This is a genomic window from Streptomyces sp. NPDC001502 (assembly GCF_042894785.1).
Classification (GTDB): Bacteria; Actinomycetota; Actinomycetes; order Streptomycetales; family Streptomycetaceae; genus Streptomyces; species Streptomyces kutzneri.
Window position 1 is genome coordinate 1 of sequence record NZ_JBIAVW010000024.1, and the last position, 115343, is coordinate 115343.

General features: G+C 71.4%; 73 protein-coding genes, 3 pseudogenes and 1 riboswitch (1 of these 77 running past the window's edge). Of the genes and pseudogenes, 32 read left to right on the top strand and 44 right to left on the bottom strand.

Annotated features, from left to right (window positions below; translation table 11 throughout):
- Positions 1–406 precede the first annotated feature (406 nt).
- The 3 genes from ACFY0D_RS32385 to ACFY0D_RS32395 form a co-directional block, all read right to left on the bottom strand.
- Positions 407–505, bottom strand: coding sequence for a putative leader peptide (locus ACFY0D_RS32385; protein WP_327739082.1), 99 nt, complete (start codon positions 503–505; stop codon positions 407–409).
- 144 nt (positions 506–649) lie between these two features.
- Positions 650–1108 (bottom strand): RrF2 family transcriptional regulator, encoded by a 459-nt coding sequence (locus ACFY0D_RS32390; protein ID WP_390801515.1) that lies wholly within the window; start codon positions 1106–1108, stop codon positions 650–652.
- A gap of 169 nt (positions 1109–1277) precedes the next feature.
- A complete protein-coding gene (locus tag ACFY0D_RS32395; protein WP_390801516.1) occupies positions 1278–2510 on the bottom strand; it encodes an acyl-CoA dehydrogenase in 1233 nt (410 codons plus the stop codon).
- Positions 2511–3242: 732 nt separating this feature from the next.
- Here ACFY0D_RS32395 and ACFY0D_RS32400 point away from each other — a divergent pair.
- The 3 genes from ACFY0D_RS32400 to ACFY0D_RS32410 all read left to right on the top strand — a co-directional run bounded on the left by ACFY0D_RS32400 (position 3243) and on the right by ACFY0D_RS32410 (position 5641).
- Positions 3243–3794 (top strand): winged helix-turn-helix domain-containing protein, encoded by a 552-nt coding sequence (locus ACFY0D_RS32400; RefSeq protein ID WP_390801517.1) that lies wholly within the window; start codon positions 3243–3245, stop codon positions 3792–3794.
- A 197-nt stretch (positions 3795–3991) separates the two neighbouring features.
- Complete coding sequence (locus ACFY0D_RS32405; protein WP_390801518.1) at positions 3992–4300, top strand: hypothetical protein; 309 nt, start codon at positions 3992–3994, stop codon at positions 4298–4300.
- A 12-nt stretch (positions 4301–4312) separates the two neighbouring features.
- Positions 4313–5641: a hypothetical protein gene (locus ACFY0D_RS32410; RefSeq protein ID WP_390801519.1), complete on the top strand. Its 1329-nt coding sequence runs from the start codon at positions 4313–4315 to the stop codon at positions 5639–5641.
- Between the two features lie 196 nt (positions 5642–5837).
- On the opposite strand, the gene ACFY0D_RS32415 is transcribed toward ACFY0D_RS32410, so the two are convergent.
- Both ACFY0D_RS32415 and ACFY0D_RS32420 read right to left on the bottom strand, forming a co-directional pair.
- Complete coding sequence (locus ACFY0D_RS32415) at positions 5838–6512, bottom strand: hypothetical protein (RefSeq protein WP_390801520.1); 675 nt, start codon at positions 6510–6512, stop codon at positions 5838–5840.
- Positions 6490–8226 (bottom strand): protein kinase, encoded by a 1737-nt coding sequence (locus ACFY0D_RS32420; protein WP_390801521.1) that lies wholly within the window; start codon positions 8224–8226, stop codon positions 6490–6492. The genes ACFY0D_RS32415 and ACFY0D_RS32420 overlap by 23 nt, the downstream gene beginning before the upstream one ends.
- 360 nt (positions 8227–8586) lie before the next feature.
- Between ACFY0D_RS32420 and ACFY0D_RS32425 the strand changes: the two genes are divergently transcribed.
- Positions 8587–8952: a hypothetical protein gene (locus tag ACFY0D_RS32425; RefSeq protein WP_390801522.1), complete on the top strand. Its 366-nt coding sequence runs from the start codon at positions 8587–8589 to the stop codon at positions 8950–8952.
- Positions 8953–9041: 89 nt separating this feature from the next.
- On the opposite strand, the gene ACFY0D_RS32430 is transcribed toward ACFY0D_RS32425, so the two are convergent.
- The 3 genes from ACFY0D_RS32430 to ACFY0D_RS32440 all read right to left on the bottom strand — a co-directional run bounded on the left by ACFY0D_RS32430 (position 9042) and on the right by ACFY0D_RS32440 (position 13674).
- Positions 9042–9920, bottom strand: coding sequence for an MBL fold metallo-hydrolase (locus ACFY0D_RS32430; protein ID WP_390801523.1), 879 nt, complete (start codon positions 9918–9920; stop codon positions 9042–9044).
- An 11-nt stretch (positions 9921–9931) separates the two neighbouring features.
- Positions 9932–9999: riboswitch (guanidine-III (ykkC-III) riboswitch) on the bottom strand.
- A 150-nt stretch (positions 10000–10149) separates the two neighbouring features.
- Positions 10150–12150, bottom strand: a complete 2001-nt coding sequence (locus ACFY0D_RS32435; RefSeq protein WP_390801524.1) for a hypothetical protein — start codon at positions 12148–12150, stop codon at positions 10150–10152.
- 87 nt (positions 12151–12237) lie between these two features.
- Complete coding sequence (locus ACFY0D_RS32440) at positions 12238–13674, bottom strand: purine-cytosine permease family protein (protein WP_390801525.1); 1437 nt, start codon at positions 13672–13674, stop codon at positions 12238–12240.
- Positions 13675–14491: 817 nt separating this feature from the next.
- Between ACFY0D_RS32440 and ACFY0D_RS32445 the strand changes: the two genes are divergently transcribed.
- Positions 14492–17140 (top strand): LuxR C-terminal-related transcriptional regulator, encoded by a 2649-nt coding sequence (locus tag ACFY0D_RS32445; RefSeq protein WP_390801526.1) that lies wholly within the window; start codon positions 14492–14494, stop codon positions 17138–17140.
- A gap of 35 nt (positions 17141–17175) precedes the next feature.
- Here ACFY0D_RS32445 and ACFY0D_RS32450 read toward each other — a convergent pair whose 3' ends face one another.
- Both ACFY0D_RS32450 and ACFY0D_RS32455 read right to left on the bottom strand, forming a co-directional pair.
- Complete coding sequence (locus ACFY0D_RS32450) at positions 17176–18096, bottom strand: hypothetical protein (protein WP_390801527.1); 921 nt, start codon at positions 18094–18096, stop codon at positions 17176–17178.
- A gap of 45 nt (positions 18097–18141) precedes the next feature.
- Positions 18142–18399, bottom strand: coding sequence for a hypothetical protein (locus tag ACFY0D_RS32455; RefSeq protein WP_390801528.1), 258 nt, complete (start codon positions 18397–18399; stop codon positions 18142–18144).
- Positions 18400–18627: 228 nt separating this feature from the next.
- Here ACFY0D_RS32455 and ACFY0D_RS32460 point away from each other — a divergent pair, with 228 nt between their 5' ends.
- Positions 18628–19089: a hypothetical protein gene (locus tag ACFY0D_RS32460; RefSeq protein WP_390801529.1), complete on the top strand. Its 462-nt coding sequence runs from the start codon at positions 18628–18630 to the stop codon at positions 19087–19089.
- Here the strand turns inward: ACFY0D_RS32460 and ACFY0D_RS32465 are convergent.
- Complete coding sequence (locus ACFY0D_RS32465) at positions 19076–19567, bottom strand: NADAR family protein (RefSeq protein ID WP_390801530.1); 492 nt, start codon at positions 19565–19567, stop codon at positions 19076–19078. The two genes, ACFY0D_RS32460 and ACFY0D_RS32465, sit on opposite strands and share 14 nt — an antisense overlap.
- A gap of 165 nt (positions 19568–19732) precedes the next feature.
- Between ACFY0D_RS32465 and coaD the strand changes: the two genes are divergently transcribed.
- Positions 19733–20170: a pantetheine-phosphate adenylyltransferase gene (gene coaD, locus ACFY0D_RS32470; protein WP_390801531.1), complete on the top strand. Its 438-nt coding sequence runs from the start codon at positions 19733–19735 to the stop codon at positions 20168–20170.
- Positions 20171–20214: 44 nt separating this feature from the next.
- On the opposite strand, the gene ACFY0D_RS32475 is transcribed toward coaD, so the two are convergent.
- Positions 20215–20646, bottom strand: coding sequence for an acyl-CoA thioesterase (locus tag ACFY0D_RS32475; RefSeq protein WP_390801532.1), 432 nt, complete (start codon positions 20644–20646; stop codon positions 20215–20217).
- Between the two features lie 248 nt (positions 20647–20894).
- On the opposite strand from ACFY0D_RS32475, the gene ACFY0D_RS32480 reads away from it, so the two are divergent.
- Together ACFY0D_RS32480 and ACFY0D_RS32485 are read left to right on the top strand one after the other, a co-directional pair.
- A complete protein-coding gene (locus tag ACFY0D_RS32480) occupies positions 20895–21311 on the top strand; it encodes a hypothetical protein (RefSeq protein WP_390801533.1) in 417 nt (138 codons plus the stop codon).
- Between the two features lie 127 nt (positions 21312–21438).
- On the top strand, positions 21439–22959 hold the full coding sequence (locus ACFY0D_RS32485) for an SDR family NAD(P)-dependent oxidoreductase (protein ID WP_390801534.1): 1521 nt from the start codon (positions 21439–21441) through the stop codon (positions 22957–22959).
- Between the two features lie 28 nt (positions 22960–22987).
- Here ACFY0D_RS32485 and ACFY0D_RS32490 read toward each other — a convergent pair whose 3' ends face one another.
- Positions 22988–24343: an NAD(P)-binding domain-containing protein gene (locus ACFY0D_RS32490; protein WP_390801535.1), complete on the bottom strand. Its 1356-nt coding sequence runs from the start codon at positions 24341–24343 to the stop codon at positions 22988–22990.
- Between the two features lie 164 nt (positions 24344–24507).
- Here ACFY0D_RS32490 and ACFY0D_RS32495 point away from each other — a divergent pair, with 164 nt between their 5' ends.
- Positions 24508–24873 carry an ArsR/SmtB family transcription factor gene (locus ACFY0D_RS32495; RefSeq protein ID WP_390801536.1) on the top strand — a complete coding sequence of 122 codons (366 nt, stop codon included), beginning with the start codon at positions 24508–24510 and terminating at the stop codon, positions 24871–24873.
- A 230-nt stretch (positions 24874–25103) separates the two neighbouring features.
- Here the strand turns inward: ACFY0D_RS32495 and ACFY0D_RS32500 are convergent, their stop codons facing one another.
- Positions 25104–25916 (bottom strand): aquaporin, encoded by an 813-nt coding sequence (locus tag ACFY0D_RS32500; protein ID WP_390801537.1) that lies wholly within the window; start codon positions 25914–25916, stop codon positions 25104–25106.
- A 34-nt stretch (positions 25917–25950) separates the two neighbouring features.
- Positions 25951–26265 carry an ArsR/SmtB family transcription factor gene (locus ACFY0D_RS32505; protein ID WP_390801538.1) on the bottom strand — a complete coding sequence of 105 codons (315 nt, stop codon included), beginning with the start codon at positions 26263–26265 and terminating at the stop codon, positions 25951–25953.
- Between the two features lie 201 nt (positions 26266–26466).
- Here ACFY0D_RS32505 and ACFY0D_RS32510 point away from each other — a divergent pair, with 201 nt between their 5' ends.
- Positions 26467–26886, top strand: a complete 420-nt coding sequence (locus ACFY0D_RS32510; RefSeq protein WP_390801539.1) for an arsenate reductase ArsC — start codon at positions 26467–26469, stop codon at positions 26884–26886.
- A gap of 23 nt (positions 26887–26909) precedes the next feature.
- Here the strand turns inward: ACFY0D_RS32510 and ACFY0D_RS32515 are convergent, their stop codons facing one another.
- Both ACFY0D_RS32515 and ACFY0D_RS32520 read right to left on the bottom strand, forming a co-directional pair.
- Entirely contained in the window at positions 26910–27125 is a 216-nt protein-coding gene (locus tag ACFY0D_RS32515) for a heavy-metal-associated domain-containing protein (protein ID WP_390801540.1), read from the bottom strand.
- Positions 27122–28195: a sulfite exporter TauE/SafE family protein gene (locus tag ACFY0D_RS32520; protein WP_390801541.1), complete on the bottom strand. Its 1074-nt coding sequence runs from the start codon at positions 28193–28195 to the stop codon at positions 27122–27124. Before ACFY0D_RS32520 ends, ACFY0D_RS32515 begins: the two co-directional genes overlap by 4 nt.
- An 812-nt stretch (positions 28196–29007) precedes the next feature.
- On the opposite strand from ACFY0D_RS32520, the gene ACFY0D_RS32525 reads away from it, so the two are divergent.
- Positions 29008–33381, top strand: a complete 4374-nt coding sequence (locus ACFY0D_RS32525) for an amino acid adenylation domain-containing protein (RefSeq protein ID WP_390801542.1) — start codon at positions 29008–29010, stop codon at positions 33379–33381.
- A 75-nt stretch (positions 33382–33456) separates the two neighbouring features.
- On the opposite strand, the gene ACFY0D_RS32530 is transcribed toward ACFY0D_RS32525, so the two are convergent.
- The 11 genes from ACFY0D_RS32530 to ACFY0D_RS32580 all read right to left on the bottom strand — a co-directional run bounded on the left by ACFY0D_RS32530 (position 33457) and on the right by ACFY0D_RS32580 (position 60554).
- Positions 33457–33987 (bottom strand): flavin reductase family protein, encoded by a 531-nt coding sequence (locus ACFY0D_RS32530; protein WP_390801543.1) that lies wholly within the window; start codon positions 33985–33987, stop codon positions 33457–33459.
- A 50-nt stretch (positions 33988–34037) separates the two neighbouring features.
- Entirely contained in the window at positions 34038–35609 is a 1572-nt protein-coding gene (locus tag ACFY0D_RS32535; RefSeq protein ID WP_390801544.1) for a tryptophan halogenase family protein, read from the bottom strand.
- 129 nt (positions 35610–35738) lie between these two features.
- The gene (locus tag ACFY0D_RS32540; protein ID WP_390801545.1) at positions 35739–49943 is read right to left on the bottom strand and encodes an amino acid adenylation domain-containing protein; all 14205 of its coding nucleotides are present in this window, start codon (positions 49941–49943) and stop codon (positions 35739–35741) included.
- Positions 49944–50132: 189 nt separating this feature from the next.
- Complete coding sequence (locus ACFY0D_RS32545) at positions 50133–51434, bottom strand: glycosyltransferase (RefSeq protein WP_390801546.1); 1302 nt, start codon at positions 51432–51434, stop codon at positions 50133–50135.
- A gap of 28 nt (positions 51435–51462) precedes the next feature.
- Positions 51463–52506: an LLM class F420-dependent oxidoreductase gene (locus tag ACFY0D_RS32550; RefSeq protein ID WP_390801547.1), complete on the bottom strand. Its 1044-nt coding sequence runs from the start codon at positions 52504–52506 to the stop codon at positions 51463–51465.
- A gap of 25 nt (positions 52507–52531) precedes the next feature.
- A complete protein-coding gene (locus ACFY0D_RS32555) occupies positions 52532–54184 on the bottom strand; it encodes a class I adenylate-forming enzyme family protein (RefSeq protein WP_390801548.1) in 1653 nt (550 codons plus the stop codon).
- 152 nt (positions 54185–54336) lie between these two features.
- Positions 54337–56415, bottom strand: coding sequence for a BTAD domain-containing putative transcriptional regulator (locus tag ACFY0D_RS32560; protein WP_390801549.1), 2079 nt, complete (start codon positions 56413–56415; stop codon positions 54337–54339).
- 136 nt (positions 56416–56551) lie between these two features.
- Entirely contained in the window at positions 56552–57613 is a 1062-nt protein-coding gene (locus tag ACFY0D_RS32565) for an ornithine cyclodeaminase (protein ID WP_390801550.1), read from the bottom strand.
- On the bottom strand, positions 57610–58632 hold the full coding sequence (locus ACFY0D_RS32570) for a pyridoxal-phosphate dependent enzyme (protein WP_390801551.1): 1023 nt from the start codon (positions 58630–58632) through the stop codon (positions 57610–57612). Before ACFY0D_RS32570 ends, ACFY0D_RS32565 begins: the two co-directional genes overlap by 4 nt.
- Positions 58629–59510 (bottom strand): oxygenase MpaB family protein, encoded by an 882-nt coding sequence (locus ACFY0D_RS32575; protein WP_390801552.1) that lies wholly within the window; start codon positions 59508–59510, stop codon positions 58629–58631. The genes ACFY0D_RS32570 and ACFY0D_RS32575 overlap by 4 nt, the downstream gene beginning before the upstream one ends.
- Before the next feature lie 18 nt (positions 59511–59528).
- The gene (locus ACFY0D_RS32580) at positions 59529–60554 is read right to left on the bottom strand and encodes a hypothetical protein (RefSeq protein WP_390801553.1); all 1026 of its coding nucleotides are present in this window, start codon (positions 60552–60554) and stop codon (positions 59529–59531) included.
- Positions 60555–60744: 190 nt separating this feature from the next.
- Between ACFY0D_RS32580 and ACFY0D_RS32585 the strand changes: the two genes are divergently transcribed.
- From ACFY0D_RS32585 to ACFY0D_RS32620, 8 genes are all read left to right on the top strand, one after another.
- Positions 60745–61533 (top strand): thioesterase II family protein, encoded by a 789-nt coding sequence (locus ACFY0D_RS32585; RefSeq protein ID WP_390801554.1) that lies wholly within the window; start codon positions 60745–60747, stop codon positions 61531–61533.
- Positions 61530–62327 (top strand): enoyl-CoA hydratase/isomerase family protein, encoded by a 798-nt coding sequence (locus ACFY0D_RS32590; RefSeq protein WP_390801555.1) that lies wholly within the window; start codon positions 61530–61532, stop codon positions 62325–62327. Before ACFY0D_RS32585 ends, ACFY0D_RS32590 begins: the two co-directional genes overlap by 4 nt.
- A 139-nt stretch (positions 62328–62466) precedes the next feature.
- The gene (locus ACFY0D_RS32595; RefSeq protein WP_390801556.1) at positions 62467–63411 is read left to right on the top strand and encodes a TauD/TfdA family dioxygenase; all 945 of its coding nucleotides are present in this window, start codon (positions 62467–62469) and stop codon (positions 63409–63411) included.
- A 161-nt stretch (positions 63412–63572) separates the two neighbouring features.
- On the top strand, positions 63573–81797 hold the full coding sequence (locus tag ACFY0D_RS32600; RefSeq protein WP_390801557.1) for a non-ribosomal peptide synthase/polyketide synthase: 18225 nt from the start codon (positions 63573–63575) through the stop codon (positions 81795–81797).
- Complete coding sequence (gene ccrA / locus ACFY0D_RS32605) at positions 81794–83059, top strand: crotonyl-CoA carboxylase/reductase (RefSeq protein ID WP_390801558.1); 1266 nt, start codon at positions 81794–81796, stop codon at positions 83057–83059. Before ACFY0D_RS32600 ends, ccrA begins: the two co-directional genes overlap by 4 nt.
- Before the next feature lie 43 nt (positions 83060–83102).
- On the top strand, positions 83103–83312 hold the full coding sequence (locus ACFY0D_RS32610; RefSeq protein ID WP_390801559.1) for an MbtH family protein: 210 nt from the start codon (positions 83103–83105) through the stop codon (positions 83310–83312).
- Between the two features lie 5 nt (positions 83313–83317).
- Positions 83318–84604 (top strand): cation:proton antiporter, encoded by a 1287-nt coding sequence (locus ACFY0D_RS32615; protein WP_390801560.1) that lies wholly within the window; start codon positions 83318–83320, stop codon positions 84602–84604.
- 34 nt (positions 84605–84638) lie between these two features.
- The gene (locus ACFY0D_RS32620; protein ID WP_390801561.1) at positions 84639–85622 is read left to right on the top strand and encodes a phytanoyl-CoA dioxygenase family protein; all 984 of its coding nucleotides are present in this window, start codon (positions 84639–84641) and stop codon (positions 85620–85622) included.
- A 185-nt stretch (positions 85623–85807) separates the two neighbouring features.
- Here ACFY0D_RS32620 and ACFY0D_RS32625 read toward each other — a convergent pair whose 3' ends face one another.
- The 3 genes from ACFY0D_RS32625 to ACFY0D_RS32635 form a co-directional block, all read right to left on the bottom strand.
- Positions 85808–86989 carry an acyl-CoA dehydrogenase family protein gene (locus ACFY0D_RS32625; RefSeq protein WP_390801562.1) on the bottom strand — a complete coding sequence of 394 codons (1182 nt, stop codon included), beginning with the start codon at positions 86987–86989 and terminating at the stop codon, positions 85808–85810.
- On the bottom strand, positions 86986–88179 hold the full coding sequence (locus ACFY0D_RS32630) for a CaiB/BaiF CoA transferase family protein (RefSeq protein ID WP_390801563.1): 1194 nt from the start codon (positions 88177–88179) through the stop codon (positions 86986–86988). The genes ACFY0D_RS32625 and ACFY0D_RS32630 overlap by 4 nt, the downstream gene beginning before the upstream one ends.
- A 122-nt stretch (positions 88180–88301) precedes the next feature.
- The gene (locus ACFY0D_RS32635; protein WP_390801564.1) at positions 88302–89105 is read right to left on the bottom strand and encodes a sulfotransferase family protein; all 804 of its coding nucleotides are present in this window, start codon (positions 89103–89105) and stop codon (positions 88302–88304) included.
- 225 nt (positions 89106–89330) lie between these two features.
- Here ACFY0D_RS32635 and ACFY0D_RS32640 point away from each other — a divergent pair, with 225 nt between their 5' ends.
- The gene (locus tag ACFY0D_RS32640) at positions 89331–90395 is read left to right on the top strand and encodes a polyprenyl synthetase family protein (RefSeq protein WP_390801565.1); all 1065 of its coding nucleotides are present in this window, start codon (positions 89331–89333) and stop codon (positions 90393–90395) included.
- A gap of 574 nt (positions 90396–90969) precedes the next feature.
- Here ACFY0D_RS32640 and ACFY0D_RS32645 read toward each other — a convergent pair.
- A complete protein-coding gene (locus ACFY0D_RS32645) occupies positions 90970–91917 on the bottom strand; it encodes a hypothetical protein (RefSeq protein ID WP_390801566.1) in 948 nt (315 codons plus the stop codon).
- A gap of 414 nt (positions 91918–92331) precedes the next feature.
- Positions 92332–93105, bottom strand: a complete 774-nt coding sequence (locus tag ACFY0D_RS32650; protein ID WP_390801567.1) for a hypothetical protein — start codon at positions 93103–93105, stop codon at positions 92332–92334.
- A 239-nt stretch (positions 93106–93344) separates the two neighbouring features.
- On the opposite strand from ACFY0D_RS32650, the gene ACFY0D_RS32655 reads away from it, so the two are divergent.
- A complete protein-coding gene (locus ACFY0D_RS32655; RefSeq protein WP_390801568.1) occupies positions 93345–93644 on the top strand; it encodes a hypothetical protein in 300 nt (99 codons plus the stop codon).
- Between the two features lie 4 nt (positions 93645–93648).
- On the top strand, positions 93649–95307 hold the full coding sequence (locus ACFY0D_RS32660; RefSeq protein ID WP_390801569.1) for a trypsin-like serine peptidase: 1659 nt from the start codon (positions 93649–93651) through the stop codon (positions 95305–95307).
- Between the two features lie 290 nt (positions 95308–95597).
- Here the strand turns inward: ACFY0D_RS32660 and ACFY0D_RS32665 are convergent.
- Positions 95598–96092: pseudogene (locus ACFY0D_RS32665) on the bottom strand (arylamine N-acetyltransferase); the annotation flags it as partial.
- Between the two features lie 12 nt (positions 96093–96104).
- Positions 96105–96305 carry a hypothetical protein gene (locus tag ACFY0D_RS32670; RefSeq protein WP_390801570.1) on the bottom strand — a complete coding sequence of 67 codons (201 nt, stop codon included), beginning with the start codon at positions 96303–96305 and terminating at the stop codon, positions 96105–96107.
- 70 nt (positions 96306–96375) lie between these two features.
- Between ACFY0D_RS32670 and ACFY0D_RS32675 the strand changes: the two are divergent.
- Positions 96376–97157: pseudogene (locus tag ACFY0D_RS32675) on the top strand (transposase); the annotation flags it as partial.
- A 21-nt stretch (positions 97158–97178) separates the two neighbouring features.
- On the opposite strand, the gene ACFY0D_RS32680 reads toward ACFY0D_RS32675, so the two are convergent.
- The gene (locus tag ACFY0D_RS32680) at positions 97179–97838 is read right to left on the bottom strand and encodes an HAD family hydrolase (RefSeq protein WP_390801571.1); all 660 of its coding nucleotides are present in this window, start codon (positions 97836–97838) and stop codon (positions 97179–97181) included.
- A gap of 143 nt (positions 97839–97981) precedes the next feature.
- Here ACFY0D_RS32680 and ACFY0D_RS32685 point away from each other — a divergent pair, with 143 nt between their 5' ends.
- On the top strand, positions 97982–98488 hold the full coding sequence (locus ACFY0D_RS32685; RefSeq protein ID WP_390801572.1) for a DinB family protein: 507 nt from the start codon (positions 97982–97984) through the stop codon (positions 98486–98488).
- Here the strand turns inward: ACFY0D_RS32685 and ACFY0D_RS32690 are convergent.
- A pseudogene (locus ACFY0D_RS32690) lies at positions 98488–99045 on the bottom strand (IS5 family transposase); the annotation flags it as partial. The gene ACFY0D_RS32685 and the pseudogene ACFY0D_RS32690 overlap by 1 nt on opposite strands.
- Positions 98969–99340, bottom strand: a complete 372-nt coding sequence (locus ACFY0D_RS32695; protein WP_390801573.1) for an SAV_915 family protein — start codon at positions 99338–99340, stop codon at positions 98969–98971. The pseudogene ACFY0D_RS32690 and the gene ACFY0D_RS32695, both read right to left, overlap by 77 nt.
- A 293-nt stretch (positions 99341–99633) precedes the next feature.
- Between ACFY0D_RS32695 and ACFY0D_RS32700 the strand changes: the two genes are divergently transcribed.
- The gene (locus ACFY0D_RS32700; protein ID WP_390801574.1) at positions 99634–100146 is read left to right on the top strand and encodes a universal stress protein; all 513 of its coding nucleotides are present in this window, start codon (positions 99634–99636) and stop codon (positions 100144–100146) included.
- 31 nt (positions 100147–100177) lie between these two features.
- Here ACFY0D_RS32700 and ACFY0D_RS32705 read toward each other — a convergent pair whose 3' ends face one another.
- On the bottom strand, positions 100178–100492 hold the full coding sequence (locus ACFY0D_RS32705) for a hypothetical protein (protein ID WP_390801575.1): 315 nt from the start codon (positions 100490–100492) through the stop codon (positions 100178–100180).
- 257 nt (positions 100493–100749) lie between these two features.
- Between ACFY0D_RS32705 and ACFY0D_RS32710 the strand changes: the two genes are divergently transcribed.
- On the top strand, positions 100750–101805 hold the full coding sequence (locus ACFY0D_RS32710) for a CorA family divalent cation transporter (RefSeq protein WP_390801576.1): 1056 nt from the start codon (positions 100750–100752) through the stop codon (positions 101803–101805).
- A gap of 326 nt (positions 101806–102131) precedes the next feature.
- Positions 102132–104036 (top strand): copper resistance CopC/CopD family protein, encoded by a 1905-nt coding sequence (locus ACFY0D_RS32715; RefSeq protein ID WP_390801577.1) that lies wholly within the window; start codon positions 102132–102134, stop codon positions 104034–104036.
- 86 nt (positions 104037–104122) lie between these two features.
- On the opposite strand, the gene ACFY0D_RS32720 is transcribed toward ACFY0D_RS32715, so the two are convergent.
- Positions 104123–104857 (bottom strand): DUF1775 domain-containing protein, encoded by a 735-nt coding sequence (locus tag ACFY0D_RS32720; protein WP_390801578.1) that lies wholly within the window; start codon positions 104855–104857, stop codon positions 104123–104125.
- 926 nt (positions 104858–105783) lie between these two features.
- Between ACFY0D_RS32720 and ACFY0D_RS32725 the strand changes: the two genes are divergently transcribed.
- On the top strand, positions 105784–106551 hold the full coding sequence (locus ACFY0D_RS32725) for a hypothetical protein (RefSeq protein WP_390801579.1): 768 nt from the start codon (positions 105784–105786) through the stop codon (positions 106549–106551).
- Positions 106552–106596: 45 nt separating this feature from the next.
- Here ACFY0D_RS32725 and ACFY0D_RS32730 read toward each other — a convergent pair whose 3' ends face one another.
- From ACFY0D_RS32730 to ACFY0D_RS32740, 3 genes are all read right to left on the bottom strand, one after another.
- Positions 106597–107991 carry a hypothetical protein gene (locus tag ACFY0D_RS32730; RefSeq protein ID WP_390801580.1) on the bottom strand — a complete coding sequence of 465 codons (1395 nt, stop codon included), beginning with the start codon at positions 107989–107991 and terminating at the stop codon, positions 106597–106599.
- 112 nt (positions 107992–108103) lie between these two features.
- On the bottom strand, positions 108104–108949 hold the full coding sequence (locus ACFY0D_RS32735; RefSeq protein WP_390801581.1) for a hypothetical protein: 846 nt from the start codon (positions 108947–108949) through the stop codon (positions 108104–108106).
- A 46-nt stretch (positions 108950–108995) separates the two neighbouring features.
- Positions 108996–109523 (bottom strand): hypothetical protein, encoded by a 528-nt coding sequence (locus ACFY0D_RS32740; protein WP_390801582.1) that lies wholly within the window; start codon positions 109521–109523, stop codon positions 108996–108998.
- 606 nt (positions 109524–110129) lie between these two features.
- On the opposite strand from ACFY0D_RS32740, the gene ACFY0D_RS32745 reads away from it, so the two are divergent.
- Genes ACFY0D_RS32745 through ACFY0D_RS32755 form a run of 3 tightly spaced genes read left to right on the top strand, consistent with a single transcriptional unit; the run spans position 110130 to position 113815 of the window.
- The gene (locus tag ACFY0D_RS32745) at positions 110130–111398 is read left to right on the top strand and encodes an RCC1-like domain-containing protein (RefSeq protein ID WP_390801583.1); all 1269 of its coding nucleotides are present in this window, start codon (positions 110130–110132) and stop codon (positions 111396–111398) included.
- 16 nt (positions 111399–111414) lie between these two features.
- Complete coding sequence (locus tag ACFY0D_RS32750; protein ID WP_390801584.1) at positions 111415–112587, top strand: RCC1 domain-containing protein; 1173 nt, start codon at positions 111415–111417, stop codon at positions 112585–112587.
- A gap of 58 nt (positions 112588–112645) precedes the next feature.
- Positions 112646–113815 (top strand): RCC1 domain-containing protein, encoded by a 1170-nt coding sequence (locus ACFY0D_RS32755; protein WP_390801585.1) that lies wholly within the window; start codon positions 112646–112648, stop codon positions 113813–113815.
- An 86-nt stretch (positions 113816–113901) separates the two neighbouring features.
- Here ACFY0D_RS32755 and ACFY0D_RS32760 read toward each other — a convergent pair whose 3' ends face one another.
- A protein-coding gene (locus tag ACFY0D_RS32760) for a M28 family peptidase (protein ID WP_390801586.1) crosses the window boundary here: on the bottom strand, positions 113902–115343 show its 3' portion. 514 nt of this gene lie beyond the right edge of the window; 1442 of the gene's 1956 nt are visible here — the last part of the coding sequence; the start codon falls outside the window, past its right edge; it ends in the stop codon at positions 113902–113904.

The following is a 115343-nucleotide window of genomic DNA, read 5'->3' on the forward strand; positions in this document are numbered from 1 at the left end:
ACGGACCTCGGAGGCGGAGAGCTTCTTGCCGGCATCGGCCGCGGTGTTGGCGGACTTGTCGTCCTCCTTCTTGGCCTCGGAGCCGTAGCCGCAGGCGGTGAGCAGGAGGGGAAGGGTCGCTGTGAGGGCGATGGCACGCAGGGCGGTGAGCGGTCTTGCGGCAGACACGGAGGTGTCCTTTCACGTGGTGGTGGTCAGGGAGGTGCGGGGACGGAGAAGGGCGACGCGAAGCCATCGGCACACACGGAAGTCACTCCCGGCCGGCGGGGGCGGGTTCGCGGTTGCAGGCCGGGGAGGGGATGCCGGACGCCCGCGCTCGAAGACAGGCGGTGGGCGAGGTCGGCCGAGGGACCTGGGCCGGCGCTCGGTGGTGACCTGGGTGTGGGGCCAGGCCCGGCGAGGTGTGTCAGCCGGGCTGACAGATGGCGCTGGACGTACGGACCAGGTCGATGTGCCGGCGGGAGGTCAGAGGCAGCATCCGGCCTGCGTGGTGCAGTGTTCGCACGGCCACCTCCCTGGATTCCTAGTTTTCCCACCTGGTTGGTAGGCATAGTGGCAGAGGCGGAGGGCCGCCCCAAGAGGCAGTCCGCATGCTGGATGCCGAGATCTCGACATGCGAGAACATGCAGGTGGGGCGAAGGGCGTGGGGTTAGGGATTGGTCCAGGCGCCGGGGGTGTCGGCCAGTGCCGATACGTCAGCGGGCAGATCGGCCGACGCGACGTCGGCGAGCGTCACGCCGTCGAGGATCTCGCGCACGTTGGCCCGCAGCGCGATCCACAGGGGGAGCAGCGCCTGGGCGGGGCCGGTGTAGGACAGGTCCGGCGGGCGGACCCCGCGCACCGAGACGAGCGGCCCGTCCACGACGCGGATCACGTCCGCGACGCTGATGGACTGAGCGGGCTTGGCCAGCCGGTAGCCGCCGTTCCCGCCCCGCTGGCTGAGCACGAGACCGCCCCGGCGCATGTCGTTCAGGATGCCCTCAAGGAACTTGTGCGGGATGTCCTGGGCGTCGGCGATGGCCTCTGCCTTCACCGGCCCGTCATCCTGCGACGCGGCAAGCTGCAGCGCGGCACGTACCGCATAGTCCGCCCTGGCTGAGATCCGCATACGGACATTATCTGGCATGGCCGCGGCCCGTGTCCGCCGTGGGTGGCAGTCGGCTGCCGGGTACCCGTACCCGTACCCGTACCCGTACCCGTACCCGGCAGCCGGGGGCAGGTCGCGGGCCCGCGACCGGAGCCGTGCCGTGCCGTGCCGTGCTGTGCTGTGCCGTGCGTCAGCGGAAGGCCGCCACCGCGGGGTGGGAGCCGTTGAGGTAGTGCTCGCCGATGGAGCGCAGGCGGTGCGCGACCGGGCGGTGGGCCGTCAGGACCCGGGCGTTGCGCCAGAACCGGTCCAGGCCGGGCGCGTCGGCGAGCTCCAGCACCCGGGCGGTGATGCGCAGGGCGGCCTTCGACGTCACGGTCTCGGCCGTGGCGACCAGGGCGGCGAGGCCCGCGGCTCCTTCCGCGTCGAGGTGCGGCCCCGCGTCGAGGGCCTGCGTCATCACGTCCGTCGCCCGGTCGACCACGGCGGTGGCCGTCTGGGCGGCGGAGGCGAGTTCCCCGTAGGTCAGGAAGAGGTCCGGGTCCTCGCCGGGAAGCCGGTGTGCGCGGCCGCCCCTGCTGAGGTCGCGCGCCTCGGTGAGGGCGCCCTCGGCGATGCCGAGGCCGACGTGGCACAGGGCGAGCCGGAGCGCCGGCTCCGCGAGCGCGGTGAAGGGTGCGGTCGACTCCTCGTCGTGCGGCCGGCGGCCCAGCACCTGCTCGGGCGTGACGGTGACCCGGTCGAGGACGACCTCGCCCGCACCGGCGACGCGCTGCCCGAGCCGATCGTGTGCGGGCTCGACGGTCACGCCCCGTGCGCCGGGTGGGATCCGTACGACGAGGACCTCGCCGTTCGCGGCGCAGACGGCGTCGACCACGATCTGATCGGCTGTGGCCACCGCCGTGTCCACGGCCCGGCGCCCGCTCAGCACGTAGCCGGTGGCGTGCCGCCTCAGCGCGAGGTCCGGTCCCTCGGTGTCGTCGTCGGGCCAAGGAGTGCGGACCGCGCCGGTCCACAGCCACCGCTCGCGCACCGACTCCTCTTCGAGGGCGGTCGCCTGCTCGGGGCTCGCGTAGAAGCGTCCGCTCCACGTGTGCACGTAGTGGCGGGCGAGTACGTCGCCGACCGAGCTGTCCGCCGCGGCGATCTCCCGTATGACGGCGCATCCGGTACGCCAGTCCGCCCCGCGGCCCGGCCCGGGCGGGGTGAGGGCCGCCGGCAGGCCGGCCTCGCGCAGCCGGGCCGTCTCGTCGGTCGGCTCCTTGCCCGCCTGATCGCGCACGATGGCGTCCGCCGCGAGGTCGTCCGCCACATCGCGGGCGGTACGCAGGAGTGCGTGGCGCCGTGCGTCGGCGGATCGGTGGCCGGCGGTGCCCGGTGTCGTCGGCACCGGCGTCACCGACAGGCCCGAGCGTCGCTGCATGGTGTGTGAGCTGGGTGGACGGTGGTGCCATGGGGGATGGCGGTCGTCATGTCGACTACTCCGGAACATGGTCGGGCGGCGTCGGCCGGTTGCTGAACGTGAGGGAGGGGCGCGAGGGGTGGGAGGCGGGGGTGGGTGGGCAGGCCGGTAGACCTGGACGTTCCGCCGTGCTGCGCGGGCGCGTGCGGTGGGCTCCGGAGATCATCCGAGGCAACTCTCCGACGCAGCGGGCGTATTCCTACCTTTCCCATCGGAGTGATAGGAATACTCGCCCCAAGCGGCCTCCCCGGCAAGAGTGTGACCGGATGGTGGACGCTTCGATCTCGAAATGAAAGACGATGCAGGTCAGAGGCGGACCCGCAGTTATTTCCTATGAAATCAGTAGGGAAGTGTTGACGCGTGCCCGCCGCGCACCCCACCATGTGGTCATGTCCCCGTCGCAGCCGTTGCTCGTACGCCGCAGGCACGTTGACTTCCGTCTCGTCGCCAGCGCCGTCTGCCGACCCGTTTAGGGCTTCTTCGACAGGGTGATTCCCCGACGCGCGCCGGTGTGCCGGCTGCCGTTCGTCTCTGTGCGCCGCGCTCGCCGTTCCCCCGGCCCCTCAGCCGTACGGGTCCGCCCGGCGTAGACGCGCCGATCCTCCCGCTCGCATCCGTTGCGGAGACCCCTGCCCCGTCGTGGCCGAACACCCGGCATCCGTATCCGACTCCGAGCAGCCGAAGGGGTTCATCGTGACCACCGCAATTCCCGCACCCGCCCTCCGCCGTTCCCCGGCCCCGCGCCTCCAGCTGGTCGGCGACCGTCCGCCCGTCGCCTCCGTCCACGAGACCGACGGCGGCCGCGTCGCATACCTCGTGTTCCTGCCCGCGAACGTCGACCCGGTGGCGGTGATGAGTGCGCACGGCATACGCCCGGAGATCCGTCCCCTCGCGCCCGGGACGTCTCCGGCCCCCGAGCCGGAACCGGCTCGGCACCTGGAAGCCGATCACTCCGACGACGCGATCCGAGTCGATCACGCGCGGCGGCTGGTCGAGGTCGACGGGCGCGAACTCGATCTCACCTTCCTGGAGTTCGATCTCCTGGCCCACCTCGTGGCGCACCCGTACACGGTGCACACGCGTGATGCCCTCATCACGGGCATCTGGGGTTATGGGCACATCGGCGACGGCCGTACCGTCGATGTCCACGTGGCCAGGCTGCGCCGCAAGCTCGGCCCCGCTCACCGGGACCGCATATCCACCGTGCGCCGCGTCGGCTACCGCTACGTTCCCGACCACCGGTAGGGGGTGTCCCGGCGGACACGGCCGAGGCCGTGAGTCACCCTCTCGGAAAGTGGGAGATTCCCGATTCGGCCAGCGAACGTCTGTTTCGCGCCGGTTAGGGTGGATGCGGGTGTCGGGCTGTCCGGTGAGTGTTGTGCTGGAGGAGATGCGCCCGTCGGGGGCAAGCGTCGGACAGCGTGATCAGGGGGTCTTCAGCGATGGCTTCTCTGCACTACGACATACTCACCGATCCGGCTCCGCTCCAGGTGCCGGTCGCGGGTGAGGAACGCCAGGGATCGGTCTACATCGTCGTCTCCAATCCGACCATGGACGAGGTGATCTGGTACTCCATCGAGATACGGGTGCCCTGCGGCCAGGCGGACGGTGATCTGACGGCACACCCGAAGACGATCACCGCGCGGGTCGAGCGGAACACCGCGACGAAGAAGGGGGAGGAGCCGGTCGTCGCCTGGGACGACAACACGGGTGTCCTCACCGTGACCGCCCAGCAGAACACGCTGTTCTAGGAGGCCGGCTCCATGGTCCTGGCCCTGGACGGCTTCCCCGTCTCCAGCGCATCGGGACTGGTGCTGCTGCGCGTGACGGAGAGGGCGGCGAACGGAGCCTGGGTGAAGAAGACCCCCGTGACCCTGAGCCTGCTGAAGCAGTTGCCCAAGGTCCCGCGCAACTTCCGCGCGCAGCAGTCCCTGGTGGCCGGAGGCCAGGACATCGTCCTGCGGTGGGACGGGCCCGACACCCTCACCTACCGGATCCAGGGTCCGGACGGATCCTCGGAGACCGTCGCGCCGACGCTGGGCACGACCGGCTGGCAGTGGTCGCCGGCGGCGGGTCAGGAGCCCAAGCGGGACGCCACGTACACCCTGATCGCCACCTCCCCGGGCGGGCAGCAGCCCGGGTACTTCCTCACCACCACCGTCCACCTGCGCAGCCCCGAGTTCGAGAGCGTCACCGCGACGACCGGTGTCCACAGCCCGTGGGTCGAGGGCACGACGGACCGGGGCCGGATCGTCTTCACCACGCAGGGGGCCCGGATCCGCGACGCCGCCGACGACCTCGGCACCCTCTCCGCCGCCAAGGCCGACGTCGAGACCGTGACCGCGGCGTTGGTCCGGGGGCGCGAGAGTGACGCCGGGTGGATCGGTTTCCCGTCCGACGGAATCAGGGTCGGCCGCGGCGGTGGAAGCGACTTGGGGACCGTCACGGCCGACAAGATCAGCGTGAACGGCATCAACACCCAGTGGGTGGGGGACCGGGACTCGGGCAAGGGATGGGTCGAGTTCCCGCAGTCGGGGGTGAACGTCCGCAAGGGCGGCAAGCAGGACTGGGGAACCGTCGCCGCTGATCTGGCGGACCTGAACGGCATCAACACCAAGTGGGTGCAGGGCCGTACGGCCGCCGACGGATGGATCGAGTTCCCGGCTTCCGGGATGAACGTGTTCCAGGGCGGCGCCGGGAGCCGCCAGTGGGGGACCGTCGCGGCCGACAAGGCCGACCTGAACGACGTGGTCACCCACCGGGCCCAGGTCAAGGAACGCCTCACCCTCCAGGGCGGGCTGAGCGTCGACAACGTGCTGGAGACGCAGGACGGCCCGCCGCGGCTGATCGTCCACGGCCGCCTGGACGCCGAGGGCGAGGTGAAGGCGGACCGCACGGTCACGGTCACCGGAGACCTCACCACCCTCGGCATGCTGCGCGTTCAAGGGGAGTCGCGCCTGCAGGGGAAGGTGAACGCCGGCGCCCACCTGTCGGTCCGTAACGCAGGCGCCTGGATCATGCACACGAACGACGGGAAGGTGGCGATCAACGGCGACCTGCGCGTCCACGGGGCATTCCGCTCCGATTCATGATCGACGAGCGGATCAAGAGCGACTACCGGGCGTGGAAGGAGTCGGCGGGCGGTGCGCTCGACCCGGAAGAGGTGGCCGCGGCCATCGCGTACGCCTGCGGCCGGCCCCGCCACGTCAGGAGCGATTCATTCAGGGTGCGGACGAGGACTCGGCGAGGTCGCGCCGTCGCGAGGAGCTCAGGGCTCAGGCAACGTCGCTAGTGGCAGGTGTAGGTGAAGGTGGTTCCGGCGCGGGCACGGTTCGGCGACAGCACCTCAAGCACAGCGGTGGCCTGCATGGAGCCGGGGCCGTGGAAGGTCCAGCGGAGCGTGACCTCGGTCAGCCGTGCCTTCGGGGCGATGCGCTGCCGCACCGGGCTGGTGACCGTGCCGTCACTGCGGTGCCAGCGGTAGCTCACCGTTCCGTCTTCCCCGTTGCTGCGGATCGTCGCCAGCACCGCCACGGTGCTGTCGCAGCCCGCAGTCGAGGAGCTGGGACGTACGGTGACTCCCGTCACCGACAGCGGATCGCCGGTCTGCTGCCGGACGAGGAGCAGCGCAGCCACGAGCACGGCCCCCGCCACGAGAAACCGACGCCGGAGGACGCCGCGCCTACGTCGGGCACCGGCGGTGTACGGCGCGCCCGAAGGCTCGGGGACGGTGCCGTGCCACACCGCCGTGAGGTTTCCCAGGCTGCCGGGCGCGGGCACGGTGGGCGCGGGCGCGGTGGAGTGCACGTCGCCCTCGGACGACGGCATGCCCCAGACAGCATGGTCCAGGAGGGTGGCGCTGGTCGCCTCGTCCGTCGGGTGCGAGCGGGGGAGGAACGAGGTCAGCTCTTCGTCGTACGGTCCGGGTTCCATGGCCGGCTCAGAGGATCGGGTTGCAGTCATCGGCGTAGAGCACCTTGTACGTGCCGCTGCCCGTTGCCGGCGCCGGGTCGCTCGACACCTGAACACCCCAGTACGGGAACGGATCGCCGGATCCGAACGTGTGGGCGTACGTCTTGCTGAACGAGGTCTGCCCGGCGGGGATGGTGATTCTGTCCGTCGCCACGATCGGGCCCAATCCCCGGGTGTTGCCGTGGAACCAGGTGAGGATCAGCGTTCCGGCGGAGACGCCGTCGGATTTCACGGATGCGACGGCCTGGGTGCCGAACTTTCCGGAGCAGCCGTATTGGGAAAGGGACACGGCCAGCACCCGCACGGTGGGGGACGTGGCGGGCGGTGCGACGGGGGGTGTCCGAGGGGCCGCGTTGGTCGTGGAGGGCGTCGGCTGAGCTGCCTGTTCCGTGGAACCGGGTGCTGCACCAAGAGAGGACGACGACCCCCCGGCCACCGTGGAATTCTCCATGCCACTCCCGGCCCCGCTGCCGGCAGCAGTCCCCGACTGTCCAGGAGTGGGGGCGATGGTGGAGCCGGGCCCCGTGGTGCGGGTGCCGGCCGAGGGGCCGGGCATGCCGGGTGAGACGGTCGAGCCGGCGGCGTGGGGGGCGTCGGGAGCGCCTGTGGCGCCTGTGGCGCTGTCCTCCGTGTCGTCCTGTTCGGCGATCGCAGACAGCGCGAGGATCCCGGTGAGCAGAAGGGCGGCAGACGCGGCGACGGCCGTCGACTTGCGTCGGCCGACAACGCCGCCTCGGGATCGGGGCCGACCGGACGCCCGCGCCGAGGCATGTGCCTCTGCCGTTCCTGTGGTTGTCGTGGCGAGCGTGGTGTCCGCCAAGGCCGTCGTCGCGGTCACGACGTCGTTGGGAGAGCTCACCAGCATCGGCATGAGTGTGAGGAGCGCGGCCATTCTGCGGTGCCCACGCACTTCCCAGTCCTCGCCGTACGCGCTGGACGCCAGCGCATCCAGCTCACGGACGAACGCGGCAGCACTCGGCGGCCGTTCCACGGCCCGCTTGGCCAGGCCACGGCGAATCAACGGCCGCAACGCCTCAGGAACTCTGTCGTCGGGTATGGGCGCCTCGATGTGCTGCACCGCCAGTTCGAGAGCCGTGGTGCCCGGGTACGGCTTGGAGCCGACCAGGCACTCGAAGAAAACGGCCGTCGCGGCGTAGACATCGGTGACGGGGGCGACGGGGCCCCCGGTCCACTGCTCGGGAGCCATGTAGGGCGGGGTGCCGGCGACGCCGGAGGCATCCCCGCCGGCCACTGCGATCCCGAAGTCCACCAGCTTGGAGCAGCCGTCAAGGTCCACCAGAACGTTCTCCGGCTTGTAGTCCCGGTGCACCAGTCCCGCCTCGTGAGCTGCGGCGAGGCCGAGCAACGATCCCTTGAGCACGGTGAGGGCCGCCTCAGGACCCGTGGGGCCCTCCTGGCGCAGCAGCGTCCTGAGGGAGACGCCGTCCACCAACTCCATGACGATCGCGGCGCCTTCTGGGTGCTCGACGTAGTCGTCGATCCGTACCACGTACGGCGACCGCAGGCCCATCAGCAGACGGGCCTCGGCGCGGAAGGCGGTGCGCGCGCCGTGGGTCAGATACTTGATCGCCACCGGGGTACCGGAAGCCTCGTCCAGAGCTTCGACGACCCTCCCGCAGGCACCGGCGCCCAATTCCCTGCCATGGGTGTAGCCGGGAACCTTCCACTGTGGATGTGCGCTCATGTCCCCGTGGTCCATTACTGCCCTCGCATGCATTGTTGCCGTGCGCGCCGGGGAGTATGCCTCCCGCCGCACCGGCAGCCGGCCGGCCGACTGCTGCGGTCAGTCAACCGGTCACCTGCGTCGAGGCGCATGAGCAACTGCTACTCACCCAACTCGCGACATCGGCCCGCGTCCACGAGATGCGACAAGCTCGCCGTCCGCTACGAGGCCGCCGTCACGATCGCCGTCATCAACGCATGGCCATGACCTCGCTCGCCAAGCCGGGCCGGCGGGAAACCCGGTATCGATGCAGGTGGCCAGGCATTTGGCCTGTGGCGCATGCATCAGCCCCGAAGACGCGACAGGCGCCCGGCTCGTCGTGTGTCGCCGGAGCCGGCCCGGCGCCAGGCGTTCCGGCTCACGACAGAGGGCGCTGATGTGGTCCTGGTCGGCTACTTCTCTGCGAAGCAGAAGGACTTCGACACGCTCATGTCGTCGGCCGCCACAGAACCGGCAGCGCGTGGCGCGCGGGTCGCCGTGCAGATCGTGCAGCGACGAGGCGTTTCGGACGGCGGGGTCCGGAAGATGACTCTGCCCTACTCCTCGCGGACCCTGCTGAGTTACGGGAAGGTCCGCGAGGTGGCTCAGGCCTGCGACCAGGCCAACGCTGACGCAGTGGTCTTCGTCGCCACCTTGGCCGAGCGCCGGCGGCGCACGCTGACAGCCGTGCTCGGCCCCCCGCCGTGAGTCTTTCCGACGTCCTGGCTGCCGGCTGACCGCTCACTCGAAGTGGCCTTTTGCGCAGGACCTGGTACTGCCGTGGCTTTGCGCGTGGCTCACTCGTCCGGGCAGATGACGAAGAGAGGGAAGGCGAGCCGGCGGGGCTGGTTGCCGATCTCGTCGAGTGCGGCGCGGATCTCGTGAAGGTGGCCGGTGGTCATCTGCAGTGGGGGTTCGTGGGGCTGGTAGGTGGTGCGGACCGGGTAGTCCACGCCCGGTTCGGTGGTCATCTCGATGTGACAGCCCATGACGTGGGTGACCGGTCTGCGTTCGCAGAACTCGATCAGCCGGTCGATGGTCCGGGCGAAGGCGTTCCGGTCCTGGATGTAGAGGCGGCCCGGATAGACCGTGTCGCCGGTGAGCAGGAACCCGGTCCACGGGTCGTAGAACGTGACGGCTGCCTCGTGGTGCCCGGGGGTGGCCAGGCAGTCGAGCCTGCGGCCTCCCAGATCGACGCTCGCCGTGGCGGTGGGGTTCTCGTCGAATCCGAAATACTTCCAGGCCGAGGGGAGTTCTGCCGAGACCACTGTGGTGTCGGGACGGTCGGCGAACTGGCCGTCGCCCGCGATGTGGTCGCCGTGGGCGTGTGTGTGCAGCACCAGCAGGTGGTACTCCTGGCGGGGGTGGCGGGCGAGCCAGCCGTCGACGAGCTGGTCCACCACCAGACGCAAGGGGAAGAACTCACTTGACGCTGTGGCGCCGGTATCGATCAGCACTGCCCGGTCGTTGCCGAACAGCAGGAACAGGAACGGCGCTTCGTAGTTGATCGCCATGTTCTGCCGCAGGATGACGGTGTGCTCGTCGTACTCGTAGACCTGGATGTCCGGGTCGGTGTTGTGCTTGGACGAGGGCGAGCCGTGGATCCAGCGGACGTCCAACTCGCGAGGCCGAGAAGCCGGGCCGTCGAAATCGATGAAGGATGTACCTGCAGCCATGACGCCTCCTGAGTGCGTCGTCTTGGCGGGCCGGGTACGGCGCACATCTCGTCCGGGGTGGGCACCTACGGGCCTCCGCCGCGACGCTACCACGAGAATGATCTACGGCTCTGCTGCCCGGCATCTGTGGCTGAGTGCTCGCGCTTCCTACCGACCGGATGTCCGGAAGGCAACACCGGTCCCCTCCCGCAGCAGGTGACTGCCACCGGGTGACCGGGTCTCCACGTGGTCAGAAGGGCACGACGGATTGCGTGAGCGCAGCCAGAGCGGCCTGCGGCCGGATACTCTTGCCGGCCAGGCCGGGAAATCCGCCCCATGCGAGGCATCCCCGCAGGTGTCCGACGAACGGGGCGGTCCCACCGCGCCCGCGGTGAAGCTCCACGTCCGCGAAGGGTCCGGGGAGGCGGACGGTGTCGACCGGCTCCGGCTGCGCGTCGCGGGGGTTCGCCTTGAACGACGGGCCAGGACCGATCGTCAGGTCCAGCGGCGCATTCATGCCAAGACCATCCCTCTCCTCGCGGGCCCACCTCTCCGCCTCGGCGACAGCCTCTTCGAGGGGAAGGACGACGAGGGGATCGAAGTGCGAGAGGTACATGAACGGGTACTTCTCCGGGACGTGGACGATCTCGTGCCTCTTCGGCTCCGGGCCGTGCCTGTTCGGGTCGTGGCGGAACTTTTCCGCACTGCCGGACAGGTCCACTGAGCCGACGACGAGATAGAAGGCGCGCAGCGAAAGCGGCAGGCGTCCGCCCGTGAGCCTCTCCACCCTCTTCACGGACCGGAGTGCGTCGCGCGGGGGCGGGACGAGGGCGCGCGCCTTCTTGTGGAAGGGGTACGCCTCGGCGCGCAGCCTTTCAACGACAGCCTCCAAGCCGCACCGCACCCACTCCATCGTCTCCATTGCGACGGCCTCGGCCTGCGCGGCGAGCGCCTTCGGTGGTCTCCGGTCAAGCGCGGCCAGTTCCTCCCACACGCGCTCGTGCTCGCCGGCGCGATAGCGCTCGATGAGATCGCCAGCAGGTGGCTTCACCGTGCTCCTGGCCGCTGCCTTGCGCTTGCGCTTCCTCACACGAGCCGCGGCCTCGTCCACGATCCCGGGGTCGAGCCGGCCGAGGAGTGCTCGCGCCGTCGCGCCGAGCTCGCGGTCTTGCGCGGCCATCAGGGATCGTTCGATCCAGCGAGGCTCGGCAGTCGCCTGCGCGGGCGCGAGCTTTTCGAGTACGGTCCTGGCGGACTCGCTCCGGTTGTCGCCGGAACGGAGCGCCTGCTCCTCGAACAGAGGCGCCAGGACGTCAAAGGCACGCGAGGGGTCGGCGCGCAGCAGCGCATCGATCGCGATCGTCTGGCGATCGTGACGGTCGTACTCGTCGATCGGGACGCCCGCCAGCGACAGAGGCGAGGCTGCGGCTTCGAGGGCCTCCGGCGTCCCGATCTCAAGCAGGCTCTGCCCGGCGGTGGCAAGGAATCGCCGTTGCCGAGTGAACAGCTCGCGCAACGCGGGAACAGCAGGTGCGTAGCGGGCCTCGGCCAGGCGATGCGCGAGCCAGTGCGTGAGGCCTCCATCGTGGCCGTCCACCGCGGAGAACCAGCGCGTCTTCAGGAGCGCGTCGAGCAGCCCCGCGCCATCCTGAAGTGCCGGATGCTCGCTGAAGAGGCCCGCGCCCTCGGCTTGGTCGAAGCGGAGCTCGCCGGCGCTCACGCAGGCGATGAGGGCAGCGACCGGTATGTCCGCGATCTTGCTCTTCGGGATCTCGCCGGGAGCGAGTGACCGGCGACGGAGCATGTCGAGGAGGATCTCAGGCGACGCCGAGCGGAGGTCTCGCTTGATGATCTTCTCGGCGCGCCCCCGCATCACGAGCTCGAACGGAACGCGGTTGTGTCCGAAGGTGAAACCGCCGAGATCGATCCGCATCACTTCCAGCGCAAAGGACATGGCTGCGGCGGGCGCGACCACGGCGAGGACCTCGACGGCCGCGCTCAAGGCATCGGGACTGCCGTCCGTGAGCGCCGCCGTGAATGCCTCGCCCGTCGGGTAGCGCCGGACCAGAGGGCAGACGCCGCCCGTCCAGAGGCGACCGGCGAAGGTCTCGCCGACTCCGACACCCGTGCACGCCGCGGCCGCATGCAGTTCGGCAGGGTCGTGCGCGCTGAGCGCCTGGACGATACGGGAGTTGACGTCATCGATCAGGGCGGTCGGATCGACGTGCGCTGTTCCGGGATCCGCGGGCATGACCTGATTCCCTCCTTGCCGAGCCTCACCCGGCCGTGTCCTGGTGATCCACCCGGTCCGGCGGCCGCCTGCCGGGCCGCGGACGGCTCACATACTCCGTACGGACTTGGGCGGTCGGGCCTCCGCCAGGGGAGACGCGGCATTCCGCTTTCCGGCCAGCGCGGCGTAGAGGATGCCGCTCACCAGCAGCCCCACGAGGAACGAGACGTCGGCGCCGTCCATGGCTTCCGCGACCGGTCCGCGGAAGAAGGTGGTCGAGATGAACGGGATCATCGCGACCAGACCGATGACGTACGAGGCCAGGCCGCGCCAGGACCAGCGTCCGTAGATGCCCTGGTCGTCGAAGATGTCACGGATCACGTACCGACCCTTGCGGATGGCGTAGTAGTCGACGAGGTTGACCGCGGTCCACGGGACCAGGAAGTAGAGCATCAGCAGGACGAAACTGCTGAAGCCGGCCAGGTAGTCGTCGGGCAGGGACAGGGCCACCGCGAGCACCACCGCGCCGACGGATACGACAACGGCGGCCCGCAGGCGGCTCGTCGGCTGCTCCCGCCGGAAGGCGTCCACCGCGCTCACCGCTGTGAGCATCGCACCGTAGGTGTTGACGCCCATGACGCTGATCAGGGCCAGAGCCGATACCAGCACGACGAGTGAGCCGAAGCCCGCAACGATGCCGTTCCCGGTCCGGAGCAAGCCGGTGACGGCGTCGTCGGCGGGCAGACGGCTGCCGATGAAGGCGCCCAGGGACATCAGCCACACCGCGGAGCCGGCCGCACCCGCGTAGGTCCACCAGATGACGGAGCGGGAGTTGGCGTCCGCGGGCAGGTATCGGGAGTAGTCGGACACGTAGACGGCGTAGCTGATCTGGTAGCCGGCCGCAGCGGCGAAGACGGTCAGGAACGACGTCCACGGGCTGCCGGTCGCGGGCGCGGAGATCGGCGCGTCCCACCACTGAACGACGGTTCCGACGGTGAGTATCCCGAACACGAGGATGAGGAGCCCGGTCAGGACGCGTTGTACGAAATGGATCAGATCATGGCCCACCACGGCCAGCACGACCGACACCACGGCGAGGACGGGGTACCAGAGCCAGGGGCCGCCGCCGACGATCCGTCCCAGTCCTTGGGCCGCGAGCACGGTGTTGAAGACGTTGAAGCCCAAGTAGACGAAGATGACGGCCGTGAAGGGTACGACGGCCCCCCGGACCCCGAACTGGGCCCTGGACTGGATCATCTGGGGCAGGCCCATACGGGGGCCCTGGTTGGCGTGGACCGCCATGAAGAACGTGCCGAAGCAGGCGCCAAGGACCACGGCCGTCACCGACCAGCCCACGCTGAGGCCGATCGAGGGGCCGATGAAGCCGATCACGAGAGTGGTCAGGACGAAGTTGCCGGAGAACCAGAACGGGCCCTGGTGCCAGAGCCTGCCGTGACGTTCGTCCGGGGAGATGTAGTCGATGGAACGCGTTTCGGGGGCGGTCGGCAGGGTGCGACCGCTGCGCGGGGCTTGCTGGTCGTGCACGGGGGTCCTTTGCGCTCAGAGCCGGGAAGAGCGGCCACACCGCGACGGGGGCGGCTGCCGTGGAGGACTCAACCGTGCGCGGGAGCCCTGGCACATGAGCAAGCACTACTCATCCAGGCGCGATCGGGCCGGCCGAAGTCCTTCGCCGGTCGATCCGATGCTTGGGAAACGTTCGCGAACGTTTCAGGAGATCGCATCCTGGACGTCGGGTTCGTTGATTTCGACGCCATTCTGATGAACAACGACGAACAACGCCACGGGCCTGCATCGGTGGAGGGAAAGGTGAGCCGCATTTGAAATTCGATGCCGAATGACATGACAGTTCATCCCGGCGTTCAGAGGTTCAGTTGGGTAAGGGTCCGGTCTTCATGACGATCCTGACGCGGAATCACGCTCGCGGCGACGGGGCCGGCCCGCTCGGCGTGCTCCCGATGTCTGGACCAAGTCGTCCGCTGTCCGGGCTCCTTGCGCATGCCGAACGGGCTGCGCCGCCCACGCGATCTCGGCATCGTCAGGGGTGAAGACCTTTGCTTGCTCGCGGTCGGTTATGATCCGCTTGAGTCGCGGATACGCCGCCTGCTCCCGCGACGCCGCATATCCCCTCCGGCCCCTTCTTCGATGGTATCGAAGGAGAATTGCCGCACGGGGAAAGGCGGGCGAGGAGCACCGGAGCCCGCATGGCCGTGTTCTCCTTGCCGACACACCAACCCGGTCGAGCTCGTAAAGCGCTCGATCAGCTCAGGTTGCCGAGCGCGGCCGCGCAGACCGCGGATGTCCGCACAACCGGGCAAAGGCCAATCAACGGGGGGCCAGAGGAATGAACCGAAACCGTGTGCTGCAGCGTTGGCCGCTGGTCGGGCGCGAGGCCGAAATGAGGGATTTCGACGAGGTCGTGCCGGAACCCCGCAGCGCCGGTTTCCTGGTCTTCGGGCCGGCCGGAGTGGGCAAGTCCCGGCTGGCCGAGGAGTGCCTGGACCGTGCGGTCGCGCTCGGGTACCGGGTCGGCAGGGCGGTTGCCACAGCGGCGGCGGCGTCGGTTCCCCTGGGCGCCATCGCCCATCTGCTGCCCGACGGTGCCGATCTGTCCGACCCGGTCTCGGGGTTCGCCAGTGTGGCCAGGCTGCTGTCGCGGCCGGGTGCGCCGCGGCCCCGCATGGTGATCCTGGTCGATGACGTCCACTTGCTCGATGCGACCTCGGCGATGCTGCTGCGGCAGTTGATGGACGCCGGGGTGATCTTCCTGCTGGGAACGGTCCGGTCGGGAGAGGGCCAGGCGCTGGCGGTGACCGCGCTCGGGCACGGGGACGCCGTGCGACAGGTGGACCTCGCCGGGTTCGGCCGCGAGCAGGTCGTGACGGTGCTGGAACAGGTCCTGGAGGGGCCTGTCGGGAGGAGCGCGGTCAACCACCTTCTGACGACCAGTGGCGGCAACCCCCTCTACCTGCGGGAGCTGGTGGTGGGGGCAGTGGCTGCCGGAGTGCTGACCTGCGACGGCGAGATCTGGGACATGACCGCGGACCGGCTGCCGGGCACGCGGCGTCTGACCGATCTGATCCGTTCCCGGCTCTCCGTCGCCCCACCCGCCGGCCGACAGGTGCTGGACGTTCTGTCCCTGTGCGAACCGCTGTCCTTGGGCCACCTGGAAAGGGACGCCGAACCGCAGGTGCTGAGCCAGTTGGAACAGTCGGGGCTGATCGTCGTCGTCCAGGAGGAACGACGCTCAGCGGTCCGGCTGGCCCACCCCCTCTACGGAGAGGTGCTGCGCGCGGACATGACTGCCCAGTGCCGCAGGGACACCTTGCTGCGGCAGGTCCATCTGCTGAAGCGGATCGGGGCCCGTCGCCGGGAGGACGCGGTCCACCTCGCCACCTACAAGCTCGCGGCCACCGGCACGGCCAACCCGGCTCTGCTCGTACGCGCGTCAGCCCTGGCAGCGCACGCCCGCGAGTACCCCCGCGCGCTCAGTCTCCTCCGGGCGATCCCGCAGGAGCACCGGGGCTTCCGGATCCAGCTGCTGCTGGGGAAGACGCTCTACGAGGCCGGTGACTTCCAGCAGGCCGAGGACGTGCTGTCCCAGGCCGACGCCATGGCCACGACAGAAGAGGAAGTCCTGTCCGTGCTCCCGGTCCGGACACAGAACCTCATGTGGGGGGTGGGAGCGCCCTACGCAAGGCTTCTCGACGTCATCGAGTCCGCCCGTTGCCGGGTCACCAGCGCCTTCGGTCTCCGCGTCCTGCTGGTCAACGAGGCTGCCGGCGCGCTCACCGTGGGAGACGTCAGGCACAGCCTCGCCCTGAGCGAGGACCTCGAACATGAGGGCACGCAGGCGCCGGACGCCACGACATGGCTGTGGGCCGCCATGACGAGGTCCATGGCCCTCGCGGTCACGGGGCGTGGGGAGGAGGCCGAGGGCTGGATCCGACGTGCCATCGCTTTCAGCTCGGCCGCCGGCGAAACCCACTCCACGGCCACGCACGAGGTCGCCCACCGGGCGGTTCTCGTCCTGGCCCTGTCGGAGAGCGGTCGCCTGGCCGAGGCCCAGGAAGCGGGCGAGCGGGCCTTCGCGGGCCTTACGGACGCGAGTGTGACCGCGGACCGCCGGCTGCTGGCCTTCTATCTGGCGCGTGGCGCATGGGCCGCCGGACATCCGGCTCAGGCGCGGCGCTGGTTCGCAGAGGTGGTCCGGGCGTCCCGCCCGCACACCCCGGTGGTGCTGTCGATGGCATTGGCGGGTCTGGCGGCAGCCGCCGCGCTGCAGGGGGATGGCGAAGCGGCGGAAGCGGCCCTGGCCGAACGCGGTCGGCTTCCCGCTCTGGGGTTCTTCCCCGAAGAGAGACTCGGCGAGGCCTGGCTGTACGTCGCCCGCGGTGAGCTGACCCGCTCACGAGCAGTGCTCACCGCCGCCGCCCGGGAGGCGTTCGAGCGCGGGGAAACAGCGTCAGAAGCGGTTCTGCTGACCGATCTTGTCCGGCTCGGGGCGGCCGGGGAGGCTGCCGGGCGGCTGACGGAGATCGCTGCGGAGTGCCCCGGGCGCCTCCACCGGTCCCGTGCCGATCTTGCCGCCGCATGGGCCGCGCACGACCCCGACGGGTTGCTCGTCGCCGCCGACGAGATGGAGGCCATGGGAGCGGACCTGCTGGCGGCTGAGGCGGCGAGCACCGCCGCCTCCCTTCTGAGGGTGGCGGGGGAGACCCGCCGGGCCAGCGCCGCCGCCGTCCGGGCCGAGGATCTCGCGGCCCGGTGCGAGGGAGCCAGAACCCCGGCTCTCATGGCCCGTGAGGCTGTCGTACGGCTCACCGGGAGAGAGCGCGAAATCGCGCTGCTCGCCTCCAGGGGCCTGCTCAGCAAGGACATCGCCGCTGCACTGACCATATCCATACGTACCGTCGACAATCACCTGCAGCGCATCTACAACAAGCTCGGCATCACCACACGCAAAGAGCTGGCCGACCGACTGCTTCCATGAACCGTGATACGGCCGCACGAGCCGTGAGGGGCCCGTCAGGTGTGCCGGGCCGCAGTGAGCAATTCACGGAACTCTTCCATGAATTCCTCGCCGGCAGCGCCGCCGTCGAGGGGGAAGGGGTAGCTCGACGCCTCGGCGGAACCCAGCCACGCCGACCTGACGTGTATTCCGTGCTCTCCCGCACCGGCCTCCCGGTCGGACAGCCCGCTCACCATGGTCTGCTGAAGCCTCCCCACGAGGGCGACTCCGTGCCCCTCGGTGTGGATGATCGCAATGAGGACCAGCGTCTCGGTGAGAATGCAGGCCTCGATCAAGGGAACTGCCCCGACGTATGCTCCCCGCTGAAAGACTCCATTGTCCGAATACCGCGTTTCGCAGCACAGCCTCGTCGCAGCGCGGAGCTCCCCCAGCGAGTACCTGTGCACCGTGTCTTCCAGTAGCGGAAGGAGGCGTTCGTCGAGATCGGGGAGGCGGCACAGCCTGGTATGACACTCCCTCGGCTCCGCGCCGGCGACCACCCCCAGCCCCCATGGCGTGTCGAGGGAGAAATGGGAGAAGCGCACCATGAGGAACATGGACGACAGCCCGGCGGCGAGGCACACCGCCCCCATGACCGCATTGATTGTCTCGCCGCGCTCAATCCCTGACGCCAGGATTCCCAGCCCCACCGCGACAAAGGATGCAGGGCCGATCAGAGTAACTCCGCGCACGGCGAGGATCACCGAGAGCAGCAGGCTCAAGGAGAACGCCGCGGCAATCCATCCGATGGACCGTTCCATGCCAGGGCGGTAGAAGGCGGAGAAGGTGGCATATGCGGAGAACATTTCTCCCAAGAGAGCTGCCACTGCCAGAACGGCAACAGGGAACTTTCTTCTTCGCATGACGGAAACGCACTCCTCTGGATTGTTCCCGCAACCGCCGGTTGAGGGTTGGATGATGCCCTTCGACAGGCCCATGGGTCGGAGTTTTACGCATGCGCGGCCGGGCGTCGTGAGCAATGCCTACTCAGCCGGGATCCACCGATCCCCGGCGGCGGGCGGACCGGGGCATCCGGACCGCCCGCCCCGCTTACGACGTCGGAGCGACGACGTGGAGGAGGTCCGGTACGTGCCCTTCCCGGCCTTGTTGATCACGACGACGGCGCAACCGCCCGTCGCCTCGAAGGTGACCGTCTCGGTCGCGCCGCGTCCCACGGCGTTCGCCCGGGCCACGTTGTGCGCCCGGTTGGCCACGACGTGGTCGCGTCCGCGGTGGAGCACATCACGTAGAGCTCCCCGTCCTGGGTGGAGTGGGCCTTCCCCGACCCCACTCCAGCTGGGCGGCCAGGCACCGGTCCAGCTGGAGTGGGGAGGCGCGAGCTCCCCACGGGAGGCACAATGACGGGGTCCTTCTGCGCGTGACCGGCCGGGAGGCGGAGGCACGCGCAGGGCTCGAAGGTCCGTGATACCCGCGCCCGCCTTCAACGTAGAGCGCCGGAGGAGGAGTTGATGGAGACGGGGGACGTTCCCGGCTGGTTCTGGGAGGTTCTGGAGACGGCCAGGCCGAGCCTGTCCGTCCTGGAGTCATGGCTGGAGTCGCAGCCGAGAGGCGTTCTGGAGGACTACGCGCTGGTGTATCTGGAGGCCGCCGAGTCGCTGATCGACTTCTCGGAAGGCGTCACCGTCGACGGAGCGGTCTGGTCCGAGGACAGCACCGAGGACCTCTGCATGTGGGTGGTCGGCCAGGGGCGTGCCTTCTGGCGTGCGACGGTCGAGGGGACCTGGGATCTGGCGGAAGCCGCACAGGCGTACCTGGGGCGCCCCTCACCCCTCATGTGGGAGGTGAGGCATTGGGACGAGCAGGTCAGCCGCCCGGAGCACGCCGGCTACCGGTCCCCGGGAGCCCTCGTCCACGGCGTGTACAGGGCGCGCTTCGGGCAGGACCTGCACGAGCGGCTCACGGCCGGATGACCTGCCCCCGGCGAGCGCGCCCGTCACCCGCTCCGCCGAGTTCGGCAAGGAGATGGCTGCGCGTGCGCATCAGGATCCGGCCGAGCATGTTCTTTCCGGTCCCCGTCCGGCCGCGTCCCCAGTAGTGGTCGGACGTCGTGTCCTCGACGATCTCCTCGTCTCCCGTGGCCAGCAGGATCGCGCCGATGTCGGCGTGCGTGCGGAACTTGGCCGCCACGGCGCGGCGCATCACGTCGTCCTTCACCCGTTCCCAGTCCCGCCGCATCGGCTTCGACCGGTCGCGGCCCAGCTCCGCCGCGCGCAGCGGGGTGCCCGCCCGGCGGATGAGTTCGGCGTGGCGGGTGCCGGTGAACTTCTGTGCCTGGAAGTAGTGTTCCGTGGTCGGCCACCCGTGTCCGTCGAGGTCCACGCCGTGTGCGGAGAAGTTGGAGAAGCAGCCGTAGGGAACTTCTTCGGCACCGTGGAAGTAGATCGTCATGCGAACCTCGTGTCAGGGGCGGGACCCGCACCGTGCCAGGCGCCGGTGGGCGGTCGCAACCGACTTACCGCCCGGGCCGGGACCCGCGGCCGGGCCTCCGTCGCCCGGAGCGGGGCGGCCTGGCACTTCATCACCGGGACCGGCCGCTTGTTATTCTTTCCGGTCATGCGAGCCCTCTTCCCAGGATCCTTCGACCCGGTCACTCAAGGGCACCAGGACGTTCTCCGCCGCGCCGCCCTCCTGTTCGACGAGGTCGTCGTCTGCGTCATGTTCAATCCGAACAAGAACGGCCGCTTCCCCGTCACCGAACGGCTGGACCGGCTCCGCGCGGCAGCGGCTGACCTGAGCAACGTCACGGTCGACTCCCACACCGGCGGCCTGCTGGTCGACTACTGCCGCCGAGTCGGCATCGACGTCGTCATCCGCGGTGTACGCGGCGTTGCCGACCTGGACTACGAAATGCCGATGGCCCGCATGAACCACGAACTGGCCGGAGTCGAAACGTTCTTCATCGCCGCAGACGCCGACCTGGCCCACATCTCCTCCACCCTCGTGACCGCGGTGAGTCAACAGCAGCGTGTCCCGAATCATGAGGCGAGCTAGCTTCTTCCCGCAGGCGAGGGCGACAGTTGAGCACCGTCAACCCCTTACATGAGACCGTGCGCGGTCTTCCGCAGCTCGTCGCTGAAGGCGAGGGGCCGCAGCGTTTCCGGGTCCACCCGGACCTGGACCCGATGGCCGTGGGCATGGACACCACGGCCGTCTTCGGATCTCACCTGGAACTCGTACACCACGCTGGTGCGGCCGAGCCGTGATATCCGAAACCGCACGCCCACGTCCCCCGTGCCCCGAATCGGCTCCTCGTATGTGACGAGGAATTCACGCACGACGAGATGGGTGTCGGGAAATCGTGAGCGATCAGGATCCAGACTCCAGCCCTGTTCTTGCCAATAGGCCCCGATGGCGCGTTCGACGAAGAGTGCATGGCGCGAGTTGTGCACCATTCCCATGCGATCCAGGTCGTCGAAATGGACCTGGACCAGTCGGGTGTGTCCCGCTTCGGCGGACAGTTCCTGCATGACCTGTTCCCCCTGCTGCCTCGTCTTCCAGGTCCGGGGCGAATCGACGCCCTGCCGCAGTCGACCACGGCTGCCGGGTGGTCTGCATGAGTAGCCGGTACTCAACTCCGCGGACCCCTTGCGCGCCCCGCGCGCCGGTTCGGCCACCGGCTACTGTGACCGCCATGCATTCGATCGAGTTTCGTGTGGCTCTCCACTCCGGCGGGGGGCAAGGCCGGGGTGAAACGCCCTTTGTGCTGGAATTCCTGGTGAGCGGGGTTCCGTTCCTGGAACTGGTACGCAGGGCGGAGCTGCCCGACGCGCTCGCAGAACAGGAGGAGCGGGCCGCCGAGTTCGCACCGGACCCCTCTCCGCTGCTCGCCGGCGCGTACACGTATCCGGCTCCGCTGTCCGCCCGGCACCTGCTCGGCGTCGAACCCGACCGCGTGCCCCACGGCACCGGGCGGGGAGAAATGCTGCTGTTGTCGTGCACGTGCGGAATTGACGACTGCTGGGCGCTGACGGCACACATCACCGTCACGGACACCACCGTGACGTGGTCGGGCTTCCGCAACAATTCCCGGGACTGGAACTACGACTCCCTCGGCGTCCTGGCCTTTTCCCGGCCTCAGTACGAACAGTCGCTCCGCGCGGCCCTCGACGCCCTGCCGGCGCCCCGGTCCTGATGCGCGCCCGCCGACGCTTCCAGGCGTTCCGGTTCCGCCGCTGAACGGCCCGACAGGCCCTGCCCGTTGCCCCGGGCGCCCGGCGGCCGGACAGCCGCCGACGACACACCACACGGAGGGGAATCCCATGGAGAACGAAGCGATACGAGCCGGCCTGGACCTGCTGGAGCAGGCATGCCGGCTGCCGCTGGAGGACGAGCGGCGCCGTCTGCTGGAACAGGCGGCCAGCGACCTCGTCCGGGACGGGCGGCGCCGTCGGCGTGCCGCGAGACGGGCCGTCCGGGCGGCGGCCGACGCGAAGGTGCTGGCCACCACCGCGACCGGAGCGCTTGACCGGATCATGGATGCGGCACTGTCGGCCGAGACTCCGCACCGATCGGGCCTGTCCGTGCACGAGTACGTCCAGGAACCCAGCGGTCCCGGTGCAGTGACCCGCCGGCCACCGGGCCGCGCACCGGACGGCGACGGGCCGCCCAGACTGCTCAACCGCCCCCAACGCTGCTACGTCTGCAAGAACCACTACCGGCAGGTCCACCACTTCTACGGTCAGCTGTGCCCCGGCTGCGCGGACGAGAACCTCACCCGGCGCACCGCCCGGACCGATCTCACCGGCCGGCGTGCCCTGCTGACCGGCGGGCGGGTCAAGATCGGCTTCCACCTGGCCCTGATGCTGCTGCGCGACGGAGCCGAACTCACCGTCACCACCCGCTTCCCCCAGGACGCGGCGAGCCGCTTCGCCGCGGCGCCGGGGGCCGCCGACTGGTGGCACCGACTGCGGATAGCCGCGCTGGACCTGCGCGACCCCAGGCAGGTGCTCGCGCTCACCGACCACCTGCTCGGCCAGGCCGCGCCCCTGGACATCCTCGTCAACAACGCGGCCCAGACACTGCACCGGTCCCCCCGGGCGTACCGTGCGCTGGTAGCGGCAGAGGCCGCCGCCGTCGGGAGGGCCCAGCCCTCCACCGCGCCGGAGCTCTGGACCGCCCCGGGATTCACCGTTCCCGGATCGCACGCCGCAGCGCTCCCGCTGACGGCGGAACTCGCCGCGCGCCCCCGGGCGTCCGGCGCCCTGACCGGCTTCCGCAGTGCGACCGAAGGCGCCCTCGCCGTGGACCCGGACCCACAGGAGCGCACCGACGAGGCGGGGCTCCTGCAGGAGACGGGCGACAGCAACTCCTGGACCCTGCGGCTCGGCCAGGTCGAACCGGCCGAACTCCTCGAAGTGCAGCTGGTCAACGCCGTCGCACCGTTCCTCCTCGCCGACCGCCTGCTCCCCTTGCTGGAGGCGTCGCCGCACCCGCGTCGCTACCTGATCAACGTCTCCGCCGTCGAGGGCCAGTTCGCCGCCCGCAACAAGACCAGCGGTCACCCGCACACCAACATGGCCAAGGCCGCACTCAACATGCTGACCCGTACCAGCGCGACGGACCTGGCCGCCCGAGGCATCCACACCTGCAGCGTGGACACCGGCTGGGTCACCGACGAGAAGCCGTTGCCCGCACGGGAGCGGCACGCAGCCACCGGGTGGCGTCCGCCCCTGGACGTCATCGACGGCGCTGCGCGCATCTACCACCCCATCGTGCAGGGGCAGGCCGGCAGCCCCATCCACGGCGTCCTGCTCAAGGACTATCGCCACGTCGCCTGGTGACCTGCCCGCGGGTTCGTCACTTCGCCGGTCAGCAACCGCCGGAAGCGGCGGGGGCCCCGATGGCGAGGGTGGCGGGCGCCGCGCAGCAGCCACCACCGGTCGCCTCGGCGGCGTCGGGCTCGTCGAAGAGGCCCGCACCACCGCAGACGCCGGTCTCGGGGAGGGTGAGCTCGACGCGCTCGGCGGCCTCCATGTCACCGGCGAGGGCGGCGGCGATGGAACGGACCTGCTCGTAGCCGGTCATGGCGAGGAAGGTCGGGGCGCGGCCGTAGGACTTCATGCCGACGAGGTAGACGTCCTTCTCCGGGTGGGCGAGCTCGTTGACACCGTGCGGGTAGACGGTTCCGCAGGAGTGCTGGTTGGGGTCGATCAGCGGGGCGAGTCCGGTCGGGGCCTGGAGGCGCTCGTCGAGGCCGAGGCGGAGCTCGTCGAGGAAGGTGAGGTCGGGGCGGAAGCCGGTGAGGACGATGACCTCGTCCACCGGGTCCAGACGGCGGCCGTCCTCGGCGACGAGGACGAGCTGGTCGCCGGTCTGCTCCACGGCGGTGGTGCGGAAGCCGGTGACGGCGTCGGCGTACCCGTGGTCGACGGCGGCCTTGGCCGCCAGACCGAGGGCGCCGCGGGCGGGCAGCTGGTCGGCTTCGCCGCCGCCGAAGGTGGAGCCGCTGATACCGCGCCGCAGGATCCAGGTGGTGTGCGTACCCGGCTCGCCCTTCGCCAGGTCGGCCAGGTAGGCGAGCGCGGTGAACGCGGAGGCGCCGGAGCCGATGACTGCCGTTCGCCTGCCGGTGTACCGGGCGCGGACGGCCGGGTCCTTCAGGTCCGGGACGCGGTACGAGATCCGGTCGCCCGCGGAGCGCTCACCGAGGGCGGGCAGGCCGTCACCGCCGATGGGGCCGGGGGTGGACCAGGTGCCGGAGGCGTCGATGACGGCGCGGGCGGTCAGCCGTTCCTCGCTGCCATCGGTGTGTGCGATGTGAACGGTGAAGGGCTGGGTATCGCGGTCGGCATCCACGACACGGTCGCGGCCGAGGCGGGAGACACCGGTGACGCGGGCGCCGAAGCGGAGGCGCTCGCCCAGGACGGCGGCCAGCGGCTGCAGGTACTCCTCGGCCCATTCGCCGCCGGTCGGGTACGTGGCCTCGTCCGGCTTCACCCAGCCGGTGGGGGCCAGGAGCTTCTCCGCGGCCGGGTCGACGACCTCACCCCAGGTGGAGAACAGGCGTACGTGGCTCCAGTCCCGCACGGCGCTGCCGGCGACCGGTCCGGCCTCCAGGACCAGGGGCTCGATGCCCTGGTCGATGAGGTGTGCGGCGGCCGCCAGGCCGATGGGGCCGGCTCCGATGACGACGACGGGCAGCTCGATGTCGGCAGGCGCGTTCACGGTCGACTCCTCGGTGTTTCGATATCCGTCGATGGCTTGTGCGGCCAGCATGGCCTTTGATTAGATGGATGTCAACATAGACATTCATCAAATCTGCAGATCACCCAGTGGGGCGTGCCGACGTCGTCCTGGCTGACTGGTTCGACATGTGTCAACATAGACGGATGTCGAATGTGAACGTCTTGCCGCTGCTGGAGCCGGACGCTGTCGTGCCGTGCTGCCCGCCACTCACCGAGCGCCCGCTGACCGCGGACGAGGCGGAGCGCACGGCCACGATGTTCAAGGCTTTGGGCGATCCCGTGCGCCTGCGGCTCTTCTCCGCGGTGGCTTCGCACGAGGGCGGCGAGGCGTGCGTCTGCGACATCTCCGACGTGGGCGTCTCCCAGCCGACCGTCTCCCATCACCTGAAGAAGCTCAAGGAAGCCGGACTGCTCTCCTCCGAGCGGCGCGGCACCTGGGTCTACTACCGGGTGGAGCCGGCGGTCCTGGCGGCCATGGCCCAGCTCCTGACCCGCGCAGCCGGCGCGTAGGGGGCGCCGGCCCCGGCCGCCGGCTCCCATTCGGCTTCATCGCCGGTGACTCGGAGCGCCGTCAGCGCGCCTGGCTGTGTCTCTCTAGTGCTGTGACCGGCAAACCTTGCCGGTCACAGCACTAGAGGCGACAGGACACGCTCGTGGGGGCACCGGCCGACGTGAACGGGTCGATGTCATCGAGCGGCACCGTCGGCGAGTCCGTCATTCCCCACCGGGCGGCCGCCGCTTCATTCCGCACCTCGACGGCTTCCACCCGCGCCCCGCGACTGTCCAGCGCTTCGCAGGAAGATGACCGCCACCAGGGCCAGGCCGACGACGGCACCGGCGAGCTGGGCGCCGATGAAGCCCGGGACCGAGGCGGGGGCGATGCCCGCGAACGTGTCGGTGAACGCGCGGCCGATCGTCACCGCCGGGTTCGCGAAGGAGGTGGAGGAGGTGAACCAGTAGGCGGCGCCGATGTACGAGGCGACGGCGACGGGTGCGAAGCGCAGGCGGTCGGTGCGGGCCAGGCCGAAGATCAGCAGGATCAGGCCGGCCGTGGCGACGACCTCGCCGAGGAGGAGGTTCCCGGCGGAGCGGTCGTGGGTGGACCACTTCACCAGCGGTTCGCCGAACATCGCGTCCGCGAGGATGGCGCCCGCGATCGCGCCGACGATCTGCGAGGGCACGTACACGGCGAGCTCCCGCGCGGTGACACCGGCGCCCCCGCGGCGGGCGGTCCACCACTCGGCCAGGGTGACGGCCGGGTTGAAGTGGGCGCCGGACACCGGGCCGAGGAGGGCGATCAGGACGCCGAGGCCGAAGACGGTGGCGGTGGAGTTGGCCAGCAGCTGCAGGGCCACGTCCTGGGTGAGCTCGGTGGCCTGGATGCCGGAGCCGACCACCACCGCCACGAGCGCCGCGGTGCCGACGAGCTCGGCGGCGGCGCGTGCGGTCAACGGGGTCTGGGGCGGGGTCGCGCCGGGCGCGGGTCGGGGCGCGTCGGCGGCTATGCCGGACGCCGCTGCGGGGGCGGCGTCGACGGGCTCGGTGACGGACAAGGGTTCTCCTCGGGCAGGTGAGGCGAAAGACGGGCTAGGGGCAGGACCGCTTAAGGTTCGCTTCGGCGGTGGCGCGGGCGGTCCGAGCGAGGTCGGTGAACTGACCGGCGATGGCCTCAAGGACCTCCGGGCGCAGGCGGTAGTAGACGTACCGTCCGCATGGCTCCGTATCCACGACCCCGGCCTCGCGCAGGACCTTCAGGTGGTTCGAGAGATTCGTCTGCCTGGCACCCGTCTCCTCCACGAGATGGGTGGTGCAGAGCGTCTCCTCGGCGAGGAGGGTCACGATCTGGAGCCTGAGCGGGTCGGCCAGCACCCGGATCAGTTCAGTGTCGACTGACGTCATCATGGACTGATACTGTCACATCACTCAATCCTGATACCAGCCTGGGCTGATCCATTGGAACCCGTGGAGGGTTCCCATGTCTTCGCCCCGCCCTTTGGCGGGCACCGAACAGGCCGCCGGCATCGCGATCACGGCGGGTTGCGGCGATGCCTGTCCCGTCGTCACCGGTCGGCCCCGCAGTTGACCCCACCCCAAGGAAGAACGATGTCCTCCACTCCTGTCGCGTCCGTGCTGTTCGTCTGCATCCACAATGCCGGCCGCTCGCAGATGGCCGCAGGCTTCCTGCGTCACCTCGCCGGCGACCGCGTCGAGGTGCGCTCCGCGGGCTCCGTCCCCGGTGACCGGATCAACCCCTCCGCCGTGGCCGCCATGGCCGAGCTGGGCATCGACATCTCCGACCAGAAGCCGAAGGTCCTCACCCCGGAGGCCGCGCAGGCGTCCGACTACATCATCACCATGGGCTGCGGCGACGCCTGCCCGTACTTCCCCGGCAAGACCTACCTCGACTGGCGGCTTGAGGACCCGGCTGGTCAGGGCGTCGAGGCCGTCCGCCCCATCCGCGACGAGATCAAGGGCCTCATCGAGGGTCTGATCGCCGAGATCGAGGCGAAGCCGAAGCCCTGAGCCGACGGGACGGCCACGGAGGGTCAGGCCAGCGGGGTGGCGGTGTATCCGGCGTCCGCGATGGCTTCGACGATTCGCTCTGCCGGGAGTGGGCCGGTCAGCTCGACCACCGTGCGTTCTTTGCGCACGTCGGTGGTACTGGAGGTGACGCCGGGGAGTTCTTCGACCTCGTCGTCGATGAGCAGGCCACAGCTGTCGCAGTGCATGCCGGTGACGGCGAATTCCATGCGGATGGTCACGAGGTCGTCTCCTGAGTGGCCGTGGTCCGGGGGGCCTGGGCGGCGGGCTGCCGGAAGGTGATCTGGCCGCCGTACATGCCCATGCCACAGGTGTAGTCGAGGCGGCCGGGCGCGGGGTTCCCGAGGTCGATGGTGGTGGTGCCGGCGGTGGGAAGGATCTTCTGGATGCCCAGGTCGGGGATGACGAAGGCGCGGATGCAGCCGCCGGTGTGGTCCGTGGCGACGACGAGGGTGGTGGGCACTCCGGCCGTCGCGGTGATCGCCGCGGGTGTGTAGGACGTCGTGCGGGCTCGGACGGTGATGGTCTGGCTGCCGTCCGGGTGCGTCACCACGGCCTGAGCGGCGACGGCTTCCGCTGCGACGGCGGGAGCCGTGGCGGTGGGCCACCAGCCGCCGAGCCGCAGGCCGGATCCGAGGGTCCAGACCGCGACCAGCAGGACCACGACGGCGGTGACCAGGGTGAGCCGTCCCTGCCACAGCTTGGCGGCGGAGCGAAGGAAGAAGCCGAGCACGGCGAAGAGCGGACCGGTGCCGAGAACGAAGCCGGCCATGACCGCGGCCCCGGTGAGCGCGGAGCCCGAGGTGACGGCGATCAACTCGACGCTGAGGGTCACCCCGCAGGGGATGAGGACCGTGAGGAAGCCGAGGACGGCCGGGGCGGTGACGGCGGTGGACTTCGCCGAGCGGCGCACCCTCCGTCCCCAGGAGGCGGGCGGGCGGGGCACGAAGCGTCGTACGGCCTTCACGCCGAACAAGTCGAGCGCGAACAGCACCATGAGGACGCCGGCCCCGATCAGGAGCGCCGCCTGGGTGCGGGGGCCGGGCTGGACGGCGGCGCCGAGCAGGCCGAGGGCCGCGCCGAGCAGGGTGTGGGAGACGAGTTTGGCGCCGAGGAACGCGCCGACGGGCGCGAAGAGCCCGCTGAGTTCCCATGCTTCGGCGGACCATCGAGTGGCGCGGCGGCCGACGGCGCCGGCGAGGAGGCCGCCTTGGACGGCTGCGCAGGAGGCGCCGCCCGCAAAAAGACCGGTGGTCACACCGGTGACGAACAAGGTGGTGCCGGAGGCCATGGAAGAAGCTCTCTCATCTGCGTCGCGAGCAGGATCGTGGACATGCCGAGGCCACCCGCCGCCGGAGAAGGCAGGGCGGGATGGTGGAGGGCTGTCTAGGTCCGGCTGATGCAGAGGAGGGATACGGGATCAGGCGCCCGTGGCCGGGGGCACTCGACGGCCGATGCCCAGGAGGCGGGCATGTGGTCCGCGAGAGCCGGCGGCAGAGGTGAAGCCAGGGGAGAGGCGAGTGCCACAGCCCCCGGGACGTGTGCCGAGGCCAGCGGACAGTCCATGGCCATGGCCGGGCACTCGCCGCCCATGCCGTCGGTGACTGTCTCTCCGCCGGGCATCTCAACCATCGCAACCATCTCAGCCATCTCGGCCGTGTCGGCCGACGAGGCGACGGCAGAGGCGGGTTGCGGTGGGTGCGTGCTCATCGCGCCGGCATGCCCCGCGCCCCACATGAGGAATCCGCACGCCAGCAACAGACCGGCCGCCAAAGAGGCGACGGTCGGCAGGCACCGGTGGGCGGAACGGGAAGGCACGGGGCGATGCTACCCAGCCGCCGGACCGGGCCTTCACTCGCCCGCTCCGCAGAGCCATGCCGGTGCCGGTGCCGGTGCGGTGCCGGTGCCCGCGCGGGTGAAGGTCTCGAAGGCCCCCGAAGAGGGGCAGGTCGGCATACAGCCGCTGTGTAGGTGGCGCCTTCAGGTCCGAAATAGGCTGCGGCGGCCCGCGAGATCGTCCCTCTGCCGGAATGCCACGAACCCGCCCGCCCTTTCCTCGGAACGAACTACTGCCCGCACAACGGTGGGGAACGGTGATCAGTCATGAATCTGTCTCGGTTGGGTTCCGATGGTGAGCAGCTCCTGCCACTGACGGGCGCCCAGGCCGGAGTCTGGTTCGCGTCGCAGGTCGATCCGGACAGCCCGATCTTCCGCGCGGCCGAGTACCTGGACATCCACGGCCCCGTGGACCCCGGGCTCTTCGAGAAGGCGCTGCGGCTGATGACCGCCGAGGCGGACGCGCTGCACATCCGCTTCGTCGACACCGAGGACGGTCCTCGCCTGGTGATCGCCGGAGAGCCCGCCTGGGACCTGTGCGCCGTCGACGTCTCGGGCGAGGCGGACCCCCGTCGTGCCGCCGAGGAGTGGATGGGCCGCGACCTGCGCCGACGCATCGATCTGACGAGCTCGTCGCTGTTCACGTACGCGCTCTTCAAAGTCTCCGAGAGCCGCTGGTTCTGGTACCACGCCTACCACCACATCCTGCTCGACGGCGCGGGCGCCGCACTCCTGGTCCGCCGAGTCGCCGACCTCTACACCGCGCTCACCGCGGGCACCGAGCCCGGGCCGACCCCCTTCACCTCGGTCCGCTCCCTCCTGACCGAGGACGCTGACTACCGGACGTCCCAGGACTTCGCCGACGACCGGGACTTCTGGCGGGGCCGGTACGCCGACCGGCCGGAGCCGGTCTGCCTCTCACCCCGCCCGCTGAAGCCCTCTGCGGAGTTCGTCCGGCGCAGCGCGAACCTGCCCGTGGACGTTCGGCAGGAGCTGGTCCGCGCGGCGGAGCGGGCCGGCACGGCCCGTTCCCGGGTGGTCATCGCCGCTACCGTCGCCTACCTGCACCGCATGACCGGCTCCACCGACATCGTGCTGGGCCTCCCGGTCACTGCCCGGCCGGGTCCCGCATCCCGTACCGCACCCGGCATGGCGGCCAACGTGGTCCCCCTGCGGGTGGCCGTCGACGACGCCACGACCGTCGGCACACTCCTGGACCGCACCCGTGCCGCCCTGCGTTCCCTGGTCGCCCACCAGCGCTACCGCGGCGAGGAGCTGCGCCGCGATCTCGGCCTGCCCAACGACCACCGCCGCTTCTTCGGCCCGCTGCTCAACATCGTCCCCTTCGACTACGACGTGCGCTTCGCGGGTCTGCGTGCCGACGCCCACAACATGTCACTGCGGCTCATCGAGGACCTCGCCGTCTCGGTGTACGACCGGGGCGACGGTGGTGAGATCCGCGTCGACTTCGACGCCCACCCCGCCCTGTACACCCCGGCCGAACTCGCCGGCCACCAGGACCGCTACCTGCGCTTCATCGGCCGGGTCGCCCGCGCGCTCCGGGAGCCCGGAACACCGGTGGGCCGGATCGGCCTGCTCGGCGACGACGAGCTCGCCGCCGTCACCCTTGCCGCCGCGCAGGACCGCCCCGCCGAACGCCCCGCCGACGGCCCCGCCGGAGGCCCCACCCTCGCGGCCCTGTTCGAGCGCCAGGTCCTCGCCACCCCCGAGGCGCCCGCCGTCGCGTACGAGGACACCGTCCTCGACTACGCCGCACTGAACCGGCGTGCCAACCGGCTCGCCCGGCTGCTCATCGCTCGTGGGGTCGGACCGGAGGACCGGGTCGCCCTGCTGCTGCCCCGTTCCGCCGAGTTCGTCGTCGCCGTGCTGGCCGTGGCCAAGACAGGAGCCGCGTACCTTCCCGTCGACCCCGCCGTCCCCGCCACCCGGATCGCGTACATCCTCGGCGACGCCGTCCCCGTACGCGTCCTGGTCGACGCCTCCACCGCTGCCGTCGCCGAGGCCGCCGGGTGCACGACGCTCGCCCTCGACGACCCGGCAGTCCTGCACGAGCTGGCGGCGTCGGCCGACACCGACCCCACGGACACCGACCGCACCGCCCCACCGGCCGTGTCCCACGCCGCCTACGTCATCTACACCTCCGGCTCCACCGGACGCCCCAAGGGCGTCGTGGTGACCCACGCCGGCGTGCCCGGCCTGGCCGACCGCTTCATCCGGCGCCTGGGCGTGGTGCCCGGCAGCAGGGTCCTCCAGTTCGCCTCCCTGGGCTTCGACGCGATGGTGTCCGAGCTGTGCATGGGCCTGCTCGCCGGCGCGACACTCGTCATCGCCCCCGCCGACCGGCTGCTGCCCGGCGACCCGCTCGCCGCGTTCACCCGCGAGGCCGGGATCACGCACGCGCTCCTGCCGCCGTCGTCGCTGGCCGCGATGAACCCGGGGACCGACCTGCCCCCGGAGATGACCGTCGTCATCGGGGGCGAGGCCGCCGACGCGCGACTGGTTTCCCGCTGGGCACCCGGCCGTCTCCTCGTCAACGCCTACGGCCCCACCGAGACCACCGTCTGCGCCACCATGAGCGAAGCCCTCGACGGCACGCGCACGCCCCCCATCGGCGAGCCGATCGCCGGCACCCGCATCCACGTCCTGGACAGCGCCCTGCTGCCGGTCCCTCCTGGCGTCACCGGCGAGCTGTACGTCACCGGGCCCAGCCTCGCCCGTGGCTACCTGGGCCGCTTCGGGCTGACGGCCGAGCGGTTCGTCGCCGATCCCTTCGGGCTGCCGGGCGAGCGCATGTACCGCACCGGTGATCTCGTCCGCCGGCTCCCCGACCACTCCTTGGAGTTCGTCGGCCGTGCCGACGAACAGGTCAAGATCCGCGGCTACCGCGTCGAACCGGGCGAGACCGAGGCCGCGCTGCTGCGGGTACCGGCCGTGGCACAGGCCGCGGTGACGATATGCCGCGATGCCACCGGGGAACCCGCCCTGTCCGGCTACGTCGTCGCCGCCGACCCCGGCACCGACCTCGACCTCCGGGCCGTGCGCGATGCCCTGGCCGCAGTGCTGCCCGGCTACCTGATGCCCGCCACCCTCACCCTTCTGGACGCCATTCCGGTCACCCCGAACGGCAAGGTCGACCGCAAGGCGCTGCCCGAGCCCCGCATGCCGGCGACCAGGCCCCACCGGTCGCCGCGCACACCGTACGAGCACGCGCTGTGCGCACTGTTCGCCGATGCGCTCGGGCTCGAAGCCGTCGGTCCCGACGACGACTTCTTCACGCTCGGGGGCCACTCCCTCATGGCCGCTCGGCTGGCCCGGCGCATCAGCACCGAGCTCGGGCGTGACGTGCGCGTCGCCTGGCTGTTCGAGCACCCGACGGCCGCCGGCCTCGCCCGCCGCCTGGAGCACACCACGAACACCGCGGGCAGGGACCGCGCCCTGCTCGAAGGCCCCGCTGCCGACGCGCTCCTGGACCGTGACATCCGGCCGGGCGGCCCGCCTCTCACGGTTGCCGCACCACGCACCGTCCTGCTCACCGGTGCCACCGGTTTCGTCGGTGCCCATCTGCTGGCAGAGCTGCTCGCGGCCACCGACGCCAGGATCGTCTGTCCGGTCAGGGCGGCCACGCCGGCCGAGGCCGCCGACCGCATCCGGCAGGCACTGGCCGCCCAGCGGATCCCTCTTCCGGCAGACATGGAGCGGATCACGGCCGTCCCCGCCGACCTCGCCCGTCCGGACCTGGGGCTCGGATCCACCCGGTTCGCAGAACTGGCCGAGACCTGCGACGCCATCTTCCACAATGCGGCGACGGTCAGCATCATGCGCGAGTACGCCAGTCTGCGTGCCGCCAACACCGAGTCCACGCGTCAGCTGCTGAGGATGGCGTCCAGGCGTTCGATCCCGGTCCACTTGGTGTCGACCCTGTCCGTCGCCCCGCCGCGCAGCCACGCTTCGGCCGTGACGGAGACGTTCTTCCCGCCGCACCCCGGTCTGCGCAGCGGATACCGGCAGTCCAAGTGGGCCTCCGAACGGCTGCTGGAACAGGCAGCCGAGCGCGGCCTCCCCGTGACCGTGCACCGTCTGGGACGTGTGGTGGGAGCACCGGACACCGGCCAGGTGAACCGCCAGGACTTCCTGTGGAGTGTTCTGGCCTCCGGCATCCCGGCCGGGATCCTGCCCGACCTGTTCGAGGCGGAGGTGTGGACACCGGTGGACTACGTCGCCCGCGCCGTCGTACGGCTGTCCCTGACCGCTGCATCCGGCACGGTCTTCAACCACGCCCCCGTCGCGCCGACACCACTGGCCGACCTCTACGACTGGGTGGGGGAGTACGGCTACGACGTCAGACGGATGCCGCCGGCCCAGTGGCGCAGGGAACTGCCGCGCTCCGCCGACGTGGCGATGACGACAGGAGCCTTCTTCGACTCCCTCGCCGGCGACGGCACCGGTGACGGCACGGGTGACGGTGATGCACCGGGGGACGTCCGCGCGGACAACGTGCTGCGCGGCCTCGAAGGCACCGGCATCCGCTGTCCGCAACCCGACCGGGCCCTCGTGTTCCGGTATCTGGACCACTGCGTGGAAACCGGAATACTGCCGCCCCCCGGGCAGCGGGATGCCTGACGCATCGCGCACCGGGACGCACGTACGGTACGCCGCACCGGCGGCCCTCGGGCCGCCGGTGCGGCGTACCGCGTTTCAGGCGCCGGTCTCGGTGCCGGGCCACGGGCTGTAGGTACGCAGTCCGTACATCAGCGGGCGGCAGTCCCCCTGCCGGGTGACGCGGAGCACCTCGCCGAACACCGCCACGTGGTCGCCCACCGGCTGCGACATGCGGACCGTGCAGTCCGCCACGGCGTGGGCGTCCTGCCACAGGTGGGGGCCGGACGCGTCCGTGTCCTCGCGCCACGCGACCTTGCCGAACCGGTCGGGGGCGCCGGACGCGAACAGCTCGGCGGTGGCGCGGCCGCCGGCATGGAGCAGGTTGACCGCGAAGCGCCCGCGGGCGAGGACCGCGGCCAGCGTGGGGCCGGCGGCCCGCAGGCACACCAGCAGGGTCGGCGGGTGCAGCGTGGCGCTGCACACCGACGAGCACGTCATCCCCCACGGGGTACCCCCGGCATCGGTCGCGGTCACGACGGCCACACCGGTCGGGAAGCCGCGCATCATCCCGCGCAGCCCTTCGGACACGGACGGATCGGGGGCCGGGGCGGTCATGCGGTCGATCATGAGGGTCCTCCTGCGCGGCGGATGCGACGGGGTGCGGGCCGGGGAGCCGGTCAGGCGCGCGCCTGCATCGCGGCGAAGTACTCGTACTGGCTCGGCAGGGTGTCGACCAGGAACCGCGCCTTGTCGCGGACGGCGGCGAACTCCTTCTCGGCCGCCGCGGGGTCGACCAGGGCGAGTGCGGGCGAGGGGCGCAGCCCGATCGCACCCGTGCCGAGGAGGACGGCCATGTAGGAATACGGCGGCAGGCCGTGGTAGTGGGGGAAGACGTTCTCCGAGTCGGGCAGCTGTACCTTCCAGCGCTCGATGCGCTCGGCGAGGGCCTCCGGGACCGCCCGGGTCTTGGTGTCCTTCCAGTACTGGGTGTCGTTGCGTGCCGCACCCTTGTAATGCAGGACGAGGAACTCCCTTACGCCGTCCATCACGTTGGCGACGGACGAGTTGTAGCCGGCGCGCATCTGCGGGTGCCAGTCCGCGGCCGGGAAATGCTTGACCAGCTGCTCGATGGCGTGGTGGATGAAGAAGATGCCGGTCGATTCGAGGGGTTCGACGAAACCGCTGGACAGCCCGATGGCGACGCAGTTGTTCTTCCAGGACTCCTCGCTGCGCCCGATCCGCATGCGGATGTGGTTGGCCTCGACATCGGCCGCCTCGGGGCCGACGAACTCGCGCAGGGTGCGCTCGGCCTCCTCGGGCGAGCAGTAGTCCTTGGCGTAGACGTATCCGGTGCCGATCCGGCCGAACAGCGGGATCGTCCATATCCAGCCCGCGTCCTGGGCGGTGGCCTGGGTGTACGGAGGGATGCCGCGCGTCTTCATGTCGAGCGGGACCTGGAGGGCGACCGCGCTGTCGTTGGGCAGGGTGTCCTGGTAGGAGATGAAGGGCACGTCGAGGGCCTGGTTCAGCAGCACGCCCCGGAACCCGGTGCAGTCGACGAACAGGTCGCCGTCGATGGCGCCGTGGTCCTTGGTGACGATGTGGTCGATCCAGCCGCGCTCGTCGAGCTTCACCTCCTGGACCTCGTCGATGACGTGCTCCACCCCGCGGCCCGTCGCGTACGTGGTGAGGTACTTGGCGAGCAGGGCCGCCTCGAAGTGGTAGGCGTACGGGAACTGCGTCTTGCCCTGGTGCTCGGACATGGTGAGCCCGGCCGGCTCCTCGGCGCGCTCGTCGAACTCCTGCTGCAGGAGGGAGCCGTTCAGGTAGCGCGGACTGCGCCCCGCGTCGCACAGGGACGCCATGACGAAGCAGTCCCGGTCGAACCGGTCGGTCGGGCCGTTCTGCAGCCACCAGTCGGTCAGGGGAAACCCGTCGACCGAGCGCATCTGCTCGAACGGGTGGTAGAAGTGGTGGCCGGGCCGCTGCCAGTCCTGGAACCGGACGGCGAGCTTGTAGGTGGCGTTGCAGGCCGGCATCCAGTCCTCTTCCCTGAGGTCGAGGAATTCGAAGAAGTGCCGGATGTCGCTGAAGGTCGCCTCGCCGACGCCGACGGTGCCGATCCTGCCCGACTCGACGAGGGTCACGGCCAGACGGTCGCCGAACGCCTTCTTCAGGTACGAGGCGGTCATCCAGCCGGCCGTGCCGCCGCCGACGATCACGACCTTGTTCGGGTGCTTCGGGTTCATGGGACAAGACCTCGCAAGTCTGTGGGGAAAAAGGGTGTGAGGGGTGCCCGGGTCCGCGGGGTTCCGCGGACCCGGACCGGGCCATGGGGAGGTGGGAGCGCCGATGACGACGGACTGCCTGGAGCCGGGTCAGTCCTCCCAGTCGGCCTCGAGTTCGTCGATGTCGTCCTGGAGCAGATCCATCAGGAGGAGGTCGGACGGCATCAGGCCGCGGGTGTCCGAGGGGGCGGAGGAGTGGCCCGCAAGCGTCTCCAGTGCCTCGAACCACAGCTCGGTCAGCGACCGGATCTCGTGTTCCTCGAAGAGTCCGTCCGGCCAGGACCAGGTCACGCTCAGCTCCGCGCCGCCCGGACGGTCATGGGCGACCGCGTTCAGCTCCAGGCAGTGGCCGAACGGCATCCCGGGGTCCGCGGGGGAGATGCGCACCTGCTCCGGTGCCGCCCCCCAGTCGGCCGGCCCGGCCTGGTCGGTGCGTACCCGCCCCAGGTAGTTGAACGCGATCTGCGGGCCGGGGGCGTCGCGGAGCGCGGGGGCCGTACGCGGGTTGAGGTGGCGGAGCAGGCCGTACCCTGTGCCCTTGCCGGGCAGGGCGCGGATCTGCTCCCGGACCCGGTTCAGGGCGGTGCCCAGGGCGGGCCCGCCGTCCCGGACCTCGTGCCACTTGGCGCCGGGATCCAGCCGGACCGGGTGGGCGGAGGTGAACCAGCCGACCGTGCGCGACAGTTCCGACGTTCCCGTCTCGTCCCGCCCGTGTCCTTCCAGGCTGAGCAGGACCTGGCTGCCGCCCCCGCGGCCGCGCCGCCGCCGCCACTCGGCGAGGGCCAGCGCGAAACCGGTGAGCAGCACCTCGTCCACGCGGGCGTCCACGGCCGCGGGCACCGTGCCGAGGAGCGGTTCGGTGTACGTGGCCGGCAGTACGGCCGTGTGGTGGCGGGCCGTCGCCTTCGTGTCGCGGGCAGGGTCCAGGCGCCGCTCGGCGAGGACGGGGTCCGGCCCCGACACCATCCGCTGCCAGAGGGGCAGCTCGGCCTCGACGGCTTCGGTGCGGGCCCGTTCGGCGAGCCCGCGCGCCCAGGTGCGGAAGGAGGTCCCGGCGGGCTCCAGGACGATTTCACGGCCGGCCGCGGCATCGAGCCAGCCCGACATCAGGTCCGGGGCGAGGATCCGCCACGACACGCCGTCGACGACCAGGTGGTGCAGCATCAGCAGCAGTCGGCCCGGACGGTCCCCGCCCGCGTCGAACCAGACGACGCGGACCATGGCGCCGTCGTCGGGGGCGAGCTCCCGGCGCGCCGCCTCCGCATGCTCGGCGAGGACGGGCTCCAGCTCGGGCTCCGGGAGCGCGGACACCTCGACCCGGCGGACGCAGGGCGCCGCGTCCACCGTCCCGGCCGGCGGGACCTCCAGGGTCCAGCCGTCCGCGCCGGACCGGTCGAGGCGCGCGCGCAGCAGGTCGTGCCCGTCCAGCACGGCCTGCACGGCCGACACCAGGGAGTCCCGGGTCAGGGCCGCGGGCACCCGCAGCAGCACCGCCTGGTTGAACCCGTCGATCGGGCCGCCCAGGTCCCGCAGCCACCCCACGATGGGGGTCTGCGGCACCGTACCCGTCCCTCGGTCGGGCTCCGCCTGCCGGCCGTCCGGTGCGGCCGCGACCAGCGCGAGGCCCGCCACGGTCTGGTACTGGAAGACGTCCCGCGGGGTGAGCACGAGGCCGGCCTGCCGGGCCCGGCTCACGAGCTGGATGGAGACGATGCTGTCGCCGCCCATCGCGAAGAAGTTGTCGTCCACCGTGACCTCGGGCAGCCCCAGCAGCTCCGCGAACAGCGTGCACAGCAGCCGCTCCCGGTCGTTGCCCGGGCCCCGGCCGCCGCCGCCGGAGTAGTCGGGCGCGGGCAGCGCGGAGCGGTCGAGCTTTCCGGTCAGGGTGAGCGGCAGGGTGTCCAGGGGCACGACGGCCGAGGGCACCATGTAGTCGGGCAGGAGTGCGGCGAGGTGACTCCGCAGCGCGGCGGTGTCGACGGCGCCACCGTCCGCCGGCACCACGTAGGCGACGAGGCGCTTGTCGCCCGGACGGTCCTCGCGCACCACGACGACGGTCTGGGCCACGCCGTCGAACGATCCCACCGCCGACTCGACCTCGCCGAGCTCGATGCGGAAGCCGCGGACCTTGACCTGGGAGTCCGCGCGGCCCGCGAACTCCAGGACGCCGTCCGCGCGCCAGCGCACCCTGTCACCGGTGCGGTACATGCGGGTGCCCGGGGGCCCGAAGGGGTCCGCCACGAACCGCTCCGCCGTCAGCGCCGGCCGGCCGACGTAGCCGCGGGCCAGGCCTTCGCCCGCGACGTACAGCTCGCCGGTGACACCGGCAGGCACGGGCCGCATCCCCTCGTCGAGGACGTACACCCGGGTGTTGTCCATCGGCCGGCCGATGGGGAACGAGTTCCGTTCGACGTCCTCGTCGGTGATCGCATGGTGGACGATCGCCAGGGTCGCCTCGGTCGGCCCGTAGCTGTTGGTGAGCCGGGCCCCGGCGTTGTGCTCGCGCACCCGGCGGACCGCGGCCGCCGACACGGTGTCGCCACCGATCGTGACGTGGCGCAGGTCCCGGAAGCTCGCCGGGTGGTTCTCCGCGAGCAGCCGGAAGATGCCCTCGCTGAACGGTCCGACGGTGACGCCTCGTCCGGTGACGGTGGCGGCCAGGGCCGCGATGTCGGTGGACTCGCCCTCCAGGGCGACGATCCGCACCCCGCTCAGCAGCGGCACCCACAACTCGTAGGTGGACGCGTCGAACGACGGCGGCTGGTGCATCAGCTGCCGGTCGCCCGCTTCCAGTGCCCACCAGCGGTCCTTGACCAGGCCGACCACGTTGCGGTGGGTCACCGCGACGCCCTTCGGCTCACCGGTGGAGCCCGAGGTGTACATGATGTAGGCGAGCTGGTCGGGGTGGACGGCCACCTCGGGCGGGTCCGCGGGGCCGTCGGCCCGCAGCTCGGGCCCGTCGACGAGGACGACGGCGGCGGATGTCTCCGGCAGCAACCCGGACACCGTCCGGTCGGACAGCACGACCACGCTGCCGGTGCCGTCCAGGATGTGGCGCAGCCTGGCCTGCGGGCTGCGGCCGTCCAGCGGCACGTAGACCGCACCGGCCTTGGCGACGGCGATCGTCGCCACGACGCTGTCGACGCGCCTGCCGAGCAGCAGGGCCACCCGGTCCTCCGGGCGGACGCCGTGGTCGTGCAGCAGCCGCGCCACACGGCTGCTGCGGGCGTCGAGCTCCTCGTACGTCAGCTCCAGGGCCCCGCACTCCAGCGCCGTGGCCTTCGGAGAGCGGGCCACCCGCTCCCGGAACAGCTCGGGCAGCGACACGTCGGGCACCTCGTGGGCCGTGTCGTTGCGGGCGACCAGCAGCTCGTGCCGTTCCTCCTCGCCGAGCACCTCCAGGCTGCCGATGGGCAGGTCGGGTTCCGCGACCGCCGCGGCCAGGAGCCGCCGGAACCGGGCCGCGAGGGCCTCGACCGTGGGGCGGTCGAACAGGTCCTCGGCGTACTCGATCTGCCCCAGGATGCCGTCCGCCGCACCGTCGGCGGCGTACTGCTCCCAGAGGCTGACGGACAGGTCGAACTTCGCGACGGAGGCTTCGGCGCCCTCGACGCTCACGTCCAGTCCGGCCAGATCGGCCTCGGGCCGGCCGGTGTTGTGCAGGATCAGCATGGTCTGGAACAGCGGGTGCCGGGCCAGCGACCGCGCCGGGTTCAGCTCTTCCACGAGCCGTTCGAACGGCAGGTCCTGGTGCGTGTAGGCGGCCAGGTCGATCTCGCGGACCCGCGCGAGCAACTCGCGGAACGTCGGATTCCCGGCCGTGTCGGTGCGCAGTACCAGGGTGTTGACGAAGAAGCCGACCAGCTCGTCGAGGGCGTCGTCGGTGCGGCCGGCCACAGGGGTGCCCAGCGGAATGTCGGTGCCCGCCCCCAGGCGGGTCAACAGGGCGGCCAGGCCGGCCTGGAGCACCATGAACGGGCTCACGCCGTTCGCCCTGGCCAGGGCCATGAGCCCCGCGTGGGTCCCGGCGCCGACCGCCACGGGGACGCAGGCCCCCCGGTAGCTGGCGGCCTCCGGGCGCGGCCGGTCCGTGGGCAGGTCCAGCTCCTCCGGCAGCCCGTCCAGCGCGGCCGTCCAGTAGCCGAGCTGCCGGTGCAGCTGGCTGTCGGGGTCGGCCGCTTCGCCCAGCAGTTCACGCTGCCACAGCGTGTAGTCGGCGTACTGCACCGGCAGCGGCGTCCAGGCGGGCGCGCCGCCCTGCCGGCGTGCGGCGTACGCCTGCGACAGGTCGCGCAGCAGCGGGGTGAGGGACCAGCCGTCACTGGCGATGTGGTGCATCACCAGGACGAGCACCGCACTGCCGCCGCAGGTCAGCAGCCGCGCGCGCAGCGGCGCTTCGGTGACGAGGTCGAAGCCGCGCATGACGGTCTCCTGGATCGCCTCCGGAAGCTGCCCGGGGGCGATGTCGGCCTCCTCCAGCGCCGGCGCGCCCGCGACGGCGTCGATGACGTGCTGGAAGGGCGTGCCGTCCCGCTCGGGGAAGACCGTGCGCAGGCTCTCGTGCCGGCCTGCGACGTCACGCAGTGCGGCCCGCAGTGCGGCGCGGTCGATCTCGCCCGTGATACGCAGGACGAGCGGGACGTTGTAGGTGGCGCTGGGACCCTCCAGCCGGCCCAGGAACCACAGGCGGCGCTGGGCGAACGACAGCGGGACGAGGGCGCCCCGGTCCGCCGGGACCAGCCGCGGACGGGCCTCGTCCGGGGTGGAGAGGTGGCCGGCGAGGCCCGCGACGGTGGGGGAGTCGAAGATCGCCTTGACTCCCACCCGCACCCCGAGCGTGGAGGCGATGCGGCTGAGGAGCCGCATCGCGAGCAGCGAGTGGCCGCCCAGCGCGAAGAAGTCGTCGTCGATCCCCACCCGGTCCGTTCCGAGCACGTCGGCGAAGAGCCCGCAGAGGATCTCCTCCTCCGGGGTGCGCGGCGCGCGGCCGGCCGCGGAGGCGTCGAACCCAGGGGCGGGCAGTGCCGCCCTGTCGACCTTGCCGTTGGCCGTCAGCGGCAGCCGGTCCAGGACGACCACCGCGGACGGCACCATGTACTCGGGGAGCAGGTCCGCGAGATGGGTGCGCACCTGGCGGGACGTCACGCGCCCGTCGTCGCCGGGGACGGCGTACGCCACCAGGCGCTCGTCGCCCGGCTGGTCCTCGCGCACCACGGCCAGCGCCTGCCGCACACCGTGGGCGGACAGCAGCGCCGCCTCGACCTCGCCGAGCTCGATGCGGAAGCCGCGGAGCTTGACCTGGTGGTCGGCGCGGCCGACGTACTCCAGCGTCCCGTCGCGGTTCCACCGGGCCCGGTCCCCGGTGCGGTACATCCTCGTGCCGGCCCGGCCGTACGGGTCGGGTACGAACCGCTCCGCCGTCGCGGCAGGACGCCCGAGGTAGCCCCGCGCCAGACCGGTGCCCGCGATGTACAGCTCGCCCACCACGCCGTCCGGTACCGGCTGCAGCGCGGCGTCCAGCACGTAGGCGCGGGTGTTCCACATCGGCCGGCCCAGCGGCACCGGCCCCCCGGGCAGCGGGCTGCCCGCCGGGACACGGTGGTCGAGGACGCCGACGGTCGTCTCGGTCGGGCCGTAGTGGTTGATCAGCTCGACGCCCGGGTGCCGCTCCCGCCACCCGGCGAGCTGCTCGCCGTGCAGCGCCTCGCCGCCGGTCATCAGCTCGACGGTCGGGGAACAGGCGCCGGGCAGGGAATCGAGGATCGGCAGGTGGCTCGGGGTGACCTTGAGGAACGTCAGACCGCCCGGCACCGCCAGCCGTTCGTCCAGGTCGGCGATGTGGAGGCAGCCGCCGGCCAGGAGGGTGCCGTACAAGGTCGTGAGCCCGAGGTCGAAGGAGAGCGGCGAGTGCAGCAAGGTGCGGCCCGCCAGGCCCGCGTACCGGTCGGCGGCGCGCGCCGCGTACGCCGCGACGGAGCGCTGCTCCACGACGACGCCCTTCGGGGTGCCGGTCGACCCCGAGGTGTAGACGACATACGCGGCGTCCGACGGGTTCGGCGGACCAGGCCGGTCGTCCTCGCCGAGGGTGCTGCCGCAGTACCGCGCGAGCGCGGCGGCTACCTCCGCGCGGTCCACCGCCAGTGCCTCCCACGGGCCCTGTGCCAGGTGGGGGGCCGAAGCGAGGACTTCCTCCGTCGCCAGCAGCAGGCCCGGCCGCGCGTCCTTCAGCAGGACGGCGAGGCGCTCTCCGGGGTGTTCGGGGTCCAGCGGCAGGTAGGCGGCGCCCGCCTTGCCCACGGCCAGCATCGCCGTGACGGCCTCGGCCGAGCGCGGCAGGGCGAGCGCCACCAGGGTTCCGGTGCTCGCACCGCGGTCGACCAGCAGCCGGGCCAGCCGGTTGGCGTCGGCGTCGAGCTGTCCGTACGTCAGCTCCAGCTCCCCGCACACGACCGCCGCGGCATGCGGGGTGCGTGCGGCCTGCGCCTCGAACAGCTGCGGGAGCGTCGCCTGCGGCACCTCGTGCGCGGTGTCGGTACGGACGGCCAGCAGCTCGTGCCGCTCCCGGGCGTCCAGCACCGGCAGGGCGCTGATCGGCAGGCCCGGGTCGGCCGGCGCGGCTTCCAGCAGCCGGACGAACCGGTCGGTGAGGGACTCCACGGTGGAGCGGTCGAACAGGTCCGCCGCATAGCCGGCGGCGGCCTCGATGCCGAGGGGCGCGCCGTCCGCGCCGAACCGCTCGGCCATGCTGAACAGCAGGTCGAACTTGGCCATGTCGGGGTCGAACTGCTCGATCCGGGCGCGCAGGCCGGGGAACTCCACCTGCGGCCGGGTCAGGTTCTGCAGGACGAGCTTGACCTGGAAGAGGGGGTGGCGGCTGAGTGAGCGCTGCGGGTTCAGTGCCTCCACCAGTCGCTCGAAGGGCAGGTCCTGGTGGCCGAAGGCGGCTGTGTCCGCGTCCCGGGTGCGCTCCAGCAGCTCGCCGAAGGACGGATCGCCCCCGCTGTGGACCCGCAGGACCAGCGAGTTGACGAAGAAGCCGACCACGTCGTCCAGGGACTCCTCGGAACGGCCGCTCACCGATCCGCCGACGGGGATGTCCGTGCCGGCACCGAGCCTGGTCAGCAGCGCCGTCAGGGCGGCGTGCAACACCATGAACACGGTGACGCCGCGCGCACGGGCCAGGTGCAGCACCGCCGCGTGCGCCTCGGCCGTCAGCGCGAACGGCACCGAACCGCCTCGCCCGCCGGGAACCGCCGGCCGGGGTCGGTCGGCGGGCAGGGAGATCTCCTCCGGGAGGTCCGCCAGCGCCTCCGTCCAGTAGGCGAGCTGTCGGGACATCGCGCTGTCCGGATCGCTCTCGTCGCCGAGCAGGCCGTTGTGCCAGAGGGTGTGGTCGGGGTACTGGACGGGCAGCGGCTCCCAGGCCGGTTCCCGGCCGTCGAGGGCGGCCGCGTATGCGGCGGACAGGTCGCGGGCGAGCGGCGCCGTGGACCATCCGTCGCTCGCGATGTGGTGCGTGACGACGACCAGCACGTGCTCCTGCGGACCGAGCACCAGGAGCCGGGCCCGTAGCGGCGGTTCGCACGTCACGTCGAAGCCCCGGCCGACCTCCTCGGCGATCAGGGCATCGGGGTCCCGGCCCGTCGTGTCCAGCACCGGCAGCGCGGGACGGGCCTCGGCGGGATCGAGGACGACCTGCCGGGGCACGCCGTCCTGCTCGGGGAAGACGGTGCGCAGGCTCTCGTGGCGGGCCGCCACGGAGGCGAGGGCCTCGGCCAGCGCAGCGGTGTCGACCTCGCCGGAGAGGCGAACCACGAGGGGGATGTTGTAGGTGCCCTCGGCAGGGTTCAGCCGGTTGATGAACCACAGCCCTCGCTGGGCGTGGGACAGCGGTACCACCTGCGGCCGGTCCGCGCGGACCGGGCCGCGACCGGCCGGCCCCGCGGCCGGGAGCCGGCGGGCCAGACCCGCGACGGTCGGCGCGGAGAAGAGGTCGGCGACGCCCAGGTCGGCGTCGAGCGCCGCGCGTACCCGGGCCATCAGCCGGGTGGCCAGGAGCGAATGGCCGCCGAGTCCGAAGAAGTTGTCGTCGATGCCGACGGCGTCGACCTCCAGGAGGTCGGCGAAGATCCCGCACAGCACCTCCTCCTGCGGGGTCCGGGGCGCGCGCCGGTTCCCGGCCGTGAAGTCCGGCACGGGCAGCGCCTTCCGGTCCACCTTCCCGTTGGACGTCAGCGGCAGCGAGGCGAGCGGGACGAGGACCGACGGGACCATGTGCTCGGGCAGTGCGGCGGCCAGCGCCTCCCGCAGGGGCCCGACGTCCTGCGTGCCCACCACGTACCCGACCAGCCGGCTGTGCCCGGCCGCGGTGGTGACCACGTGGGCCACCGCATCGACGACCCCCTCCAGGGCCCGTAGCCGCGCCTCGATCTCGCCCGGTTCGACGCGCCGGCCGCGGATCTTCACCTGCGCGTCCCGGCGGCCGAGGAACTCCAGCTGTCCGTCCGGTCGGTGGCGGACGCGGTCCCCGGTCCGGTACATGACGCTGCCGTCGGCCGCGAAGGGGTCGGGCACGAAGGCGGCGGCGGTCCTGCCCCGGTCGTCCAGGTAGCCACGGCCGACGCCGGCGCCGGCGACGTACAGGTCGCCCGTGATGCCGGCGGGCACCGGCTGCAGCTCGTCACTGAGGACGTACAGCAGCGTGTTGCGGACCGGTCGGCCGATCGGTGCCGTGGTCCGCCCGTCCTCCGTCCCGTCCGCCGTGATCAGGGCGTGGGACACGTCGTCGGAGCACTCGGTCGGCCCGTAGGCGTTGACCAGGGGGACGTCCGCGAAGCGGGTGAACCAGCGCCGGCACAGTTCGGCCGGGAGCTCCTCACCGGTGACGACGAGCAGGCGCAGGTCCGGCAGGGCCCGGCAGCGCACGCCCTCGTCCCAGGCGTCGAGCGCCGCCCGCAGCACGGAGGGCACGACCTCCAGCACGGTGACGGCTTCACGGGCGGCCCGGTCGAACAGGCCGGGGGCGTCGGCCGCGAGGCCGTCCCCCACGGCCAGCACCCGGCCGCCGACGGCCAGCGGTGCGACCATCTGCCACACCGACACGTCGAACGTGAGCGGCGCATTCTGCACCACCGTGTCCCCGCGGGTCAGGCCGAGGTCGTCGACCTTGGCCAGCAGGTGGTTGTTCATCCCCCGGTGGTGCACCATGGCGCCCTTGGGCCGGCCGGTGGAGCCGGAGGTGAACATGACGTACGCGAGCCGCCCCGGAGCGGGCGCCGAGGCCTCCGCGGGCGCCACCACAACCCCGTCGGGCTCCGTGGTGCCGCAGGCGTCGAGCCGCAGTACGTCGACCGCCCCCTCCGCGGCCAGGGCCGCCGCGTCCGCAGCCGCGTGGCAGCCGGCGCCGGCCAGCAGCAGGCGCACGTGCGCGTCGGACAGCAGGGCGGCGGTCCGCGCGGCCGGCGCGCGGGTGTCCAGCGGCAGGTAGGCCGCGCCCGCCGCCAGGATGCCGAGGAAGGCGGTGACCGCGTCCCTGCCGCGCTCGGCGAGGACGGCCACCACCGGCTCGGGACCCGCCCCGCGCGAGCGCAGACGCGCAGCCAGCGCGTCGACGCGGTCCATCAGGTCCCGGTACGTGACGTCGCCGTCGTCGTCGGTGACCGCGATGGCATCGGGGCGCGCGGCGGCCATGCCGCGGATCCGGCCGACGAGGTCGGTGAGGGACTCCGGCGCCGACGTCCGGTTCCATTCCTGCAGCAGGTGGCGGCTTTCCTCGGGCGTCAGGATCGAAGCGCTCCCGATACGGGTCTCCGGGGCCTCGGCGGCGGTCTCGATCAGCCGGCCCAGCCGGACGAGCAGCGCCTCGGCCGTGGCCCGCTCGAACACGTCGGAGCGGAACTCCAGGGCGAGCAGGACACCGCCCGCGCCGTCGGCCGCCGAGAGGTCCTCCCGGACGGTGAACGAAAGGTCGACCTTGGCGCTGCCGGTCGCGACGTCGAGCAGTCCCAGGCGCAGGCCGGTGGCGGGCTCGGGCAGCCGGCGCTGCGAGCCGTCCATCGCCAGCATGACCTGGAACAGCGGTTGGCGGCCCGCCGAGCGCGTGGGGTTGAGGACCTCCACCAGCCGCTCGAACGGCAGGTCCTGGTTCCCGTAGTCGGCCAGGTTTCCCTCCCGCACCCGGGCCAGCAGATCGCGGAAGGCCGGATTGCCGCCCGTGTCCGTCCGCAGCACCAGCGTGTGGGTGAAGAAGCCCACCAGTGCCTCCAGCTCCTCGTCGCCGCGTGCGGCGGTGGGGACGCCGAGGGCGATGTCGGTGCCGGCGCCCAGCCGGGTCAGCAGCACCGCGAGCGCGGCCTGCACGACCATGAAGACGCTGGTACCGCTCGTCCTCGCCAGTTCGGCGACGCGCCGGTGGAGCCCGGGTTCCAGGTCGAGGGTGACCAGGCCGGCGGGGGCGGAACCGGTCGGTGCGAGCGGACGGTCGAACGGCAGGTCGAGGCTCTCCGGCAGGCCGTCCAGCCGCTGCTTCCAGTAGGCGAGCTGCCGCGCGGCACGGCTGTCAGGGTCGTCCTCGGAACCCAGCACGCGGTGCTGCCAGTCGGCGTAGTCGGCGTACTGCACGGGCAGAGGGGGAAGCTGTGGGGCCCGACCTGCGCACCGCGCCTCGTAGGCGGCGACGAGGTCGCGCAGCAGCGGCCCGAGGGAGTCACCGTCGGCGGCGATGTGATGGAGCAGCAGCAACAGCACGTGCCGGTCCGGTTCGACCGCGAACAGCGTCGCCCGCAGGGAGGGCTCGGCCGCGAGGTCGAAGGGGCGGGCCACCGCCGAGGCCATCCTCGCGGACAGCGCCGCAGCGGTGACGGCCTCGACGGACAGCACGGGAGGCGCACCGGCGTCGAGGACGAGCTGGACGGGAACGCCCTGGCTCTCCCGGTAGACGGTGCGCAGGATCTCGTGCCGGTCGGTGAGGTCGCCGATCGCCGACTCCAAGGCACCGCGGTCGAGTTCACCGTCGAGCGTGAGGACGAGCGGGATGTGGTAGGCGGCCGTGGAGGCCTCCAGCCGGTGCAGGAACCACAGCCGCCGCTGCGCGGGGGAGAGCGGGAGAACCCCCTCGCGCGGTACCGGGCGCAGGACCGGCAGGTCCTTTGCCGGGTTCACCAGGCGTTCGGCCAGGCGGGCCGGGGTGGGAGCGGAGAACAGGTCCTCCACCCCGCACTCCAGGCCCAGCACGGCTCGGACCCGGCGGCTCGTGCGGGCGGCCAGCAGGGAGTGGCCGCCCAGGGTGAAGAAGTCGTCGTCGATCCCGACGGAGTCGAGCCCGAGCGCCGCGGCGAAGATCTCGCACAGGGACTGCTCGCGCGTGGTCCGGGGCGCGCGCCGGGCGCCGGCCCCGTCCGAAATGGCCGGGCGGGGCAGGGCCGCGCGGTCGGTCTTGCCGTTCGCCGTGACCGGTACGGCGTCCAGGACGGTGAAGGAAGCGGGTACGAGGTGACCGGGCAGGGACCCGGCCAGCAGCTCGCGCAGCCCCGCCGGGTCGAGTCCGTCGCCGCAGGGCACGACGTAGGCGGCCAGCGAGGGCTCGCCCGAGGCGTCCTGGTGCACCGCCGCGGCAGCCTGTCCGACGCCGGGCAGGCGCAGGAGGGCGGCCTCGACCTCTCCGAGCTCCACCCGGTAGCCGCGGATCTTGACCTGCCCGTCGGCGCGGCCGACGAATTCGAGTGCGCCGTCGGGGCGCTGCCGTACGAGGTCCCCGGTGCGGTACATGCGTGTGCCGGGAGGCCCGAAGGGACTGGTGACGAACCGCTCCGCGGTCAGCGCGCGGCGCCCCAGGTAGCCCCGCGCGAGAGCGGGGCCCGACACGTACAGCTCGCCGGTGACACCGGGCGGCATCGGGTGCAGCGAGCCGTCGAGCACATGGACGCGGGTGTCGGGCAGCGGTGTGCCGATCGGCGGTTCCCCGTCGCCGTCGAGGGCGTCGCTCATGGTGGCGATCACGGTGGTCTCGGTGGGGCCGTAGGCGTTGACGAGGAGTCGGCCGGGCGCCCAGCGGGCTGCGAGTTCGGCCGGGGTGGCCTCGCCCCCCACGAAGAGGTTCATGTCCGGGGGCAGGTCGCCTTCGGCGTCCATCACGGCCAGGGAGGAGGGTGGAAGGAGCGCGTGGGTGATGCGGGCCTCGCGGGTGAAGGAGGCCAGCGGGTCGCCGGGCATGAGTTGCCGCCCGGGCGCCAGTACCAGGGTCGCGCCGGACAGCAGGCCCATGCACAGCTCCGCGACCGTGGCGTCGAAACCCATGGCGGCGAACTGCAGTACGCGACTGCCGGGCCCGATCCCGAGGCGCCGGGCGCACGCCTCGGCGAGTGCGGGGATGCCCGCGTGCGTGACCACCACGCCCTTGGGACGGCCGGTGGAGCCCGAGGTGTAGATGACGTAGGCGGGGTGGTCGGCGGTGAGCGGCACGGTCCGGTCGCCGTCGGCAGGATCGGTCGCCGGCCGGCCGGCCAGCTCCCGTACGACCGCCGCGTCGTCGAGGAGCAGGGGGAGACAGCCGGCCGCCTCGGCCGGGGCCGCGGTACCGGATTCCGCCAGGACGACGGCGGGAGCGGCGTCCCGCAGCACGTAGGCGATCCGCTCCGCGGGGTAGGCCGGGTCCACGGGTACGTAGGCGGCGCCCGCCTTGGCGACGGCGAGCGCGGCGATCACGAACTCCGGCGAACGGGACAGCAACAGGGCGACGCGGTCCTCCGGACCCACGCCCCGGGACGCCAGCGCGTGGGCGAGGCGGTTGGCCCGCCGGTTCAGCTCCGCGTAGTCGAGGACGGTTCCCGCGTACTCGACGGCCGGTGCCGCGGGCGAGGTCCGCACCTGCTGTTCGAAGAGCGCGGGCAGCGTCCGCCCGGCCGGAGCGCCGCCCGTCCGGCCGGTCGGCGCGGCCGGGGTCGGGGCTTGGGCCTCCGCGTCGCCGAGCAGGCCGAGCCGGCCGACGGGCGTGCCGGGTTCGCCCAGGGCCCGCGCGACACGGCCGATGAACTCCAGGTAGCCGTTCTGGACGGCGGCGGCCTCCCCGTCGCGGTACAGCTCCGGGTGGACATCGAAGTCCACCCGGATCCGGCTCCCGTCGGCCCGGTCGTACACGCAGACGGTGAGGTCCTCGATGAGCCGCAGCGACATGTTGTGAGCGTCGCTGCGGCTCCCGGCGAAGCGCAGGTCGTAGTCGAAGGGCACCACGTTGATGAGCGGGCCGAAGAAGCGGCGGTGGTCGTGGGGCAGCGCGAGGTCCCGCCGCAGGTCCTCACCGCGGTAGCGCTGGTGGGACACGACACCGCGGAGCGCGTCCCGGGTCCGTGCCAGCAGGTCGTCCACGGTCGTGTCGGGGGTGACGGCCACCCGTACCGGCAGGACGTTGGCCACCATGCCCGGCGCCAGGCGCGACCTCGCGTCGTGCCGGGCGGTGACCGGCAGTCCCAGCACCACGTCGGTGAGGCCGGTCAGGCGGTGGAAGAAGGCCGTGGTGGCGGCGATCACGATGCGGGACCTGGCGACCCCGATGCGCTCCGCCGCGGCCGTGAGGTCCTGCTGGACGTCCTGCGGCAGGTGGGCGGTGTGCCGGACGAACTTGGCCGTCGCGCGCAGCGGCCGGGCCGACAGGGCGATCGGTTCGGGCCGGTCGGCGAAGCGGTCCAGCCAGAAGGCGCGGTCCCGCTCGAAGTCCTGCGAGCCGCGGTAGGCGGAGTCGGCGTCGAGCAGGGTGCGCACCGACTCGAACGGGCACGGGTCCGGCTCGGTGCCCGACACCAGGGCGCTGTACACGTGTGCCACCCGGCGGACCAGCAGGGCCGCGCCCACCCCGTCGAGCAGGATGTGGTGGTACGCGTGGTACCAGAACCAGTGGTCGTCGCGGACGCGGAAGAGCGCGTAGGTGAACAGCGGCGAGCGGGTGAGGTCGATCCGCCGGCGCAGGTCCCGCCCCATCCACTCCTCGGCGGCGCGCCGCGGGTCGGGCTCACCGGACACGTCGACCGTCTCCAGCCGCCAGGACGGCGGCGGGCCCACCACCTGGCGGGGCCCGTCCGCGGTGTCGAGGAAGCGGATGTGCAGGGCGTCCGCCTCGGTGTACGTCTGCCGGAGGGCCTGCTCGAAGAGGGCGGGGTCGACCGGCCCATGGATTTCCAGGTATTCGGCAGCCCTGAATATCGGGCTGTCCGGATCGACCTGCGACGCGAACCAGACCCCGGCCTGGGCGCCGGTCAGAGGAAGGGTTCGCTCGCCGGCCGCGAAAGACTGAGATCGGTCCATGACTCCTCGCCACTCACTTCACTTGCGGGCGTACGGAGACGAATACGCTGGGAGTCTTCCGCAGCGTGCCTTCCGCACGGGAAACGGATCTGGATTTCCGGGCGAGCAGCCACTCCGGATTTCGCCAGGACACTATCCAGCCCGCCCCGGGGCGGGCTGGATGCGTTCTGTACGGTGAGCTGCCCCCGGTCAGGCGGCGGGCCGGCCGTGGTTCGCGTGGACCTTCTCCAGGACGCGGACCGCGGTGCCGCAACCGTCGTCGCCGCGTACCTTCTCCGCGAGTTCCGCCACCCGGCGGGCGATGGCGGGGTCCGTCGTGGCCGTGCGGATCGCGGCGGTCAGGCCCTCGGTGGTGAGATCGCGCAACTGGATGGGAGCGGGGGCCACCCCGATCACCTCCAGGTACTCGGCCCACATCAGCTGCTCCCGGTGGAAGGGGCAGGACACTTGGGGGATCCCGGCCAGCAGGGCCGCGTTGTGGGTGCCGGTACCGCCCGCGTGAACGGCCGCCTTGACGCGCGGGAACAGCCAGTCGTAGGGCACGTCCCGTGCCACGTACACGTCGTCCGCCGTCTCGGAGATCTTGATTCCGCCCCAGCCCTCCACGACGATCGCCCGGTTGCCGGTGTTGCGGACCGCCTCCAGCGCCATGCGGCCGACCCCCTCCGGGTCGAGGCCCCGCATGCTGCCGAAGCCGACGAAGACGGGCGGCTCCCCGGAGTCCAGGAACTGCAGCAGGTCCGCCGGCGGCTGCCATGCCCGGTGTGCGGGCAGCGACCAGAATCCGGTGGTGTGGACCCACTCGGGCCAGTCCTCGGAATGCCTGAGCACGTGGGGGCTGAAGCCGTGGATGACCGGCGTCGGGGAGCCGTCCGGGCGGTGGCGGAAGTCCATCTCGTCCGCACGGGGCGGCAGGCCCAGCGACTCGGCGCGCCAGGCCGTCACCATCGCGTGTGTCATGGGGTCGAGGGGCTCGCGGGCCGCCCGCTCGTGGTCCGCGAGGTTGTCGGGCCCCGAGCTCAGTCCCACCCCGGCCGGATAGTCACGGGAGGGGACGAAGTGGGGGTAGAGCGGGGCCAGTACGTGAGGCACGCCCAGCCGTTCGGCGATCTGGTGAATGGCCTGGCGGGAGGAGTGCGAGTAGACGATGAGGTCGGCGCCCCCGGCCGCCGCCTCCCACATCTCGCGGAGGATGATCGGGTAGAGGCGGGGCAGCAGCTCCTTGCCGAGGGACTCCCGCAGCCGCACCTGCGCGGGCGTGGGCCGGTCGTTGTTCATCAGGATCTCCTGCACGTCACGCCGGGCGTGCAGGTCCATCATCTCGTCGTTGAGCGGTGCGAATTCGACGCCGTACTCGGCCGCGAACGGTGCGAAGCGGCGCGGTCCGACCAGGACCCCGGTGTGGCCGGCCTGGTTGAGGGCGTAGGCCAGGGCCAGGTACGGCTGGACGTCTCCGCGGCTGCCGTGGTTCGAGTAGATCAGTGCCTTCACAGTGTTCTCTCCGTCGGGGGGTGGTGGTTCAGTTGCAGAGTTCCTTGAGCCGCGACACCAGCCCGGCCTCGCTCTGGCCGTCGTCCGGTACCGGCGTCACCTGGACGTGGGTCACACCCGCCGCCCGGTAGGCCGCCAGCCGGTCCTTGACGTAATCCTCGGTGCCGCACAGCGTGGTCGCCTGGAGCAGCTCCTGCGGCACGGCCGCCTCCGCGGCGGCCCGGTCGCCCGTGGCGTACAGGCGCTGGATCCTGTCGGCGTCGGCGCCGAATCCGTACCGGCGGATGAGCGCGTCGTAGAAGTTGTGGCCCGGAGCTCCCATCGCACCGATGAACAGGGCGAGTTGACGGCGTGCACGTTCGCGGGCGAGGTGTGCCCGGGGACCGATGGCCAGCAGGCCCCCCGCCGAGATGCGGAGCGGGCCCAGCGCGGGATCCCGCTTCGCCAGCCCCGCCCGCAGGTCCTCGCCCCAGGCCCGGTCCGACCATTCGGGGACGAAGAACATCGGCAGCCAGCCCTCCGCGATCTCCGCGGTCATCCGGACGTTGCGCGGGCCGAGCGCGGCGAGCCACACCGGGACCGATTCCCGCACGGGCGGGGACAGCAGTCGCATCGCCGTGCCCAGTCCGCTGCCCTCCGGGGCGGGCAGGGGCAGCCGGTGGAAGCGTCCGTCGTGGCGGACCGGCCCGTCGCGGCGCCATACCTTCCGCATGATCTCCACGGCCTCCCGGGTACGGGCCAGCGGGGCGGTGTACGGGACCCCGTGCCACCCCTCGATCACGCGGGGCCCGGACGCGCCCAGCCCCACGTGGCAGCGGCCGCCGGAGAGGGCGTCCACCCCGGCCGCCGTCATGGCGAGCACGGTCGGGGTGCGGGTGAAGAGCGGCATGATGCCCGACCCGATGTGGACGCGCTCGGTGCGTGCGGCGATGTAGCCCATGAAGCTGGGAGCGTCGTAGCCGTAGGCCTCGGGGACCCAGACCAGGTCCAGCCCGGCCTTTTCGAGCGCACTCACCCGGCGGGCCGACTCCACCGCGTCGCCGTCGTACTGGATCTGCATGGACACCTGCATGGGAGCCTCCGAGGGGGTGTGGCGGTCAGGGCTGCAGGACCGGTCGGAGCTGGGCCATCTGCTCCTTGACGAGGAACTTCTGGACCTTCCCGGAAGGCGTCGTGGGCAGGGCGTCGAGCAGGTACCAGAGCTGGGGCACCTTGTAGGGCGAGAGCTGTTCCCGGCACGCGGTCCGCAGCGCCTCCAGGTCGACGGTCCGGCCCGGCGCGGGCAGCAGGCCGGCGGCGACGATCTCGCCCCAGGCGTCGTCGGGGATGCCCACCACGACCGCCTCCTGTACGGCTTCGTCGTGCAGCAGGCACCCCTCGATCTCCGCCGCCGAGATGTTCTCGCCGCCGCGGATGATCACGTCGCTCAGCCGGCCGATGATCCGCACCGCCCCGGTGGCGTCCATCGAGCCGAGGTCGCCCGTGTAGAGCCAGCCGTCCTCGTCCGTCTTGGCCGCGGTGGCGTCCGGGTCCCCGAAGTAGCCGAGCATCTGCTGGTAGCCGCGGGCGCAGATCTCGCCGGGAACGTCGAGGGGCTGCGTGTGCCCGTACTCCGGGTGGCTGATGCGGCACTCGACGTGCGGCAGCGGCCGGCCGACCGTCACGGACTTCTCCACCGCGTCGTCCTCGGGCCGGGTCAGGGTGAGCACCGAGGCCAGCTCGGTCTGCCCGTAGAGGTTGAAGACGGTGGTGTCGAAGAGCTGTTCCACCTCGGCGATGAGCCGGGAGCGGACGGGGGCCCCTCCCGTGAGCACGGCACCGACGCGGGGGGCTGCGGCCTCGTCCTGGCGCGCGGCGTGGGCCAGTGCCGTCAGCACGGTGGGCACGCTGGTCAGGACCGCGTCGGGGGTGTCCCGCAGCACCTTCAGGAGCAGACGGGGGTCGAACCGCTCCAGGAGGATGAAGGGACCGCCGCACCACAGCGGGCCCAGGCACGAGATGACGCAGCCCGCCGTGTGGAACATGGGGAGAGGGGAGACCACCGCCGCCCCGTCGGGGATGCCGAGCACGTCGAAGGTGAACCGCGAGACGTTCACGACGGCCTGGTGGGACAGCAGTACCGCCTTGGGCAGTCCGGTCGTACCGGATGTGAACTGGATCTGCGCCGGCACGGCCGAGGCGGCGCGCTCGCGTTCGGCGGGCACCGGTGTACTGCCGTGGAGCTCCTTCCAGTCGGAGAGCGGGACGATGTGCTCCAGCAGGGGGAGCTCGCCCCGGACCTCCTCGACGACGGAGGCCATGTCGTACCCGCGGCTGTGCTCGGCGTACAGCAGCATGGCCGAGGCCGACGCGCGCAGGGCGTGCAGCAGCTCCCGTGCCCTGAGCGCCGGGTTGAGGGCGACGAGCGTCACGCCCGCGAGGGCGGCTGCGTACTCCGCGATGGGCCACTCGGCGACGTTCGGGGCCCAGATCGCGACCCGGCCGCCCACGGGCACGCGTTCACCGATGCCGGCCGCGACCCGCTCGGCCTCGGCCAGCACCTCCGCGTAGGTCCAGCTGCGCGGTTCGCCTTCCTCCGGCACGGACACCAGGGCCACCTGCTCCGGTCGTGCCGCGGCGACCTCCCGCAGCAGGGAGCCGACGGTGTGGGACGCGAGGGCGCTGCTCGTGTCGGAGGTCCAGTGCGACTCGGTCAGCATTCTTCTGCCGCCGGGGAGGGCCCGTGGCGGGGACGTGTTCTGCAAGGTCATGAATCACTCCGTGTACGGATCGGGAGGAGCACGCGGCGCACTGCGCCCCGGGCAGCCGAGGGCAGGGCAGCACAAAGGGAAGGGAGGAAGGTGATGAGGAGGGAAGAGGGAGCGGAGGACGAGAAGCAGCCGGTGGAGGCGGAGGAGGCCGCTCAGGGCTGCGGTTCTCTGGCGTGGAGCCGGACCAGCGGGGAGAAGACGTACGTCTCCTCGTGGCCGTCGGTGGGCTGGATCAGCTGCTGGTCGACGAGGCGCTCCAGGAGGTTGTCCGCCTGCTGGGGCGAGCACCCCAGCAGGAGTGCGGCCGTGTCGGCGGAGAAAGCGCCTTCCACCGCGCACGCGAGCTCGTGCAGCGCCCCGCGTTCGGCGGGCGCCAGGGAGGCGAGGCTGCCCTCCAGGCGCGGACGCACGGCCAGCGCACCCTGGGCGAGCGTGTCGAGGCGGTGGTCCTCGTCGCGCAGCCGCTGCGCCATGTGGGCGAGCTTCCAGTGCGGGCGCATGGCCAGGCGCAGGCCGACGATCCGGATGGCGAGCGGCAGTGCGTCGCAGAGTGCGACGATCTCGGCCGCCGCTTCGGCCTCCTCGGCCGTCCGGTGCTGGCCGACGATGCGGGCCAGGAGTTCCCGTGCCTGTTCCGTGGTGAAGCTGGGGATGCGGAAGTGGCGGGCGTCCTCCAGAGCTGCCAGCGGCTCCCGGCTGGTCAGCAGAACAGAGGTGTTGAAGCCGCCCGGCAGCAGCGGGCGCGCCTGCTCCTCGTCCGCGACGTTGTCGAGGACCACCAGCGTGCGCCGGTCGACGAGCAGGCTGCGGTAGAGCGTCACGCACCCGGCCAGCGACCTGGGGACGTCCTGTTCGGCGACCCCCAGGGCCTGGAGGAGCTGGGACAGCGCCGCCTGGGCGGGGAGCGGCTCGGGCGTGTTGCCGCGCAGGTCCGCGTACAGCTGGCCGTCGGGGAAGTGCGGGCGGCTCGCGTGCGCGGTGCGGACCGCCAGTACCGACTTGCCGGCGGCGGCCGGTCCGTAGAGGGAGACGACGGAGGCGCTGCCGATGGCCGACGCGCAGCGGCTCGTGGTGAGGGTGCGGAGCACGGGGTGGTGCTCGCTCCGGCCGACGAAGTCCTCCGCGTCGCGCGGGAGGAGGCAGGGGGAGACCGGCCCCTGGCGCTGTGCCGGTCGAGTGGGGGGACCGACCGGCCACGACGGCGCACCCTGGCCCAGGATGGACAGGTGCGCGGCCCGGAGCTCTGCGCTGGGCTCGATGCCGAACTCCGTGCGGAGCGTCGACTCCAGCTCGGTGTAGACGGCCAGGGCGGCGACCTGCTGCCCTGAGCCCGCGAGCGCGACCATGAGGCGGGAATGCAGTCCCTCGTGCAGCGGGTGGGCCCGCTGGACCTGCCGCAGCCACGGAACGGCCTCGTCGTACTGGCCCGCGCCGATGGCGAGGTCGGCGAGGCGCAGGGTGGCGGCGAGATGGATGCCGTAGTAGTCGGCCACGGCCGGGTGGGCCCTGAGCCGTTCGCCGAAGCCTTCGAGGAGCTCGCCGGTGTACATCTGCACGACCCGCGCGAGGGCCCGGTGCTCGCTCGGTATGTCGCCCAGCTGCCGGGCCGCGCCGGCCGCGGCGGACAGCTCCTGGAACTGGAGCAGGTCGATCTGCTCCTGGTCGATGCAGAGTTGGTAGCCCTCGGAGCGCCGGATGATCGAAGGGGCGCCCAGCTCCTCGGACCGGTGGCGGTCGAGGAAGCCGCGCAGACGCGAGACGTGCGTGTGTACGAGCTGCTGGAAGGAGTACGGGGGCTCCTCGCCCCACAGCACGTCGACGATCTCGTTGCGGTGGACCACCTGGTTGGAGTTGAGTGCGAGGAGCGCCAGGAGGTGCCGCTGCTGCGGTGTGCCGATGTCCAGTTCGACGGTGCCCCGCAGAGCGGCGAAGGGACCGAGGAGCCGGATGCCGAACTCCGCCGTCTCGTCGTACGTTTCGGCGAGCAGCGGTCCGCCGGTGTGGGCGGCCGTGCAGAGCTGAGGTTCGTTCAGGGCCTCGGCCAGACGTTGCAGGGACACCGCACGGGGCCTGGGGACCCGGTCCTGCTCGATCTCGCGTAAGGTCCGCATGCTCAGGCCGGACTGTTCAGCCAGCATCCGCTGGCTCATGCCCACCCGCTGCCTCAGATGACGCACCAGATTGCCCAATGAACTTGTGGTCAGGCCACTTACGGCCGGTTCTGTCTTCATGAAATCCCCCGATCCGAAGACATGCTTGATCGCATTCGATCATGGTTGTGGCGAGGCGGCATCATCAATAAGTGCCGCTGAAATGAGTGTCAATTTCCCTTCCGAATAAATGATTTGACGGTGGACCGGCTACCGGCTACCTGGGCAGCCGGGTGCCCACACCGGCGGCGACGGCCTTGGCGTGGATGACGTCCGCCAGCGCGATGTCGTGGACGCCCATGCCGAACGGATTGATCACGACGCGATGGTGTGACTCGATGGCCCGGCCGTATTCGCCCGCAACGAGAGAAGACAGCTCCGCGTCCACGGCCCGCCCGCCGTTCCGGTGGTGAGGGTCAGACCCGAGCGGGGCCGATGCGGCGCTCCCGGGAGCGGTCACCCGGCCCGACCGGGCGAGCCTTCCGAGCAGCCGGTGGTCGTCTCCGCTCACCAGCTCCCAGTCGTCCACGAAAAGGTGGTCGCAGCCCGTCAGCATCCCTTCCGAGGCGTCGTCCAGGGAGACGTTGACGAACGTGGCGCCCGCGGGCATCCAATCCAGTTCCACATAGGACTCGGTCGTCGTCGTGGCCGCGATGGTGAGTTCCGCCCCGCTGACGGCCTCCTGCGCCTGTGCCGTCTCCCGCACGTCCACGCCCGGCGCTGCCTCTCGCCACTGCGCCGCCAGCCGCGCGCGGGACGCGGGGTCGCGGTCGTACAGCAGCACTCGTCGAATCCGTCCGCATTCGGCCAGCAGCAGCTCCGTGTGGGCCCGTGCCTGCCGGCCGCAGCCGAGGAACGCCACGCTCGTCACGGACGTCAGGCCCCTGACCGCGTCGACAGCGGCGAGGGAGACACCCGCGGTGCGCAGGGCGCTGATCCGGGCGCCTTCCATGACGCAGTTCGGGTGCGCGGTCTCCGGGTCGGCCAGCACGATCAGGCCGGCCGCCCGGTCGATTCCCCGGCCGTGGTTGCCGAGCGAACTGTTGATGATTTTGCATCCGTAGCCGGAGCCCGACCATCCGGGCAGGATCAGACTGCGGGCCGAGGCGCCGGAGGGCGTGGTCCAGCGCAGCGCCGCCTCCGGAGTGAGGCCCGCCGTACCGTCGCGGAAGGCCAGGAGCGTGTCGCGGACCAGATCGACGACCCTCAGACCGCGGCTCAGCTCCTCGACCTGCGCCCCCGTGAGGTATCGGATCGTGGTGTCGGGCTCGGTGCTCACTCTGGCTCTCCGTTCTCGAGTCGTGCCGCTCCCAGGGCCTTCAGGACGGTCAGGACTCCGCGGTCCGGTTCCGGCGGCGCCGGAAGGGGATGGACGTATATCTGTTCGTACTTGTCTCCGGCATCGGGGCAGATGCATACGACCTCCCCATCACCCGGCGTGTCGAGGGTGTGCAGGAGTGCGGCCAGTACGGCGGCCCCGCCCGAGCCGCCGAGCCGGACGCCCGTGCTCTCCGAGAGCCCGTGGCAGGCCATGGCCGCGTGCACGTCGTGCACGGTCAACGCCCTGTCCCACTCGTCGCCCGTCAGGAACCGCGATCTCTGCCCCGAGCCGAAGCCGGCGAGCTTGAACGGGCGCTCGCCCACTGCCCCGCCCAGCGCCGCCGATCCCACCGCGTCCACGGCCAGCAGCCGTGTCCGCGGCCGGTGCTCGCGGAAGTAGCGGGCGATTCCCGCCAGCGTGCCGCCGGTGGACACCGCCACGGACACGGCGTCGAGCCGGTGCGCGGGCAGCGCGCGCGCCAGCTCCGCCGCCGTACCCCACTGGTGCGCACGGGGATTCGCCGGGTTCTCGTACTGGTCGGTCCACACGGCGGTCGGGTCGTTCGCCAGGATGTCCCGGACGGCTGCCAGCCGGGCGTCCAGGGTCCGGCCGCCGGGCACCTCGCGGACCACCACCACCTCGGCGCCGTGCGCCGCCATTTCGTCGCGGCTGCGCTGGGGCGTGCTGGGCTCGACGACCAGGGTGCACCGGTACCCACGCTGGGCGCAGAGCCCGGCCAGCGCCACGCCGAGGTTCCCCGAGGTCGACTCCACCACACGGCTTCCCGGGCCGAGCCGGCCGGCCGCCTCCAGCGACCCCAGCAGGGCATGCGCCGTACGCGCCTTGATGGAGCCGAAGGAGTTCTCCCCCTCCATCTTCAGCCGCACACGTACGGTGCGGCCGCCGAGCGGGACCCGGAGGGAGAGCAGAGGGGTGCCGCCTATGACGCGCCGGCGCGACGCCAGTCCGCCGCTCACCTGTTCGATGCTTCCCGGGTCGGGGCGCAGACGCCGCCCGGCCCGATCTGGGACAGGTCGTAGCCGACCGGGTAGCCCGGGTAGGTCCTGGCTGTCGGACGGGTCAGCAGCCGGCCGACGGGCTCCGGCGCGAACCGCTCCGCGAGCGCGTGCCCCCGCAGCCCGATACGGTTCAGAGCGCGCGCCCAGCGCGCCGGCGGGGCGATGCCGAGCATCTGCAGCGCCGGCCCGTCGAGCCGGCACGGCAGCGTGGCTCCCACCAGGGCGTCGAGGGGGCGCGGATACCAGGACGAGTAGAGCCGCAATAGCGACATGCCGACGCGGTGGTTGCTCGGGGCGGGCCGGAACATCCGCTGCTCGTATTCCCGGTTGAACCGCTCGAACTCGGCGTAATCCGTGGGGAGTTCCTTGATGTTCATGCGCTCGCCCACGGCCAGGAAGAAGTGGAACGCGGCGAGCTTCTCCACTGTGCTGACCCGGCGCCAGGCCCAGCGGTCGATCCAGCGGACCGGCTCGAAGATGAAGGTGGAGAGCACATACAGCATGTCCTCGTTCGCGATGTCGAAGCGGGCGTGGGCGCGGTTGATCTGGCGCAGTGCCTGACGGCCGCGCTCGGAGTCGTAGCCGGCCTTGACCATCTCGCCGAGCAGGATGCGGGTGTCGTCGTACCGTTTCTGCGCCCGGTGGGCGAACTCTCCGGTGCCGTCGAGCAGCTCGGAGATCACCGGCACGCAGCAGGTCCGCCAGATCGCGACCTCCAGGCCGCGGCCGTAGTCCCAGGGGAACTCCCGGTCGGAGGAGATCCGGTGGATCAGCTCGTGGTCGGCCTTGGGGTCCAGCGTTTGCAGGTGGCGGAGCGTGGCATAGCGGTTTCGCATGTCCGAAGGCCTCCGGGGTCAGAGCGGCGTGATGCCGGAGGCGTCGACGACGCCGGGGCGGGCCGGGTCGAAGCGGCCCGTCTCGAATCGCCACTGCAGCTGCCCGCTCATCCAGGTGCGCAGCCCCTCCACGTGGAGTTCCAGCGCCTCGCGCATCCCCTCGTCGGCGCCCGCCCGGCGCGCTTTCGGGTAGCAGGCCGCGGCCAGTTCGGTGAAGCGGTCCACTCGGCCCTGGATCATCCCGGCGACGGCGTCGGCGGCCGTCTGCAGGTCCGTGCCGTTGGCCCGCCGGTACACCAGCACGAGGTTGTGCGGGTCGCCCAGCAGCGCCTCCTTCTCGCAGGAGAAGAGGTCGTTCGTCCACAGGTCCGCGTCCGACAGGGCCTGATTCATCTCCGCGAATTCCGGAAGTCCGTACACCGCCTCCGGTATTTCCCAGTGCCGGGCGACTTCGACCAGGTCGAGATAGGGCATAAGGGCGCAGCCGCGCATGCGCAGATACTCGTCGAATTCTGGCTCCCGATCGGCCGCGCGATTCCCGGCCTCCCAGGTGCATGTCTCGAAGAATTCGGCGATGTGGGCCGTGAACCTTTTCCGCCAGACCGGCGTGGTGTAGGCGCAGGTGCGTTCCCACAAGTCGCGGAACGCCGGCCGGAAGGCCGCGGTGAACGAGTCCTCGCCGGCCGTGTCCGCGACGGGTCCCGGACCCTCGGGCGGCAGCCAGCCGAGCACCGTCGCGCACACCAGGCGCATCCGCTCGGGGTCGGTGCCCAGCCGTGTCTCGTCGAACTGGTCGTCCAGGACGAGCAGGCAGCTGATCCAGTCGGTCACCAGGGCCAGTTCGGCGAACCCGGCATAGGGATACGCCCGGGACATCAGCGTGCCCAGCAGGGAATCCTCGTGGTGTCGCCGCGAGGCCTCGTCCGGGACCAGGCCGAACCTGCGGACGAATGCACGGGTATGCCCCTCCACGCGATCGGCGAGCGGGCTTATGTGCGGGAGGAATTCGACCTTGATATGCGGAATTTGCAGAGGGGGAGTCATCGCGCCAACCGTTGATTGGGAAATCGACGTGCCCGATCGTACGGTCAGCTGATCCACCCCGACTGGACGCCGCCTATATGCAGAACTGCCTCTTGAACGGGCGGAAGGCCGGGGTAGGTTTTGCGTTGATTCACCAAGGCGGGCAGCTCGACAGCTTTCGCTCGTCCGGTATCCAAAGCAGAGGCGTCACATGTCTTCTTCGATTCCCGCGGTCATCTCGTGCGGTGGATGGATTCGCCGGTACCGCCACGTTCCCTCACCCCGGCTGCGCCTGGTGTGCTTCGCCCATGCCGGGGGGTCGGCCGGCACCTTCCGAGCCTGGCCCGCCCTGCTCCCGCAGGACGTGGAGATGCTCGCGGTGCAGTACCCCGGCCGGCAGGACCGCTTCGGCGAACCGTGCGTGGACTCCATGGAGCCCATGGCCGCGGGCATCGCCGCGGCGCTGCCCCCCTTCCTGGACCGGCCGGTCGCGTTCTTCGGCCACAGCCTGGGCGCAGCCGTGGCCTACGAGGTCGCCCTGCGCCTGGAGCGGACGCACGGCGCGCCGCCGGCCCACCTCTTCGTCTCCGGCAGGTCCGCCCCGTCGCGGCCGCGCCCGTCCAGGAACCTGCACCGGCTCGACGACGACGCCCTGTTGGAGGAACTGAGCGCGCTGGGCGGCATGGACGGGCAGGTGCTCGCCGACCGCGACCTCCGGTCCGTGATCGTGCCGGCGCTGAGGGCCGACGTCCGGATCGCCGAGACCTACCGGGCGGAGACAGGCCCGCGGACCGGCGCTCCGGTGACCGCCTACCACGGTGACCTCGACGCGAGCGTGGAGGCGGCGGACGTGCGGGCCTGGTCCGAGCACACCGCCTCGGACTTCGCGTTCCGGGCCTTCGCGGGAGACCACTTCTACCTGCAGGAGCGGGCGCCCGAGCTCCTGGCGGACCTCACCGCCCGGCTCGACGGCGCCGGACGCCCGGGACGGGCGGCATGAGCTCCCCCACGGTCCTGGCCGAGCGCATCGGGGCGGACGTCATGCTCGTGACGCTCAACCGGCCCCACCGCAAGAACGCCCTCACCGACGGGATGCTCGCGGAACTGGAGGCGCTGTGCGGCAGTGTGGCCGAGAACGCCTCCGTCAGGGCCGTCGTCCTGAACGGCGCCGGCGGGGTCTTCTGCTCCGGCTTCGACCTGGACGGCATGGAGGGCATGACCTCCATGCCCCCGCTGGAGCTCCAACGCCGGGTGGAGCGCCAGGCCGGTGCGGTCAGGGCCCTGTACGGGCTGCCGCAGGCGGTGATCGCCGCCGTCGCGGGCCCGTGCATCGGCGCCGGCCTCTCCCTGGCGCTCGCCGCCGACGTCCGCCTGGCCGCCCCGGACACCCGCTGCCGCGCGGCGTTCGTGCGGGTCGGGCTCTCCGGGGGCGACCTGGGCGCCTCCTGGCTGCTGCCGCGGATCGTCGGGCTCGGCTCCGCCCTCGACCTCCTGCTCAGCGGGCGGACCGCCACCGCCGAGGAGGCGCTCGACCTGAGGCTGGTGAACCGGGTCGTACCCGGCGACGCCCTGCTGTCGCAGGCGCTCGCACTGGCCGCGGACATCGCGACCAACAGTCCGGTCGCGGTCGCCGTCACCAAAGCCGTCGTGCACGCCAACGCGGGCGCCGCGTCCCTGGCGGACGCCCTCGCCCGCGAATCGGCCGCGCAGGTCGTCACCGCGAAGTCGGCGGACGTCGAGGAGGCCGTGGCCGCATTTCGCGAGGGGCGCCCACCCCGGTTCCCCGGACGGTAGATCCCGGCGGCGAGGCCGACAGGCAGCCCGAAAGAGGCAGTTTGTGCCGTATAGCAGGCGTCCAGCCCTCCCGCACCGGACCTGCCTAGCATCGGCCACCGCTCCACGATCGAGATCGAAGGCTTGGAAGGACAGCGCGTTGCACACAGCTGAGAACTGGCGGCCGTTGGAGCTCACCCCCTCGGCCGTCGGCGCCGAGGCGACAGCGGCCGGGCTCGTGGACCACCTCGCCGGGATCGACCTCGCCGAACTGCTGGCGCAGGAGAAGGCGTTGGTCTTCCGCGGCTTCGGAGTCTCCTCGGGGACCTACGACACGGTCGCGGACGCCCTGCTGCCGCAGCGGCTGGCGTACGTCCACGGCAACTCCCCGCGGACCAAGGTCGCCGCCGTCGGCGAGAACGTCTACACGTCCACCGAGTATCCGCCCGAGTACCAGATCTCCCTGCACAACGAAATGTCGTACGCCCACCAGTGGCCCGGGCGCCTGCTGTTCTACTGCGACCGGGCTCCGTCCACCGGCGGCGCCACCCCCGTCGTCGACGGGCAGCTGTGGCTGGAGTCCATCGACCCCGCTGTCCGCGAGGCCTTCGCCGGCGGCGTCCGCTACACCCAGAACCTGCACGGCGGACACGGGCTGGGCAAGAGCTGGCAGGACACCTTCGAGACCGGGGACAGGCAGCAGGTCGAGGCCTTCCTCGACGGCACCGGAGCCGACTGGAAGTGGAAGTCCGACGGAACCCTGTGGATCAGCCAGGTCGGCCCCGGCACCCTGCGCCACCCCGTCACCGGCACCGAGGTGTGGTTCAACCAGGCCGACCAGTTCCACGTCGCCGGCCTGGGGGAGGACGCGGCCCTGCTGATGGAGCTGCTGTCCGAGGACGAGATGCCGCAGTCGGCCTCGTACGCCGACGGCACCCCGATACCCGCCGAGCACATCCTCCATGTCCAGGAAGCGGGCCTCCGCAACGCCGTGGACGTGCACTGGAACGCCGGTGACCTGCTCCTCATCGACAACATCCTGGTCGGCCACGGCCGCCGCCCGTACACCGGGAACCGGCGTGTGCTGGTCGCGATGTCCGACTAGAGGGGTGTCTTGCCGGTCAGGCCGGGCCGACAAGACACCCCCCTAGACCACCGCCCGTCGCGGCCGGGGCCGGGACCAGGACCCCGTTCGCGGAGCCGTGCGTGACCCCTCGGCGCCCCCGTGGCCGAGACCGACGAGCCGAAGCCGACTGAGGAACGAACATGACCGCGAGTGACCGCCCCCGAGACCAGCGCACGGGGCTCGAAGACGTCCTGCCCCTCTCGCCCCTGCAGGAGGGTCTGCTCTTCCACGCGCACTACGACGGCCACGAGCGGGACGTCTACACGGTCCAGCTGGGCATCGACCTCACCGGCCCGCTCGACGCCGGCCGGCTCCGCGCGGCACTTCGCGGCCTGCTTCGGCGCCACCCGCAGCTCCGCGCCGGATTCCGGGTGACCACCTCCGGCAAGACCGTCCAGTTCATCCCCCGCCAGGCGGACCCCGCATGGCGGGACGCCGACCTCACGGCACTGGACCCGGCCGAGCGCCAGGCGGAACTGGACCGGATCGCCGAGCACGAGCGTCTGGCCGGCTTCGACCTCGCCAAGCCCCCGCTGATCCGCCTGGCCCTCGTCCGGCTGGAGCCGGAACTGCACCGGCTCGTCCTGACCAACCACCACATCCTGATGGACGGCTGGTCGGGTCCGCTGGTGCTGCGGGAGCTCCTCGCCCTGTACGAGCACGGCCCCGACAGCGCGGTCCTGCCCCCCGCCGCCCCCTACCGTGCCTTCCTCGGCTGGCTGGCCCGCCAGGACCGGAACATCTCCCTCGAAGCGTGGCGGCAGGCACTCGAAGGCCTGGACGAGCCCACCAGGGTGGCCCCGCCGGCCGGCTCGGACGGCCTCGCGGCGCCCGCCGAACAGATCGCCCTCGAACTCCCCGAGGACCTCAGCGCCGCCCTGCGGCAGCAGGCCCGCGACCACGGCACCACCGTCAGCACCGTGCTCCAGGCAGCCTGGGCGATGCTCCTGGCCAAGCTCACCGGCCGGCAGGACGTCGTCTTCGGCTCCACCGTCTCGGTCCGCCCGCCCGAGATCCCCGGCGTCGAGAGCATGATCGGCCTGTTCATCAACACCGTCCCCGTGCGCGTACGGCTGCACGCCCAGGAGTCCCTGGGCACCCTGCTGACCCGGGTCCGCGACGAGCAGACCGCGCTGATGGACCACCAGTACCTCGGCCTGGCGGACATCCAGAGCCTCGTCGGCGTCGGCGAACTCTTCGACACCTCGGTCGTCTACGAGAACTACCCCGTCGACAGGGACGGCCTCGCCACGACGGTCCGCGGAGTCCGCGTCACCGCCGCCGAAGGCCGCGACGCCACGCACTACGCACTCGGCCTGATCGCCGCCGCCTCCGGCGACCGGCTGGAACTGCGGCTCGAACACCGCCCCGACCTCGTCGACCGTACCGCCGCCGACACCGTCCTGGCCCGCTACCGGCGGATCCTCGAAGCCTTCGCGGCCACCCCCGAGCTGCCCGCCGGGCGGCTGGACGTCCTCGGCGCGGGCGAGCGCCGCCTGCTGCTCGAAACCTTCAACGACACCGGCCAGGACACGCCGCAGACCACCGTCGTCGGCATCCTCCAGGAACAGGCCGCCCGCACCCCCGCCCGCACCGCCGTCGTCTTCGGGGGCGCCGCCACCACCTTCGCCGAGTTCAACGCCGACGCCAACAGGCTGGCCCACCAGCTCCTCGCACGAGGCATCGGCGCCGAGGACGTGGTCGCCCTCGCCCTGCCCCGCTCCCCGCAGAACCTCACCGCCCTCTTCGCCGTGCTGAAGACCGGCGCGGCCTACCTGCCGCTCGACCCCGACGATCCCGCGGACCGCATCGCCACCCTCCTCGGCGACGCCCGGCCCGTCCTGATCCTCACCACCGCCGAACGCGCCGCCGCCCTGCTCCCCACCGACGTCCCCAGCGTCCTCCTGGACGCACCCGAGGTCGTACGCGAGCTGGCGCAGCACCCCGGCACCGACCCCGCGGACGCCGACCGGGTCCACCCGCCGCACCCCGACCACACCGCGTACGTCCACTACACCTCGGGCTCCACCGGCCGGCCCAAGGGCGTCGCCGTGCCCCACCGCGGGCTCGCCGGACTCTTCTTCAGCCACCGGACACAGGTGTACCTCCCCACCGCCGCATCACTGGGCAGGGAGTGCGTCCGCGTCGCCCACACCGCCGCGCTCTCCTCCGACGCGCTCTGGCCCCCGCTGCTGTGGATGCTCGCCGGTCACGAACTCCACCTCATCGAGGACGTGGTGCGCCGCGACGCCGAGGCCCTCGTCGCCTACACCGCCGGCCACGGCATCGACATCGTCGACGTCACCCCCTCCTACGGCCGCCTCCTGGTGGCACAGGACCTCCTGGACGACACCCGGCCGGCCGGCGGCACCTCCCCGGCCGCCGTCATGGTCGGCGGCGAGGCCGTACCCCCGTCCCTCTGGGACCGGCTGCGGGCCGACGCCCCGCTCAGCCACAACTTCTACGGGCCGACCGAGACCACCGTGGACTCCGTCGTGGCCGGCGTGTCGGACGTCGACCAGCCGGTCATCGGCCGACCCGTCGGCGACACGCGGGTGTACGTGCTGGATGCCGGTCTGCGGCTGGTGCCGGTGGGGACGCCGGGTGAGCTGTTTATCGCGGGTTCGGGTGTGGCCCGTGGGTATGTGGGGCGGCCGGGTCTGACGGGTGAGCGGTTCGTCGCGGATCCGTTCGGGGGTGGTGGTGGCCGGATGTACCGGACGGGGGATGTGGTGCGGTGGCGTGCGGACGGGAACCTGGAGTTCCTGGGCCGTGCGGACGATCAGGTGAAGATCCGCGGCTACCGGATCGAGCCGGGCGAGATCGAGTCGGCGCTCTGCCGGCTCGGGGACCTCGCGCAAGCCGCCGTCGTCGTCCACGAGGACGAGGCCACCGGAGATCCGCGCATGGTCGCCTACGTCGTACCGCGCCCCGGACAGCAGGCGGACGTCCACGCCCTTCGGCGCGCGGCTGCCGCGGAACTGCCGCGCCACATGGTTCCGGCCGCGATCGTCGCCCTGGACGTCCTCCCCCTGCTGGCCACCGGCAAGCTCGACCGTGGTGCATTGCCGGTTCCGGAGTTCGGTGCCGGGGGAGTGGGCCGTGGTCCGCGTGGTCCGCAGGAGGAGATCCTGTGCGGGCTGTTCGCCGAGGTCCTGGGTGTCGCTCGGGTGGGTATCGACGACGGGTTCTTCGAGCTGGGCGGTCATTCGCTGTCGGCGACCCGTCTGGTGAGCCGGGTGCGTTCGGCCCTTGCCGTAGAACTTCCCGTTCGCGCCCTGTTCGAGGCGCCGACCGTTGCCGGACTGTCGGCCTGGGTGCGGGAGTCGGGTGTGGCGGCGCGGGCTGCTCTGGTGCCGATGGGACGCCCCGAGGTGGTGCCGTTGTCGTTCGCGCAGCGCCGGCTGTGGTTCCTCAACCGGTTGGAGCAGGGTGATGCCCGGTACAACATGACGTTGTCCCTGCGGCTTTCGGGTGTGCTGGACCGGGGTGCGCTGGGGCTGGCCCTGGCCGATGTGGTGGGCCGGCACGAGAGTCTGCGGACGGTGTTCCCCGAGATCGACGGGGTGCCGCGGCAGGTCGTCCTGGAGGCCGGGTCGGTGTCGCTGGGCTTCGATGTGGTCGAGGTCGACGAGGAAGGTCTCGCCGACGCACTCGCAGGGGTGACGTCCGCCGATTTCGACCTCACCGCGGACCTCCCCATGCGGGCACGTCTCTTCGCACTCGGCGAGGACGAACACGTCCTGGCCGTGGTCACGCACCACATCGCCGGTGACGGTTGGTCGGTGGGTCCGCTGGCGCGGGATCTGGCGGCCGCGTACGGGGCCCGGTGCGCGGGTGAGGTGCCGGTGTGGGCTCCGCTGCCGGTGCAGTACGCGGACTACGCGCTGTGGCAGCGCGAGGTCCTGGGCAGCGAGGACGACCCGGACAGTGCCGTTGCGCAGCAGCTCGCGTTCTGGAAGGGCACGCTCGAAGGCCTGCCGGAGGAGATCTCCCTCCCCGTCGACCGCCCCAGGGAAGCCGCCGAGGCCGCACAGCCCGGCCGCGCGATCCGCTTCGCTCTCGACCCCGAACTCCACCGGGCCATGACCGCACTCGCCCGGACCCGGGGCGCCACCGTCTTCATGGTGCTCCAGGCCGGACTCGCCGCCCTGCTGAGCCGGCTGGGTGCGGGCAGTGACATCCCGATCGGCGCCCCGATCGCGGGCCGTACCGACGATGCCCTCGACGACCTCGTCGGGTTCTTCGTCAACACCCTCGTCCTGCGCACCGACACCGGCGGCGACCCCACCTTCCGCGAACTCCTGGCTCGGGTGCGTGCCACCGACCTGGCGGCGTACGAGAACCAGGACCTGCCGTTCGAACGGCTCGTCGAGGTTCTCAACCCGGCCCGTTCCCTGGCCCGCCACCCGCTGTTCCAGGTCTGGCTGGCCCTCGACAACACCCCCGACCAGACGCTGGACCTGCCCGGCCTCGGCATCGCCATCGAGCCGACCGCCGACTCGCTCTCCAAGTTCGACCTCCTGCTCAGCCTCCGCGAGCGCCACGCCACCGACGGCACACCCGCCGGAATCGAGGGCATCGCCCGCTACAACGCCGCCCTGTTCGACCACGCCACCGTGGAATCGGCCCTGGAGCGCCTGGCCCGCCTGCTGCGGGCCTCCGTCGCCGAGCCCGGCATGCCCATCAGCCAGGCCGACCTCCTCTCCGCGGACGAGCGACACCTGATCCTCAGCGAGTGGAACGACACGGACCGCCCGGCCCCGGCAGAGCTGCTGCCTGCCATGTTCGAGGCACAAGCCGCCCGCACCCCCGAGGCACCCGCCGTGTCCGACGGCGGCACCCTCCTGACGTACGCGGAGCTGGAAGCCCGCGCGAACCGGCTCGCCCACCACCTCATCGGGCTCGGAGCGGGCCCCGAGCAGATCGTCGCGGTCGCCCTGCCGCGTTCCGCGGACCTCATGGTGGCCCTGCTCGCGGTCGCCAAGACAGGGGCGGCCTACCTGCCCATCGACCCGGAGTACCCGGCCGAGCGCATCGCCCTCATGCAGGCCCACACCGCCCCTCGGGTGCTCGTCACGACCGGGGACGCTCCGGCCGGCCCGGCAGGTCCGGCCGGTGCAACGGGCGCTGAGACCCTGGTGCTCGACGACCCCGACGTCCTCGTGCGCCTCACGCGGCAGTCGGCGACTGCCCCCGCGGACGCCGACCGCCTCCGGCCCCTGCACCCGCAGAACCCCGCCTACGTGATCCACACATCCGGGTCCACCGGCACGCCGAAGGGCGTCATGGTCGAGCACGGAGCGCTCGCCGACTACCTGGAGGGCGCCCGCTCCGCATACCCGAGCACCCGCGGGGCGGCCCTGCTGCACTCCTCCGCCTCCTTCGACATGACGGTCACCGCCCTCTACGTGCCGCTGATCTCCGGCGGATGCGTGGTCATCGGCTCCCTCAGGGACGCCGACGCCGGGCAGTCGCCGCACACCGAGCGGTACACCTTCCTCAAGGCCACCCCCAGCCACCTGTCACTGCTGATGGAACTGCCCGAGGAGTACGCCCCGACCGGCGAACTCCTGCTGGCCGGCGAGCCCGTCAACGCGGCCGCCCTCGAAGCCTGGCGGCGCCGCCACCCGGATGTCGCCGTGCGCAACGTCTACGGCCCCACCGAAACCACGGTCAGCGCAACCGAGTACCGACTCGCCCCCGGGGAGCCGGTGGAGGGGCACACGCTGCCCATCGGCCTCCCCCTGGACAACACGCGGGTGTACGTGCTGGATGCCGGTCTGCGGCCGGTGCCGGTGGGGACGCCGGGTGAGCTGTTCATCGCGGGTTCGGGTGTGGCCCGTGGGTATGTGGGGCGGCCGGGTCTGACGGGTGAGCGGTTCGTGGCGGATCCGTTCGGGGGTGGTGGTGGCCGGATGTACCGGACGGGGGATGTGGTGCGGTGGCGTGCGGACGGGAACCTGGAGTTCCTGGGCCGTGCGGACGACCAGGTGAAGATCCGCGGCTACCGGATCGAGCCGGGCGAGATCGAGTCGGCGCTGCTGTCCTGCTCGGGCGTCGCCCAGGCCGCCGTCATGGTCCGCGAGGACCGGCCCGGCGACCGGCGGCTCGTCGCCTACGTCACCGGCGACACGGACGCCAAGGCCCTGCACGGCCAGCGCGTGCGGGCCTCCGTGGCGGCGCTGCTGCCGGAGTACATGGTGCCGGCGGCAGTGGTGGTGCTGGAGGCGCTGCCGTTGACCGTGAACGGCAAGGTCGACCGTGGGGCGTTGCCGGTTGCGGAGTTCGGTGCCGGGGGAGTGGGCCGTGGTCCGCGCGGCCCCCAGGAGGAGATCCTGTGCGGGCTGTTCGCCGAGGTCCTGGGCGTCTCCCAGGTCGGCATCGACGACGGGTTCTTCGAGCTGGGCGGTCATTCGCTGTCGGCGACCCGTCTGGTGAGCCGGGTGCGTTCGGCCCTCGCCGTAGAACTTCCCGTTCGCGCCCTGTTCGAGGCGCCCACGGTCGCCGGACTGTCGGCCTGGGTGCGGGAGTCCGGCGCGGTGGCGCGGGCCGCACTGGTGCCGATGGCGCGCCCCGAGGTGGTGCCGTTGTCGTTCGCACAGCTCCGGCTGTGGTTCCTCAACCGCCTCGACGGCCTGAACCCCGCCTACAACGTGCCGCTCGTGGTCCGCATGTCGGGTGCCCTGGACCGGGGTGCGCTGGGGCTGGCCCTGGCCGATGTGGTGGGCCGGCACGAGAGTCTGCGGACGGTGTTCCCCGAGATCGAGGGGGTGCCGCGGCAGGTCGTGCTGGAGGCCGGTTCGGTCACGTTCGGGTTCGAGGTGGCCGAGGTCGAGGAAGAGGGTCTGGCCGAGGCGTTGGCAGGTGTGACGCGGGCCGGGTTCGACCTGTCGGTCGAGGTTCCCCTTCGGGCCCGGTTGTTCGCGCTGGGCCAGGACGAGCACGTGCTGGCCGTGGTGATGCATCACATTGCCGGTGACGGTTGGTCGGTGGGTCCGCTGGCGCGGGATCTGGCGGCCGCGTATGCGGCCCGGTGCGCGGGTGAGGTGCCGGTGTGGGCTCCGCTGCCGGTGCAGTACGCGGACTACGCGCTGTGGCAGCGCGAGGTCCTGGGCAGCGAGGACGACCCGGACAGTGCCGTTGCGCAACAGCTGGCGTACTGGCAGCAGGCCCTCGACGGCCTCCCGGAGGAGATCTCGCTGCCGGTGGACCGGGTGCGTCCGGTGGTCCCGGGCCACCGCGGCGGCTCCGTGCCGCTCGCGTTGGGCGCGGGTGGTCACCGTGCGCTGCGTGGTCTGGCCCGTGAGGGCGCGGCGAGCATGTTCATGGTGGTCCAGGCCGCGGTGGCGGCCGTGCTGAGCCGGCTGGGTGCGGGCACGGACATCCCGATCGGCGCCCCGATCGCGGGCCGTACCGACGATGCCCTCGACGACCTCGTCGGGTTCTTCGTCAACACCCTCGTCCTGCGCACCGACACCGGCGGCGACCCCACCTTCCGGGAACTCCTGGCCCGGGTGCGTGCCACCGACCTGGCGGCGTACGAGAACCAGGACCTGCCGTTCGAGCGGCTCGTCGAGGTCCTCAACCCGGCCCGTTCCCTGGCACGCAACCCGTTGTTCCAGGTCATGGTCGTACTCCAGAACCAGGAACAGCCCAGCGCGGAGTTCGACGGTCTGCGGGTGCGGGGCGCGGATGCCGGCGGGGTGACGGCCAAGTTCGACCTGTCGTTCCACATGGCCGAGCGGTTCGCCGCGGACGGCAGCGCGGCGGGCATCGAGGGCGTGGTCGAGTACTCCGAGGACCTCTTCGACCGCTCCACGGTCGAGTCGCTGGTCGGACGCCTCGTGCGGCTGCTCGAAGCCGCCGTCGCCGACCCCGACCGGGCCCTGACCCGCCTGGACATCCTCACCCCCGCCGAACGCCACCAACTCCTCACCACCTGGAACGACACCGCAGCCCCGGAGGGCTTCGAGGACGTCATCGCCCGGATCCGCACGGCGGCACGGCGCACCCCCGATGCCGTCGCCGTCACCGACGACCACACCACCCTCACCTACCGCGAACTGATCTCGCGGGCGGACGGAGTCGCGCACTGGCTCCGATCCCGGGGAGCCGGTCCCGAAGCGCGGGTCGCGCTGCTCGCCGAAGCCGGTGCCGACGCCGTCGTCGCCTGCGTCGGCGTCCTGGCCGCCGGAGCGGCGTACGTGCCGCTCGACCCCCGTTCGCCCGCGGCCCGCCTGTCGGAGCTGCTCTCCGATGCCGGTGTCGGCTGGATCCTGGCCGGCCGCGGCCAGGCGGATGCGGCCCGGGACCTCGCCGCCGGCAGCGGCAGCACGCTCGAATCCGTCCTCGTGGCCGACGCCGCGGACGCCGGCACGGACGGGCAGGAGCCCGAGCCGGCACGGCCGCCGCACCCGCAGGACCTCGCCTACGTCATCTACACCTCCGGTTCCACCGGCCGGCCCAAGGGCGCCATGGTCCACCGCGCGGGCCTGGCCAACCACCTCCAGGCCAAGATCGAGGACCTGGCCTTCGAGGACGAGGACTCCCTCGTCCAGAACGCCCCGCTCACCTTCGACGTCTCCGTGTGGCAGATGCTGGCGCCCCTTGCCGTGGGCGGCCGTGTCCGCGCGGTCGGCACCGGCACGGCCGCCGACCCCGCGGCACTCTTCGGGACGGTCGACGACGAGCACATATCGGTCCTGGAAGTGGTCCCCTCGCTGCTGCGCGCGACGCTGGACCAGTGGGACGACGGGCTGCCCGTGCCCGTGCTGCGGAACCTGCGGCACCTGATGGCCACGGGCGAGGACCTGCCGGCCGACCTCTGCCGACGCTGGTTCGAGCGCTTCCCCCACATCCCGATCACCAATGCCTACGGTCCCGCCGAATGCTCCGACGACGTCGCGCACGCCCTGATCACCGCAGGCCCCCTCTCCGACGCGCGGCCCGTTCCCATCGGCTCGCCCGTCCGCAACACCCAACTCCACGTACTGGGTGACAGGCTGGAACTCGTACCGGTCGGAAGCGAAGGCGACCTCTACGTCGGCGGCGTCGGCGTCGGCCGCGGCTACCTCGGCGACCCGGGAAAGACAGCCGCCGCCTTCGTCCCCGACCCCTTCACAGGCACCCCCGGCAGCCGGATGTACCGCACCGGCGACCGTGTCCGCCGTCGCATGGACGGCAGCCTGGAGTTCCTCGGTCGGCAGGACCACCAGGTCAAGATCCGAGGCCGCCGGGTCGAGCTCGGCGAGGTGCAGGCCTGCCTGCGCACCGCCCCGGGCGTGTCCGACGCCGTGGTCCTGCTCGTGCCGACGCCCGAGGGCCGGCCGCAACTGGCCGGCTACGTCGCCGGCAAGGTCGACCCGCAGGCCGTGCGTGCCCATGCCATCGGGCACCTGCCGGAGTTCATGGTGCCGGCGGTGGTGGTGGTGCTGGAGGCGCTGCCGTTGTCGGTGAACGGCAAGGTCGACCGTGGGTCGTTGCCGGTTGCGGAGTTCGGTGCCGGGGGAGTGGGCCGTGGTCCGCGTGGTCCGCAGGAGGAGATCCTGTGCGGGCTGTTCGCCGAGGTGCTGGGTGTCGCTCGGGTGGGTATCGACGACGGGTTCTTCGAGCTGGGCGGTCATTCGCTGTCGGCGACCCGTCTGGTGAGCCGGGTGCGTTCGGTGCTGGGTGTGGAGCTTCCGGTTCGGGCGTTGTTCGAGGCGCCGACCGTTGCCGGGCTGTCCGCGTGGGTGCGGGAGTCGGGTGTGGCGGCGCGGGCTGCTCTGGTGCCGATGGGACGCCCTGAGGTGGTGCCGTTGTCGTTCGCGCAGCGCCGGCTGTGGTTCCTCAACCGGTTGGAGCAGGGTGATGCCCGGTACAACATGACGTTGTCCCTGCGGCTTTCGGGTGTGCTGGACCGGGGTGCGCTGGGGCTGGCGCTGGCTGATGTGGTGGGCCGGCACGAGAGTCTGCGGACGGTGTTCCCCGAGATCGACGGGGTGCCGCGGCAGGTCGTCCTGGAGGCCGGGTCGGTGTCGCTGGGCTTCGATGTGGTCGAGGTCGACGAGGCCGGTCTGGCGGCAGCGCTCGCGGACGTGACGTCGGCCGGGTTCGACCTGACGGCGGACCTCCCCATGCGGGCTCGTCTCTTCGCACTCGGCGAGGACGAGCACGTGCTGGCCGTGGTGATGCATCACATTGCCGGTGACGGTTGGTCGGTGGGTCCGCTGGCGCGGGATCTGGCGGCCGCGTATGCGGCCCGGTGCGCCGGCGGCGAGGTGCCGGTGTGGGCTCCGCTGCCGGTGCAGTACGCGGACTACGCGCTGTGGCAGCGCGAGGTCCTGGGCAGCGAGGACGACCCGCAGAGCGCGGTCTCCCAGCAGCTCGCGTTCTGGAAGGGCGCGCTCGAAGGCCTGCCGGAGGAGATCTCTCTTCCGGTGGACCGGATGCGGCCGTTGGAGCCGAGTCATCGTGGTGGTGCGGTGCCCCTGACGCTGGATGCCGGGACGCATCAGGCGTTGAGCGCTCTGGCACGTGAGGGCGGCGCGAGCATGTTCATGGTGGTGCAGGCCGCCGTGGCGGGCCTGTTGAGCCGACTGGGTTCAGGCACCGACATTCCGATCGGTGCCCCGATCGCGGGCCGCACCGATGATGCGCTGGAGGACCTGGTCGGATTCTTCGTGAACACCCTGGTCCTGCGCACCGACACGAGTGGGAATCCGACGTTCCGTCAGTTGCTGGCCCGGGTGCGGAGCACTGATCTGGCGGCGTACGAGAACCAGGACCTGCCGTTCGAACGGCTCGTCGAGGTCCTCAACCCGGCGCGGTCACTGGCCCGCAATCCGCTGTTCCAGGTGATGGTTGCGTTGCAGAACCTGGAGCGTCCGGTCGTGGAGTTCCAGGGTCTGCGGGTGCGGGGCGCGGATGCCGGCGGGGTGACGGCGAAGTTCGACCTGTCGTTCCACATGGCGGAGCGGTTCGGTGCCGATGGCAGTGCCGCGGGCATCGAGGGTGTGGTGGAGTACTCCGAGGACCTGTTCGACCGGTCCACGGTGGAGTCTCTGGTGGCCCGTCTGGTGCGGCTGTTCGAAGCAGCCGTCGCAGATCCGGACCGGTCGCTGGGCGGCCTGGACATCCTGGCACCCGCCGAACACCGGCAGCTTCTGGCCACTTGGAACGACACCGAGGCAGAGGCCGGTTTCGTGGACGTCGTCGTCCAGGTCCGCGCGGTTGCCGAGCGCACCCCTGATGCGGTCGCGGTCAGCGACGACCATGCCAGTCTCACCTACCGCGAACTGGTGGCCCGGGTCGACGGAGTCGCGCGCTGGCTCCGGTCCCGGGGAGCCGGACCGGAGGCGCGGGTCGCGCTGCTGGCCGAAGCCGGGATCGATGCGATCGTCGCCTTCCTCGGCATCCTGGCCGCCGAAGCCGTGTACGTACCCCTCGATCCCCGCTCGCCGCTCGCCCGCCGGTCGGAACTGCTTTCCGATGCCGGTGTCCGCTGGATCCTGGCCGGTCGCGGCGAAGAGGCCGCGGCCGGTGAACTCGCCGCCGGCGGCGGTGTGGTCGAAGCCGTCCTGGTGGAGAACGCGCGGGTGGACGGGCCGGAGCAGGAGCGGGAAGGGGAGCGTCACCCGCAGGGCCTCGCCTACGTCATCTACACCTCCGGTTCCACCGGCCGGCCCAAGGGCGCCATGGTGCACCGCGCGGGCCTGGCCAACCACCTGCTCGCCAAGATCGAGGACCTCGGCCTCACGCACGAGGACTCTCTCGTCCAGAACGCCCCTCTCACCTTCGACGTCTCCGTGTGGCAGATGCTGGCGCCCCTTGCCGTGGGCGGCCGTGTCCGCGCGGTCGGCACCGGCATGGCCGCCGACCCCGCGGCACTCTTCGGGACGGTCGACGACGAGCACATATCGGTCCTGGAAGTGGTCCCCTCGCTGCTGCGGGCAACGCTGGACCAGTGGGACGACGGGCTGCCCGTGCCCGTGCTGCGGAACCTGCGGCACCTGATGGCCACGGGCGAGGACCTGCCGGCCGACCTCTGCCGACGCTGGTTCGAGCGCTTCCCCCACATCCCGATCACCAATGCCTACGGTCCCGCCGAATGCTCCGACGACGTCGCGCACGCCCTGATCGGGCCCGCTGCCCTGCGGGACGGACGGCCGGTCCCGATCGGATCGCCCGTGCGCAACACCCAGCTCCATGTGCTGGGTGACGGGCTGGAGGTCCTGCCGGTCGGTGTCGAGGGCGACCTCTACGTCGGCGGTGCCGGCGTCGGCCGCGGCTACCTCGGCGACCCGGCGAAGACGGCGACCGCGTTCCTGCCGGACCCGTTCTCCATGACTCCCGGCAGCCGTCTCTACCGCACGGGTGACCGCGTCCGGCGTCGTGCGGACGGTCAGCTCGAATTCCTCGGACGACAGGACCACCAGGTCAAGATCCGCGGGCGTCGTGTCGAACTCGGAGAGATCCAGGCCGCCCTGCGTACCGCCGCCGGGGTCTCGGACGCCGTGGTCGTGCTCCTGCCGGCCCCCGAGGGACAGCCGCAGCTGGTCGGCTACGTGGCGGGAGCCGCCGACCCGCAGGCAGTACGCGCCCACGCCGTACGTCTCCTGCCGGAGTTCATGGTGCCGGCGGTCGTCGTGGTGCTGGACGTGCTGCCGCTGTCGGCCAACGGCAAGGTGGACCGTGCCGCGCTGCCGGCGCCGGAGCAGCGGGTCTCCGTCTCGCGGGCTCCCCGCGGCCGCCGCGAAGAGGTGCTGAGCGGCCTGTTCGCCGAGGTCCTGGGCCTGCCCCGGGTCGGCGTCGACGACGGGTTCTTCGCCCTCGGCGGCGACAGCATCATCGCCATCCAGCTGGTGAGCCGGGCCCGCCGGGCCGGTGTGATCATTTCCCCGAGGGATGTCTTCCGCCACCAGACCGTGGCCCAGCTGGCCCTGTTCGCCACCAACGAGGAGGAGCACGACCAGGCGCGGGAGAGGGAAGAACCCACCGTCGCCGGCGGGCAGGCGTTCCCCACTCCGATCACCGAGTGGCTGCGGGAGACCGGTGGACCGGTGTCCGCATTCAACCAGTCGATGCTGCTCACCGTCCCGGCGGCCCCCGACGAGGACGTATGGCTGACCACCCTGCGTGCGGTCGCGGAGCGGCACGAAGTGCTGCGTGCCCGGCTGCACCGGTCCACCGAGGACTGGCGCCTGGCCATCGCGCCCGCCGCCGGGTTCGACGTCCGGTCCTGGCTGCACCGGGTGGACATCGCCTCCGTGCCACCGGCCGACCTGGACCGGGTCGTGCGCGACGCGGCCGTCGCGGCCGTCGGCCGGCTGGACCCCGACGCGGGGACCATGACCCAGCTGGTGTGGTTCGATGCGGGCAGCGGATCCCCTGGCAGGCTGCTGTGGATCGTGCACCACCTGGCCGTGGACGTGGTGTCCTGGCGGATCCTGGTGCCGGATCTCCGGGCCGCTTTCGAAGCGGCATCGGCCGGCGAACCGGCACGGCTCGCCCCGGTGGGCACCTCCTTCCGGCGCTGGTCGCAGGAGCTGCACGGGGAAGCCCGCCGCAGTGCGCGTACCGCCGAACTGGAGCGGTGGTCGGCGCGGCTCGCGCCCGGCGAACTGCCGCTCGGCGCCGCACCCGACCCCGCGCGGGACACGTACGACACCGCCGTCACCTTCACCCTGGAGCTGCCGGAGGAGGAGACCGCGCAGCTGCTGGCCGCCGTACCGGTCGCCTTCCGCGCCGGCATCGACGAGGCACTGCTCGCCACCCTCGCGCTGGCCGTCGGCGAGTGGCGGGACCGGCGCGGCCACGGCCGCGACACCGCCGTGCTCGTGGACATCGAAGGACACGGGCGGGAGGACATCGTCCCCGGGGCGGACCTCTCCCGGACCGCCGGGTGGTTCACCAGCCTGTACCCGGTCCGGCTCGACCCGGCCGTCGACACGGCCGACGCATGGGCGGGCGGTCCCGCCGTCGGACAGGCCCTGAAGCACACGAAGGAGCAGCTGCGGGCCATGCCCGACCACGGCATCGGCTTCGGACTGCTCCGGTACCTGAACCCGCGCACCGCGCCCCTGCTGGCCGGACTCGCACGGCCCTCCATCGGCTTCAACTACCTGGGTGCCCGCGGGGCCGGTTCCGGCGGGGCATCCGTCTGGTCCGCGGCCACCGACCTCAGGGTGGAAGTCCCGGTCAGGGACGCCAAGGCACCTTTCGCGCACAGCCTGGAGATCAACGCGGCCACGCGGGCGACCGCCGACGGAGTACGGCTGGGCGCCGCGCTCTCCTGGCCGGAGGAACTGTTCACCACGGAGGAGATCGCCGCCCTCGCCGACCTGTGGCTCCAGGCGCTCGCGTCCCTGGCGGCGCATGCCGCCACCCCGACCGCCGGCGGCCTCACCCCGTCCGACCTCCCTCTCGTCGACCTCAGCCAGGCGGAGATCGACGCGCTTGAGGCGGGCGGGCCGAGCGTGGAGGACGTACTCCCGCTGTCCCCCCTCCAGGAGGGACTGCTGTTCCACTCCCTGGTCGCGGAGGACGAGGACGACGTCTACGCGCTGCAGCTTTCCGCCGACGTGGAAGGAGCCTTCGAGAGCGAGGCACTGCGGGCCGCCGCCCGCACGCTGCTGCGCCGCCACCCCAACCTCCGGGCCGGGTTCCGGCACCAGCCGTCCGGCCGTGCCGTCCAGGTCGTACCGCGCCATGCCGAACCGCAGTGGCGGGAACGGGACCTCAGCGGCCTGCACGGCGACGAACTGCGCACGATGCTTGAGGAGTTGCTGGAGGAGGAGCGGACCCGCAAGTTCGACCTCGCGGCGCCACCGCTGCTGCGGTTCATGGTGATCCGGCTGAGCGGGGGCCGCCACCGCGTGGTGATCACCCACCACCACATCCTGCTCGACGGCTGGTCCATGCCGTTGTTCCTGGGCCAGCTGCGCGAGCTGTACGGGCTGGCCGGCGACGACTCGACCCTCCCGCCCGTGACGCCGTACCGCTACTACCTGGAATGGCTGTCCGAGCGGGGACAGGAGGAGAGCCTGGAGGCATGGCGGAAGGAACTCGCCGGCCTCGACGAGCCGACGCGCGTGACCGCCGCCGAGCTGCGCCGCGTACCCGTGATGCCGCAGTGGCTCACGGCGGACCTTCCCGCCGACCTGTACGGCGCCCTGCGGAAGCGGGCGGCCGAGCTCGGCGTCACGCTGAACAGCGTGGTCCAGCTGGCCTGGGCGGTCCTGCTCGGCAAACTCACCGGCCGCGAGGACGTCGTGTTCGGCACGACCGTCAGCGGCCGGCCGCCGGAGATCCCCGGCATCGAGTCCATGATCGGCCTGTTCATCAACACCATCCCGGTGCGGGTCCGGCTCGACCACGCCGAGAGCTGGGCGCACGCAGTGGCCCGCGTCCAGGACGAGCAGGCCGCGATGACCGGCCACCACCACGTCGGACTCGCGGAGATCCACCAACTGACCGGCCTGGGCGAGCTCTTCGACTCCCTCGTGGTGTTCGAGAACTACCCGGTCGACGTCACCCGGACGGACACCGACGGCGCCCGCACCGTGGGCTCCCTGGCCAAGGACGCCGCCCACTACCCGCTCACCCTGGTGGCCGCGCTCACCGGAGACGGACTGCGGCTGCGCCTCAACCACCGTCCCGACGTGATCGACCCGGCCTTCGCGGAGCGACTCCTCGGCTGGTTCCGGCAGGTGCTGCACACGCTCGCCGACGACCCCCACCTGCCGGTCGGCCGGAGCGACCTCGCCGGACCCGAGGAGCGCCTGCAGCTGCTCACCGCATGGGGGGCCGGAGCGGAGCCCCACGACCTGGACGACGCGACGCTCGTCGGGCGCTTCGCCCGCGTGGTGGAACGACAGCCCGACGCGGTGGCCGTACGGACCGGAACACGGGAGGTCACCTACGCGGAGCTGGACGCCCTCGCGAACCGGGTGGCCCACGATCTGGTCGCCGCCGGAGCCGTCCCCGAGAGCAGGGTCGCGGTGCTGTTCGACCGCTCCCTGGACCTGCTGGCCGCCGTCCTCGGCACGCTCAAGGCCGGCTCCGCCTACGTGCCGCTGGACCCGGAGAGCCCCGCAGCCCGCTGGACGTCCATGACCGGCCGCAGCGGCTCCACCCTGCTGCTCACCGGTCCGGACCGGGCGGAGCACCTGCGCGGCCTGCCGGACCTGCCGGCCAGGGTGCTCGTCGTCGACACCGGCCGCGGCGCCGACGCGCTGTGCGCGACGGCCCCCGCCGTGCCCATGGCACCGGACCGGCTCGCCTACATGATGTTCACGTCCGGTTCCACGGGAATCCCCAAGGGCGTCGCGGTGACCCACCGCAACGTCGTCAACTTCGTCGCCGACGCCGGATGGGGCGAAGCCGCCACGGAGCGGGTGCTGTTCCATTCGCTGCACGTCTGGGACCCGGTGGCCGTGGAATGGTGGGTGCCGCTGCTCCTCGGCGGGACCGTGGTCGTGGCGCCCCCCGGGCGGCTGGACCTGGCGGAACTCGGCGAGCTGATCACGCGCGAGCGGATCACCGGGCTGTGGCTTTCCGCGGGACTCTTCCGCCTGCTGGCCGAGGAGAACCCGGCCTGCCTGGCCGGCGTCCACGAGATCCGCACCGGTGGAGACGTGGTCTCCGCGACCGCGGTCCGCAAGGTGCTGGACGCCTGCCCCCGAACCGTGGTGATCAACGGCTACGGTCCGACGGAGGCGACCGTGCTCGCCGCCAGGTACGCGATGCGCAGCGGCGACACGGTTCCCGACTCCGTGCCGATCGGGCGGCCGTGGGGCGGAACCCGGCTGTACGCCCTCGACGGACAGCTCAGGCCGGTACCGGCCGGGGTCACCGGGGAGCTGTACATCGCGGGCGCCGGTGTGGTCCGCGGCTACCACGGCGACGCCGCGTACTCGGCCGTGCGGTTCGTGGCCGACCCGTACGGGCCTGCCGGCGCACGGATGTACCGCACCGGCGACCTGGTGAGGTGGCGTTCCGACGGCACGCTGGAATTCATCGGCCGCGGCGACTCCCAGTTCAAACTGCGCGGCTTCCGGATCGAACCCGCCGAGATCGAGGCGGCGCTGGCCGCGCTGCCCGGCGTCGCCACGGCCCTGGTCACCCTCCGGGACGACCGGCCCGGCGGCCGGAGGCTCGTCGCCTACCTCACGGCGCAGCCGGGAGCCGGAGCCCCGCAGCCCGAGCGGCTGTCCGCCGCGCTGGCGCAGAGCCTGCCGGCGCACATGGTCCCCTCGGCCTTCGTCATGCTGGACACCCTCCCGCTGACCGCCGCCGGAAAGGTGGACCGGGCGGCCCTGCCCGCCCCCGGCCAGGCAGCCCCGCAGGGCCGCGCACCGCGGTCCGAACGGGAGGCGCTGGCGTGCACGATGTTCGCCGAGACGCTCGGAGTGCCCGAAGTCGGCATCGACGACAACTTCTTCGAGCTGGGCGGGGACTCGCTCCGCGCCGCGTCGCTGCTGGCCCGGCTGCGGGCGCACGTCGACCCCCGGCTCACCATCGCCATGCTCTTCGAGGCGCCCACCGTTGCCGGGCTCCTGGACCGCGCCGCGTCCCCGGACACGGGTGACGGGCTGGGGATCGTCCTCCCGCTGCGCACCGGCGGGGACGAGCCTGCGCTGTTCTGCTTCCCCGCCGGCGGCGGGCTCGGCTGGCGGTACACGGAGCTGCTGCACCACCTCCCGGACGGGCGGCCGCTGTACGCCCTGCAGGCCCCGGCGTACAGCCGGCCGGGCGAGCACGCCTCGTCCGTCACCGAGCTGGCGGCGCTCTATCTGCGCCACCTCCGCGCCGTGCAGCCGCAGGGCCCGTACCACCTGCTCGGCTGGTCCTTCGGCGGGCAGCTCGCCCACACGGTGGCCGGACTGCTCAGGGCCGAAGGCCAGGACGTCGCGCTGCTCGCCGTGCTCGACTCCTACCCGGCCGCGGAAGCGGCACCGGCGGAGCGTCCGGCGGAGCACGATGTCCTGCACGCCCTGCTCGAAGCGGTCGAGCTGGACCCTGCGCAGGCAGCGGGCGGACCGCTCACGGTCGAGACGGCCGCCGTACTGCTGCGCCGGAGCGAACTGCCGATGGCCGGGCTCATCGAGCGCCACCTGGCGACCCTCGTCGAGACCTATCGCAACAACGTGGCGCTCCAGGGTGCGCACAGGCCGGCTTCCTTCGACGGGGACATGCTCCTCTTCGTGGCCGCGGGCGAAGCGCACCCCGGCAGCGCCGACGACTGGAAGCCGTACGTCGGCGGGACCGTCACCGCCCACGCCGTCCCCTGCGAGCACCGCGACATGCTGGGGCGCAATGCGCTCCGGCAGATCTCCGCCTCGCTCAACGCCGCGCTGCGGCCGCGGCCCGCCCGCGCATGACCACCGAGGAGAACACGGTGAAGGAGCTGTACGAAATCGGGGAGATCCCCCCGCTGGGGCACGTCCCCAGCCGCATGTACGCGGCGGTCATCCGTCCCGAGCGCTACGGACCGCCGTCCCAGGCCATCCAGCTGGAGACCGTACCGGTCCCCAAGGCGGGACGCGGCCAGGTCGTGATCATGATGATGGCCTCGGGGGTCAACTACAACGGCGTGTGGGCCGGACTCGGTACCCCGGCCGACGTCATCGCCGCCCGCCGCAAGCAAGGTGATCCCGACAACTTCCACATCGCGGGCTCCGAGGGGTCCGGTGTGGTCTGGGCCGTGGGCGAGGGGGTCCGTCAGCTCCGGGTCGGCGACCACGTCATCGTCGGCGGCGTCTGCTGGGACGAGTCGGCGCCCGACATCCGCCTCGGCGTCGACCCCACCGCCTCGCGTTCGCAGCGCGCCTGGGGCTACGAGCTGAACCACGGATCCTTCGCCCAGTTCACGGTCGCCGACGAGTACCAGTGCCACCTGAAGCCGGCACATCTGACCTGGGAGGAGGCGGGCTGCTTCCTCGCCGGGGGATCCACCTCCTACCGCCAGCTGTGCGGATGGGCGCCCAACGTGGTCCGCCCCGGCGACCCGGTCCTGATCTGGGGCGGGTCGGGCGGCCTGGGCTCGATGGCGATACAGATCGTCAGGCACTTCGCGGGCATCCCCATCGCGGTGGTCTCCGACGAGGCCAAAGCGGAGTACTGCCTCAAGCTCGGGGCCCAGGGCGTCATCAACCGCAGCGAGTTCACCCACTGGGGCCGGCTGCCGGACTCCGACGACACCGAGGCGTACCAGGCCTGGCTCGACGGCGCCCGAGCCTTCGGCCGCGCCTTCTGGGACGCCCTCGGTGAGCGCCGCTCGCCCCGCATCGTCCTCGAACACCCGGGCGCGGACACCCTCCCGACCTCCGTCTACCTGTGTGACCACGCGGGAATGGTCGTCACCTGCGCGGGGACCAGCGGCTACAACGGCGATTTCGACCTGCGCTACCTGTGGATGTTCCAGAAGAGGCTCCAGGGGTCGCACGCCGCGAACGTCCAGGAGACCAAGGCGATCATCGACCTGGTGGGGTCGGGCCGGATCGATCCGTGCCTCAGCAGCACCCTCCCGTTCCGGGACATCGCGCACGCACACCAGCTCGTCTACGAGAACCGCCACCCCGCCGGGAACATGGCCGTCCTCGTCAACGCCCCCACCGCCGGCCTGACCGGCCTGCCGGCGTGACGCCCGGCGCACCCTTCTTCCGTTCCGATCAAGGAGTAACGTCATGAGCAACCCGTTCGAGAACCCCGAGGGCACCTACCTGGTCCTGGTCAACCACGAGGGCCAGCACTCCCTGTGGCCGGACTTCGCCGAGGTCCCGGACGGCTGGGACGTGGCCAAGTCGGCCGACACCCGCCAGGCCTGCCTCGACCACATCGAGCAGAACTGGACGGACATGCGTCCCAAGAGCCTCATCGCGGCGATGGGCGGCTGAGGGGCATGTCTGCCGAGCTTCTGACGAAGTTCCTGCTGTGCGCGGTCACGATGATCGTCGTGTGCCGGCTGCTCACCGCGGTCCTGGCCCGGCTGAACCAGCCGCCCGTGGTCGCGGAGATGCTCACCGGTATCGCGCTCGGCCCCTCGCTGTTCGGCCTGCTGCTGCCGGACGCCCAGAAGTGGATGTTCCCGGACCAGTCGCGTCCGGTCCTGTACGCCCTGGGCCAGATGGGCATCGCCTTCTACATGTTCCTCGTGGGACTGGAGTTCAGCAGCTCGCTGTCCAAGGGCGGCGGACTGCTCCGGCGGTGCCTGTCCGTCTCCCTGGCGGGCATCTCGGTGCCCTTCGTCCTCGGAATCGGTGTCACCGCCTGGCTGTTCAGCAGCCGGCCGGACATGGTGCCCGAGGCCGGCAGCACCTCGGGCGTGTTCTACATCGGCATCGTCGTCTCCATCACGGCGCTGCCCATGCTGGCCCGCATCATCGAGGAGCGCGGCCTGCTCGGCTCGCGGACCGGCACGATCGCCCTGGGTGCGGGCGCCATCGACGACGTCGTGGCCTGGCTGGGCATCGGCCTTATACTCACCCTCACGGCGTCCGGTGCGGTCAGCCCCCTCGTCACCGCCCTGGGCTTCGCGGTCTTCGCAGCCCTCCTGTTCGGCGTGGTACGCCCGGCCGTGCGGCACTACCTCGCCCGGTCCGAAGACCGGCAGGACACCGCCACCGGCTTCCTCACCCTGGTCTGCGCCCTGCTGTTCGCCGCGTGCGCGGTCACCGAGTTCCTCGGCCTCCACGTGGTGATCGGTGCCTTCGCACTCGGCCTGGCCTTCCCCAAGAGCGAGGCGCTGTCCCGGTGGACGGCGACCGTGCGGCCCTTCGCCGTCGGGGTGCTGCTGCCCTTCTACTTCGTCTACACCGGCCTGCGCACCGACATCCAACTCCTGGGCTCCGTCGCCATGGTGAGCGGGGTGCTGTTCTTCCTGGCCGCGTCCGTGCTCGGCAAGCTCGGAGCCTGCACGGCCGCCCAGTTGTGGCACGACCGGGACTGGGCGCAGGCGGCCCAGGTCGGCGTGCTGATGAATACGCGCGGCCTGATCCAGCTCGTCGCCCTCAACATCGGCCTGGAGGCCGGCCTGCTCACCAGCACCGTGTTCGCCCAGCTGGTCGTCGTGGCCGTGGTCACCACCGTCATGACGAGCCCCGGCCTGAGCCTGATCGAGAAGCTGCAGCGCAAGCGGCGGGCGAAGGAAGTGCCGACCGCCGCCCCGGACGCCGTACGCGTCCCGTGACCCACCTGAACCCATCCTGCTGAAAGGCATGAAGATGACCACCACCTCCCCCCGCGAAGCACTGGCGACGAACGGATTCGCCGGACCGTTCCCGCGCTTCGCCTCCGAGGACACCATCGGAGAACTCCGCGAGTTCTTCCGCGACGTGCTCGACAACCAGCCGCTCCACCCGCTGTACGACCGGTACTCGGTCCGTGACTGGCACCTCGTCAACGAGAAGGTGCGCGAACTCCTGACCGCACCCGAGCTGATCAAGTCGCTGGAGGAGGCCACCGGGGCGGACTCCCTCGTCCTGTGGCGCAGCAAGCTCTTCGAGAAGTTCCCCGGCGACGGCGCGATCGACTGGCACCAGGAGTACGGGTACTTCGACGGCGAGGAGATCGGCGGCCACCGGCCCGCGCTCTTCCCGATGAACCCGTCGAGCCAGTGGGGCTGGACGCTCTGGCTGCCGCTGACCGACGTCTCCGACGACGACGGGGTGATGGAGTTCGTCAAGGGCTCGCAGCGCTCGGCCTACCCCAAGCGGATGGTCACCCTCACCGAGTCGGGTGCCTACGTCGACCCGCGCAACCGCATCAAGTCCAAGGAGGAGCTGCTCACCCGGGCCAAGAACAACAGCCTGATCCTCGACATCGACACCCGGCGGGTGTTCGACGGCGTGGACCCGGACCAGCACTCGCTCGACGACCTCTTCGACCTCCTGACCGAGCGCTGCGCCAGCCTGCTCGCCGTGGTCACCGAGCCCTTCGAGGTCCGCCCCGGGGACACCGAGACCATGCCGATGAACGCGGGCGAGTACATCATCTTCAGCGAGCGCTGCATGCACCGCTCCCGCGCCTCCAAGCCGGATGCGAAGCTCCGGCTCGCCGTGAACGCGCGATACACGCTGGGCGACACCTGGGTCTACCCGCAGCGCGCCACGGGCGACACCTACGACGGGTCGAACCTCGACATCAGCCGGCACAAGTGCATCCCGGTGCTGGGCGAAGGCTTCAACCCGGCCAACACCTACCTCTGACCGACCGGTTCCACCACCCACCACCCACCACCCACCAGCCGCCACCCACGACACCCCGACCCGGTACGCCCGGGCCGGGGTGTCCGGCCGTGCCGCCGCCCTCCGGCCGCACGGACCGCTCCGGTGGGCGGCGCACACGCGGAAGGCGTGCCCGGGAGCCCGGACACGCCTTCGTTCGGCTGTGCTCAGTACGACTTCGGCAGACCGAGGGTGTGGTGTGCCACGAAGTTGAGGACCATCTCGCGGCTGACCGGGGCGATCCGGGCCACCCGGGAGAGGGCCAGCAGCGAGGCGAGGCCGTACTCGACGGTGAGCCCGTTGCCGCCCAGGGTCTGCACGGCCTGGTCGACGGCCCCGGCGGCGGCCTCGGCCGCGGCGTACTTGGCCATGTTGGCGGCCTCGGCGGCAGCGTCTTCGAGCCGGCGGTCGCACAGATGGGCCGCCTTGCGCATCATCAGCTGCGCCAGGTCCAGCTCGATGCGGATCCGGGCCAGCGGGTGGGCGATCGCCTGGTGGGCGCCGATCGGAACCGACCAGACCTGCCGGGTACGGGCGTACTCCACCGCCGTGTCCAGGGCGTGCCGGCCCATCCCGACGGCGAAGGCGGCCATCATGACCCGCTCCGGGTTGAGCCCGGCGAACAACTGCGGCAGTCCCGCCACCTCGTTGCCCACCAGAGCGTCGGCGGGCAGCCGGACGTCGTCCAGGAAGAGCTGGAACTGCTTCTCGAAGGCCGACAGCTCCATCTCGACCTCGCGGAACTCAAATCCGGGCGTCTCGCGCTCCACGATGAACAGGCACGGCTTCAGCCTGCCGTCCGCGCCCCCGCTCGCGCGGCCGACGACAAGCGTGGCATCGGCCGTGTCCACGCCGGAGACGAAGACCTTGCGGCCGGTCAGGAGCCAGTCCGCGCCGTCCCGGCGCGCGGTGGTGGTGATGCGGTGGCTGTTGGACCCCGCGTCGGGCTCGGTGATACCGAAGGCCATCCGGACCGTACCGTCGGCCAGGCCGGGAAGCCACCGCCGCTTCTGCTCGGCGGTGCCGAACCGGCTGATGATCGTGCCGCAGATGGCCGGCGACACGGCGAGCATCAGCAGGGGACAGCCCGCCGCGCTCAGCTCCTCCAGCACGATGGCCAGTTCGGTGATCCCGCCGCCGCCCCCGCCGAACTCCTCGGGCAGATTGACCCCGAGGTAGCCCAGCTTCCCGGCCTCGGCCCACAGCTCCTCGGCCCACCGGCCGTCTGCCGAGCGGGTGCGGTGTCCGGCGAGCCCGGCGACGGCCGCGCGCAGCGCCCGCTGTTCGGCGCTCTCCAGGAACAGGGCGTCCGCCGCACCGGTCCCGTCCGCGGACGTGCTGCCGGTCAAGACCGCGCTCCTTGCGTACCCCGGCCGGTTCGTCCGGCGTCCGGCTCGGCGTCGAGCAACGCCAGGATCTCGGCGGTGTGCTCACCGTGCCCGGGAGCGGCACCGCGCAGGGAGTCGAGGCCGGAGCCGAACACGACGGGGAAGCGCACCTGGTGCCTGGGAGGCTCGCCGTCGGAGCCGGGCAGGGTGCCCACGAGCCCGCGGGCCGCCACGTGTCCGTCCGCGAGGACCTCGGAGGTGCTCTCGTACACGGGCGCCCACGGCAGGTCGAGTGCGGAGAGGGCCTCGGTCCACCAGGCCAGGTCGCGCTGGGCGAAGATCCCCGTGAGCAGCTCCCGCACCTGCCTCTTGGCGCGCGTCCGGTCCGCCCGGCGGTCGTACCTGCTGTCGGCCAGTTCCGGGAAGTCGGCGACGAGAGCCTGGCGGAAGGCGAGCCAGAACTTGTCCTCGAAGGTCGCGAGGGCGATCCGGCGTCCGTCGGAGAGGAGGAACACGTCGTTGTCCCCCGTGACGAGGGGGCTGTCGACCGGGTGCCGGTCCTCCCGGAGCGGCGGCGCGAGCGCGCCGGACCAGGCCGCGGCGGCCTCGTGCAGCGACACGTCGAGGTGCTGGCCCTCGCCCGTGGTCCGTGCCGCGGTGACCGCAACCGTGATGGCGAACGCCGCGTACATGGCACCCGCCATGTCCGCGACCCGTATGCCGACCCGGTCGACGACCGCGTCCGGGCGGTGCGGGACCGCGAAGAAGCCGGACAGGGCGAGGAAGTTCAGGTCGTGGCCGGGCCGCCCCGCGTACGGGCCGGTCTGGCCGTAGCCGCTGATCGAGCAGAGCACGATCCGGGGATTGGCGGCACGCAGCCGCCCGTAGCCGAGCCCCAGGCCCGCGAGGACCCCCGGACGGTTGCTCTCCACCACCGCGTCACTGCGCTCCACCAGGCGCAGGAGGGTCTCCCGGCCGGCCCGCTCGCGCAGGTCCAGCACCGCGGACCGCTTGTTGCGGTTCAGCGCGGCGAACGTGTCGGGGTCGACGGTCCGGCCGTAGTCGCCCCCGTCCGGGCTTTCGATCTTGATGACGTCAGCGCCCAGGTCCGCCAGCATGAGCGTGGCGAAGCCTCCCGGCAGCAGCCGCGAAAGGTCCAGGACGCGCAGCCCGCGCAGGCCCGGCCAGCCAGTCGTCGGTTCGACCGTCATCAGCACCTACCTCCTCGCACCCGCCGCCCTCCCTGCGAGGGCGGCCAGGAGGCGCAAGGTATCGACGGCAGGGCTCGGGCCGCTTGACAGCGTCTGTACGGGCCGCTGCCGGTGACCGGGTGCTACATGTAGCCGAGGGCCCTGCAGTGGTCGGCGAGGTCCTCGGGCACCTCGTCGGGGGACGGGAGCCGGCGGTGGGGCTGGATCACCCCGGAGGAGATCTTCTCGTGCCAGTCGCCGAGAAACATCCGGAAGGGGCCGTGGTCGTGGCTCCCGTACTCCAGCATGGCGGCCTCCCACGGGATTCCGAGGTACTCACAGAGGGCCTTGGTGACGCTCTCCGGAGAGTTCGTCAGGTCCTCGTAGCGGACGGTGATGCCGTCCAGGTGGGCGCGGGCCTCGGCCACCGCCCCGATCATGGGGGAGATCTGTTCGAGCGCACTGGTGCGGATCTTCTCCTCCACCTCCTGCGCGCTGTACGGGAGCGCCCGGTCCGCCAGCTGGCCGCGGAAGATCTCGGCCAGTGAGTCGAGCACGTGCAGGGGGTGGCGGAGCAGGAAGATGTACTTGGCGTGCGGCCAGCACGCCGATATGCGCCGCCACATGCCGGCGTTCCCCGGCGTCTTCTCCACCAGGATGCTCTTCCCGCTCGCCTGCAACTGGTGATGGAGCATCCGGTCCCAGAGCATGTGCTCCAGCTCGGTGGCCGACAGCCCCATTTCGTCGGCCGCAGCCACCGCGGGCGGGGTCTCGACGGCGACCCGGAACCCTCCCAGGTGCATCTCGTGGCCGGCGTACACCTGGGAATGCGTGTCGAGCACGCACCGCAGCAGCGTCGACCCCGACCGTACGGTCGAGATGACGAATACCGGGGATTCCACGAGTCGGGGGGCGGATTCGGTGCGGGCGTCCACGGGCGTGTCCAAGACGAGCTCCTTGCAGGTCGTTCTGGGTGGGCGAGGATCCGCCCGGGGCGGCCGGGGCGCACTGCGGCGTTCGGCCACCCGGCCGGCGGTCCGTGGACGCTACAAGGCGGGACCGGGCCGCGACTGGACCTGCCCTGTATCCCGAAGCTGCCTCTTCCGGGCGGGCCGGACGCATGCGAGAAATGCCTGTACCTCCCTGCCGTGTACCGCATCAAGGAGTCCCAGATGCCCTCCACACTCTCACCGAGCAACACGACCGATGCCTCCGCCCGCCGGCAGCTCGACCGGCTGCTCGGCCGGGTGGAGCGGCGGATCGAGGAGTTCCTCGCTGCCGAACAGCAGCGGTGGGCGGCGGTCGAGCCGGCCTCTCACGAACTCCTCGACTGCATCGCGGACATGTTCGGCAGCGGGGGGAAGCGGATGCGGCCCGCCTTCTGCATCGCCGGCCACCTCGCGGCCGGTGGCGACCCGGACGACCCGGTCGTCGTCGACGTCGCGGCGGCACTGGAGCTGCTGCACAGCTTCGCCCTGCTGCACGACGATGTGATGGACGCATCGGACCGGCGCAGGAACAGACCCACCGCACACGTGGTCCACGAGGAGCTGCACCACCGGCGCGGCTGGCGGGGCGAGGGCCGCCGGTACGGCGAGGCGGTCGCCGTCCTCGCCGGGGACCTCGCTCTCGTCTACGCGGAGCGCCTGCTCGCCGACTGCCCCCCGCACGCCCGCCGCATCTGGGCGGAACTGTGCACCGAGCTCATGGTCGGGCAGTTCCTCGACCTGCGCGGCGCGGCCCGGTTCAGCGCGGATCCGCAGCGGGCCCGCTGGATCGCCCTGCTGAAGTCGGGCCGCTACACCGTCTACCGTCCGCTGGCGCTCGGAGCCGCACTGGCAGGAGGGGAGGAGCTCCTCGCGCCGTTCGAGGAGTACGGGCTGGCGGTGGGGGAGGCCTTCCAGCTCAGGGACGACCTGTTGGACGTGTTCGGCGACGCGGAGCTCACCGGCAAGCCTGCCCGGCTGGACTTCACGCAGCACAAGATGACCCTGCTCATGTCCCTCGCTCTGCGGGACGTGCCTGCGGTGCGGGCGCTGTTCGCCGAAGACGGCACGGCACCGGACCCGGACGTCCTGCACGACCTGCTCGTCGCCGCCGGCGTCCGTGACCGCGTGGAGGCCGTCATCGCGGAGCGCGTGGACGCGGCCGGCCGGGCCGTAGGCAAGGCCCTTGCCGCCGAGTGGGCGGCAGAACTGCGCAGCATGGCCGCGGAGGCGGCGTACCGCACCGGCTGACGGGACGGACCGGCCCGGCGGGGCGCCGACCGGCGGGTGTTCCAGACCGTGGTGGTCTCGCACCTGGGTCATGAGGCCGATCACTCGGCCGGGAAGCCCGCGGTCACGGTGGCAGACTGGCGGCACGACGAAGCTCCGGTGGTTCAGGGTGACTTGGGAAGGTCACCCCGTTCAACCGGAGCTTCGTCATTTACGTGGCAGGCTCAGAACCGGCGCATGACTGCGCTATTGCTTGCGCCGTTGCAGGATCCACCGGTGTACGGGCGGTGTCAGGGCCGCGCCTACGATGAACCCGAGTGTGACACTCCGGCTCGCCAACACGATAATTCCGATAACCGCGCACAAAACTGTGCCGGTCACCACCAGGCCCGTGACCTTAGTGCGCGGGGACAGCTGCTTCAGTCGGCTTACAGTCGAGAAAGTCACCAGATATGTGGTGGATCCGAAAGCGGCCGACGCCAGAGCGGTGAGATAATTCACTCCGCAACCTTTCAAAATCGAAGCCGGAGTGCCTCGCTCCGGCCGCTACGGTCGGCAGCGGTCCCTTTTCGGGATCAATTGGCTGCCGGTCCGCTCACCTGCAGTATCCGTCGCCGCCGCTGCCGCTGTAATAGCCGCTTCCGGCCAGGGCGGCCGCCGGCGAAAGGACCCCGAGTCCCGGGTTGACCTTGATCTTGACGCATCGATCGGTCGCGACCGCGACCCCCGCGAACCCCGCGAGGCTTCGGCCCCCGACGACCGCGGCCGGGTGAGGTATCCAGGACACGACGGTTCCGCCGAGGGCGAGGACCTTGGTCTCCGCCTTGTTGAAGTACACGGTGCCAGTGATCACGCCCCAGGTGTAGTGGGGGTCGGCCACCACGGGGAAGGCGGTGTCGTGGCCGGTCTGGATGGTCTGGACGAGCGTGTTGCCGTCGAGGCTGTAGCTCGTGGGGACGGGGTTGCCGTTCGCGTCCTTCGCCCAGGGGGCGTCGATGTGGCCGCGGGCGACGCGGCCTGCGCCGTTTGCCGAGGTCACGATGTCGTAGCCGCCGGCTCCATCGGCGACCAGGGTGGCGCCCTCGGGCAGGCCGAGGTCGAAGCGCTGAGTGGTGGGGGCCTTGGCGTCCTTGAGGGTGACCAGGGCGCGGGCGCCGCCGCCGACGGTGGCCTGCGTGGCGAGGTCGGTGTGCGCGGCCGCGTTGGGATAGACGGTGGTGCCGGCCGCCGAGGTGGTACCCGCGGCGTCGACCGTTGCGGGTAAGGACATCGTCACCGCGGAGCCGTCGGAGGCCGCCACGGTCACCCGACCTTCAGCGCTGGCCGGGGTGGTCACGGTGACAAGCCCGCGGTCCGTCGCCATGACCGTGCCCGTGGTGCTGCCGGGGGCGACGTCGGTGGTACCGGTGGCGTTCTGCACGGCGGCCACGGCCTGGTCCGCCGCACTGGCGGAGGGATTGCCGTCGGCGAAGGCCGGGGCTGCGGTTCCGGCTATCAGTGCTGTGGTGAGCAGTGCGGCATGAACCGAATTCTTGAACTTCAAGTTATTTTCCCTGATCGGCTGAGTGTCTGGTTCGGTGGAACAGAATGAACACTATCGATCTTCGCGGGATGATCAACAGATTTGAGCACTTACTGAGGTTCCCGCGAAAACGCGGGTGATTTCAAGCCGCTGTGGCGCAATAAATACCATTGCGCCCGCCCCGATCCGGCGGGTCGTCGGCCTGGCCTGGTCCAGCGACCTGGGCAGACCTGCCCAGGCCGCGTTTCAAGTCATTTCTGGAATCGTTTCAGCCATGGTGAGCGACGCGCCTATATCGCCGACTCGGCTGCTTTCGGAAATGGAACCCTTCATTCTTCTATGGCGTGGCAGGAATAACCGGAATGTGGGCACCCGGCTCTGGCGTACCGCATCCACCGCTCGTTTTCCGGAGCGCGCGGAGCCCGCGCTTCACCGTCACCCGGAAGGATGGGCACGCCGCCTCCGCTTCAAGGCGCGTACCCCTACCGCGAGCGCGGCAGCACAGATGCCTGCCGCCAGCCAGGGTGCCGCGCGCTTGAGCATGTCGGCCGGCGTAGGGGCGGGGTCGTGGCAGTCAGGGGCTGCGGGTTCCACGCGCAGCCGGGCCCAGACCTTTGACGGCTTCCCCTTCTCCCGCCAGACCACGGTGTAGAGACCCGGCTCCGCGTCGCACTTGATACGGACGACCGCGGAGACCCTCTTCGCTCCGTACATGACCACCGGCCGCGTGAACACCGACGAGGTCAACGTGACGCCTCCGTCGCCGCCCATCCCCAGGCCGTCGGTGGCCGTCATCTCCCCGCCGGCCCGCACCGACCGCACGTCCCATGGGCTCGCGGGCCACTCCGCATCCGCGGGCCAGCGCTCCTCCTGGGGCGGGGGCGGCAGCTCGGAGACCCGCCTCGCGCACGCCGCACGCTCCGTCTCTTCGGCCGGAGCCACCCGGACCTTTCCCCAGAGCCGTGTGACCTCGGAGGGGTTCGGGTCCCCACCTGATCCGATGCGCACCTCGTAGGACCCGGGCGCAGCGGTGCAGGAGATCGTCATGACCGCGGTGACGTGCGGATCGTCCATCCTCATCCGGCCATCGGCGGTGAACGCTTCGGAGAAGACCCTGTCGCCGTTGCCGACGGCGTCCTGCAGGCCCACCGAGACGCTGACCTGCTCTCCAGGCCGGACCTGCCGGTCGGCGCCACTCTCCAGCGGCAAGGGCGCATCCGTAAGCGGAGCGGCCTGCACGCCCTCCGCACCGAGTGACATGACCAGCGGAATCGCCAGGACTGCCGCGCCGATCCATGCCCGTAATCGCTTCATTTGTCGCCTGTCTGGACTCGTTGACGATCTTTCACACCACTGCCTACTCTGCCCTCTTCGTCGAACTGACGCACTAACACACAGCGATGACAGGCGTCATCACTGCGCTCAGGAAGCAAGTCATTGAGATCAAAATGGTTGACCGCACTCGCGCTCGGCACCAGTACCGTGCTGCTCGCCGCCCCCGCCGCCCTGGCGGCGTCGGCCGCTCCTTCTCCGGCCGGCACGAGGCTCCCCTCACCCTCGGCCTCGTCGTCGCCCCCCACACCCAGCCCTTCCGGCTTACCCCGCTCCACGCCCTCCGCCTCGAAGCCTCCCCTTCCGGCCGCACCACCGGCGTCCGCTCCCCCCTCTCCCTCCGCGTCCACCCCCACCCCCACCTCGCCCCCTGCTTCCCCGGCCTCAACCCCGGACGAGCAGTACTGGACGGCTGAGCGGATGGCGCAGGCCAAGCCCATCGACGCCGCCCGCGGCGCCGGGCCCGCCAAAGCTCCGTCAGCACCCGACTCGACGGCCGCTGGCGGGCAGGGCACGCCCCACGCCGCGCACTTCGACGGCCTCCCGATGGTGGGGACGTTCTTCTTCGACGGCACGCCGGTCGGTGGTAACGCCACCTACTGCACCGGCAGCGTCGTGCGGAGCAAGGGGAAGAGCCTGGTGCTCACCGCGGGGCACTGTGCGAACGGCCTGAACGCGGCCAAGAACCGCATCTTCGTGCCGCAGTACCAGTTCCTCAAGATCCCGGCCAACCAGCCGTGGGGGCTCTTCACGGTCGGCGAGGTCTACAAGGACCCCCGCTACCCCGACACGGGCCAGACGAGGGCTGCGGTTTCGGACCTGGACTTCGCCTTCGTCACCGTCGCCCCCAACGGCAAGGGCGCGGTCGAGGACGTCGTCGGCGGCCTCACCTTCACCACGTCGACGTCGTACGACCACAACGTGACGGTCATCGGCTACCCGGCCCGCGCCAGCGACAACAGCCAGCACAAGGCCATCCGCTGTGATGTGCCCACCCGGCGGCTGCATGGGTTCCGGCAGATGCAGATGGAGTGCGGCGGCTACTACAGTGGTGTCTCCGGCGGTCCTTGGATCAGGGGATACAACGCCTCGGCCAAGACGGGAGAGGTGATAGGAAACGTCGGGGGCATGGGCGGTGGCGGCGACGTCGACTCGATCTCGTACTCGCCGCTCTACGGCAAGGACGCCCAGGACCTGTACAACGACGCCAGCAACGGCATCGGACCGAAGAACGTCCATCGCGGCACCTTCCAGCCTCCGACGGACGGTCCGGTCCTGCCGGGAAGCGGCGAGACCTGGAAGCACGCCAAGCAGATTTCCGCCGGTGACTTCTCCGGCACCGGGCACAGCGACCTGCTCGTCATCTGGACCGACGGCGAGGCCACGCTCTACCCCGGTGACGGCAACGGCGGCTTCCGCCGCGAGCGTCAGCTCCTGGCACCCAACGCCGGGTGGAAACCGGTCGCCACCATCACCGCCGGCGACTTCACCGGCACCGGTGAGTTCGACCTGATGGTGCGCTGGGACGACGGCCGGATGACCCTGCACGGCGACGTCGGTTCCAACGGCCTCGGCGCAGGCATCGAAATGGCTCCTTCAGGATCCATCTGGAGCCACGCCACCCAGATCGCCGCCGGCCGCTTCAACGCCGCCACCTACGTCACCGACCTCATGGTCCGCTGGTCCGACGGCGAACTCAGCCTCTTCACCAACGTGAGCGCCGGCACCATGGGCCAGGAGTACAAGCTCAAGGACCCCAACAGCACCTGGAAGGACGCCACCCTGCTGACCGCGGGGCAGTACTCGGGCAACCAGAAATGGGACCTCATGGTCCGCTGGTCCAGCGGCGCGCTCAACAACTACGTCGGCACCACCACCGGCGGCCTCGGCAGCGAGCAGCCCATCCACGGCCCCAACAAGACCTGGACCCACAGCGTGATCATGACCACCGGGCAGTTCACCAGTGACGGACTCACCAACGACCTCATGATCCGCTGGTCCGACGGCGAGACCACCATGTACCAGGACACCCGCAAGAACAACCTCGGCACCGAGCGGATGATCTCCCCGCCCGCCTGACCGGCCCTGATTGCCCACTGCGAGCACACCAGGCACCACCGTGGGGTCCAGAACCAACCGGATCACCGGCGCACTCCTCGGCATGCCGGTGGCTTCGCAGCGCAGGAATGCAGCAGCGCTGTGAATACCCCGTGAGTGCCGCATACGACGGGGCCGACCCACCCACACGGGGTCGGCCCCGTCGTCAATCCGGTCACCGCCCGCGACCCGCTCCCCTTCCGCAAACCGAGCGTCAAGCTGACGTTGTGCACCGCCCGCAGCGCGCGGGAACCGGTGAGCCGATGGTCCCGTCAGGGCGTTGCTGCACGCTGACCTTCGGACTCCCGCCCCTGGTGTGCGGTGTGGACGCGGCGCCACAGCGCCGCTCGCGCGGAGGCGTTGACGTCGGCCAGGTTCAGATGGAACACGTCGGCCAGTGCGTCGTACCAGTCGTCGGCCGAGTCGATGGTCCGCTCGCACGTGCCTTCGGCGTCGATCCGGCGCAGCACACAACCACGCGTCATGTCCACGCCCTTGGCGTCGCGGAGCCGGGCTTGGAGAACCCGGACGAATCCGGACTCGGGGGAAGTGGACAGCCGGTGATGCTCCGCAGCGAAGGAGGACAGCTCCACGAGCTCCGGCGCGAAGACCATCGCCGTGACCAGCCACCGTTCGCCGTCGATTCCCACGGTGAGCGCGAGATGGTCGCCGCCCGGGCCCGTGCGGTCCTCGATCTCGCCCTGCACCCCGGCCCGGTGCAGGGTCACGTCGTATCCGAGAGCCGTCAGCAGCGCGGCGAAGGCGCCGTTGAGGTGGAATCAGCAGCCGCCGCGCCCGCGCAGGATTCGGGCCACGGATTCCGCGGCGCCGATGCCCGTCGGCCGTCCCAGTCGGTTGCCGAGGGTCTCGTAGGCGACCCGTTCCACCTGCGCCCGATGCAGTGCCCGCAGCACTTCGGCGGTCGGCTCCGTCGGCCGGGCCACCTCCAGCACGGCCAGATACCCGTCGACGTCGATCATGCTCCCCCTCACCGTCCGAACGGATGATCAGCCGAGGGCCTGTCCGGCGGATCCCGCCGGGCCGCCCACCGGCGCTGCATGCCTGGACCCTTGGTGGGCGGGAGGCCGTACCCGCCTGCTCAACCATGACGACGAAGACTTCGTCGTCCAGACGGCCACCACCCGACCGAGGAACCTTGGCAAGCCCTTCACCCGCTGGTCGATCCGCAAGCTCACCGATCACCTCCGCAGGAACATGGCCCGGCCCGTCCGGATCGGCCGAAAGGCCCTGCGCTGCTTACTGGCCCGCCGCGGGATCTCCTTCCAGCGCACGAAAACCTGGAAGGAGTCCCCGGACCCGGACTTCGACGCCAAGCTCGCCCGCATTCCCGCCCCGACCGGCTGCCGGCGACGTCCCACCGCACCCACGGCATCACCTACTTCCACGGCTGTTACCCCGTCGGCGACGACCAGATGTGGGGCGTCAACCACAGACGCAAGGGCATCGACCGCACCTGGGCGGCCATGCGGACGATCCGGGCCGCTCGTCCGGACGGCGCCCCGATCTACGTGATCCTCGACAACCTCTCCGCCCACACGAACCGGCGGATGAAACGGTGGGCGGCCAAGAACAAGGTCGAGCTGTGCTTCACCCCGACCTACGCGTCCTGGGCCAACCCCATCGATGCCCACTTCGGACCCCTGCGGCAGTTCACCCTGGCCAACTCCCACCACCCCCACCACCCCAACCACACCGTCCAGACCCTGGCCCTGCACGCCTACCTGCGCTGGCGCAACAACAACGCCCGCCACCCCGACGTCCTCGCAGCCCAACGACGCGAACGCGCCCGCATCCGCTGGGGCGGACGGCTCCTCGATCCCCAGGCCTCAGCATCAACGGACGGGTCCCGCTTCGAGTACGTGTGTGATCGCCGCCGCCACGTCCGGCGCTGTGTGGGTGGGCCCGAAGCCGGAGGCCCGCCAGGGACGGTCTGGGGAGACCCATACGCTGCGAACGCTCAGCGCGTGGGCCCCTGCGATGTCCGCCGCCGGGGAGTCGCCGATCATCCAGGCGGACTCCAGGCCGGCGCCGGCCAGCGCCGCCGCCGCACGGAAGATCTCCGGGGCGGGCTTCTTGTGGCCGACCGACTCGGAGATCACCCAGCCGTGGACCAGCGCGTCGAGGCCGCTGTTGCGGATCTTCGTCTCCTGCTGTTTCGTCCGCCCGTTCGTGACGATCACGCTGTGCCAGCCGACCGCCGCAGCCCGCGTCAAGGCCTCGCGGGTGGCGGGTGGGAGTGTGACGCGGTCCGCCCCGCCATCGGCCAGGAGGGTCGCGACGGCCTTCTCGGGTATGCGAGGCCCGTACCGCTCCGACATGGCACGGGCGAGTGTCTCCCTCGGGGTGTAGCCGCTGGCATCTGCCGCCATCAGCCACTCCACCTCGGCGGCCGGCAAGCGGTGCTGCGCCAGCGCGGCCGAGCACGAGGACCTGAAAGCCGCATCGCGGTCGATCAGCGTGTTGTCCAGATCCAGCATCAGCAGCGTCGCCATGACGGCCAGTAGATCATCCGCCCATGGCCCTGGCCAGGTGCGTCTGCCCGGTGAACCTTTCCGGTCACAGCACCAGGTGGAACAGGTCGGGCCCGTCGAAAAACACTTCGACATCGGTCGCGTGATCGGGGACGCTTCGCGCGATGACCAGAATCGACGACACGCCGCCCGCGTGGGACGAGCGCACCCAGCTCACCACGTTTCTCGACTACACACGTGACACCGCCCGCGCCAAGTGCGATGGCGTCTCCGCGGAGAACGCCCGCAAGGCGCTCCTGCCGGGCTCACCGCTGATGACCATGAGCGGATTGATCAACCACCTCCGCTGGGTCGAGTACTACTGGTTCCAGGTGGTCCTCCTCGGCGAAGAAGACCGGGGCCCCTGGACCGATGAGGACCCCGACCGCGAGATGCGTATCGCCGTTGACTTCCCGCTCACGCAGTTGCTCGACGAATACGCCGAACAGAGCGCCCGCTACCGCGAACTGGTCGCCGGGAACAGCCTGGACACCCAGGCCAAGGGAGCCGTCCGCGACGGTCTCCATGTCGACCTGCGCTGGATCCTCCTTCACCTCACCGAGGAGACGGCCCGCCACAACGGCCACCTGGACATCCTGCGCGAGATGCTCGACGGCCAGACCGGCGACTAGCGGTTGCGGCGGGAGGAGTACGCCTTGTCGCCCCCGAGGTGGTAGGGCCGGGTGCGTGGGTGCCCGCTGCCGAGGCGGGCGACATGGATGCGTTCCACGACCCGGGATGGGCTGCGGAGCGTCGCCCCGCTGCCCCGGAGTGACAAGCAGGGCCAGGGGGTGGCGTCCGCCCTCACCGGCGAGGTGGAACTTGCAGGTCAGGCCGCCCCGGGAGCGTCCGAGTCCCTCGTCTGGGCGGTGCTGCCGGGGCGTGCGTCTTTTCCCGGCACTCGTGGCGGTTTCCTACGAGCGCCGGCGGCGTGCTGATGGGCGCGGCAGGAGGTCGAGTCGACGCTCACCATCGGCCAGTCGATCCGGCCTTCCGCGTCGGCGTCGGCCAGGACGGCCGCGAAGATCCTGTCCCAGGTGCCGTCCGCCGACTAGCGTCTGTGCCGTTCGTACACCGTCTTCCATGGACCGACGAACTGTCCCTGTTTCCCTTCAGACGGTCCGGGCAACGGTCTCGGGAGCCTGCGTGACGGGAGCGGTGACCGCCAGGGCAGCCGCCTCCTCGGCCGGCCCGGTCACCGCGGGTGCGGTGAGGGTCGGGTCGACGGTCAGCAGCGACGCTCCGATCGGTCCGGCCATCGCGCGGAGCGCGGACTCGCAGAGCCGGATCCAGCGCTGGCCGGCGCCGAGCGTCGCGGCCAGCCGTTCCGCGCTGGTGAAGCCCACGGCGGTACGCGCTCCCAGCGGGGTGCGGAACAGACGTACCACCACCTCCGCCCTTCCCGGCAGAACCGGCACGTACAAGGGCCCGGCCGGGACGCGTTCTTCAGGCTCCGGGTCGTCTTCGTACTGGAACAAACACATGAGGCCCTCCCAGAGGAACCACGAGTGACGGTTGAGGCCCCGGATGCGGGGAGGCGGTCCGGGGCGCGACAACGAAGCTATCCCCGCCCGCCCGCCCCTGCGGCCACCCCATGACGGGACCTTGACGGCGGCGGACCAAGTCCATACGGATCACTGACGGCTCCCGGACCGGGCCGGCATCAGGGTTTCGTATGGGGTGGGGACATCCGCGTGAGAAAGCCGTCAATACCGCCTCCTCGGCCTCTGCCGCGGCTTTCCATGAGAGCTGGTGAACGCCGAGGAGAGGGAAGGCCGTGCGAAAAGTCGTGGTCGGTGCTACGGGCACCCCGGGGAGTCTGGCCGCCTTGCACAAGGCCGCCGCAGAGGCCCGGGCACGTGACGCGGAGCTGTGGGCCGTCCTGGCCTGGCAGCCGCCGGGCGGCGAACTCGGGAGCCGCAACGGCCTCGGGCCCGCTGCTCTGGCGGAATGCCGTGCCGCGGTGGTCGAAAGACTGCGCGAGGTTCTCGACACGGCCTTCGGTGCCGTGACACCCGGTGTCACCCTCGCGGGCCTCACGGTACGGGGGACACCGGGCGCGGCCCTGGTGGACACGGCCCGTGACCCGGAGGACCTCCTGGTGGTCGGCACGGGATCCCGTACGGTGTGGCGCCGCCTCGTCCGCCCCTCGGTGGCCCGCTACTGCATGGCGCACGCTGCCTGCCCCGTCCTGGCGGTTCCGCCGTCCCCGCTCCAGGCCGAGCTGGAATCCGTGCACCGCCGCAACGCCTGGAGGATTCCGCTGGACCCCCGCGAGCTAGCCCCCTGAGCCTGCCGGATCGGGGCGTCCGGCGGCCGCCTCAAAGCGCGCCGCCGCCCTGCTGGCCGCCACCCGTGAACTGGCCCGCCAGCATCACGACGAGTCCGCCGACCAGCATCGCGCCGCCGGTCAGGGCGCCCCACAGTCGGGTGGCGGAGTCGCTGATCACCAGCCCGAAGACCACCTGCCAGCACAGCGCGAAGGCCGTCACCAGCTGGCCCGAGCCGTAGAGGCGGGGGCTGCGGATGTGGCGCCGGTTCACGGGGAGCACCCAGCCGCGGGTGACCGCCGCCACCCCCGAGGCGGCGATGAGCAGCGCGACGAGAACCAGAGGTGCGACGAGGTACAGCTTCATGATCTCTCTCCTGCACGCCGGACCCGTGCCGGACGCTTGCGTGATCATGTCACCGGCCGCATCAAGCGTCCATGGGCACATCCGCGCTCACGTCCCCGCGACCAGCGAAATCGACCCGGGAGGGAAGCCGCCGCGATCGGCTGCGAGGACATCTCCGCCGAGGCGGAGGAGCATCTATTGCTGTGAGGCCTGTACGGCGCGCCACGCCCCGGCGGGCACGAGGCGGCGCACATCGGTCGGCCGTGAGGAGGAAGGCCATGATCGTCGACTGCGCACATTACCGCGACGGGCGTCGACAGGACGAGGGCGCGATGCCACTGGAACAGGCGGCCGCACGCTGCCGGCAAGGCGGATTCGTCTGGCTCGGCATCTTCGAACCGGGTCCCGAGGAGCTGGACCGGGTCCGCGAGATCTTCGGACTGCACGAGCTCGCCGTCGAGGACGCCTCGGCCTACCACCTGCGACCGAAGGCCGAGCAGTACGAGGACGGCACCGAGCTGATCATCCTGCGCACGGCACGCTACGACGACGACCGCGAGGAGATCGACACCGGCGAGATCAGCATCTTCCTCGCCGACCACTTCGTGATCACCGTTCGCCAGGGCATCGCGAGCGAGCTGCACGAAGCCAGGAGCCGGCTCGAAAGCCGCCCCGAACTCCTCAAGACCGGCAGCGCCTCCACACTGTGGGCGATCCTCGACCAGGTCGTCGACAGCTACTCGCCGGTCGTCGGCGAACTGGAGCGCGACATCGAGCAGATCGAAGCCACGGTGTTCTCCGGGGCGGTCGCCCCGACCGAGCGGATCTACTCCCTGCGCCGCGAGGCCACCGACTTCTACCGGGCCGTGCACCCGCTGCTCGCCGTGCTCACGCGGCGGCTGCAGCCCGGCAGGACGCCGCCCGCGCTCCGGCCGTACATCCGTGACGTGCACGATCACCTGCTGCTGGTCAACGAGGAGGTCGCCGCCCAACGCGACCTCCTGACCACCGTTTTGGAAGCGAACATCGCGGTGATCTCCGTAGAGCAGAACAAGATCAACCTTCGGCAGAGCGCCACGATGGAACGGCTCACGATCCTCGCGAGCGTGTTCCTCCCGCTGTCCTTCGTGGTCGGCTTCTTCGGGCAGAATTTCGGCTGGCTGGTGACCCACATCAGCAGCTTCACGGCGTTCCTCACCCTCACCGTCCTCGGTGTGCTCCTGCCGTGCCTGATGCTGTACGTCTGGCTGCGCCGACGCCGAAGCCGGCCGACCCCGCCGATGCCCGAGGTGAGCCGTGTCGGCCGGCACGCCCCGGCAGCCTCCACGAAGTGAAGACGGCACAGGCGATCGGCCTCACCCTCGCGGACGAACGCTGCGGCCGGGGCTGCTCGTCCCGCCCCGCACGCCCTGCCCGCCCGCTCCATACAGGAACGTGCCCCGGGCTGAGCCTTTCCGTGCCGCCCTTTAGCCGAAGTTGCTTAACCGGCTCCGTCCCGAAGCCGGCAGCACTATCGTCCACATCCCGTCATGACCTGCAGCCCTGCCCGAGTCCCTCCTGTCGCCCCAGTGAGCCCCACCGTCCGACCGCTGCCCCGCAGGACCGAGTTCCGGGCGGCGGTGCCGCCGCTGACGACCGCCACTTCGGAGACTGACTGTTCATGCACACCGCATCACCTCCCGCGAGGACGTCACTGACCGTCCTGGCGCTGGCCGCCGCACTGCTCGCCCTGATCCTCGGCGCGGCGGGCCCGGCCTTCGCGCACGCCGGCCTCAGCGGCTCCGATCCTGCGGAAGGCAGCGTCCTTGAGACGGCCCCGAAACAGGTCACCCTCACCTTCACGGAGTCGGTCACCTTCTCCGAGGACTCACTGAGAGTGCTGTCTCCGGAGAACGAGCGCGCCAACCCGCGTCCGGCCCAGCACGCGGACGGCAAGGAGAACACCGCACGGGTAGACCTGTCCGACAAGCTCCCCCAGGGCACCTACACGGTGGCCTGGCGCGTCGTCTCCGCCGACGGCCACCCGATCTCGGGCGCGTTCGTCTTCTCCATCGGCCAACCGTCCGGCACCGATGCCGTGGTGGCGACGGGCTCGCCCGAGGACACGGCGGCCGGCCGGCTGTACGGCTTCTTCCGCTACGTCGCCTACAGCGGACTCGCTCTCCTCGTCGGAGCTGTCGCCTTCGTCCTCGTGTGCTGGCCCACCGCAGGCGCGCTCCGCCCCGTACGCAGAGTGCTGGCCGTCGGCTGGGCGGCACTGGTGGCGTCCACCGTCGCCCTCTTGCTGCTGCGCGGCCCGTACGAGACGGCCGGCGCGCTGACATCGGCGTTCGATCCGTCTCAGCTGGGCCGGACCGTCACCGGGAAGCCTGGGATCGCACTGATCGCACGGCTCGTACTGCTCGCGGTGGCCGCTGTGCTGCTGAGGCGCTCCGCCGTACGACTCGACCGTCACGACGACGGATCGCCGCTGCCGCTGAGGGGCCTCGGAGCCGGCGTCCGCCTGGGCGGTGCGGTTCTCGCCCTGGCCCTGGCCTTCACCTGGGCCTCGGCGGAACATGCCGCCGCCGGCATCCAGGTGCCGCTGGCCATTCCGGTCGCCGTGCTGCACCTGCTGGCCATGGGGGTCTGGCTGGGCGGCCTGATCACGCTGGCGGTCTGCCTTCGGCGTCGAGGGCCCGGCAGTCGCGACATCCCGGCGTCCGCGATCGGCCGCTTCTCCACCCTGGCCTTCACCGCCGTCGCCGTACTGGTCGGTACGGGGATGTACCAGTCCTGGCGGCAGGTCGGCTCGTGGGAGGCGCTGTCCACCACGTCGTACGGCCGGACGCTCGCCGTGAAGACCGCCGCCGTGGTTCTCGTGCTGTGCGCGGCGTCCTTCTCCCGCCGTTGGACGGCCCGGCTCGTTCACCAGGCGCCATCGGCCGCGAAACCGCAGGCGGTGCCCGAGCCTGAGCTGGTGAGTGCCGTACAGACGGTCGGCGCGCCGCCTTCCCTCCTCGCGACCGACCACAGCGGTACGTCCGACGCACCCGCCGGGGGTGAGCCGGGGGACGGCATCGAGCCGCCCGTCGTCGAGGCCGACGGATACCGGCGCAGCCTGCGCCGCACGGTGGCCGTCGAAGCCGTACTCGGTGTCGTGGTCCTGGCGATCACGACCTTGCTCACCGGAACCCAGCCCAGCCGCGCCGCCGATACGGCCCCGGCGGCCACGGCTCAGGAGCCGCAGACGAGGGTGGTCACGGTCCCGTTCGACATGGGGACGGCCAACCAGCACGGCACGGTCCAGATCACACTGGCGCCGGGACGCGTCGGCGAGAACACCGTCGAAGCCGTCGTGTTCACCGCGGACGGCGGCCTCGCCACCGTCCCCGAACTCCGCCTCACCCTCACCCAGGACGACCTCGGAATCGGCCCGCTGGACGCCAAGCTCAAGAACCAGAAGGGGTACTGGGCCACCTACGACCTGCAGCTGCCCATGCCCGGTGTCTGGACCCTGAACATCACCGTGCGCACCACCGACATCGACCAGGTCACCGTGCGCGAGACCGTCCGCATCACGTAGTCGTCGCAGGAGGAGCACGCACGGGACCCACGCGCGATCGGGGCCGGCGCACGGCGTGAGCCGCGTGCCGGCCCCGATCGTGTCGGTCAGGCTCGGCTACGGCTGCGACGCACCCACCAGAAGGCGCCGACAGCGACGAGCAGAACCACGGCCGCAACCGTGCCGGCGATGGCGCCGGTGCTGTTGCCCGCCGCCTCCTCGCCCGTCGCCTGCGCGCCGGCGGACGCGACGGGAGCCGATGGCGGCGCAGCCGACGGCTGGACGGACGGGGCGGCGCTCGGCGTCGGGGACGGCGAGGGGCTCGGGGCGATCGGCTTGGCTCCGGGGGCCGCCGCCTTCAGCTCAAGCACGGGAGCCGGGTTGTCGACCTTCTCGCCGCCGGTGGGCACCTCGATCCAGCGCGAGACCTTTCCGTCGCCGTAGGTCTCCAGGGTCTTGAAGACCAGGGACTTCTCGTCGGGCAGCTGGCGCACGGTGATGCTGTACTCGGCATCGGTGCCGGTGGCCAGAGCCGGGCCACCGATCGCGTACCCGTCCGGGGTGGCCGTCAGCTTCCACTCCTTGGGAGCGTCCTTGAGCGTCACGGCGTCCGGCGCGATGCCCTTCGGGAGCACCACCTTCAACTCCGCGATGCCTGCGGTGTCCGACTCCGCCTCGGAGGTGAAGGACAGCGTGACGTTCTCGGCGAGCGCGCGCGGATCGGAGGCGGTGACTTCGGCATGCGCGACGGCGGGACCGGCAGCCACGCCGAGGAGCATCAGGGCGCAGGCGACCGCGAAGGCCGTCCTGGAGAACGGGAGTTGAGTATGTGACCTGTTCATGATGGAGAAACCCTCTCGGTACGCGGGACGGGCCTTACCCTGCAGGTGAGGAGTCCGCCGGGATCAGGGGAACGTCTCCTGCACATCCGGCAGGAGGCCCCCGACGCACCACCGCGTGACAGAGCAAGGTCATCACCGCCGGCCGTACGGCAAGCCCGCCGAGCGCAACGGGCACCGCCCGCAGACCAGGCCGGAACCACGGCCGGCGGCCTGTGCCGAAAGCCGCGACGGCAAGCGCAACCGCCGCGTGGGCCCATCGGCCCACCGTCTGCGGCAGACGGCTCAGCACCTCATCCGCGCGGTACATGAGCAGAGCCATCACACATGTGGCCACGCAATGGGCCGCCGTCATGGCCCACGCCGCGTGGTGCGGGGCGGGCCCGATCTCCCGCAGCACACCGTCGTGCGCTGCGGCGTGCCCGTGGCGTACATCCCGCCGCAGGGACAGAGCCCCGTGCAGGAGGAGCTGAGCCAGCCCGGTCGCCGCAAGCACGTGCCGGCCAGGCAGGGACGGACGGGCCGCCGGCCACGCGAGAGCGAATACGGCCAGAACCCCGACCGCCGCCCGCCACCAGGAAACCGGCTCCTCCGAGGCCAGGTGATGGGCTACGACGGCCAACACCGAGCTGAGCAGCGCGAACACGGCAGCCCGCAGCCACCGTCCGCTCCGCCCAGCAGGCTGCGGACACGAGCGCATCCGTGCACGGGCTCCGGCCATGTCGCGCTCATCATCCACCGCCCCCGTCGCGGCGATCCCACAACTGTCAATTGTGAAACAGTTTTTCGGTCTGCCGTGTGATCGGGTTCGCCGAGCGGGCGCAGGCGGGGAACGGGTGGCCCCCAAGGCCGTCGGAGACACGGCAGGGGGCACGGCTACTGTTCGGGGCGGATCATCCTGATCGACTTGTCACCGGGGGGCCTTTCTCATGCTCAAGCGCCATGTCTCCGTCCTGATGGTGGCCGCGTGCTGCATCGTGCTCTCCGCGTGTTCCGGCGGTCCGGCATCCGTGAAGGCCGAACAGGCACCGGCAGGGACGCAAAAGGCCCCCTCGGCGCCGCAGACCGATCCGGCGCCGTCCTCTTCCGTTCCCTTGCCGACGCGCGGGGCGGTCGGCGCCATACCCGACACCCCGCGGCTGCGGGAGCTCGCGCTGCAGCCGGGCGAGGCCGCCGGGGTCCCGGACCCCGAGCACGGCATCCGGGACCTGGACTCCTCCGAGCTGAGACCTCTGCCCCGGACGGCAGCGTCGTCGGCCCCGTGCCCCACCATGTGGGACCTGCTCAGGCAGAAGGGCGCCCAGGCCGCTGTCTCCCAGACCTTCGACTCCGGCGAACCCGGGAGCCCGCAGATGACGTTCCTCGCGTCCTACACGGGGACAGGGGCAGCGACGACCTTTGCCCAGCTGCGCTCGGCCGTCGCCGCGTGCCCCTCGGACGACTCCGACGAACGCAAGGCGACCGCGCGGTACGAGGACCTCGACAAAGCGGGGTTCCCCGAGGACACGATCCACATCCGGATGACCTTCGAAGAGGAAGGCTCCGCCGAGCCCGTCGAAGCCCTCGATCGCATCGTGGCCCGGGTCGGCGTGTGCATCGTCGACATGACGGCCATGGGCCCGGAGCCGTACCCGAGCCTCGCCGAGGGTCCCGTCCTCCGGCAGATCGAGCGACTTCGGGCCGCGCAGGGGCTGTGAGACCGGCCTTCGTCGGCGGGGCGCCGGTTCTCCTTGCCCAGGGGCTCAGCCGAGCGGGACGGCGGTGGCCGCGCGGCTTCCCGGGGCGGTCGGAGTGGGGATCTCCTGGAGGCCCTTGTCGGCGGAGGAGGCGGGTGTGCCCGCGCCGACGGGGGTGGTGGTCGTGGGGCGGTCGGCGACGCAGCGCTGCTTCTCGGACTCGGTCATCGGGCCGGTACGTTGCATGAGCCGGTCGGGTACGGCGCGGGAGGGGCCGTCGATGACCGCGTGGAGGCGGTAGTCCTCCTTGTTGCTGACGAACCAGCCCTCCACGCGTTCCCGGCTGGGCTGGAGTTCGACCCAGCTGACCTCGCCGGGCTGGATCTTCTCGTTGATCTGGCGTTGGTCGCTGCTGAACCACTGCCAGGGCCGCTGCCAGGTCTTCTCGTAGGCGAGGGAGAACTGGGTGGCCATGGGACGCGCCTTGACCCGTTTGACGTCCTCGGCGCGGTCGCCGGTGGTGGGCAGGCGGGCGACCTCTTCCAGGGCGAGGTTCGCGTTGCTGTAGGTCTGGGCGATGCTGTCGTGGCTGCGCTCGGAGTAGTTCAGGACGCGGGTGTGTTCCAGCGGGTTGCGGGTGCAGTTGATGAACGTCTCGCCGATGACGCGGGCCTGGCCGTAGTAGCGGAAGGAGGTCCGCTTGTCGGGGCGGAAGGTGCAGGCGTTCTCGCCGTTGCAGGCGGCCGCCGCGTTGTGCAGGGACTTCTCGCGTTCGTTGCCCTTGAAGGCCTCGGACGTGCCGAGCGCGGTCCGGTCGACGGTCTGGTCGACGGCCGGGGGCACTTCCACCGCGCGGATGGCGGCGATCATCGGGGTGCAGGTGAGGTGCGTTTTGGTGCCGGTGACCTTCGAGGTGAAGGTGAGCGCGGGGTCGCTCTCGCCGGCGGTGAACGCGTAGGTGCGGCTGGTCCACTTGCCGGTTCCGGGAGTGCCTTTGACCCGGCCGGTGTCGGGGGCGGTGGTCACCGCCTGGACCGGTCCGCCGCTGCTCTCGACGGTGTAGGGCTGCCCGCTGTCCACGTCGGCGGCGACGCACTCCTTGGAGACGGCGGGGCTGTCCTCGTAGGTGACGGTGACCCGGGCTCCGGCGCGCACTCCGCGCAGCCGCTGCCGCAGGGTGTTGCCGTCCTTCTGCAGGGCGACGGCGTGGGAGGTGCCGGTACGGCCGGAGGCGGCGGGCGAGTAACGCTGGTTCGCCCCGGTCCAGTTGTCGATGGTGACGGTGGTGGGGCCGTCGCCCTTCATCGCGGGCTCGGCGAAGTCACCGTTGAGGACGGCCACGGGCTGTTCGCCCGGCGCGGCGGCGGTGGCGGTGGCGGTGGCGAGGGGCGGCAGGAGCACGGCGGTGGCGGTGAGCAGGGTCAGGGCGGCGCCCAGGGGCGGGCGGAAGGGGTGTCTCATGGCGGGGGTCCTCCTCGGGTGGGGCGGCGGGAACCGCCGGAGGCCGGGCGCGCGGCGACTTCGCGCGGCGGCGGGGCGCCGGATCGCACGCCGGCGCGGGCCGGGATCTGCTTCACGGGCTGGTGTTGCCGGGAGCCGTGTTGTTGGGGGGCCGGGTACCGCTGCAGAGCCCGCCGGGCGCGGTGTAGGTCTGGGCGACGAAGTGGCTGTCGTTGACCATGGAGGGGCTGTCCACGGCCACGTTGAGGATGCCGCTGCCCTTGTTCGTGACGAGCTGTCCGACGATGCGGCGCATGGCGACGGTCGCGCCGAACACCATCGTGTCGTGGGCCTTGACAGTGCTCTTGTAGGTCGTCGTCTCGGTGGTGTCGACCGTCCACGTCTTCGCGTACGCGGCCTTGAACGCGGCCTGGAAGGCGAGCTTGGCGCTGGTCTCGCCGGCGATCTTCCCTGCGCCGCCGACGTTGACCTTGGTGGCTGCCTCGGTGGTGGGGCCCTTGTCCAGGTTGGGCCCCTTGAGGGTGATGCCGCTTTCGTTGGCGAGGGTGGTGGTGACCTCTCCGGAGGCCTGGATGGTGCCCTCGGCGGTGACGGAGCCGGAGATCTCGCCGTTGATGTTGTCTGTGGTGACGGCGTGCAAGGTCACCGTCCGCTCGACGTTCATCTCGTTCTGGGTGCAGTTGACGACGGCGTTGCCCAGGGACCTGATCGTCGTGGCGAACTCGATCCCGAGTTTGCGGTCGATGCGGAAGGAGCAGCCGGACGGATTCTGCTCGCATTCCTTCAGAACGTCGGCGACCTTGGCGGGGCGGCCGTCGGCGGTCACGGCACGGGGTACGGGCGCGGGGCCGGGGGCGGCCCCGGGCCGGAGCGGCGAGGCCGTGGCGGCCATCGGAGAGGCCAGGGACACGGCGAGGGCCAGAGCAGGAGCGGCGAGTACGGCGCGGCGCGCGGGCATGGGGGATCCCTTCGAGGGGTGAGGGGGAGCGGGGTGAGCGGGTCCGTCAGCCGCCGAGCAGGGCGCACAACTGGGAGACGGGGAACGGGCTCTGGGCGTCATCCGCCGATCCGGTCGGCAGCGACGCGAGGAAACCGGAGCAGGTGGAGGTGACCGCGGCGGACGCGTCGCCCGCGGGGCCGGGCTCGAACTCCTTGATGGTGCTGGTCATGTCGGTGATCCCCTGCTTCTCGCCCATGCCCGGGCCGGTGAGCCCCTCCATGCAGCTGCTGGAGCCGGGCTCGCACTCCTCCAGCTTCTTGCCGAGGTCCTCGATGGTCTTCTCCGCCTTCTTGGCGTCCTCCTCGGTCTCCTTCTGCTGCTCCTCGACCTTCTTCTCCTGCTCCTCTTTCTCCTTCCGGTCCTTGCACGCCTGGTCGTCGGCGGCGCATTCCTCGGCCGGGGCACTCAGGGCGGCGTACCCGGGGGGCTCGGCGTGGGCGGGCGCGGCGAGGAGCGTCGGGGCGGCCAGGGACAGGGCGGAGGCGAGCAGCGCGGCGGACAGGGCGCGGCGCGCGGACGTGCGTGGGTTCACCTGAACTCCCGGAAGGGTGGGTGGAGGGCGTCACGGAGGCGACGCAGGGCCACGGAAGAACGCTTCCGTGATCATCAAAGGTGATCTGAAGCTAATCGGACCGACCCCGGCCGCATGGCAGGACACACGGGGCGGGGCGGCCCCTCAGCCGTGTTCATCACAACGGCCGTGGTGTGCAATTGCCCCGGATGCCACGCGAGAAGGGGGTCCGGCGCGAGGTCCGGGACCCTCTTGCGCACCCGCCGCCGGCACCCTCCGGGATGACCGGCAGCACGCGGCCGCGGCGGCGGGGAGCGTCGCCTTCCCCTGTTGGCTGCGGCCGATCGGCGGCCCGCCGGGACCCACTCCCGCCCCGGCGCATTCGGCCGCCGGTGCTCCGTGTGGGTGGGGACTCGAACGAGTGCCCGGCAATGAGGTGGTTCCGCGCCGCCGGCTCGCAATGGTGATCATTTCCGGTAACCCTACTGACAGGCCCACGGCGTCGACCGACCTCACGGCCCGGGCCCGCGTACGTCCCTGCGGGCCGTACGCCCCCGGCCCGCAGGCGTCTTCCCACCCCACTGTGCGCCGAGGTTCCGTACGCCCTCACACCAAGGAGAGCAGCGCATGACCCCTCGACTTCTCTCAAGCCCCGACTCGGCACGCTTCCCGTACGCCGCAGCCGCGGCGGCCCCGCCCGCCCGGCGCACCTCGACCCGCCGCCGCTGGATGCTCGCGGCCGTCACCACCGCCATGGCCACGGCTCTGGCCGCCCCCACGGCCACGGCCAACGAGGGCAACCCGACCGTCCTGAGCTGGGGCGCCGGGCGCACCGGCCAGCTCGGCAACGGCACCCTTGCCGACAGCCTTTCCCCCTCCTCCGTCACCAGCCTCTTCCGCGGCGACGTCGACGAGATCTCGGCCGGCGGTACTTCGTCCGCCGACTCCTTCGTGCTCGCCCGCACCGACAGCACCGTCAAGTCCTGGGGCCACAACTCCTCCGGCCAGCTCGGCAACGGGGGCAACACCAACCAGACCGTGCCGACCACCGTCCCGCGCCTGACCAACATCAAGAGCATCGCCGCCGGTGGAAAGCACGGCCTCGCCCTCGACACCTCCGGCCAGGTCTACTCCTGGGGCGACAACGCCTACGGCCAGCTGGGCAACAACCGGACCGGAGACAGCCGTACCGTCCCCGACCGGGTCCAGGGCATGCCGAAGGTGAAGCAGATCTCGGCGGGCTGTGACTTCAGCCTGGCCCTGCTGGAGAACGGCAAGGTCTACGCGTGGGGCCGCGGCATCCACGGTCAGCTCGGCAACGGCAGCCGCGCCACCAGCTCCGTGCCACGCCAGGTGCAGGGGCTGGAGAACGTCGTCGAGGTCGACGCGGGCTGCCACCACGCGCTCGCGCTCACCGCCGAGGACACCGTCAAGTCCTGGGGGTACAACCTCTACGGCCAGCTCGGCAACTCCAGTACCACCTCCTCTACGGTTCCCGTCGACGTCGACTGGGTCGACGGCGTCTCCGACATCGAGGCCGGCGCCTTCCACAACTACGTCAAGACCAGCGACAGCCATGTCTGGGGCTGGGGCAACAACCAGTACGGACAGCTCCTGGAGGGGGACGAGTCGTTCGCCGACAACGTCTCGCGGACCAACCGCACCGCCCCGGTCGAGATCCCGCGCCTGACGGGCGTCCAGCACCTCGCCGCCGGAGCCCGCCACGGGGTCGCGGTGACCGCGGACGACGTCTTCACCTGGGGCCACAACGGCGAAGGCCAGCTCGGCAACGGCACCACCGTCCCCCGCTACGACTCGGTGAAGATCCTCAAGGAGGGCTCGGCGATCAAGGACATGGCCGTGTCGCTGGGCGGCAACACCACGTACGCCTACTGAGGGGGTGCGTCACGCCATGACGTATCCCGGTCGACGCGCAGGTCTTGGAATACTGCTGGCGGTTTCCGCCCTCCTCACCACGGCCGCCCAGGGCCCCGCGCGCAGCGAGAAGCCCGAGCCGTGGGTACGGGCCTGGGGCAGCAATGCCGTCGGTCAACTCGGCAACGGCGCCACGCTCGACCAGCAGACGCCGTCGGCGGTCCGCGGCCTCGCCCGCGACGACGTGCGCGAGCTGGCAGGCGGCGGCTGGCCCACTACGCCCTTCGCCGTGGCGCTGCTCGACAACGGCACCGTGCAGGCCTGGGGCGACGCCTCGCAGGGGCAGCTGGGTGACGGCACCAGGGCCTCCCGGTCGTACCCGGCCGCCGTCGCCGGGCTGTCCGGTGTCTCCGAGGTGGCCGCTGGAACTGTATCCGCCTACGCGGTACGCAACGGCCGGGTCCTCGGCTGGGGCGGCAACACCTACGGCCAGCTCGGCAACGGCACTACCGGGGCGGGCGGCGACCGGCCCGTCCCCGTCCAGAGCCTGAACAAGGTCAAGGACATCGCGGCGGGCTGCAACCACGTGGCCGCCCTCCGCGAGGACGGCTCGGTCTGGACCTGGGGAAGGAACGACCAGGGCCAGCTCGGCAATGGTTCGACTGCCAGCCGCGACACACCCCAGCGGGTGGCCGGTCTTCAGGACGTCGTCGCCGTCGCGGCCGGCTGCCTTCACACCCTCGCACTGACGGCCGACGGCACGGTGAAGGCATGGGGCCGGGGCGCCAACGGTCAGCTCGGCATCGGCACCACAGCAGCCAGCCCCGTACCTGTGAACGTCCACCACCTGGATGGCGTCGTGGGCATCGTCGCAGGCGGCCACCACAACTCTGCGCTCCTCGACGACGGGACCGTCCGGGCGTGGGGCTGGAACAACGCCGGCCAACTGGGCGACGGCACCAAGACGGACCGCACGACGCCGGTCCCGCTCCCCGTCCTGACCGGCGTCAAGGCAATGGCCGGGGGCTGGACCCACACCCTTGCCGTCCTCGACGACCAGACCGTTGTCGCCTGGGGCGACAACGCCAACGGACAGCTCGGCGACGCGAGTACCACCTCCTCACTCGCCCCCGTCACGGCCCTGCCCGCGGGCAGCGGCACGACCCGCGTCGCGGGGTCCCTCGGATGGAACTCCAGCTATGCCTACTGATCCATGGCGCGCACGCACCACACCGCGCCCTCCCGCACCCCACGCGAAAGGCATGCAGATGACCCCACCTCTGCGCCGTACCCTGCTCACCGCCCTCACCCTCACAGCGCTGACCGCCACCCCCTGCCTGTCCGCCCAGGCCGCAGGCACCGACCCCTGGATCCGCGCCTGGGGCGACAACGCCCGGGGACAGCTGGGCAACGGCAGCGTCCTCGCCCAACAGACCCCCGCCGCCGTGGTCGGCGTCACCCGCGACGACGTACGCGAACTCGTCGCCGGAGGCGGCGACGCCAACGCCTTCGCCATCGCCCTCCTCAGGGACGGCACCGTCAAGAGCTGGGGCGCGAACCTCACCGGCCAGCTCGGCAACGGCACCATCGTCAACCAGCCGTTCCCCGCGACGGTCACCAAACTGTCCGGCGTCAGCGAGATCTCGGCGGGCGCCAACCACGCGCTCGCCGTGAAGGGGGGCCGCGTCCTGGCCTGGGGCGACAACGCCAAGAAGCAACTCGGAACGGGCCTGGACGCCACCACCCCGTACAGGACGCCGGTCGACGTCCAGAGCCTGGACAAGGTCAGGGACGTCGGCGCGGGCTGCGACTTCAGCGTGGCCCTGCGCCAGGACGGCACCGTCTGGACCTGGGGCTCGGGGGCCAACGGCCGCCTCGGCACCGGCAATGCGACCGACCGGGCAACACCGCAGCAGGTCCCGGACCTCGCCGATGTCGAATCCATCTCGGTCGGCTGCGACCACGTCCTCGCCCTCACCGCCGACGGCACGGTGAAGGCGTGGGGCAAGAACGCCGAGGGCCAGCTCGGCAACGACAGCACGGCCGACAGCAACAAGCCGGTCGACGTCGCCTACCTCGACGCCGTGGCGAAGGTCTTCGCCACCTCGGCCTCCGGCTTCGCCGTCCTCGACGACGGCAGCGTGGCCGGCTGGGGCAAGAACACCGACGGCCAGCTCGGCGACGGGACGAACGCCAACCGCACCACCCCGGTCCCCCTCGACCACCTCAAGGGTGTCCAGGACGTCGACGGCGGCGCGGACTTCACCCTCGCCGCTCTCGACGACGGCTCGGTGATCGGCTGGGGCAAGAACGCCCTCGGCCAGCTCGGCGACGGCACCACGACCGCTCCCACGTCGCCGACGACCGCCCTGCCTCCGGGCAGCCAGATCACCCACGTGTCGGCGACCCTCACCGGCAAATCCGGCTTCGCGTACTGACCCGCTCCGTCTCCACGACGGCAAGCCCGTGCGTGACGCCGCATACGGCGGTCGCGCACGGGCTCGGCGCGGCCCGGCGGGTGCGGCTACAGGCCCGCGAAGGCCAGGGCGCTCGCGGTGACGGAGCGCGCGACCGCGGCCGCGTACTGCGTGTCGTGGTCCTCGTCGAGGAGGGTGTCGCCAGGCGTGTGGTACTTCCGGGTGCCGGTTCCCCCCTGGCTGCCGTCAGCGCGGAAGAGGTCCTCGGAGACGGCGATGGCCGCCCATCCCCGCTCGTGGAAACTCGCGTGGTCGCTCCGCCCCAGGGCGGGATCCCCAGCTCCGGTGAGCTGCTGGATCGCGAAGCCGGAGGCGATGGCAGGGATGGTCCGCGCGACCAGGTCACCGAGCGCGTCGGAGGCGGCCGCGACCGGCCCGGGTACGGAGGAGCCGGCATGGATCTCCACCGCGGGCGTGCTGCCGTCCTGCAAACCGGCGATCATGTCCATCTGGAAGACGCCCGCGATGCGGTCGTCCGCCGCCGCGGCGGCGCGCGCGTAGCGCTTGCTGCCGACGAGCGCCTGTTCCTCGGCGTTGAAGAGGACGAAGCGCACGTGATGCGTCGGCGCTCTGCCCTCCGCGAGGAGCGCGTGCAGACACTCCGCCGCGGCCATGACCGCCGCGGTGCCGCTGCCGTCGTCGTCCGCGCCGGGCGCCGGGTCCACCAAGGGGTCGTAGAGGCGGGGGTCGCCGTTCGCATCGACGAAGTCACCACTCTCCGCCGTCGAATCCAGATGTCCCGTGATGAGAACGGCGGAGTCGGCCCCCTCGACGCGGTGTTCGGCTTCGACATTGAACAGCCGCCGTCCCTGCCACCTGAACGCATGCCGTCGGACCACCAGCCCCAGATCCTGGAAGTGCCGGACCAGCGCGTCCACGACGAGCCCGTTGTCGGCATGCGCCGCGTGACGGCTGCGGATCTTCAGCGGCTCGCCCGGGACCAGCGGTTCGACTCCGGAGATGCGGGCCACGTGCGCACGCAGCGCCTCGGGCGTCACGGTCGCGCGTACGGCCGCGAGCGTCTCGGGGGAGGGAAGGCCGTCGCCTGTTTCGTCGAACCCGGCCGGCAGGGCCGCGGCGAACCCCTCGGCCTGCGTCTCACCAGGGCGTGACAGGAGCGCCGGGTCCGGGAGCAGGCGTTCGGTGTGTCCGGGCCTGGCTCCCGGCGCGTGCACCTCTTCGATCGGGACACCGGCGGGCGCGGCGACGTAGACACCGCCGGGCGCGGGCCCGAGCGACGTGATCTGCCGCGGGTATGCGGTCAGTTCGCCGGAGGCGAAGCAGAACGCGGCCGCTGCCCGCATCGCGCCTTCGGCCGCCGTCCGGGACTCCTCCGAGGCGCCCGCGAGGGCCTCCGGCACCGGGACCGGGCGGTCGTCCCTGATCAGGAATGCCGCCGTGTCCTCCACCGGTCCCCGTACGTCGGTCGTGAACCCTGCCTCCCGGAGCGTCTCGACTCCGAGTGCGGTCGCCATGGCGAGCACGAGCC

Coding starts and splice junctions, on each gene's coding strand:
- ACFY0D_RS32390 (WP_390801515.1), bottom strand. CDS start 1,108: ATGCGGATCTCAGCCAGGGCGGACTATGCGGTACGTGCCGCGCTGCAG.
- ACFY0D_RS32395 (WP_390801516.1), bottom strand. CDS start 2,510: ATGCAGCGACGCTCGGGCCTGTCGGTGACGCCGGTGCCGACGACACCG.
- ACFY0D_RS32405 (WP_390801518.1), top strand. CDS start 3,992: ATGGCTTCTCTGCACTACGACATACTCACCGATCCGGCTCCGCTCCAG.
- ACFY0D_RS32410 (WP_390801519.1), top strand. CDS start 4,313: ATGGTCCTGGCCCTGGACGGCTTCCCCGTCTCCAGCGCATCGGGACTG.
- ACFY0D_RS32415 (WP_390801520.1), bottom strand. CDS start 6,512: ATGACTGCAACCCGATCCTCTGAGCCGGCCATGGAACCCGGACCGTAC.
- ACFY0D_RS32420 (WP_390801521.1), bottom strand. CDS start 8,226: ATGAGCGCACATCCACAGTGGAAGGTTCCCGGCTACACCCATGGCAGG.
- ACFY0D_RS32430 (WP_390801523.1), bottom strand. CDS start 9,920: ATGGCTGCAGGTACATCCTTCATCGATTTCGACGGCCCGGCTTCTCGG.
- ACFY0D_RS32435 (WP_390801524.1), bottom strand. CDS start 12,150: ATGCCCGCGGATCCCGGAACAGCGCACGTCGATCCGACCGCCCTGATC.
- ACFY0D_RS32445 (WP_390801526.1), top strand. CDS start 14,492: ATGAACCGAAACCGTGTGCTGCAGCGTTGGCCGCTGGTCGGGCGCGAG.
- ACFY0D_RS32450 (WP_390801527.1), bottom strand. CDS start 18,096: ATGGGCCTGTCGAAGGGCATCATCCAACCCTCAACCGGCGGTTGCGGG.
- ACFY0D_RS32460 (WP_390801529.1), top strand. CDS start 18,628: ATGGAGACGGGGGACGTTCCCGGCTGGTTCTGGGAGGTTCTGGAGACG.
- ACFY0D_RS32465 (WP_390801530.1), bottom strand. CDS start 19,567: ATGACGATCTACTTCCACGGTGCCGAAGAAGTTCCCTACGGCTGCTTC.
- coaD (WP_390801531.1), top strand. CDS start 19,733: ATGCGAGCCCTCTTCCCAGGATCCTTCGACCCGGTCACTCAAGGGCAC.
- ACFY0D_RS32475 (WP_390801532.1), bottom strand. CDS start 20,646: ATGCAGGAACTGTCCGCCGAAGCGGGACACACCCGACTGGTCCAGGTC.
- ACFY0D_RS32485 (WP_390801534.1), top strand. CDS start 21,439: ATGGAGAACGAAGCGATACGAGCCGGCCTGGACCTGCTGGAGCAGGCA.
- ACFY0D_RS32495 (WP_390801536.1), top strand. CDS start 24,508: ATGTCGAATGTGAACGTCTTGCCGCTGCTGGAGCCGGACGCTGTCGTG.
- ACFY0D_RS32505 (WP_390801538.1), bottom strand. CDS start 26,265: ATGATGACGTCAGTCGACACTGAACTGATCCGGGTGCTGGCCGACCCG.
- ACFY0D_RS32510 (WP_390801539.1), top strand. CDS start 26,467: ATGTCCTCCACTCCTGTCGCGTCCGTGCTGTTCGTCTGCATCCACAAT.
- ACFY0D_RS32520 (WP_390801541.1), bottom strand. CDS start 28,195: ATGGCCTCCGGCACCACCTTGTTCGTCACCGGTGTGACCACCGGTCTT.
- ACFY0D_RS32525 (WP_390801542.1), top strand. CDS start 29,008: ATGAATCTGTCTCGGTTGGGTTCCGATGGTGAGCAGCTCCTGCCACTG.
- ACFY0D_RS32530 (WP_390801543.1), bottom strand. CDS start 33,987: ATGATCGACCGCATGACCGCCCCGGCCCCCGATCCGTCCGTGTCCGAA.
- ACFY0D_RS32535 (WP_390801544.1), bottom strand. CDS start 35,609: ATGAACCCGAAGCACCCGAACAAGGTCGTGATCGTCGGCGGCGGCACG.
- ACFY0D_RS32540 (WP_390801545.1), bottom strand. CDS start 49,943: ATGGACCGATCTCAGTCTTTCGCGGCCGGCGAGCGAACCCTTCCTCTG.
- ACFY0D_RS32550 (WP_390801547.1), bottom strand. CDS start 52,506: ATGCAGGTGTCCATGCAGATCCAGTACGACGGCGACGCGGTGGAGTCG.
- ACFY0D_RS32555 (WP_390801548.1), bottom strand. CDS start 54,184: ATGACCTTGCAGAACACGTCCCCGCCACGGGCCCTCCCCGGCGGCAGA.
- ACFY0D_RS32560 (WP_390801549.1), bottom strand. CDS start 56,415: ATGAAGACAGAACCGGCCGTAAGTGGCCTGACCACAAGTTCATTGGGC.
- ACFY0D_RS32575 (WP_390801552.1), bottom strand. CDS start 59,510: ATGCGAAACCGCTATGCCACGCTCCGCCACCTGCAAACGCTGGACCCC.
- ACFY0D_RS32580 (WP_390801553.1), bottom strand. CDS start 60,554: ATGACTCCCCCTCTGCAAATTCCGCATATCAAGGTCGAATTCCTCCCG.
- ACFY0D_RS32585 (WP_390801554.1), top strand. CDS start 60,745: ATGTCTTCTTCGATTCCCGCGGTCATCTCGTGCGGTGGATGGATTCGC.
- ACFY0D_RS32590 (WP_390801555.1), top strand. CDS start 61,530: ATGAGCTCCCCCACGGTCCTGGCCGAGCGCATCGGGGCGGACGTCATG.
- ACFY0D_RS32600 (WP_390801557.1), top strand. CDS start 63,573: ATGACCGCGAGTGACCGCCCCCGAGACCAGCGCACGGGGCTCGAAGAC.
- ccrA (WP_390801558.1), top strand. CDS start 81,794: ATGACCACCGAGGAGAACACGGTGAAGGAGCTGTACGAAATCGGGGAG.
- ACFY0D_RS32610 (WP_390801559.1), top strand. CDS start 83,103: ATGAGCAACCCGTTCGAGAACCCCGAGGGCACCTACCTGGTCCTGGTC.
- ACFY0D_RS32615 (WP_390801560.1), top strand. CDS start 83,318: ATGTCTGCCGAGCTTCTGACGAAGTTCCTGCTGTGCGCGGTCACGATG.
- ACFY0D_RS32620 (WP_390801561.1), top strand. CDS start 84,639: ATGACCACCACCTCCCCCCGCGAAGCACTGGCGACGAACGGATTCGCC.
- ACFY0D_RS32630 (WP_390801563.1), bottom strand. CDS start 88,179: ATGACGGTCGAACCGACGACTGGCTGGCCGGGCCTGCGCGGGCTGCGC.
- ACFY0D_RS32640 (WP_390801565.1), top strand. CDS start 89,331: ATGCCCTCCACACTCTCACCGAGCAACACGACCGATGCCTCCGCCCGC.
- ACFY0D_RS32655 (WP_390801568.1), top strand. CDS start 93,345: ATGGTTGACCGCACTCGCGCTCGGCACCAGTACCGTGCTGCTCGCCGC.
- ACFY0D_RS32660 (WP_390801569.1), top strand. CDS start 93,649: ATGGCGCAGGCCAAGCCCATCGACGCCGCCCGCGGCGCCGGGCCCGCC.
- ACFY0D_RS32670 (WP_390801570.1), bottom strand. CDS start 96,305: ATGATCGACGTCGACGGGTATCTGGCCGTGCTGGAGGTGGCCCGGCCG.
- ACFY0D_RS32680 (WP_390801571.1), bottom strand. CDS start 97,838: ATGGCGACGCTGCTGATGCTGGATCTGGACAACACGCTGATCGACCGC.
- ACFY0D_RS32685 (WP_390801572.1), top strand. CDS start 97,982: ATGACCAGAATCGACGACACGCCGCCCGCGTGGGACGAGCGCACCCAG.
- ACFY0D_RS32695 (WP_390801573.1), bottom strand. CDS start 99,340: ATGTGTTTGTTCCAGTACGAAGACGACCCGGAGCCTGAAGAACGCGTC.
- ACFY0D_RS32705 (WP_390801575.1), bottom strand. CDS start 100,492: ATGAAGCTGTACCTCGTCGCACCTCTGGTTCTCGTCGCGCTGCTCATC.
- ACFY0D_RS32710 (WP_390801576.1), top strand. CDS start 100,750: ATGATCGTCGACTGCGCACATTACCGCGACGGGCGTCGACAGGACGAG.
- ACFY0D_RS32715 (WP_390801577.1), top strand. CDS start 102,132: ATGCACACCGCATCACCTCCCGCGAGGACGTCACTGACCGTCCTGGCG.
- ACFY0D_RS32720 (WP_390801578.1), bottom strand. CDS start 104,857: ATGAACAGGTCACATACTCAACTCCCGTTCTCCAGGACGGCCTTCGCG.
- ACFY0D_RS32725 (WP_390801579.1), top strand. CDS start 105,784: ATGCTCAAGCGCCATGTCTCCGTCCTGATGGTGGCCGCGTGCTGCATC.
- ACFY0D_RS32730 (WP_390801580.1), bottom strand. CDS start 107,991: ATGAGACACCCCTTCCGCCCGCCCCTGGGCGCCGCCCTGACCCTGCTC.
- ACFY0D_RS32735 (WP_390801581.1), bottom strand. CDS start 108,949: ATGCCCGCGCGCCGCGCCGTACTCGCCGCTCCTGCTCTGGCCCTCGCC.
- ACFY0D_RS32745 (WP_390801583.1), top strand. CDS start 110,130: ATGACCCCTCGACTTCTCTCAAGCCCCGACTCGGCACGCTTCCCGTAC.
- ACFY0D_RS32750 (WP_390801584.1), top strand. CDS start 111,415: ATGACGTATCCCGGTCGACGCGCAGGTCTTGGAATACTGCTGGCGGTT.
- ACFY0D_RS32755 (WP_390801585.1), top strand. CDS start 112,646: ATGACCCCACCTCTGCGCCGTACCCTGCTCACCGCCCTCACCCTCACA.